At 66.6% G+C, this 112,497-nt stretch carries 105 protein-coding genes, 5 tRNA genes and 1 riboswitch (2 of these 111 cut by a window edge); of the genes, 52 read left to right on the top strand and 58 right to left on the bottom strand.

The features are described from left to right. The 4 genes from HCU76_RS21465 to HCU76_RS21450 all read right to left on the bottom strand — a co-directional run. A protein-coding gene (locus HCU76_RS21465; RefSeq protein ID WP_213954268.1) for a hypothetical protein crosses the window boundary here: on the bottom strand, positions 1–161 show its 5' portion. The gene continues 202 nt to the left of window position 1, outside the view; the window shows 161 of its 363 coding nt (coding positions 1–161); the start codon lies at positions 159–161; the stop codon falls past the left edge of the window. Positions 162–333: 172 nt separating this feature from the next. Further along, positions 334–410: transfer RNA gene (locus tag HCU76_RS21460), tRNA-Val, on the bottom strand. Positions 411–466: 56 nt separating this feature from the next. Beyond that, on the bottom strand, positions 467–2,656 hold the full coding sequence (locus HCU76_RS21455; protein WP_213954324.1) for a bifunctional (p)ppGpp synthetase/guanosine-3',5'-bis(diphosphate) 3'-pyrophosphohydrolase: 2,190 nt from the start codon (positions 2,654–2,656) through the stop codon (positions 467–469). 44 nt (positions 2,657–2,700) lie between these two features. Beyond that, positions 2,701–3,657 carry an alpha/beta fold hydrolase gene (locus tag HCU76_RS21450; protein WP_218510586.1) on the bottom strand — a complete coding sequence of 319 codons (957 nt, stop codon included), beginning with the start codon at positions 3,655–3,657 and terminating at the stop codon, positions 2,701–2,703. A 68-nt stretch (positions 3,658–3,725) separates the two neighbouring features. Between HCU76_RS21450 and HCU76_RS21445 the strand changes: the two genes are divergently transcribed. Then, positions 3,726–4,496, top strand: coding sequence for a 3-hydroxybutyrate dehydrogenase (locus HCU76_RS21445; protein ID WP_213954266.1), 771 nt, complete (start codon positions 3,726–3,728; stop codon positions 4,494–4,496). 99 nt (positions 4,497–4,595) lie between these two features. Here the strand turns inward: HCU76_RS21445 and HCU76_RS21440 are convergent, their stop codons facing one another. Both HCU76_RS21440 and HCU76_RS21435 read right to left on the bottom strand, forming a co-directional pair. Further along, on the bottom strand, positions 4,596–5,291 hold the full coding sequence (locus HCU76_RS21440; protein ID WP_213954265.1) for an SIMPL domain-containing protein: 696 nt from the start codon (positions 5,289–5,291) through the stop codon (positions 4,596–4,598). A gap of 35 nt (positions 5,292–5,326) precedes the next feature. Continuing rightward, entirely contained in the window at positions 5,327–5,695 is a 369-nt protein-coding gene (locus HCU76_RS21435) for a hypothetical protein (RefSeq protein WP_218510585.1), read from the bottom strand. A 194-nt stretch (positions 5,696–5,889) separates the two neighbouring features. Between HCU76_RS21435 and ompR the strand changes: the two genes are divergently transcribed. Then, positions 5,890–6,621: a two-component system response regulator OmpR gene (gene ompR / locus HCU76_RS21430; protein ID WP_213954263.1), complete on the top strand. Its 732-nt coding sequence runs from the start codon at positions 5,890–5,892 to the stop codon at positions 6,619–6,621. A 74-nt stretch (positions 6,622–6,695) separates the two neighbouring features. Further along, entirely contained in the window at positions 6,696–8,102 is a 1,407-nt protein-coding gene (locus HCU76_RS21425) for a sensor histidine kinase (protein WP_213954323.1), read from the top strand. Positions 8,103–8,121: 19 nt separating this feature from the next. Here HCU76_RS21425 and ispF read toward each other — a convergent pair whose 3' ends face one another. Then, the gene (gene ispF / locus HCU76_RS21420; RefSeq protein ID WP_218510584.1) at positions 8,122–8,610 is read right to left on the bottom strand and encodes a 2-C-methyl-D-erythritol 2,4-cyclodiphosphate synthase; all 489 of its coding nucleotides are present in this window, start codon (positions 8,608–8,610) and stop codon (positions 8,122–8,124) included. Continuing rightward, positions 8,607–9,320: a 2-C-methyl-D-erythritol 4-phosphate cytidylyltransferase gene (ispD, locus tag HCU76_RS21415; RefSeq protein ID WP_256354319.1), complete on the bottom strand. Its 714-nt coding sequence runs from the start codon at positions 9,318–9,320 to the stop codon at positions 8,607–8,609. Before ispD ends, ispF begins: the two co-directional genes overlap by 4 nt. A 94-nt stretch (positions 9,321–9,414) precedes the next feature. Between ispD and mfd the strand changes: the two genes are divergently transcribed. From mfd to HCU76_RS21400, 3 genes are read left to right on the top strand one after another with little or no spacing between them, the layout of a single operon-like run. Next, positions 9,415–12,897: a transcription-repair coupling factor gene (gene mfd, locus HCU76_RS21410; protein ID WP_218510582.1), complete on the top strand. Its 3,483-nt coding sequence runs from the start codon at positions 9,415–9,417 to the stop codon at positions 12,895–12,897. Positions 12,898–12,936: 39 nt separating this feature from the next. Then, positions 12,937–13,650, top strand: a complete 714-nt coding sequence (gene serB / locus HCU76_RS21405; protein WP_218510581.1) for a phosphoserine phosphatase SerB — start codon at positions 12,937–12,939, stop codon at positions 13,648–13,650. 43 nt (positions 13,651–13,693) lie between these two features. Continuing rightward, positions 13,694–14,758 (top strand): Ldh family oxidoreductase, encoded by a 1,065-nt coding sequence (locus tag HCU76_RS21400; RefSeq protein WP_218510580.1) that lies wholly within the window; start codon positions 13,694–13,696, stop codon positions 14,756–14,758. A 7-nt stretch (positions 14,759–14,765) separates the two neighbouring features. On the opposite strand, the gene HCU76_RS21395 is transcribed toward HCU76_RS21400, so the two are convergent. Next, positions 14,766–15,305, bottom strand: a complete 540-nt coding sequence (locus HCU76_RS21395; RefSeq protein ID WP_213954257.1) for a Dps family protein — start codon at positions 15,303–15,305, stop codon at positions 14,766–14,768. Positions 15,306–15,382: 77 nt separating this feature from the next. Beyond that, entirely contained in the window at positions 15,383–15,688 is a 306-nt protein-coding gene (locus HCU76_RS21390; protein WP_218510579.1) for a DUF6172 family protein, read from the bottom strand. 56 nt (positions 15,689–15,744) lie between these two features. On the opposite strand from HCU76_RS21390, the gene HCU76_RS21385 reads away from it, so the two are divergent. Beyond that, positions 15,745–15,972, top strand: a complete 228-nt coding sequence (locus HCU76_RS21385) for a hypothetical protein (RefSeq protein WP_213954255.1) — start codon at positions 15,745–15,747, stop codon at positions 15,970–15,972. A 1-nt stretch (position 15,973) separates the two neighbouring features. Here HCU76_RS21385 and HCU76_RS21380 read toward each other — a convergent pair whose 3' ends face one another. After that, positions 15,974–17,161: a PLP-dependent aminotransferase family protein gene (locus HCU76_RS21380; RefSeq protein ID WP_218510578.1), complete on the bottom strand. Its 1,188-nt coding sequence runs from the start codon at positions 17,159–17,161 to the stop codon at positions 15,974–15,976. Between the two features lie 159 nt (positions 17,162–17,320). Between HCU76_RS21380 and HCU76_RS21375 the strand changes: the two genes are divergently transcribed. Genes HCU76_RS21375 through HCU76_RS37240 form a run of 4 tightly spaced genes read left to right on the top strand, consistent with a single transcriptional unit; the run spans position 17,321 to position 20,439 of the window. Next, on the top strand, positions 17,321–17,554 hold the full coding sequence (locus HCU76_RS21375) for a helix-turn-helix domain-containing protein (RefSeq protein ID WP_256354318.1): 234 nt from the start codon (positions 17,321–17,323) through the stop codon (positions 17,552–17,554). 3 nt (positions 17,555–17,557) lie between these two features. Continuing rightward, positions 17,558–18,901: a type II toxin-antitoxin system HipA family toxin gene (locus tag HCU76_RS21370; RefSeq protein WP_218510577.1), complete on the top strand. Its 1,344-nt coding sequence runs from the start codon at positions 17,558–17,560 to the stop codon at positions 18,899–18,901. Further along, complete coding sequence (gene nth / locus HCU76_RS21365; RefSeq protein ID WP_218510576.1) at positions 18,898–19,545, top strand: endonuclease III; 648 nt, start codon at positions 18,898–18,900, stop codon at positions 19,543–19,545. Before HCU76_RS21370 ends, nth begins: the two co-directional genes overlap by 4 nt. A gap of 51 nt (positions 19,546–19,596) precedes the next feature. Continuing rightward, a complete protein-coding gene (locus HCU76_RS37240; protein WP_218510575.1) occupies positions 19,597–20,439 on the top strand; it encodes an Ivy family c-type lysozyme inhibitor in 843 nt (280 codons plus the stop codon). A 171-nt stretch (positions 20,440–20,610) separates the two neighbouring features. Here the strand turns inward: HCU76_RS37240 and HCU76_RS21355 are convergent, their stop codons facing one another. The 6 genes from HCU76_RS21355 to HCU76_RS21330 form a co-directional block, all read right to left on the bottom strand. After that, on the bottom strand, positions 20,611–21,159 hold the full coding sequence (locus tag HCU76_RS21355; RefSeq protein WP_218510574.1) for a histidine phosphatase family protein: 549 nt from the start codon (positions 21,157–21,159) through the stop codon (positions 20,611–20,613). Beyond that, positions 21,156–22,628, bottom strand: a complete 1,473-nt coding sequence (locus HCU76_RS21350) for a cobyric acid synthase (protein ID WP_218510573.1) — start codon at positions 22,626–22,628, stop codon at positions 21,156–21,158. Before HCU76_RS21350 ends, HCU76_RS21355 begins: the two co-directional genes overlap by 4 nt. A gap of 356 nt (positions 22,629–22,984) precedes the next feature. After that, entirely contained in the window at positions 22,985–23,752 is a 768-nt protein-coding gene (locus HCU76_RS21345; protein ID WP_213954247.1) for an ABC transporter ATP-binding protein, read from the bottom strand. After that, positions 23,749–24,738 carry an iron ABC transporter permease gene (locus HCU76_RS21340; protein WP_213954246.1) on the bottom strand — a complete coding sequence of 330 codons (990 nt, stop codon included), beginning with the start codon at positions 24,736–24,738 and terminating at the stop codon, positions 23,749–23,751. The genes HCU76_RS21345 and HCU76_RS21340 overlap by 4 nt, the downstream gene beginning before the upstream one ends. Next, positions 24,735–25,607 (bottom strand): ABC transporter substrate-binding protein, encoded by an 873-nt coding sequence (locus tag HCU76_RS21335; protein WP_371319874.1) that lies wholly within the window; start codon positions 25,605–25,607, stop codon positions 24,735–24,737. Before HCU76_RS21335 ends, HCU76_RS21340 begins: the two co-directional genes overlap by 4 nt. After that, entirely contained in the window at positions 25,604–27,463 is a 1,860-nt protein-coding gene (locus HCU76_RS21330; protein ID WP_218510572.1) for a TonB-dependent receptor domain-containing protein, read from the bottom strand. The genes HCU76_RS21335 and HCU76_RS21330 overlap by 4 nt, the downstream gene beginning before the upstream one ends. A gap of 76 nt (positions 27,464–27,539) precedes the next feature. Further along, positions 27,540–27,796, bottom strand: a riboswitch (cobalamin riboswitch). A gap of 107 nt (positions 27,797–27,903) precedes the next feature. On the opposite strand from HCU76_RS21330, the gene HCU76_RS21325 reads away from it, so the two are divergent. The 3 genes from HCU76_RS21325 (at position 27,904) to HCU76_RS21315 (ending at position 29,262) form a co-directional block, all read left to right on the top strand. Next, complete coding sequence (locus HCU76_RS21325; RefSeq protein ID WP_213954244.1) at positions 27,904–28,119, top strand: DUF904 domain-containing protein; 216 nt, start codon at positions 27,904–27,906, stop codon at positions 28,117–28,119. Between the two features lie 14 nt (positions 28,120–28,133). Continuing rightward, entirely contained in the window at positions 28,134–28,478 is a 345-nt protein-coding gene (locus HCU76_RS21320) for a cell division protein ZapA (protein WP_213954243.1), read from the top strand. 358 nt (positions 28,479–28,836) lie between these two features. After that, positions 28,837–29,262, top strand: a complete 426-nt coding sequence (locus HCU76_RS21315; RefSeq protein WP_218510571.1) for a universal stress protein — start codon at positions 28,837–28,839, stop codon at positions 29,260–29,262. 10 nt (positions 29,263–29,272) lie between these two features. On the opposite strand, the gene HCU76_RS21310 is transcribed toward HCU76_RS21315, so the two are convergent. The 6 genes from HCU76_RS21310 to HCU76_RS21285 form a co-directional block, all read right to left on the bottom strand. Next, the gene (locus HCU76_RS21310) at positions 29,273–30,823 is read right to left on the bottom strand and encodes a malonyl-CoA synthase (protein WP_218510570.1); all 1,551 of its coding nucleotides are present in this window, start codon (positions 30,821–30,823) and stop codon (positions 29,273–29,275) included. Positions 30,824–30,830: 7 nt separating this feature from the next. Beyond that, on the bottom strand, positions 30,831–31,595 hold the full coding sequence (locus HCU76_RS21305; protein WP_218510569.1) for an enoyl-CoA hydratase/isomerase family protein: 765 nt from the start codon (positions 31,593–31,595) through the stop codon (positions 30,831–30,833). Further along, the gene (locus tag HCU76_RS21300) at positions 31,592–32,578 is read right to left on the bottom strand and encodes a tripartite tricarboxylate transporter substrate binding protein (protein ID WP_218510568.1); all 987 of its coding nucleotides are present in this window, start codon (positions 32,576–32,578) and stop codon (positions 31,592–31,594) included. The genes HCU76_RS21305 and HCU76_RS21300 overlap by 4 nt, the downstream gene beginning before the upstream one ends. Before the next feature lie 28 nt (positions 32,579–32,606). Next, positions 32,607–34,013 (bottom strand): malonyl-CoA decarboxylase, encoded by a 1,407-nt coding sequence (locus tag HCU76_RS21295; protein ID WP_256354329.1) that lies wholly within the window; start codon positions 34,011–34,013, stop codon positions 32,607–32,609. Positions 34,014–34,222: 209 nt separating this feature from the next. Beyond that, positions 34,223–35,050, bottom strand: a complete 828-nt coding sequence (gene lgt, locus HCU76_RS21290) for a prolipoprotein diacylglyceryl transferase (RefSeq protein ID WP_213954237.1) — start codon at positions 35,048–35,050, stop codon at positions 34,223–34,225. A gap of 4 nt (positions 35,051–35,054) precedes the next feature. Then, positions 35,055–35,996: a LysR family transcriptional regulator gene (locus HCU76_RS21285; RefSeq protein ID WP_213954236.1), complete on the bottom strand. Its 942-nt coding sequence runs from the start codon at positions 35,994–35,996 to the stop codon at positions 35,055–35,057. 103 nt (positions 35,997–36,099) lie between these two features. Here HCU76_RS21285 and ilvD point away from each other — a divergent pair, with 103 nt between their 5' ends. Continuing rightward, on the top strand, positions 36,100–37,788 hold the full coding sequence (gene ilvD, locus HCU76_RS21280; protein ID WP_213954235.1) for a dihydroxy-acid dehydratase: 1,689 nt from the start codon (positions 36,100–36,102) through the stop codon (positions 37,786–37,788). A 21-nt stretch (positions 37,789–37,809) separates the two neighbouring features. Here ilvD and HCU76_RS21275 read toward each other — a convergent pair whose 3' ends face one another. Continuing rightward, positions 37,810–38,073 carry a TIGR04438 family Trp-rich protein gene (locus tag HCU76_RS21275; RefSeq protein WP_213954234.1) on the bottom strand — a complete coding sequence of 88 codons (264 nt, stop codon included), beginning with the start codon at positions 38,071–38,073 and terminating at the stop codon, positions 37,810–37,812. Positions 38,074–38,178: 105 nt separating this feature from the next. On the opposite strand from HCU76_RS21275, the gene HCU76_RS21270 reads away from it, so the two are divergent. Beyond that, positions 38,179–38,484, top strand: a complete 306-nt coding sequence (locus HCU76_RS21270; RefSeq protein ID WP_213954233.1) for a c-type cytochrome — start codon at positions 38,179–38,181, stop codon at positions 38,482–38,484. On the opposite strand, the gene HCU76_RS21265 is transcribed toward HCU76_RS21270, so the two are convergent. Both HCU76_RS21265 and acs read right to left on the bottom strand, forming a co-directional pair. Further along, entirely contained in the window at positions 38,485–38,982 is a 498-nt protein-coding gene (locus HCU76_RS21265) for a Yip1 family protein (protein WP_213954232.1), read from the bottom strand. Positions 38,983–39,061: 79 nt separating this feature from the next. Beyond that, positions 39,062–41,065 carry an acetate--CoA ligase gene (gene acs, locus HCU76_RS21260; protein WP_218510566.1) on the bottom strand — a complete coding sequence of 668 codons (2,004 nt, stop codon included), beginning with the start codon at positions 41,063–41,065 and terminating at the stop codon, positions 39,062–39,064. A gap of 154 nt (positions 41,066–41,219) precedes the next feature. Between acs and HCU76_RS21255 the strand changes: the two genes are divergently transcribed. Further along, on the top strand, positions 41,220–41,837 hold the full coding sequence (locus HCU76_RS21255; protein ID WP_213954230.1) for a TIGR00645 family protein: 618 nt from the start codon (positions 41,220–41,222) through the stop codon (positions 41,835–41,837). Between the two features lie 4 nt (positions 41,838–41,841). Here the strand turns inward: HCU76_RS21255 and fumC are convergent, their stop codons facing one another. Next, on the bottom strand, positions 41,842–43,230 hold the full coding sequence (fumC, locus tag HCU76_RS21250; RefSeq protein WP_218510565.1) for a class II fumarate hydratase: 1,389 nt from the start codon (positions 43,228–43,230) through the stop codon (positions 41,842–41,844). Positions 43,231–43,299: 69 nt separating this feature from the next. Between fumC and HCU76_RS21245 the strand changes: the two genes are divergently transcribed. From HCU76_RS21245 to HCU76_RS21235, 3 genes are read left to right on the top strand one after another with little or no spacing between them, the layout of a single operon-like run. Next, complete coding sequence (locus tag HCU76_RS21245) at positions 43,300–44,853, top strand: fumarate hydratase (protein WP_218510564.1); 1,554 nt, start codon at positions 43,300–43,302, stop codon at positions 44,851–44,853. Then, positions 44,850–45,662 (top strand): glutamate racemase, encoded by an 813-nt coding sequence (gene murI, locus HCU76_RS21240; protein ID WP_256354317.1) that lies wholly within the window; start codon positions 44,850–44,852, stop codon positions 45,660–45,662. Before HCU76_RS21245 ends, murI begins: the two co-directional genes overlap by 4 nt. 16 nt (positions 45,663–45,678) lie before the next feature. After that, a complete protein-coding gene (locus HCU76_RS21235) occupies positions 45,679–46,446 on the top strand; it encodes a hypothetical protein (RefSeq protein ID WP_218510562.1) in 768 nt (255 codons plus the stop codon). Between the two features lie 6 nt (positions 46,447–46,452). Here HCU76_RS21235 and HCU76_RS21230 read toward each other — a convergent pair whose 3' ends face one another. The 13 genes from HCU76_RS21230 to HCU76_RS21170 all read right to left on the bottom strand — a co-directional run bounded on the left by HCU76_RS21230 (position 46,453) and on the right by HCU76_RS21170 (position 61,595). Then, entirely contained in the window at positions 46,453–47,757 is a 1,305-nt protein-coding gene (locus HCU76_RS21230) for an MFS transporter (RefSeq protein WP_218510561.1), read from the bottom strand. A gap of 34 nt (positions 47,758–47,791) precedes the next feature. Continuing rightward, positions 47,792–48,424, bottom strand: a complete 633-nt coding sequence (locus HCU76_RS21225; RefSeq protein WP_218510560.1) for a DUF6806 family protein — start codon at positions 48,422–48,424, stop codon at positions 47,792–47,794. Positions 48,425–48,443: 19 nt separating this feature from the next. After that, a tRNA-Leu gene (locus HCU76_RS21220) sits at positions 48,444–48,535 on the bottom strand. A gap of 102 nt (positions 48,536–48,637) precedes the next feature. Beyond that, a tRNA-Cys gene (locus tag HCU76_RS21215) sits at positions 48,638–48,711 on the bottom strand. Positions 48,712–48,797: 86 nt separating this feature from the next. After that, positions 48,798–48,873: transfer RNA gene (locus HCU76_RS21210), tRNA-Gly, on the bottom strand. Positions 48,874–48,926: 53 nt separating this feature from the next. Further along, complete coding sequence (gene lon / locus HCU76_RS21205; RefSeq protein ID WP_218510559.1) at positions 48,927–51,374, bottom strand: endopeptidase La; 2,448 nt, start codon at positions 51,372–51,374, stop codon at positions 48,927–48,929. A 125-nt stretch (positions 51,375–51,499) separates the two neighbouring features. Next, entirely contained in the window at positions 51,500–52,765 is a 1,266-nt protein-coding gene (clpX, locus tag HCU76_RS21200) for an ATP-dependent Clp protease ATP-binding subunit ClpX (protein ID WP_213954222.1), read from the bottom strand. A 131-nt stretch (positions 52,766–52,896) separates the two neighbouring features. Then, positions 52,897–53,505, bottom strand: a complete 609-nt coding sequence (gene clpP / locus HCU76_RS21195) for an ATP-dependent Clp endopeptidase proteolytic subunit ClpP (protein ID WP_218510558.1) — start codon at positions 53,503–53,505, stop codon at positions 52,897–52,899. Positions 53,506–53,606: 101 nt separating this feature from the next. After that, positions 53,607–54,926, bottom strand: a complete 1,320-nt coding sequence (gene tig, locus HCU76_RS21190; RefSeq protein ID WP_213954220.1) for a trigger factor — start codon at positions 54,924–54,926, stop codon at positions 53,607–53,609. A 28-nt stretch (positions 54,927–54,954) separates the two neighbouring features. Continuing rightward, positions 54,955–55,041, bottom strand: a tRNA-Leu gene (locus HCU76_RS21185). Between the two features lie 74 nt (positions 55,042–55,115). Further along, the gene (locus HCU76_RS21180) at positions 55,116–58,364 is read right to left on the bottom strand and encodes an efflux RND transporter permease subunit (RefSeq protein ID WP_213954219.1); all 3,249 of its coding nucleotides are present in this window, start codon (positions 58,362–58,364) and stop codon (positions 55,116–55,118) included. Beyond that, the gene (locus HCU76_RS21175) at positions 58,361–59,539 is read right to left on the bottom strand and encodes an efflux RND transporter periplasmic adaptor subunit (RefSeq protein WP_213954218.1); all 1,179 of its coding nucleotides are present in this window, start codon (positions 59,537–59,539) and stop codon (positions 58,361–58,363) included. Before HCU76_RS21175 ends, HCU76_RS21180 begins: the two co-directional genes overlap by 4 nt. Positions 59,540–59,684: 145 nt before the next feature. After that, positions 59,685–61,595, bottom strand: coding sequence for a potassium transporter Kup (locus HCU76_RS21170; RefSeq protein WP_371319872.1), 1,911 nt, complete (start codon positions 61,593–61,595; stop codon positions 59,685–59,687). Between the two features lie 10 nt (positions 61,596–61,605). Between HCU76_RS21170 and hpnC the strand changes: the two genes are divergently transcribed. Genes hpnC through hpnE form a run of 3 tightly spaced genes read left to right on the top strand, consistent with a single transcriptional unit; the run spans position 61,606 to position 64,697 of the window. Continuing rightward, positions 61,606–62,481 carry a squalene synthase HpnC gene (gene hpnC, locus HCU76_RS21165; RefSeq protein ID WP_213954217.1) on the top strand — a complete coding sequence of 292 codons (876 nt, stop codon included), beginning with the start codon at positions 61,606–61,608 and terminating at the stop codon, positions 62,479–62,481. A gap of 46 nt (positions 62,482–62,527) precedes the next feature. Beyond that, on the top strand, positions 62,528–63,370 hold the full coding sequence (hpnD, locus tag HCU76_RS21160; RefSeq protein WP_213954216.1) for a presqualene diphosphate synthase HpnD: 843 nt from the start codon (positions 62,528–62,530) through the stop codon (positions 63,368–63,370). 58 nt (positions 63,371–63,428) lie between these two features. Then, positions 63,429–64,697 (top strand): hydroxysqualene dehydroxylase HpnE, encoded by a 1,269-nt coding sequence (gene hpnE, locus HCU76_RS21155; protein ID WP_345944640.1) that lies wholly within the window; start codon positions 63,429–63,431, stop codon positions 64,695–64,697. Positions 64,698–64,724: 27 nt separating this feature from the next. On the opposite strand, the gene HCU76_RS21150 is transcribed toward hpnE, so the two are convergent. Further along, positions 64,725–65,453: an HAD family hydrolase gene (locus HCU76_RS21150; RefSeq protein WP_213954215.1), complete on the bottom strand. Its 729-nt coding sequence runs from the start codon at positions 65,451–65,453 to the stop codon at positions 64,725–64,727. A gap of 15 nt (positions 65,454–65,468) precedes the next feature. Between HCU76_RS21150 and hemH the strand changes: the two genes are divergently transcribed. After that, positions 65,469–66,500 carry a ferrochelatase gene (gene hemH, locus HCU76_RS21145; protein WP_213954214.1) on the top strand — a complete coding sequence of 344 codons (1,032 nt, stop codon included), beginning with the start codon at positions 65,469–65,471 and terminating at the stop codon, positions 66,498–66,500. A 3-nt stretch (positions 66,501–66,503) separates the two neighbouring features. On the opposite strand, the gene HCU76_RS21140 is transcribed toward hemH, so the two are convergent. Then, positions 66,504–67,046 (bottom strand): thioredoxin family protein, encoded by a 543-nt coding sequence (locus tag HCU76_RS21140; protein WP_213954213.1) that lies wholly within the window; start codon positions 67,044–67,046, stop codon positions 66,504–66,506. 193 nt (positions 67,047–67,239) lie between these two features. Here HCU76_RS21140 and HCU76_RS21135 point away from each other — a divergent pair, with 193 nt between their 5' ends. Continuing rightward, positions 67,240–67,515: a hypothetical protein gene (locus tag HCU76_RS21135; RefSeq protein WP_218510557.1), complete on the top strand. Its 276-nt coding sequence runs from the start codon at positions 67,240–67,242 to the stop codon at positions 67,513–67,515. Here the strand turns inward: HCU76_RS21135 and HCU76_RS21130 are convergent. From HCU76_RS21130 to HCU76_RS21095, 8 genes are all read right to left on the bottom strand, one after another. Next, positions 67,497–68,003, bottom strand: a complete 507-nt coding sequence (locus tag HCU76_RS21130) for a DUF1993 family protein (protein ID WP_213954211.1) — start codon at positions 68,001–68,003, stop codon at positions 67,497–67,499. The two genes, HCU76_RS21135 and HCU76_RS21130, sit on opposite strands and share 19 nt — an antisense overlap. Positions 68,004–68,052: 49 nt before the next feature. Further along, entirely contained in the window at positions 68,053–68,937 is an 885-nt protein-coding gene (locus HCU76_RS21125) for an alpha/beta fold hydrolase (RefSeq protein WP_213954210.1), read from the bottom strand. Continuing rightward, positions 68,934–69,998, bottom strand: coding sequence for a branched-chain amino acid ABC transporter permease (locus HCU76_RS21120; protein ID WP_213954209.1), 1,065 nt, complete (start codon positions 69,996–69,998; stop codon positions 68,934–68,936). Before HCU76_RS21120 ends, HCU76_RS21125 begins: the two co-directional genes overlap by 4 nt. A gap of 55 nt (positions 69,999–70,053) precedes the next feature. Continuing rightward, positions 70,054–71,037 carry a branched-chain amino acid ABC transporter permease gene (locus tag HCU76_RS21115; RefSeq protein WP_213954208.1) on the bottom strand — a complete coding sequence of 328 codons (984 nt, stop codon included), beginning with the start codon at positions 71,035–71,037 and terminating at the stop codon, positions 70,054–70,056. Continuing rightward, positions 71,034–71,756 (bottom strand): ABC transporter ATP-binding protein, encoded by a 723-nt coding sequence (locus HCU76_RS21110; protein WP_213954207.1) that lies wholly within the window; start codon positions 71,754–71,756, stop codon positions 71,034–71,036. The genes HCU76_RS21115 and HCU76_RS21110 overlap by 4 nt, the downstream gene beginning before the upstream one ends. Then, positions 71,753–72,520 (bottom strand): ABC transporter ATP-binding protein, encoded by a 768-nt coding sequence (locus HCU76_RS21105; RefSeq protein ID WP_213954206.1) that lies wholly within the window; start codon positions 72,518–72,520, stop codon positions 71,753–71,755. The genes HCU76_RS21110 and HCU76_RS21105 overlap by 4 nt, the downstream gene beginning before the upstream one ends. Before the next feature lie 163 nt (positions 72,521–72,683). Continuing rightward, positions 72,684–73,880, bottom strand: coding sequence for a substrate-binding domain-containing protein (locus HCU76_RS21100; protein WP_213954205.1), 1,197 nt, complete (start codon positions 73,878–73,880; stop codon positions 72,684–72,686). Positions 73,881–74,078: 198 nt separating this feature from the next. Next, on the bottom strand, positions 74,079–75,611 hold the full coding sequence (locus tag HCU76_RS21095; RefSeq protein WP_213954204.1) for a sigma-54-dependent Fis family transcriptional regulator: 1,533 nt from the start codon (positions 75,609–75,611) through the stop codon (positions 74,079–74,081). Between the two features lie 143 nt (positions 75,612–75,754). Between HCU76_RS21095 and HCU76_RS21090 the strand changes: the two genes are divergently transcribed. Together HCU76_RS21090 and HCU76_RS21085 are read left to right on the top strand one after the other, a co-directional pair. Beyond that, entirely contained in the window at positions 75,755–77,815 is a 2,061-nt protein-coding gene (locus tag HCU76_RS21090) for a carbon starvation CstA family protein (protein ID WP_213954203.1), read from the top strand. 7 nt (positions 77,816–77,822) lie between these two features. Beyond that, positions 77,823–78,029 carry a YbdD/YjiX family protein gene (locus HCU76_RS21085; protein ID WP_213954202.1) on the top strand — a complete coding sequence of 69 codons (207 nt, stop codon included), beginning with the start codon at positions 77,823–77,825 and terminating at the stop codon, positions 78,027–78,029. A 21-nt stretch (positions 78,030–78,050) separates the two neighbouring features. On the opposite strand, the gene HCU76_RS21080 is transcribed toward HCU76_RS21085, so the two are convergent. Further along, positions 78,051–78,965: a toll/interleukin-1 receptor domain-containing protein gene (locus HCU76_RS21080; RefSeq protein WP_213954201.1), complete on the bottom strand. Its 915-nt coding sequence runs from the start codon at positions 78,963–78,965 to the stop codon at positions 78,051–78,053. A 140-nt stretch (positions 78,966–79,105) separates the two neighbouring features. On the opposite strand from HCU76_RS21080, the gene HCU76_RS21075 reads away from it, so the two are divergent. The 5 genes from HCU76_RS21075 to HCU76_RS21055 all read left to right on the top strand — a co-directional run bounded on the left by HCU76_RS21075 (position 79,106) and on the right by HCU76_RS21055 (position 86,208). Then, the gene (locus tag HCU76_RS21075) at positions 79,106–79,840 is read left to right on the top strand and encodes a CerR family C-terminal domain-containing protein (RefSeq protein WP_213954200.1); all 735 of its coding nucleotides are present in this window, start codon (positions 79,106–79,108) and stop codon (positions 79,838–79,840) included. Continuing rightward, positions 79,837–81,369, top strand: a complete 1,533-nt coding sequence (locus HCU76_RS21070) for an efflux transporter outer membrane subunit (RefSeq protein ID WP_213954199.1) — start codon at positions 79,837–79,839, stop codon at positions 81,367–81,369. Before HCU76_RS21075 ends, HCU76_RS21070 begins: the two co-directional genes overlap by 4 nt. Then, complete coding sequence (locus HCU76_RS21065; protein ID WP_213954198.1) at positions 81,366–82,520, top strand: efflux RND transporter periplasmic adaptor subunit; 1,155 nt, start codon at positions 81,366–81,368, stop codon at positions 82,518–82,520. The genes HCU76_RS21070 and HCU76_RS21065 overlap by 4 nt, the downstream gene beginning before the upstream one ends. Positions 82,521–82,707: 187 nt before the next feature. Further along, positions 82,708–85,815, top strand: a complete 3,108-nt coding sequence (locus HCU76_RS21060; RefSeq protein WP_213954197.1) for an efflux RND transporter permease subunit — start codon at positions 82,708–82,710, stop codon at positions 85,813–85,815. A 48-nt stretch (positions 85,816–85,863) separates the two neighbouring features. Further along, the gene (locus HCU76_RS21055; protein WP_213954196.1) at positions 85,864–86,208 is read left to right on the top strand and encodes a hypothetical protein; all 345 of its coding nucleotides are present in this window, start codon (positions 85,864–85,866) and stop codon (positions 86,206–86,208) included. A gap of 24 nt (positions 86,209–86,232) precedes the next feature. On the opposite strand, the gene HCU76_RS21050 is transcribed toward HCU76_RS21055, so the two are convergent. Beyond that, entirely contained in the window at positions 86,233–87,171 is a 939-nt protein-coding gene (locus HCU76_RS21050) for an amino acid--[acyl-carrier-protein] ligase (protein WP_213954195.1), read from the bottom strand. Positions 87,172–87,750: 579 nt separating this feature from the next. On the opposite strand from HCU76_RS21050, the gene acpS reads away from it, so the two are divergent. The 15 genes from acpS to HCU76_RS20975 all read left to right on the top strand — a co-directional run bounded on the left by acpS (position 87,751) and on the right by HCU76_RS20975 (position 102,721). Next, positions 87,751–88,170 carry a holo-ACP synthase gene (acpS, locus tag HCU76_RS21045; protein ID WP_213954194.1) on the top strand — a complete coding sequence of 140 codons (420 nt, stop codon included), beginning with the start codon at positions 87,751–87,753 and terminating at the stop codon, positions 88,168–88,170. Positions 88,171–88,236: 66 nt separating this feature from the next. Then, the gene (locus HCU76_RS21040; RefSeq protein ID WP_213954193.1) at positions 88,237–88,497 is read left to right on the top strand and encodes an acyl carrier protein; all 261 of its coding nucleotides are present in this window, start codon (positions 88,237–88,239) and stop codon (positions 88,495–88,497) included. 135 nt (positions 88,498–88,632) lie between these two features. Continuing rightward, positions 88,633–89,823 carry a DUF1972 domain-containing protein gene (locus HCU76_RS21035; RefSeq protein WP_256354316.1) on the top strand — a complete coding sequence of 397 codons (1,191 nt, stop codon included), beginning with the start codon at positions 88,633–88,635 and terminating at the stop codon, positions 89,821–89,823. A gap of 90 nt (positions 89,824–89,913) precedes the next feature. Then, complete coding sequence (locus HCU76_RS21030; RefSeq protein ID WP_213954191.1) at positions 89,914–90,852, top strand: polysaccharide biosynthesis/export family protein; 939 nt, start codon at positions 89,914–89,916, stop codon at positions 90,850–90,852. A gap of 22 nt (positions 90,853–90,874) precedes the next feature. Then, a complete protein-coding gene (locus HCU76_RS21025; protein ID WP_371319871.1) occupies positions 90,875–92,263 on the top strand; it encodes a GumC family protein in 1,389 nt (462 codons plus the stop codon). After that, a complete protein-coding gene (locus HCU76_RS21020) occupies positions 92,260–92,832 on the top strand; it encodes a hypothetical protein (protein ID WP_218510555.1) in 573 nt (190 codons plus the stop codon). The genes HCU76_RS21025 and HCU76_RS21020 overlap by 4 nt, the downstream gene beginning before the upstream one ends. Further along, on the top strand, positions 92,829–94,334 hold the full coding sequence (locus HCU76_RS21015) for an O-antigen ligase (protein ID WP_218510554.1): 1,506 nt from the start codon (positions 92,829–92,831) through the stop codon (positions 94,332–94,334). The genes HCU76_RS21020 and HCU76_RS21015 overlap by 4 nt, the downstream gene beginning before the upstream one ends. Continuing rightward, entirely contained in the window at positions 94,331–95,767 is a 1,437-nt protein-coding gene (locus HCU76_RS21010; RefSeq protein ID WP_218510553.1) for an oligosaccharide flippase family protein, read from the top strand. Before HCU76_RS21015 ends, HCU76_RS21010 begins: the two co-directional genes overlap by 4 nt. A gap of 15 nt (positions 95,768–95,782) precedes the next feature. Continuing rightward, positions 95,783–96,910, top strand: coding sequence for a glycosyltransferase family 4 protein (locus HCU76_RS21005; RefSeq protein WP_218510552.1), 1,128 nt, complete (start codon positions 95,783–95,785; stop codon positions 96,908–96,910). A gap of 32 nt (positions 96,911–96,942) precedes the next feature. Further along, positions 96,943–97,563, top strand: coding sequence for a hypothetical protein (locus HCU76_RS21000; protein WP_218510551.1), 621 nt, complete (start codon positions 96,943–96,945; stop codon positions 97,561–97,563). Continuing rightward, entirely contained in the window at positions 97,560–98,153 is a 594-nt protein-coding gene (locus HCU76_RS20995) for a serine O-acetyltransferase (RefSeq protein ID WP_218510550.1), read from the top strand. The genes HCU76_RS21000 and HCU76_RS20995 overlap by 4 nt, the downstream gene beginning before the upstream one ends. 16 nt (positions 98,154–98,169) lie before the next feature. Next, entirely contained in the window at positions 98,170–99,114 is a 945-nt protein-coding gene (locus tag HCU76_RS20990) for a glycosyltransferase family 2 protein (protein ID WP_218510549.1), read from the top strand. Beyond that, positions 99,090–100,697, top strand: a complete 1,608-nt coding sequence (locus tag HCU76_RS20985) for a hypothetical protein (RefSeq protein WP_218510548.1) — start codon at positions 99,090–99,092, stop codon at positions 100,695–100,697. Before HCU76_RS20990 ends, HCU76_RS20985 begins: the two co-directional genes overlap by 25 nt. Beyond that, positions 100,694–101,833 (top strand): glycosyltransferase family 1 protein, encoded by a 1,140-nt coding sequence (locus tag HCU76_RS20980; RefSeq protein ID WP_218510547.1) that lies wholly within the window; start codon positions 100,694–100,696, stop codon positions 101,831–101,833. The genes HCU76_RS20985 and HCU76_RS20980 overlap by 4 nt, the downstream gene beginning before the upstream one ends. A gap of 213 nt (positions 101,834–102,046) precedes the next feature. After that, the gene (locus HCU76_RS20975) at positions 102,047–102,721 is read left to right on the top strand and encodes a hypothetical protein (RefSeq protein WP_218510546.1); all 675 of its coding nucleotides are present in this window, start codon (positions 102,047–102,049) and stop codon (positions 102,719–102,721) included. A gap of 31 nt (positions 102,722–102,752) precedes the next feature. On the opposite strand, the gene HCU76_RS20970 is transcribed toward HCU76_RS20975, so the two are convergent. From HCU76_RS20970 to HCU76_RS20960, 3 genes are all read right to left on the bottom strand, one after another. Further along, positions 102,753–104,267, bottom strand: coding sequence for a tripartite tricarboxylate transporter permease (locus HCU76_RS20970; RefSeq protein WP_213954179.1), 1,515 nt, complete (start codon positions 104,265–104,267; stop codon positions 102,753–102,755). A 1-nt stretch (position 104,268) separates the two neighbouring features. Beyond that, positions 104,269–104,805, bottom strand: a complete 537-nt coding sequence (locus HCU76_RS20965; protein WP_218510545.1) for a tripartite tricarboxylate transporter TctB family protein — start codon at positions 104,803–104,805, stop codon at positions 104,269–104,271. Positions 104,806–104,898: 93 nt separating this feature from the next. Next, positions 104,899–105,858 (bottom strand): tripartite tricarboxylate transporter substrate binding protein, encoded by a 960-nt coding sequence (locus tag HCU76_RS20960; RefSeq protein ID WP_218510544.1) that lies wholly within the window; start codon positions 105,856–105,858, stop codon positions 104,899–104,901. 167 nt (positions 105,859–106,025) lie between these two features. Between HCU76_RS20960 and HCU76_RS20955 the strand changes: the two genes are divergently transcribed. The 3 genes from HCU76_RS20955 to HCU76_RS20945 are packed head-to-tail and all read left to right on the top strand — an operon-like array spanning position 106,026 to position 108,540. Then, complete coding sequence (locus HCU76_RS20955; protein WP_213954176.1) at positions 106,026–106,703, top strand: response regulator; 678 nt, start codon at positions 106,026–106,028, stop codon at positions 106,701–106,703. Beyond that, the gene (locus tag HCU76_RS20950; RefSeq protein WP_213954175.1) at positions 106,700–108,106 is read left to right on the top strand and encodes a sensor histidine kinase; all 1,407 of its coding nucleotides are present in this window, start codon (positions 106,700–106,702) and stop codon (positions 108,104–108,106) included. The genes HCU76_RS20955 and HCU76_RS20950 overlap by 4 nt, the downstream gene beginning before the upstream one ends. After that, positions 108,106–108,540 (top strand): RNA-binding S4 domain-containing protein, encoded by a 435-nt coding sequence (locus HCU76_RS20945; protein WP_213954174.1) that lies wholly within the window; start codon positions 108,106–108,108, stop codon positions 108,538–108,540. The genes HCU76_RS20950 and HCU76_RS20945 overlap by 1 nt, the downstream gene beginning before the upstream one ends. Positions 108,541–108,607: 67 nt before the next feature. On the opposite strand, the gene HCU76_RS20940 is transcribed toward HCU76_RS20945, so the two are convergent. Further along, positions 108,608–108,964 carry a DOPA 4,5-dioxygenase family protein gene (locus HCU76_RS20940; RefSeq protein WP_213954173.1) on the bottom strand — a complete coding sequence of 119 codons (357 nt, stop codon included), beginning with the start codon at positions 108,962–108,964 and terminating at the stop codon, positions 108,608–108,610. Between the two features lie 45 nt (positions 108,965–109,009). Here HCU76_RS20940 and HCU76_RS20935 point away from each other — a divergent pair, with 45 nt between their 5' ends. Beyond that, positions 109,010–109,432: a hypothetical protein gene (locus HCU76_RS20935; RefSeq protein ID WP_213954172.1), complete on the top strand. Its 423-nt coding sequence runs from the start codon at positions 109,010–109,012 to the stop codon at positions 109,430–109,432. Positions 109,433–109,445: 13 nt separating this feature from the next. On the opposite strand, the gene HCU76_RS20930 is transcribed toward HCU76_RS20935, so the two are convergent. Both HCU76_RS20930 and HCU76_RS20925 read right to left on the bottom strand, forming a co-directional pair. Beyond that, positions 109,446–110,786: an MFS transporter gene (locus HCU76_RS20930; protein WP_213954171.1), complete on the bottom strand. Its 1,341-nt coding sequence runs from the start codon at positions 110,784–110,786 to the stop codon at positions 109,446–109,448. A 56-nt stretch (positions 110,787–110,842) separates the two neighbouring features. Next, positions 110,843–112,048: a M20 aminoacylase family protein gene (locus HCU76_RS20925; protein WP_218510543.1), complete on the bottom strand. Its 1,206-nt coding sequence runs from the start codon at positions 112,046–112,048 to the stop codon at positions 110,843–110,845. A 387-nt stretch (positions 112,049–112,435) separates the two neighbouring features. On the opposite strand from HCU76_RS20925, the gene HCU76_RS20920 reads away from it, so the two are divergent. Then, positions 112,436–112,497 carry the start of a GntR family transcriptional regulator gene (locus HCU76_RS20920; protein ID WP_218510542.1) on the top strand. It continues 631 nt past the right edge of the window, so 62 of the gene's 693 nt are visible here — the first part of the coding sequence; it begins with the start codon at positions 112,436–112,438; its stop codon lies beyond the right edge, outside the window.

The following is a 112,497-nucleotide window of genomic DNA, read 5'->3' as shown; positions in this document are numbered from 1 at the left end:
CGCACGGTGCGGGCGACTTCTTCAGCCGCCATGGTGCCGGCACGGCCACTGGCCCGGTCATTCAGGCCATACACCACGCGTGCAAATTCAAGCGGGGCCTGTCGCAGCAGGGAAGCGAGCCGAAGTTCTTCGGTCGCCGGATAAGGCGGCGTCGAGGGCATGATTCGCTTGGTTTCCGGGTTGTCACGAGAGACACCAAAGCTAACACAACCAGTGCTGCAAACGCCACTGAGCTAATGGGTTAACTACCTCGTGAGGTGGAGGATCGAATGATCCGCCAAAGGAAAAAGCCACTCGACCGAGTGGCTTTGATCCGTTCAACACCGAGAAATTTGGTAGGCCCAGACGAATTCGAATCGCCGACCTCTTCCATGTCAAGGAAGCGCTCTAACCAGCTGAGCTATGGGCCTGATGTGTGAAGCCATCGATTATAGCATGGGTTTTTGCGCCAGCCTAGCCCGTGCCGTCAACGACGGCGCGCGTGACGCACCCCGTCGACCATGCCGACGACGCCCAGGACTTGCGCGAGGCGCGCGGCGTCTGGAATCTCGACGGTGAAGGTCATCCACGCAGTGCCCTTGATCGACTGGGTCTGCACGCCGATCACATTCATCTTCTCCCGCGCAAAGACCTCCGAGATGTCCCGCAGCAGACCCTGGCGGTCCGACGCCTCCACGGCCACGTCGACGGCGTAGACGGCGCCCTCCTCCCCCTTCTTCGCGCCCCACTCGACCTCGATCACGCGCTCGGGATTCTGGGTGCGCATCGTGCGGAAGTTGCTGCAATCCGAACGATGGATGCTGACTCCGTGTCCGCGCGTGACGAATCCGCTGATGGCATCCGGCGGTGCCGGCCGACAGCATTTGGCAAGCTGGGTCATGAGCGACGACACGCCGACCACCAGCACGCCGCCCTGCACGGCCTTTTCATTGGCGCGCGGCTTGCGGATTTGCACTCCGTCGTCGGGGCTCGGCGGCGGTTCGGGCGGGCGCAGGAGGGTCTCGATGGTGCGCAAAGAGAACTCATCCTTGCCAACGACCTCGAACAGGTGATCTGCCGACTTGAAGCCGAGCCGGGACGCCAGGTCTTCCAGCTTGAGCGCGGTCTTGCCCTCACGCTGAAGCAGTTTTTCGACAGCCTCGCGTCCGCGCGCCACGGTCTCGTGCGTGACCTGGGCATTGAACCAGGCGCGAACCTTGGCACGCGCCCGATGGCTGGCCAGGTACCCGAGTTCGGCGTTGAGCCAGTCGCGCGAAGGGCCACCCTCCTTGGCCGCGATGATCTCGACCGTCTGGCCGTTCTGCAGCGGCGTGTTGAGCGGCACCATCGCGCCGTCGATGCGCGCGCCGCGGCAACGGTGGCCCAGGCTGGTATGCACCGTGTATGCGAAATCGACCGCCGTCGCGCCTTGCGGCAATTCGACTATGGCGGCGTCGGGCGTCAGCACGTAGATGCGGTCGTCGAACAGGCCCTGCCCTTGCTGGCCGCCGGACAGGTCGCGCTCCCATGCCAGCAGCTGGCGCAGCACGGCGATCTTGGCGTCGTACTCGCCGCCGGCCCACACGCCGACATAGCCCTTTGGACCGGCCTCCTTGTAGGCCCAGTGCGCGGCGACGCCATGTTCGGCATGGTCGTGCATTTCCTCCGTGCGGATCTGGATCTCGATCGGCTTGCCCGCGACGCCGTCCACCACCTCACGCACCACCGTGTGCAGCGACTGGTACCCGTTCGCCTTCGGGCGCGCGATGTAGTCGTCGAACTCGGCATCGATCGGCTGGAAGTGCGAATGCACCCAGGCCAGTGCGGCGTAGCAGTCCTTCACGTCCTTCACCACCACGCGGAGGGCGAGGATGTCGAACACCTGCGCAAAATCGAGCGACTTGCCGCGCATCTTCTTGACGATGCTGAAGATGTTCTTCGGGCGGCCTTGCACCTTGGCCGGCACGCCTTGCGACTGCAGGTCCGCTTCGAGTCGAAGGCGCAACTGCTCGACGTAGCCTTCGCGCTCACGACGCTTTTCGTCGAGCAGGCGCGCGATGAGCTTGTACGTCTCGGGTTCGAGAAAGCGAAACGACAGGTCCTCGATTTCCCACTTGACCTGCCAGATGCCCAGGCGGTTGGCCAATGGCGCAAACACCTGCAACGACTCGCGCGCCACGCTTTCCGCCACGGGCCGCTTGCTGGCCGCGGCGTAGCGCAGCGTCTGCAGCCGCGAGGCGAGCCGCAGCATCACCACGCGCAGGTCGCGTGAGAACGCGAGCAGCATCTTGCGCACGTTTTCCGTCTGGTTGCTGGCGCCGTCGGTGTGCGCGCCGACGGCGGCCGAACGGGTCTGCTTCTGGACATGGACCAGCTTGGTCGTCTCGACCGCCAGCGCGGCAAAGTTGTCGCCGAACACCTTGGCGATCACTTCGAGCGGACGGTTCAGGTGCTGGCACGAATAGACCAGGTAACTGGCCGCCTGCATCGCCTCCGAGCCGCCCATCGCGGCGACGATGGCCGCGACGGCGTCGGCATGGGCCATCGTGTTCTCGCCGGTGTCGAGCGTCTCGTCGGCGATCAGCGGTTCGGCGAACGCGCGGGCGCGCGCCAGCATGTTGGCTTGCACGGGCGTCTTGTCGGCCGTGGCGGCGGACAGGGGGTAGTCGACGACCATCGACTCCGATGATTTTCCGGGGACAGGACTGCCGAGTTCGCGCTTCACGGGGAAAGCAGGAACGAATTGACCGCGTCGTGCTGATCCGGCGCCACGAGGGTCGGTGCATGTCCGATACCCTCGAATTCGACGAGCTTGGCGCGAGGGCCGCGCTGCGTCATGGCTTCCGCCGTCGCAGGAGAGAGCAGATCCGACACCGCGCCGCGCAGCAACAGGGTTTGCGCGGTGATGCCGTCATAGAGAGACCACATGACGGCTTCGGAGTGAGCGATGCCTTCCGGCGTGAGCGCGCGCAGGGGCGCGCCGATCGACGGGTCGTAGTGCAGCAGGAAGGCATGGTCCTCGGGGCCGGCTTCGGGCGTGACCTTGGCGCGCCCGTCGGCGCTGCGCTGCGAGGCCGGCACCACCATGTGGCGGGACAGCTCCATCCACTGTGACGGCGTGTGCGGGCCGAATGTCGTCGAGATGGACCACATCGCGGCAGCAGCGTCGGCCACCGAGGCGAATCGCCCGCTCTGGCCCACGTAGGCGCTGATGCGCTTGATCGCCTCCGGATTGATGACCGGGCCGACGTCGTTGAGCACCAGGCGACGGATCGGCGCCGGCAATGGCAGTTCATGATTGCCCGTGAGCACCATGCCGATCAGGCCGCCCATGCTGGTGCCGACGTAGTCGAAGGTGGCGATGGGTTGTTCGCGCTGCAATTGCGCGAGCAGCGCGAGCATGTCGGCCGCATACAGCGGAAGCTGGTACTCGTTGGGGTCGCGCAGCCAGTCGCTCGCGCCGCGGCCCACGACATCGGGGCAAACCACGCGCACGTTGCCATCGGCGCGCGCGAGCAAAGCCTTGACGAGTTCATCTAAATCTCGCCCTTGCCGGGTGAGGCCATGCACGCACATCACGAGGTGCGGACTTGCGGGATTTCCCCATTGCCACCAAGCCATGCGGTGGCCGCCTGCCGCGTCGTTGCAGGGGATGAAATGGAGGGTGGGTTCGGTCATGAAAAGAGGCCGCTGCGGCTGCTGGTAATCTTGTCGATGCATCCTAATTCATCCGGAGATTGATCAACATGCTCAAAGGCAAGACCGCCCTCGTGACGGGGTCCACCAGTGGTATCGGACTGGGTATCGCGAAAGCATTCGCGCAACAAGGCGCGAACATCGTGCTCAACGGTTTCGGTGACGCGGAAGGACCGCGGTCGCAAGTTGCCGCGCTGGGCGTGCAAGTCGAGTACCACGGCGCGGACATGAGCAAGCCGGACCAGATCGAGGACATGATGAAGTTCGCCGCGTCGAAGTTCGGCCGGGTCGACATCCTGGTGAACAACGCCGGCATCCAGTACGTCGCCAATGTCGAGGACTTTCCGGCGGAGCGCTGGGACGCCATCATCGCCATCAACCTGACGAGCGCCTTCCACACCACGCGTCTTGCCGTGCCGGCCATGCGCCAGGCCAACTGGGGGCGCATCGTGAACATCGCCTCCGCACATGGCCTGGTGGCTTCGGCACAGAAGTCGGCCTACGTGGCGTCCAAGCACGGGATCGTCGGCTTCACCAAGTCGGTGGCGCTGGAAACGGCCAGGACCGGGGTGACCTGCAATGCGATCTGCCCCGGCTGGGTGCTGACGCCACTGGTCCAGAAGCAGATAGACGACCGCGCCGCGCGCGAAGGTATTTCGGTGAGCCAGGCGCAGGAAGAACTTCTGGGCGAGAAGCAGCCATCGCTGCAGTTCACGACGGTCGATCAGCTCGGCGGGCTCGCTGTGTTCCTGTGCTCTCCGGCGGCCGATCAGGTGCGCGGCGTGGCCTGGCAGATGGACGGCGGCTGGACGGCGCAGTAGCAGGGCGACCGCGCCCTGCGAAGCGCCGACGGTCCCCAAGGTCAGGCCGCGCCGGCCCTCGCGGGATCGAAGCTCAAGCCGCATCAACCGCAGCGTCGGTCACTTCAACTGCACGGAGCCGGACACGTTGACCACGACGCTGGTCTTGCCGGCCTCGATCGGCACCGCCGAATCAGACGCCATCGACTTGGCCTGCGCGGCCATCATGCGCGGGCGAATCGGGTCGCCGCTGCTCGCGTTGACCGACACCTCACGCAGCGTGTAGCCGGCGAAGCCGAAACCCTTCGCGAGTTCGTCGGCCTTCTGCTTGAAGGCGTTGATGGCGAGCGTCTGGGCTTCGGCCTCCACCTTGGTGCGCTGTTCGCGGCTCAGCGCGAATCCGACGTTGCCCACCGTGAGCGTGGTGATCCGGCCTGCCACCTGGGTGATGCGGGGAAAGTCGCGCCCTTCGAGCACGAGTTCGGCATAGCCGGCCCAGCCGCTGATCTTGCCGTCGCGCGTGTAGCGGGGGGCCAGGTTGAAGTTCCCGGTGCGGACATCGAGTTGCCCGGGCTGCGCGTTCTTGCGCGCTTCCACCAGCGCGGCGTCGAGCGCGCTCTTGAGCTGTCCCTGGATGGCGGCGGCGTCGGCGCCGTCACGCGTGGTGGACAGCGTCATGCTCAGCAGGTCTTGCTGCACTTCGACCGTGCCGCTGGCGGACAACTGCAGGACGTTCTGGGGCGGCGGGGTCTGCGCGGAGGCCGCGCTGGCGCCGGCCAGCACGGCACAGGCCGCGATCCATCGAATGGCGTTCAAGGAGGGACTTTCGAGTGGGAGGCGCAGGTGCCCAATCAGGGCCGCTGGTTTCGCTCCGTGCCCGGGAGCGTACGGGTGGGCTGGGCGTCGGCGATCGGAGTCGCGGTGGGCGCAAGAGCGGGCGCGGGAATGATGCGCCCGGCCGATTGCGATTCGGCCGGGCGGGGTGGAGATGCATTGGCGGATTCGGACCACTGCCGTCGCACTTGTTGCCGCAGTTCGAGGCGCTCGGCGGGGTTGAGATGGCGCCCCGCCATCGCGTCCTCGCGTTGGACCTGGGCCACCTGGGCGGCGCGGTTCAACTGGACTGCAGTGCGCAATTCGCTGCGGTGGGCGCTTTCGCCGACGACCACTTCGTGCGTCGCATGCGCGTGCGCACAGACGGCGACGAGGACCAGGGACAAGGTTCTGAGGACGGGCTGCATTGGGTGCCAAAAGTCGTAACAGACCCACTCTGCCACCGTCAACGGCCAAGCTGGGAGAGGTAAAGCATGCTTCCGCAAGTTTTGTAACTTAGTGTCAGACAAATGCCAAAACTACCTCAATGGGGTGACAACGCATACAGAATCAGCGTTGTTACAAATTCACCGTTGCTGAAATGACTCAAGTTCCTGCCCGCACCGACAAGATCGTCATCGTCGACGACGACGCCCGCATCCGAGATCTGCTGCGCCGGTACCTGACGCAAGAAGGGTTCGAAGTGATCGTCGCGGAGGACGGCAAGGCGCTGAATCGAATCCTGTTGCGCGACACCGTGGATCTGATCGTGCTGGACTTGATGATGCCGGGCGAAGACGGCCTCTCGGTCTGCCGCCGCCTGCGCGCCGCCAACGACCGCACGCCCATCATCATGCTGACCGCCAAGGGCGAGGACGTGGACCGCATCGTCGGCCTGGAAGTCGGCGCGGACGATTACCTGGGCAAGCCTTTCAATCCGCGCGAACTGCTGGCGCGCGTGCACGCGGTGCTGCGTCGGCGGCCGCCGCTGGAAGCGCCCGGTGCGCCTTCGACCGACAACGAGACGGTGAATTTCGGCCCCTTCAGCTTCGACCTCGGTTCGCGCACGCTGCGCAAGGACGGCGAGGAACTCTCCCTCACCACCGGCGAGTTCGCCATGCTCAAGGCACTGGTGCGCCATCCGCGCCAGCCGCTGTCGCGTGAAAAGCTGGCCCAGCTGGCGCGCGGCCGCGAGTTCGAGCCTTTCGACCGCAGCCTGGACGTGCAGATCTCGCGCTTGCGCAAGCTGGTTGAATCCGACGCCGCGGCGCCACGCTATATCCAGACGGTCTGGGGCGTCGGCTACGTCTTCGTGCCGGACGGCACGACCTGAGCAGCGTGCCTCCACCCACCGGACCCCGGACCACACAAGGCGCCCCGCTGCCCGAAGACAGCTCGCAGCTGACCCTGCCGAGCCCGCTCGAGAGCGTCGGGTCGGCTTCGCGCGGCGCGCGGCTGAAGGTCGGCTTCAGCCTGTTCTGGCGCACATTCTTCCTGCTGGCGCTGTTGCTCGTCGGCAGCACCGTGGCCTGGCTGCAGACCTTCCGGCAACTCGAGTACGAGCCGCGCGCCATCCAGACGGCGCACCAGATCGCCTCGCTGGTCAACCTGACGCGGGCGGCGCTGGTGTATTCGGACGCGATCACGCGCGTGTCGCTGATCAAGACCCTGGCCGACCAGGAAGGCGTACGCATCCTGCCGCGCGAACCCGTCGATCGCTTCGAGCCCTACACCAGCGGCACGCTGGACGAGCGCGTGACGGAGGAACTGATCGACCGGCTCGGCGAAGGAACGGTGGTCGCGAGCCAGGTCAACAACCAGGCGGGACTGTGGATCGGCTTCACGATCGAGACGGACAACTACTGGCTGCTGCTCGACCCGACGCGCTTCAGCCGGGTTGGCGGGCGCACCTGGCTGGTCTGGCTGATCACGGCGATGGCCCTGTCGCTGGCCGGCGCCGCCTTGATCACGCGATTCATCAACCGGCCGCTGAGCCAGTTGTCGCGGGCGGCGCGCGAGGTGCGCGACGGCGAGTACGAGGCGCACCGGCTCGACGAGCGCGCCCGCACCAACGAGATCCGCGCGGTGAACATCGGCTTCAACCGCATGGCCGACCAGCTGGCCAAGATCGAGCAGGACCGCGCGGTAATGCTGGCCGGCATTTCGCACGACCTGCGCACGCCGCTGGCGCGCCTGCGGCTCGAGACCGAGATGAGCGTGGAAGACGAGGACGCGCGTGCGCACATGGCCGCCGACATCGCCCAGCTCGATTCGATCATCGACAAGTTCCTGGACTACGCGCGGCCGGACCATGTGGACTTCAAGCCGGTGATGCTGCGCGACGTGATCGACGCCTGCACCTATGCCGTGCAGGACCATGAGGACGTGAAGATCAAGGTCGACGTGGCGCCCGACCTCGCGGTGATGGCGGACGAAGTGGAGCTGACGCGGGTGATCTCGAACCTGGTGGAGAACGCGCGGCGCTACGGCAAGTCGCCGGCCAGCGGCGTGGCGGACATCAACATCCAGGCGCAGGCGCACAACGACGCGGTGCTGATCAAGGTGCGCGACCATGGTGCGGGCGTGGCGCCCGCACTGCTGTCGCAGTTGACCAAGCCGTTCTTCCGGGGCGATGCAGCGCGGACCTCGGCTGCGGGGGCGGGGCTGGGCCTGTCGATCGTGGCGAAGAACATCGATCGCATGGGCGGGACCTTTGCGCTCACCAGTACGCCGGGGCGCGGGTTGGCGGCGCATATCCGGATGCCGCGCGCGGCCGCCGGCGTCAAGCCGTCGGTGCCGAAGCAAGCCGCTTAGGTCTATTCAGAGCGGCTGATCAACGGTGCACGAGCACGGTCGCGCGAGCTTCCATCGCGCGGCCTTCGCCGACCGGTCCGAGTTTCTCCGCCGTCTTGGCTTTCACGTTGACCTGGCCGGGCTCGATCGCCAGCGCTTGCGCAATGCGCGCGCACATGGCGGCGATGTGAGGGGCCAGCTTCGGTGCCTGCGCAATCACGGTGCTGTCGACGTTGCCGATCTGCCAACCCTCGGCGCGAACGCGGCGTGCCGCCTCGGCCAGCAGGACGATCGAGTCGGCACCCCGGAACTGGGCGTCGGTGTCGGGAAAGTGCCGCCCGATGTCGCCCAGGGCCGCGGCGCCGAGCAGCGCGTCGGTGATGGCATGCAGCAGCACGTCCGCGTCCGAATGGCCGAGCAGGCCGGTGATGTGCGGAATCTCCACGCCGCCGAGAAACAGCTTGCGACCTGCGACGAGCTGATGAACGTCCCAACCCTCGCCGATGCGGAACGGAAAGCCTGCGGTCATGATGCGTCGCGCCCTTTCAGGATCGCTTCGGCCAGCGCGAAGTCCTCCGGGTAGGTGAGTTTGAAATTCTGCGCACTGGCCGGGACCAGCAGCGGCGCCAGCCCGAGCGCCTCGACGGCGCCGGCTTCATCGGTGACGCTGTCGCCCGCCATCTCCAGCGCATCGATCAGCATGCCGATGCGAAACATCTGCGGCGTTTGTGCCAGCCATTTGTCGCTGCGCTCCAGCGTGTCCTTCACGCGTTGGCCGCTGTCCGCGACCTTGAGCGTGTCGGCCAGACGATGCGCAAGCAAGCCACCCACGGCATCGCCCCGGCAGGCGGCGATCAGCGCTTCGACCTGCGCGGGCGTCAACAGGCACCGGGCCGCATCGTGGACCAACGCCCAGTCGCGCAGCGTGGCGCCGACCGCCAGCAACCCGCGCAATCCCGCCAGGACAGTCGCCGCCCGGGTCGCGCCACCCTTGGCCAACAACCACTCGCCGTCGCGCGGAAAGTCGGGCAGCGCCGCACGGACGGCTCCATCTCCCGGCGAGACCACGAGCATCAGGCCCGCGAGACGGTCCCCCATGGCGCGAAAGACATCCACGGTGCGCCCGACCATCGGCTGCCCCGCAATCGGCCGGTACTGCTTGGGCCCCGCGCCGCCCGCACGGCTGCCCGTGCCCGCACAGGGAATGACGACAAACAGGCGCTCAGGGGATTGGGACATGGGGCACGGCAGCAAAAGGGCCGCCATTCTAGAATTGCCCCCGCACACCCCTCGCCCGTTGGCGCGGGGTGTTCTGCATTGTTCGCACTACGCCATGGATCTCCCCGCCCTCGTCGCCGGCAAGCGCTTCACGCTGCCTCGGCCGCCCTCCTCCGCCGACGCGCTGCTGATTGCACGGTTAGCCGAACGCGAGAAAGCGGCCGGCCGCGCCGTCGCCGTGTTCACCGCCGACGCCAATGACGCGCAGCGGCTCATCGACGAACTGGTGTTCTTCGCGCCCGGCCTGCGCTGCGCGCTGTTCCCCGATTGGGAGACGCTGCCGTATGACAGCTTCTCCCCGCACCAGGACCTGATCAGCGAGCGTCTTGCCACGCTGTGGCGCATCAGCCAGCGCGAGGCCGACCTGGTGCTGGTGCCCGCGACCACCGCGCTCTATCGCCTCGCGCCGCCGGCCTTCCTGGCCGGCTACACCTTCCATTTCAAGACGAAGCAGAAGCTGCAGGAGTCCAAGCTCAAGGCGCAGCTCACGCTGGCCGGCTACAGCCATGTGACGCAGGTGGTGAGACCGGGCGAATACGCGGTGCGCGGTGGGCTGATCGACCTGTTCCCGATGGGGTCGAGCCAGCCGTTCCGCGTCGACCTGTTCGACGACGAGATCGACTCGATCCGCACCTTCGACCCCGACACGCAACGCAGCCTCTACCCTGTGCCGGAAGTGCGCCTGCTGCCCGGCCGCGAGTTCCCGATGGACGACGATGCGCGCGCGCGCTTTCGCAGCCGCTGGCGCGAGTTGCTCGAAGGCGATCCCACCAAGAGCCGCATCTACAAGGACATGGGCAACGGCGTCGCGACCGCCGGCATCGAGTACTACCTGCCGCTGTTCTTCGAGGAGACGGCGACGGTGTTCGACTACCTCGGCACCGACGCCACCGTGGTCCTCCACGGCGACATGGAGCCGGCGTTCCAGCATTTCTGGACCGACACGCGCGAGCGCTACCGGCTGGTGCAAGGCGACCCCGAGCGACCGGCGCTGCCGCCGGAAGCCCTGTTCCTGAACGCGGAACAGTTCTACTCGCGGGCCAAACCGCATGCGCAGTTGGCGCTGCGCAGCGGCGACGGCGAGGTCACGCCCTTCGCCGAGTTCGAAGTGCTGCCGCCGTTGTCGGTGGTGCGCGGTGCGGAAGAGCCCTTGCAGCGGCTGCAAACCCACCTGCGCAACACGCAGCAGCGCGTGCTGATCCTGGCCGAGAGCGCCGGCCGGCGCGAGAGCCTGCTCGACTTCCTGCGCGCCAGCGGCGTGAACCCGCCGGCCTTCGACACGCTGGCCGAGTTCCAGGCCGACACCGGCGAGCGCATCGGCATCGCGACTGCCGCGCTGGCGTCGGGCTTCGCCTGGCTCGAAGCCGGCATCGACCTCGTCACTGAAACCGAGTTGTTCGCCAGCGCGCCGACCACGCGCCGCCGCAACAAGAAGCAGGAACAGGTCAGCGATGTCGAGGCGCTGATCAAGGACCTGAGCGAGCTGAACATCGGCGACCCGATCGTGCATTCGGCGCACGGCATCGGGCGCTATCGCGGCCTGGTCAACATGGATCTGGGCCAGGGCAAGAACCCCGATGGCTCACCGGTGCTGCAGGAGATGCTGCACCTCGAATACGCGGACAAGGCGACGCTGTACGTTCCCGTGTCGCAACTGCACCTGGTGAGCCGCTACACCGGCGTGAGCGCGGACGAGGCGCCGCTGCACAAGCTGGGCTCCGGCCAATGGGAAAAGGCCAAGCGCAAGGCGGCCGAGCAGGTGCGCGACTCCGCTGCCGAACTGCTCAACATCTACGCCCGCCGCGCCGCGCGCCAGGGCCATGCCTTCCGCTTCTCGGCGGGCGACTACGAGACTTTCGCCAACGACTTCGGCTTCGAGGAGACGGCCGACCAGAAGGCCGCGATCCACGCGGTGATCCAGGACATGATCTCGCCGCAGCCGATGGACCGGCTGGTCTGCGGCGACGTCGGCTTCGGCAAGACCGAGGTGGCCTTGCGCGCAGCCTTCGTCGCAGTGACCGGCGGCAAGCAGGTCGCCTTCCTCGCGCCGACCACGCTGCTCGCCGAGCAGCACTACCAGACGCTGGTCGACCGCTTCGGCAAGTGGCCGGTGAAAGTCGCGGAGATGAGCCGCTTCCGCTCGACCAAGGAGATCAACACTGCCGCCAAGGGCCTGGCTGACGGCACCGTCGACATCGTGGTCGGCACGCACAAGCTGCTCTCGCAATCGGTTCAGTTCAAGAACCTGGGCCTGCTCATCATCGACGAGGAACACCGCTTCGGCGTGCGCCACAAGGAGGCGATGAAAGCGATGCGCGCCGAGGTCGACGTGCTCACGCTAACCGCGACGCCGATCCCGCGCACGCTGGGCATGGCGCTCGAAGGCCTGCGCGACCTCAGCGTGATTGCCACCGCGCCGCAGCGCCGACTGGCCATCAAGACCTTCGTGCGCACCGAGGGCAACGGTGTGATCCGCGAAGCCGTGTTGCGCGAACTGAAGCGCGGCGGACAGGTCTACTTCCTGCACAACGAGGTCGAGACCATCGAGAACCGCCGCCAGAAGCTCGAGGAGATCCTGCCCGAGGCCCGCATCGCCGTCGCCCACGGCCAGATGCCCGAGCGCGACCTGGAGCGCGTGATGCGCGACTTCGTGGCGCAGCGCTACAACATCCTCTTGTGCTCGACCATCATCGAGACCGGCATCGACGTGCCGACCGCCAACACCATCGTGATGAGCCGCGCCGACAAGTTCGGCCTGGCGCAGTTGCACCAGTTGCGCGGTCGCGTGGGCCGCAGCCACCACCAGGCCTATGCCTACCTGATGGTGCCGGACATCGAGGGCCTGACCAAGCAGGCCTCGCAGCGGCTCGATGCGATCCAGCAGATGGAGGAACTGGGCTCAGGCTTTTATCTCGCGATGCACGACCTGGAGATCCGCGGCGCCGGCGAGGTGCTCGGCGACAACCAGAGCGGCAACATGATGGAGATCGGCTTCCAGCTCTACAACGAGATGCTGAGCGAAGCCGTTCGCGCGCTGAAGGCCGGCCAGGAGCCTGACTTGCTCTCGCCGCTCAGCGCGACCACCGAGATCAATCTGCACGCCCCTGCCCTGCTGCCGGACGACTATTGCGGCGACGTGCACCTGCGGCTGTCGTTCTACAAGAAGCTGGCGACTGCGAAGACCTCGGAACAGATCGACATCCTGCTGGAGGAAATCGTCGACCGCTTCGGCAAGCTGCCGCCGCAGGCGCAGACGCTGATCGACGTGCACCGCTTGCGCGTGCTGGCGCGGCCTTATGGCGTGGTCAAGGTCGATGCGGCGCCTGGCGTCATCCACATCACCTTCAAGAAAGACCCGCCGGTGGAGTCGCTCGCGATCATCCAGCTGATCCAGAAGAACAAGCACATCAAGCTGGCCGGCAATGAGAAGCTGCGCATCGAGCGAGAGCTGAAGGAGCCGAAGGACCGGGCGCAATTGGTGCGGGATGTGTTGCGCAGCCTGGGGCAGCCGAAGAAGGCGGAAGTGGCGACGGCATAAGTGCCGCACACGTATTTATTCGAAGACTGGTACGACTGAATGACAACGACCCTGAATACCGCGCCAGGCCTGGTCCTCCAGCGCCTCACCCCGCCCCTGCAACTGGCCGACTACAAGCTGATCGCCTTCGACATGGACTCGACGCTGATCAACATCGAGTGCATCGACGAGATTGCCGATGCGGTCGGCAAGAAGGCCGAGGTGGCCGCGATCACCGAGGCGACGATGCGCGGCGAGATCAAGGACTTCAAGGAAAGCCTGCGTCGCCGCGTCGCGCTGCTCGAAGGCGTGCCGGTCACCTCGCTCCAGCAGGTCTATGACGAGCGCCTGAGGCTGAACCCCGGCGCCGCTGAACTCGTGAACGCGTGCAAGGCCGTGGGCATGAAAGTGCTGCTGGTCTCCGGCGGCTTCACCTTCTTCGCCAACCGCGTGAAGGAGCGCCTGGGCATCGACTTCGCACGCTCCAACCTGCTCGACGAAGCCGACGGCAAGCTCACCGGCCGCGTCGTCACGCAGTCGTGGGGTGACATCTGCGACGGCGCGGAGAAGCGCCGCACGCTGCTCGAAGTGGCCTCGCTGCTGGGCATTTCGCCGGCCGAGACGATCGCCGTCGGCGATGGCGCCAACGACCTGCCGATGATGGGCGAGGCCGGCCTGTCGGTCGCCTATCACGCCAAGCCGAAGGTCCGCGAACAGGCCATGGTGGCCATCAACGAGGGCGGGCTCGACCGCTTGCTGGAAATCTGCCGCTGAGGCCGCGCTGCCCTCCAGGCGCTTCGCACATCTGAAAGCCCGAATGAACGAGAACAACCCCCTCTACCGCGCCGATGCGCTGACCGCCTTTGCCGACACCCTGCTGCAGAAGGCCGGCCTTGCCGCGCCGATGGCCGCCGTGGTCGCGCGAACGCTGGTCGAAGGCGACCTGCTCGGCCACGACACGCACGGCCTCGCACTGCTCGTCGGGTACGTGAAGGAAGTCGAATCCGGTGGCATGACGCGCGATGGCGCGCCGACAGTCCTGTCCGATCGCCCCGCTGCGGTGCTGTGGGACGGCATGCGCCTGCCCGGCCCGTGGCTCATGGACCAGGGCATGGACCTGCTCGTGCCGCGTGCCCGCCAACTCGGCACCGCCTCGCTCGTGATCCGTCGCAGCCACCACATCGCCTGCCTCGCCGTCTACATGCTGCGCGCGCTCGAAGAAGACATGCTGATGGTGCTGGCCTGCTCCGACCCGAACACGGCGAGCGTCGCGCCCTTCGGCGGAACCCGGGCCGTGTTCACGCCCAATCCGCTGGCGATGGGCTTTCCGCTGACGCAGGGCGGCGTGATGGTCGACATCTCGGCCTCCATCACGACCAACGGCACGAGCAATCGCAAGCGCGCGGCCGGCGAGACCTTTGCCGAGGACTGGCTGATCGACGCCACCGGCAAGCCGACAAACAACCCGCAGGCCCTGTTCGATCAGCCGCCGGGCACGCTGCTTCCGGTGGGCGGACTCAGCCACGGGCACAAGGGCTACGGCATGGCCCTGCTCGTCGAGACGCTCACGGCCGGCCTCGCGGGCCACGGCCGCGCCGACCCGGCGGAAGGCTGGGGCGCCACCGTCTACGTCACGATGCACGACCTGAACGCATTCGGCGGCAAGGATGCGTTCCTGCGCCAGATGGACCATGTCGCGCAGCAATGCCGCGACAACGCCCCGGTTGACTCCTCGAAGCCGGTGCGACTGCCGGGTCAGGGTGGCCTTGCACGGCGGGAATCGCAGATGCGCAACGGTGTGCGCCTGCATCCGTCGATCGCCGCGGCGCTCCAGCCGGTCGAGGCACGCCACGGCCTCGCGCTGGCCGACGCGCGCCTGTAGCTTTTCGTCAGGCCACGCCGGCGCGGCTCGACTCGAACAGGAACCAGGTGCGGCGCTCGGTCTCGTCGATCCAGTTCTCGAGCAGGCTCGACGACGCGATGTCGCGGTGCTCGTCGGTCACGTTGTGCGCTTCGCGCAGGCGGGCGGCCAGCGTCTTGTTGTCCTCGCGCAGTTCGGCCAGCATGTCGAGCGGGTCGACGTAGTCGGCGTCGTTGTCGCTGATGCGCTGCATGCGCGCGATGTGGCCGATCGATCGCAGCGTGGTACCGCCCACCTTGCGGATGCGCTCGGCCAGCGGGTCGGTCATGGCGTAGAGCTGGTCACCCTGCTCGTCGAGCAGCAGGTGGTAGTCGCGGAAGTGCGGCCCGCTCATGTGCCAGTGGAAGTTCTTGGTCTTGAGGTACAGCGCGAACACATCGGCCAGCACGCCGTTGAGCGCGGCGGCGATGTCGGCCGTTGCGCCGGCCTTCAGGTCACTGGGCGTGGTCAGCGGGGCCTTGCGGCGCTGGATGAGTTCGGTCTTCTTGCTCTTGTCGGATTTCGCCATGGATGAAGCCTGTGGTTGGGGGGCTTCACTGTAGGCCGACATGCCCGGATTTGTATGTCGGCCGTTGTCGCGTCTGTCTATTCGGTGTCCGGTGGCGCCGGCCGGGCCGTGCGCTGGCCGTGCTTCGCCAGGATCTCGACGTAGAACTGCGGGCCTTCCGCCTTGGCAATGCCGTCGATCAGGCCGGTGAGTTCGGCCAGGTGCACCGTGGCGGCGGTGTCTTGCGCAGTGCCGAACTTGCAGTCGAAGTCCCAGAAGTCGACGCCTTCGGGCAGTTCGCGGCGGCGCTCGCGCTTGATGTACTTGCGGATTTCGTGCTTGACGGCGTCGAGGACGCGGTCGGGGTGCTTGCCTTCGGGGCGCAGCTGAAAGGTTTTTCTCATGGGGCATGCTAACGCCGCGCGTAAAGTCGGCGTTGTTTCAGAAAGCAGGTGAACACATGGCGCGCGCAAACGACTGGGCTGGCAAGGTGATGGCGCTGATCAATGGCGGCAACGCGGCGGCGGCCATCGCGCAGATCAAGGTGGCGCCCACGGTGAAGGACCTGAAGGCGCTTCAGACCATCATGACGCTGTCGAAGATGACGGGCAAATACCGCCAGGTCGACACAGCGATCACCGACAACCTGGCCTTGTTGTCAGCACCGCGCCTGCACCGCTCGCCCTGAATCAAAGAGCCTTGCCGAGGCGCGCGATGCCTTCCTCGATCTTCTCGACATTGGCCGTGGCAAAGCTCAGGCGCAGCGTCGACACATCGGGGTTCGCGGCAAAGAAGGGCGCGCCGGGCACGAAAGCCACGAGCTTTTCGATGGCCCTTTTCGCGAGCACGTTCGCGTCCGCCAGCTTGCCGTTGGCGCCCGTGAGCCGTGCCCAGAAGAACAGGCCGCCGCCGGGTTGCTCGAACGAGATCGCATCGCCGAGTTCACGCTTCAGCGCCGCGCCCATGGCGGCAGCACGTTCCCCGTAGACCTTGCGCACATGGGCCAGCGTGCCCGGCATGCGGCCGCTCTTGAGATATTGCGCGGCGGTCGCCTGCGCGAAGGTGCTGGTGTGCGCGTCGCTGAACTGCTTGCACATCGTGGCCTTGGCCAGCAACTCGGCCGGCGCGATCATCCAGCCGATGCGCAGGCCGGGGCTCAGCACCTTGCTGAGCGAGCCGCAATGCGCAACGAGTTCGCGACTGCCCGGCACGTCCTTTGTCAGCGCCATGATCGACGGCGGCGGCGCTTCGCCGAAGTACAGGTCGCCGTACGGGTCATCTTCCACCACCAGCGTCTGGTACTTCACGGCAAGCTCAAGCACCTTCTTGCGGCGCTCCAGGCTCAGCATCGCGCCGCTCGGGTTGCCGAAGGTCGGGATCAGGTAGACGAACTTGGGCTTGTGCTCGGCGATCAGCTTTTCGAGTTCATCCGTCTTCACGCCGTTGGCGTCGATGGGCGCGCTGACGAGTTCGGCGCCGTAGAGGCGGAAGCACTGGATCGTGGCCAGGAAGGTCGGGCCTTCGACGATGACCTTGTCGCCGGGCGAGATCATCGTCTTGCCGAGCAGGTCGAGCGCCTGCTGGCTACCGGTGGTGACGATCAGGCCGGTGGGGTCGACCTCGACACCCTTGGTCTTCATGAAGGCGCTCAGTTGGGTGCGCAGCGGCTCGTAGCCCTCGGTGGCGCCGTATTGCAGCGCCCCGCCCGCTTCCTCGTTCAGCGCCTTGGAACTGGCCTCCTTCAGGCCCTCGACGTCGAACATCGCACTGTCCGGAAAGCCCCCGGCAAAGCTGATGATGCCGGGCGTGCCCAGCAGCTTGAAGAGTTCGCGGATGGCGGAGGTTTCGACGTTGTCGAGGCGGGTGGCGAATTGCATGGAAGGTTCTCGCTGGAGGGTCCGCCATTGTGGCGAAATCCCAGATCCAAGGTAAATCGCTCAAAAGTGATATTTTGACAAAATCGCCTTGAAGAGATATTGTGCATTTACCACCCGTAAGCGGTATCCATGCAAATCCCTGTCCACTCACCTTCGCAGTTGTCGACGCATCTCAAATCGCTGCGCAAGGCGCAAAAGCTGACGCAGACGCAACTGGGCGCGCGGATCGGCGTCAAGCAAACACGCATCGCCGACATTGAAAAGGATCCCGGCGCCGTCAGCGTCGCGCAACTGATGCAGATACTGCACGCGCTCGACACACGCCTGCTGCTGGCGCCGCCCTCCCCGCCCGCGACGGTCGTCACCGCGCAGATGCCAACGGCGGATTGGTAGGGCGTGGCACACCCCGAACTCGACATATGGATGAACGGCGAATACGTCGGCGCGTGGTTCTGGTCGCGTACCGGCGTGCCGGCGCTGCGCTACGACGACGGATGGCTGCGCTCACCGAACGTCCGGGCCTTGTCCCTGTCGCTGCCCATCCCGGCAGGCACGAAGGAACTGCGCGGGCCTGCCGTCGAAGACTATTTCGACAACCTGCTGCCCGACAGCGACCGCATCCGCGAGCGCCTGCGCCGGCGCTTTCATGCCGCCAGCATCGAAGCCGCCGAATTGCTGGCGGCCATCGGCCGCGATTGCGTGGGCGCGGTCCAGTTACTCCCCGCAGGCCAGGCGCCGGGTCCCGTCGACCGGATCGACAGCGAGCCACTGAGCGATGCCCAGGTCGCCCAGACGCTGCGCAACGTCACGGCTGATCCGGTGCTCGGCCAACTCGCCGCCGACGAGGACGACCTTCGCATCTCCATCGCCGGCGCGCAGGAGAAGACCGCCTTGCTGCGCCTGGGCGACCGTTGGCACCGCCCTCACGGCGCGACGCCGACCACGCACATCTTCAAGCTGCCGCTGGGGCTTGTCGGCAACATGCGGGCGAACATGACCGACTCCGTCGAAAACGAGTGGCTGTGCGCTCGCCTGCTGGCAGCCCTGGGTTTTCCGGTGGCCGGCACGGAGATCGGACACTTCGACAACCAGAAGGCGCTCATCGTGGAGCGTTTCGACCGGCGCTGGATGGATGCCGGCCGCTGGATCGCACGACTGCCGCAGGAAGACTTCTGCCAGGCCACCGGCACGCCCGCGCAACGCAAATATGAAAGCGACGGCGGACCGGGCATGCGCGAATGCCTGTCGCTGCTCGCGGCCAGCGACGAGGCGCAAGCCGACCGCCTGCGCTTCGTGCTCACGCAACTCGCGTTCTGGCTGCTGGCCGCGACCGATGGCCATGCCAAGAACCACTCCATCTTCCTGCGCCGTGGCGGCGGCTACGACATGACGCCCTTGTACGACGTGATTTCGGCGTGGCCCATCATCGGCAAAGGCGCCAGCCAGGTGCCGTGGCAAAAGGCAAGACTCGCGATGGCGCTCCGATCGAAAAGCGCGCACTACAACCTGGCGAGCATCCAGACCCGCCATTGGCAGGCGCTGGCGACCCAGGCGGGCGTGGACGGCACCTTCGAGCGCATGTGCGACCTCGTGCACAACGCCCCGGCCGCACTGCAACGCGTCGAGCGCGAACTGCCGCCAGATTTTCCCGAGCGCGTCTGGCGCGCGGTGGACGCCGGGGTTCGCGCCCAGTGCCAACGCTTCGAATCCGGCCTGCCGAACGCCCGCCCCACGCCATGAAAAAAGACAACATCGCCCCCTTCTTCGCCATCCTGCAAGCCGCCAACCCGACGCCGGAAACCGAGCTCGAATACACAACGCCGTTCGAACTGCTGGCCGCTGTGCTGCTGTCCGCGCAAGCCACCGACGTCGGCGTCAACAAGGCCACGCGCAAGCTCTATCCGGTCGCGAACACGCCGCAGGCCATCCTCGACCTCGGCGTGGAAGGGCTGGAGAGCTACATCAAGACGATCGGCCTCTACCGCAGCAAGGCGAAGCACCTCATCGAGGCCTGCCGCATGCTCGTCGAGCAGCATGGCGGCAAGGTGCCGCGCACACGGGCGGAACTGGAGGCCCTGCCCGGCGTCGGCCGCAAGACGGCCAACGTGGTGCTCAACGTCGCCTTCGGCGAGCCAACGATGGCGGTCGACACGCACATCTTCCGCGTCAGCAACCGCACCGGACTGGCCCCCGGCAAGACGCCGCTCGAGGTCGAACTGAAGCTGGAGAAGCGCGTGCCACTCGAGTACCGCCTGCATGCGCACCACTGGCTGATCCTGCACGGCCGCTACGTGTGCATCGCGCGCAAGCCGCAGTGCTGGCAGTGCGCGGTGGCGGCCTATTGCGACTTCAAGCCGAAGACGCCAGCGCCAAAAGCCGGTTGACTTCAAGGCTGCGTTCGCATGCACTTCAGGGAGGCATTTCAGGAGAACCCTGTGGCTTCCTTCCCGACGCACCGTGCATTCATCGCCGTGGCAACCAGCCTGCTCGGTGTCCTGGCTGCATCGCCAGCGCAGGCACAACGCCTGCCGCCGGATGTGATGGCCCTCTACGGCGGCATCTGGTCGGCCGATTGCGCGAACCCCGCTGCGCCGAGGCTGAGGGTCGAACCTGACGGACTGCTGGTCGAACGCGACGGACAACGGCTCACGGGCAGCAAGGCGCAGGCCGCCGCCTCCTACTTCGGCAACTCGCCACCGCGCAACTACGAAATGACCTTGATGAGCGAGGTGCGGGGCGGCTCGGAACTGCTGTTCATCATCTACCGCGACCCGCGCGGCCGCTTCATCGAGATCAACGCGAGCGGGAAGACGGCCGCCGCGCTCGGTCCAGGCTTGCAGCAGTTGCGTTATCGCGCATGCAATCCCGCCGCGGGGCAGCAGCCGAATGCCGCAGCGCGACCCGCACCCCCACCCGCACCGCCCGTGACAACCGGCGGCAACGTCGACATGGTCATCGCCTCGCCGAGCTTCAGGGCGACCTGGCGCAAGGCGCTCGGCGCGGACGCCCGTGAGCCGTGGCTGGCGCAGATGAACGGACCGGCGCCACCACCGCGCTGGGTCAACGTGGCCGGCTCACGCTATGCATTCAACGCCTTCTGCAAGGATCACGACTGCTTCGACAACAACGCCGTGCAGCTCTACGCGCCCGAGACGGGGGTGGTCTACGCACTGGTGCATCGCGTGAACCGCGACATGCTGGTGGGCAACCCGCCGCCACCCGTCGCGTCAGAGTTGCAACGGATGTGGAAAGCCGAGTGGCGGCAGCAAAGTCGCTGAAGCGCCCGGTCAGAACCTGTGAATGAATTGGACGTGCGCGAGCAGCTCGTCCAAACGCGCCCAATCTAGGCGCAAAGCACAGCCGTAGCTTGGGCTACGGCGAGCATTTGCAACGACGGGTGGGTGTGTTTGGGCGGGCTGAGCGTGCATGGCCGATTTATTCACAGGTTCTCAGACCTCGATCAGGATGCACTCGCCGAACTCGATCGGCGCTTGCGGCCAGTGCTCGGCACGCATTGCCACTCGCACCCCGCGCGCGAGCAACTGCGTCGCCCGGATGACGCCCGCGTGGGTGATCCAGAAACCGTCGCGCTCCGAGATTTGCCATTCGTCGAACGCGTCGCCCACGCGCCGCATGAACTGGCGGGTGCTCTCGCCGGTGCCACCGGGATGGGCATCGGCGAAGTTGCCGATCCAGCCATCGAACTCCGCGCGCGAGATGGCGGACCATTCGCGTCCCTCCCAGGCGCCGAAGTCCATCTCCGCCAATCGGGTGTCGGCGCTGGCGGCCAGCTCGGGCCGGATGGCTTCGATGGCCAGCGCCAGTTCGGCGCAGCGCTGCAGCGGTGAACAACTCACCACCGCGTCGGCGGGAATCAGCGGCGCGATCTGGCGGGCCAGCGCCTGCGTGGCCTCCACGGACACGCTGATATCGGTCGAGCCGAAGCACACGCCCGGGTCGGCGTCGGTCTGGGCATGGCGCAGCAACCAGAGCCTCATGGTGCTTGCAGCGCGAGCGAGCGCAGGACGCCCGCGTCGAAATGACGCTCGATGTAGTCGGCGAGGCCATCGAACACGCTGTCCAGCGTCGGGGACGCGGCGCCGAACAGCGCATGCAACGCGGCGGCATCCTCGAACAGGCCGTGCAGGTAGATGCCGAGCACGTTGCCCGCATCGTTCTGCCAGGCCAACCCGTCGTCCATCACCGCGTGCGCATGGGCGCCTGCCGCGGCCATCGCCGTGTGCGCGAGCGTCTGGCCGTGGTGGATCTCGTATCCCTGCACCGCAATGCCCGACAGCGCGCTCCACGGCCCGCGCAGCGCGCCGAAGCTGGCGGTGCGATGGCGCACGGTCTTGTCGCGCTCGAAGCGCGTGACCACCGGCAGCAGGCCCAGGCCCGGAGCGTTGCCATCGACGCCATGCGGATCGATCAAGGCCTCGCCGAGCATCTGCAAGCCGCCGCACACACCCAGCACCCGACCGCCTCTTGCGGCATGTGCGGCAATGGCCTGATCCAGGCCCTGCGCGCGCAGCCAGGCGAGGTCGCTGCTGGTGTGCTTGGAGCCGGGCAGGATCAGCGTGCCGGCATCGGCCAGGTCGGCCGCGCTGCGCGCCCAGCGCAGGCGCACACCGGAAATGTTCTTCAGCGGCTGGAACTCATCGAGGTTGCTGATGCGCGGATAGACCACGACCGTGACATCTTCGCGCCTTGCCCCTGTGGGCAACGGCTGGGTTGGGGACATGCGGTCATCGAACAAGCCATCTTCCTCCGGAAGTCCATGTTGCCACCACATCGGCAGCGTCGCTACGGTCGGGATGCCGGTCATGTCCTTCAGCATCTCGGGCGCAGGGGCCAGCAATGCGGCATCACCCCTGAACTTGTTCAGCACGAAGCCCGCCAGCCGCGCCCGATCCTCCACGGGCAGCAAGGCCCAGGTGCCATACAGGTGCGCAAACGCACCGCCGCGATCAATATCGGTGACGAGCAGGCAGCGCGCGTCGGCATGCCGCGCCACGCGCAGGTTGACGATGTCGCTGCCCATCAGGTTGATCTCGGCCGGCGAGCCCGCGCCTTCGATGACGACCACATCGTTCTCCGCGCGAAGTCCGTCCAGCGCCTGCGCAACTTGCGGCCAGACCTTTTCGCTGCGGCCCCGCCACGGCAATGCAGAAAGCGATTCGCTCACCTTGCCCATCAGCACGACCTGGCTGTGGGTGTCGCGCTCGGGCTTGAGCAGCAAGGGATTCATCCGCACGTCCGGCGTGGCGTTTGCGGCCAGCGCCTGGAAGTATTGGGCGCTGCCAATCTCGCCGCCCTCCACCACGCGCGCGTTGTTGCTCATGTTCTGCGCCTTGAAGGGCGCGACCTTGAGGCCCTGGCGTGCATGCCAGCGGCACAGGGCAGTGGTCAGCCAGCTCTTGCCGGCGCCGCTGGTCGTGCCGAGCACCATGACGCAGCGCGCGTTCACGGCACGCCCCCGGCACGCCGGGACGCGAACGACAACGGGGGAAACATGGGGCTGGCGTGCATGTTGGGTTGGGGCGCAATCATCGTACGCGCGCATTCATTGCGCCAATAGAGTCAATGTCTTACGGAGGACCAATGTAGTCCCCCTCTCACCCCGAACGCGTGCGCCATCCTGCACCAAAGGCATACGTCGCAAGCCACAGTGCATGCACTCAAACTCACCTGGAGCACCTCATGAAAAGCGTCATTCTCTGGATCTGCGGCGTGCCGCTCGGTGTGATCATCCTGCTGAAGGTCTTCGGGGTTTATTGACCCATCTCGCAGCGGGGGCGGCCGGGGGCGGCTGCTCTTGCGCCTTCATCGAGGCAGCACCACCCATTGGTCTGCGACCCTGTGGATTTCGATCCGGTTGTCGAACACATCCCGAAGCGCGGCATGCATGACGGACTCGTCGACAGCGCCCTGATGCACCACTCGACCTCGTCGCAGCACGAGGATTTCGTCGGCATGCAGCGCCATGCCCAGTTCATGCAGGACGCTCACGACCGTTCGACCCGCTGAAACGAATTCCCTCACCGCCAGCAACCAGTCCGCCTGATGCGGCGCATCGAGATTGGCAAGCGGCTCGTCCATCAGCAGCACTTGGGCCTCAACCGCAAACGCGCGGGCCAGCAACACACGCTGGCGCTCCCCGCCCGACAACTGGCCCAACGGCCGATCCCGCCATTCCCAGCATTGCGTCCTGCGCATCGCACGCTCGACCGCCGCACGGTCTGCCGCGCTCGGCGCGGCAAGCCACGCCTGGTGCGGCAAGCGCCCGAGCATCGCGACATCGTGCGCCAACAGGTCGTCGGCGCCCGGCTCGCCCTGGCCCAGCCAGGCGAGCGTGCAGGCGCGGGCCTTGGCCGGCCACTCCTCCATGCGACGGCCCAGCAACTGCACGCTGCCTTGCATCGGCAGCAAGCGCGCCAATGCCTTCAGCAAGGTGGTCTTGCCGGCGCCGTTGGGCCCGACCACCGCTGTCCAGCGTCCCCTGGGCAAGGCGAGTTGCGGAACGTCCACGATGAGCCTTCCGCCGAGCGAGACCTGCAGTCGCTGCGCAGCCAGCGCCGCAACCGCGGTCACAGCGACCTCCTGTGCATCAGCCACAACAGGTAGCCGCCGCCCAGCAGGGCCGTCACCACGCCCACCGGCAACTCCTGCGGCGCGACAAGCCAACGCGCGACCACGTCGGCCGCGAGCAGCAACGCACCTCCCATCAACGAGGCCAGGCCCACAAGCCATCCGTGCGTCGGCTTGACCACGCCGCGCACCAGGTGCGGCGCGACCAGCCCGACAAATGCCACCAGCCCGACCTGCGCGACCGCCGTGCCCGTGGCCAGCGCCAGCGCCGCCACCAGCACCACGCGCACGCGCGGCAGGGCAATGCCCAGGCTCGACGCGCTGGCCTCGCCCAGCGTGAGTGCGTCCAGCGCGCGCGCCAGCCCCAGCGCAGGCAGCAGACACAGCACCAGCGCGCCGGCCAGCAAGGTCACGTTCGGCCAGCCGAGGAAGCCGGTGGTGCCCAGCATGAAGGCCTGCATGGCTCGCATGATGTCGGGCACCCACAGCACGACCAACGCACTCGCAGCGCCCAGCACCATGCCGACCACGACGCCCGCCAGCAGCAGGCGCAGCGTCTGCTGCACGCCGCGCGCCAGGCTCAGCGTGACCAGCACGGCCGCCACCGCGCCCATGAAGGCGGCGCCCGTCATGCCCAGGCGCGCGGCCCATCCCCCCGCCGCCGGCCCGAGCGCGGAGGACGTGCCCAATGCCACGAGCAGCAGGCACACACCGAAGTTCGCACCCGACGCACTGCCCAACAGGTACGGGTCGGCCAGCGGGTTGCGAAACAGCCCCTGCGCCAGCGCGCCGCCCAGGCCCAGCAGCGCGCCTGCGAACCAGGCGCCGAGCGTGCGCGGCAGCCGGATGTCGCGCACGATCTGCAGCGCGGTCGCGTCGCTGGCGGCGCTCCACACGCTCTCGAATCCGGTGCTGCCGATGCTCGCCCCCACCAGCCCCAGCACGAGGCTCACGACGACGATCGCAACGGCAAACCCGGGCTTGGTCACTTGAACTTGTCTTTCAGGCAATCGGCCATGATGCCGGCGCCCTCGGCCATGCGTGGACCGGGGCGCGCGAGCACATCGCCTTGCGCGGGCGTGAACACGCAGATGCGCCCCGCCTGCAGCGCATCGATGCGCCCCCACCCTGGCCGCCCGGCCAAGGCCACCGCGTTGCGGTCCCCCACCATGATGACCTGCGGATCCGCACGCACCACGAACTCGGGATTGAGCTTGGGAAAGGGCCCGAGCGACCCGGGCACGACATTGACAGCACCCAGCCGTGCCAGCGTCTCGCCGATGAACGACGACTCGCTGGCCGCATACGGCCCGCTGCTGACCTCGAAGTACACCCGCTTGCCACGCGCGCTCGCAGGCAGCGCGGCGGCGACGCGGTTGACGCCGCCATCGATCTGCAGCCACATCGCCGCAGCCTCGGCCTCGCGGTCGAGCACGCGGCCGAGTTGGCCCAGCACCCGCTCCATGTCCTTCATCGAGCGTGGTTCCAGCGTCAGCACCTTGAGGCCGAGCGCCTCCAGCCTGTCCGTCACGCGCGCGGCCTTGGCCAGCAACACCAGGTCCGGCTTGAGTGCCACGATGCGCTCGACGTTCGCGTCCTCCAGGCCGCCCACGCGCGGCAATGCCTGCACAGCCGCGGGCCAGTTCGAATAGCTGTCGACGCCGACCAGCCGCTCGCACGCCTGCAGCGCGCAGACGGTCTCCGTCAACGACGGCAGCATCGACACGATGCGCCGCGGCGATTGCGCCAGCGTGACCTCCACGCCGCGATCGTCGACCAGGCTGACCGCGCCCCGCGCCTGCGCCGGCCCCGCCAGCCAGCACAAGGCCATGAGACACAGCAGCCTCGACATCCTCATCGGCGTGGCGCCCACTTCATCGTCAGGAAGCCGCTGAGCCCGCGCTGGTTGTAGCCATAGGCGGTCTCATAGGTGGCGTCGAACAGGTTGGCGACGCGGGCCTGCACGGTCCATTCCGGCGTCAGCTTGTACTCGCCGAACAGGTCGACGGTCGTGAAGCTCCCCAGGCGCGTGGAAAGCGTGTTGGCAACGTCGTCATAGCGCTGGCCGACATAGAGCGCCGTCACGCCGAACTTCCATTGCCCGGTCGAATAGTCGACACCCAGGTTGACCTGGTCCTTCGCGCGGCGCGGCAGCATCTTGCCGGTGAGTTCGTTCTGCGGATCCAGCTTGTCGTAGCTGGCATGCACGCCGAGCGCATCGAAGGCGCCGTCGTAGCCCAGCGTCCAGCCCTGGATGCGGGCGCGCGGAATGTTCTCCGGAGTGGTGGTGTTCGTGATGAAGCCGGTGATCTTGTTGTCGAAGCCGACCAGCTTCACGCTGTGCGCGCCCTCGGTCCAGGTGATGCCGACGTCGATGTTCTTGCCTTCCTCGGGCTGCAGCCGCGGGTTGCTGAAGAAGGGGTAGTAGAGCTGGTTGAACGAAGGCGCCACGAAGCTCGTGCCATAGGACGCATTGACGCGCCAGTTCGGCGAAATGCGGTAGCCATAGCCGGCAAACCAGGTGTCGTGATTGCCGAACTGCGAGTTTTCGTCACGCCGCGCATTGAGCTGCCAGCTGTGCGCGCCGGCGTTGCCGTTCAACCCGACGAAGGCGGAGTTGATCGAGCGGCTGGTGACGTCGTAGGCGGTGTCGCTGTCCACGCTCTGCACGTTTCGCTCGAGCCCCGCGATCACGATGCCGATTGGCGTCGTCACGTTGTTCTGCCAGCTGAACTGGCTCTGTGTGGTCCGGAAGAGACCCGGCAGGCTGAAGGCGTCGGCCACCTTTGCCTGCGTCAGGTCGACGCCCTGCGCCACGCGGAACTGCGTGGTCCAGTTGTCCATCACCCTGCCCTGCAGGCCAACGTATTCCGTTTCAGTGCGCACGACGCCGAAGGTATCGCGGTTGGGGCCGTCGTCATAGTGGTTCTCGCCGTTGGCGTAGACCACGCCCGCGCTGAGCTTCCAGTCGTTGTTGACCTGGTAGCCGAGCGAGAGGGTGCCGGCGTCCTGCGTGAAAGGATCGCGGTCGGGGTTGAACTGGCCAAAGGGCACGCGTGGGTTGGTGGCTGAGAAGCCCTTGTCGCGCGTGTGCTGCAGATCCAGCGAATAGGTGAAGCCCCCATCGGCGCCGCTGAAGCCCAGCCCCTCCTGCGAATAGCCCTGGCTGCCGATGGTGACCGACGCGCGCGGCACGAAGGCCGGATCGCCCGGCTGGCCCTTGCGCATGAACACCTGCACCACGCCGCCCACGCCGTCGCTGCCGTAGAGCGCCGATGCCGGCCCCTTCACCACTTCGATGTGGTCGATCAGGTCGACCGGGATGTTGTCCCAGATCGGCGTGCCCGCCGTGGCCGAGCCGTAGCGCACACCGTCGATCAGCAGGATGGTGTGGCGTGCCTCGGTGCCACGGATGAACACGCTGCTGAGCTTGCCGGAGCCGCCATTCGATGACACCTGAACGCCTGCCGTGCGGGCCAGCAGTTCGGGCAAAGTGCGCTCGCCCAGTTGCTCGATCTGCGCGCGGTCGATGACGACGACGTCGGACACCAGTTCGTCGGCGCGCGTCGGCGTACGGGTGGCGGTGACCACGGTCTCGCGCAGGGTCGGGGGCTCCGATTGCGCGTGCGCAGGCAGGATCGCGAATGCGCCGAGCGCAAGCGTGACCGCCGGGAGACGCGTGGTGGCCCGGGGGGTGGTATCGCAGGAAGTCATGGTGAGAAAAGAGTCGCAGACAAATGCCCGTCACCGGCTTCCCCGCCGGTGCTTGGGCGTATGGTCGCCTGCTTGCGCAGGCAGCCGCCTCGTTGGCCGGTATCCGGGCTGGCAGTGCGTCCTTCACCCGCCTTCCCAGGCGCCTGTTTCAGGGCGCCCAGTGGCTTTGTGGGATGAAAGTGGCGCCAGAAGCCTGGGCTTCGGGCGCCGTCTGCTTGACCGTTGCGGGGGCAGCGCAGGTGGCGTCGGCCGGTGACACGGCGTCGACTCCTGCTTCCCGTTGAACTGGGCCGCGTGAACCACGACCCGAGCACCAACGGCCCGGATTTTAGGCGCACGGCGGCCGCTGCTGCACGGCTGCGGAGGGGCAGTGTTTTCCCCTTGCCTGGGTGACAAAGCACACAGGGCGGCTCGCCGGGCCCCACATACAATCCCCAGCCATGCCCGCCCCCAGCCCCATCGACCAGATCGCCGAGCGAGTCGAACGTTTGCTCGTGCGCCATGAAGAGGTGCAACGCACCAACGCGCTATTGCAGGAACAGGTCGACGCGCTGACGCGCGAACGCGATGCGCTCAAGGCGCGGCTCACGGCGGCACGCACCCGTATCGACGCCATGCTCGAGCGCCTGCCCGAAGAACCACCCGCCACCGAATAATTCCAGTCGAGACGATGAAGCAGATCGAAGTTCAGATCATGGGCCAGAGCTACCTGCTCGGCTGCCCCGAAGGTGGAGAAGCGCAATTGCGCAGCGCAGTCGAACGGGTCGATGCCGCCATGTGCAAGATCCGCGATGCCGGCAAGGTCAAGGCGCGCGATCGCATCGCGGTGCTGGCATCGCTGAACCTGGCCTTCGACCTGGTGCAGTCCGAGGCCGCAACCTCCGCCGCAGCGGCAGCACTGCTCGCGGTCACGACCACCGCCGCACCGGAAGAATCCGTTACCACCGATCAGCGCTTGCCGCAACTCATCCAGAGGCTGGATCAGGCACTGGCCGGCGATGGCCATCTGCTCTGAAATTTAGGGCTTACGCGACGGCGTCGGGGGCGTAAAATCGACACCGTCTGCAGTACGCGCCGGGCCTAATATTTCCTTGTTCCAATGCTCTACGGAGCAGGGCTTGGTACATCGCTTGACGGGCGTGATCATCTCGCGTCAGATGAACCCGAAGTCTTGCTGCCCTCGCCCACCTGAACCCTGGTTCAGGATGCGGGTCCGGTGCCCCCTACTGCAGACACCTATTCCGAAAGATCAGCGGCCCTCATCGCAGGGCCGTTGGTTTTTTTACAACCGATCTGCATGCGGGTTCGACCCCTCTGTTCATCCGGTGGACTCGCCGCGTATAAGCGAGTGTCCAGATCGAAAGAGGTACGTCATGAAAATCGTGATCGCGGTCGATGGCAGCAAGCACACCCAAAAGGCGATGGACTACCTGGCCCGGCACCGTGCCAGCTTTGTCGACGGCCACGAGCTCGTAGTGGTGCATGTCTGCAGCGGCATCCCGAATCACGCGGCACGCCATGTGGGGAGGGAAGTGCTGGAGGGTTACTACGCCGAGGAAAACAGCAAGGTGGTCGGGCCGGTCAAGGACGGACTTGCCGCTCGCGGCATCACCGGCTACGCGCTCGAGCAGCGCCACGGCAACGCGGCCGAGGAAATCCTCAAGGTTGCCACCAAGGTAAATGCCGAACTCATCGTGATGGGCACCCACGGCCACGGCATCTTCGGCCGCGCGCTGATGGGCTCCGTCACCACGAAGGTGATTGCAGAGACCGATATCTCCGTGCTGCTGGTGCAGTAGTACGGTTGCGTCAGCGCGGCCCGAACAGGCCCTTGTGCTGCTCGCGCAGGAGCGCCTTCTGCACCTTGCCCATGGTGTTGCGCGGCAACTCGGGCACAACGAAGCAGCGCTTCGGAATCTTGAAATTGGCCAACTGCGATTTCAGCGTGGCCAGCACCGCATCGCCATCCACCGTGGCGCCGGATTTCGCAATGACGATGGCCACGCCGACCTCGCCGAAGTCCGAATGCGGAACGCCGACGACGGCGCTCTCGGCCACGCCGGGCTGCTCGTTGATGTAGCCCTCGATCTCGGCGGGATAGACGTTGTAGCCGCCGCTGATGATCAGGTCCTTGCTGCGGCCGACGATGGTGACGTAGCCCAGGCCATCGGTCATGCCGACGTCGCCTGTCTTGAAGAATCCGTCGTGGGTGAATTCCTCGCGCGTCTTCTCGGGCATGCGCCAGTAGCCGATGAAGACGTTGGGGCCACTGACTTCGATGGCGCCGATTTCGTCGGTGGTGCATTCGCGGCCTTCGGCGCCCTCTTCCGTCGACATCACGCGCAGCTGCACGCCCGGCAGCGGGAAGCCAACCGTGCCGCCGCGACGCTCGCCCTGCACCGGGTTGTACGGGTTGGAGGTGAGCATGGCCGTCTCGCTCATGCCGTAGCGCTCGAGGATGGTGTGGCCGGTGCGCTCGCGCCAATCGTTGAAGGTCTCGATCAACAAGGGCGCCGAGCCGGAAATGAACAGGCGCATGTTGCGCACCGCCTCCTTCGTCAGCGAAGGTTCCGCCAGCATGCGCACATACAAGGTCGGCACGCCCATGAACACGGTCGCCTCGGGCAGCCTGGCGATCACGCCCTTCGGGTCGAACTTGCCGAACCACAGCATCTTGCTGCCGTTGAGCAGCGCACCATGCAGCGCGACGAACAAGCCGTGCACGTGGAAGATGGGCAGCGCATGGATCAGCACGTCGCCCTCGGTCCAGCCCCAATAGTCCTTGAGCACCTCGGCGTTGGACAGCAGGTTGCGGTGCGTCAGCATCGCGCCCTTGCTGCGGCCCGTGGTGCCACTGGTGTAGAGGATGGCGGCCATGTCGTCTTCCGCCATCTGCGCGACCGTGTGCTGGTCGCTGCATTGCACGGCAAGGTCGAGCAGCGAGCCGGTGCGGTCGTCGTTGAGCGTGAACACATGGTGCGTGCCGGCGGCCTGCGCGATCGCGCCGACCCAGCCGGCGTTGTCGCTGGTGCACACCACCACCGCCGGCTCCGCGTTGCCGATGAAGTACTCGATCTCGGCACTCTGGTAGGCCGTATTGAGCGGCAGGAACACGTAGCCGGCGCGCAGCGTGCCCAGGTAGAGCGCGATCGCCTCGACCGACTTCTCGACCTGCACCGCGATGCGCGCGCCGGGCTCGAGCTTCAGCGCATCCAGCAGGTTGGCGATCATCGCGCTGGCGCGGTCCAGGTCGCGCCACGAATAGAGAAGTCCGTTGTCGGTTTCGATGGCCACCTGGTCGAGGTTGGCCGGAAACGCGGCGCGCAGGGCCGAGAAGAGATTGGCGTTGGTCGTTGTCATGGTTGTCTCAGAAAACGGCAGGGCGTTTGGCAAGGAAAGCGTCGATGCCTTCGCGATGTTCGGGCGAGTCGGCGTAGCGGTAGGCAGTTGGAACCAGATCGGACGCGGCGCAGCGGTTCAATGCGAGAAAGGTGGCCTTGTTGAGGCGGGCCGCCGCGGGCGCGAGCGCGACGATGCGGGCTGCATGGGCCAGCACGGCGGCAGCCACGGCATCGTCGGGCAGCACCTGCAGGAGAAAGCCGGCATCGTAGAGGCGTTGCGCGCCGTGGACGCCGGCGGCCAGCAGCATGTCGCGCGCCAGCACGTCGCCGATGGCGCGTTGCACCAACTCGGCTTCGCGCGGCGCCATCGGAAAACCAAGCTTGGCAATGGGCGCGCCAAACTTCGCGGAACCGGCGGCCAGGCGAATGTCGCAACAGCTTGCGATCTCGATGCCCGCGCCCATGCAGGCGCCCTCGATCTGCGCGACGATGGGCACCGGGCAATCGAGCATGGCCTGCAAGCCGGCCCACACCTCGTCTTCATGAAAGGCACGCAGGCTGCGTTCCTCGAAACGGAACGACGGGTACTCCGAAATGTCGCCGCCCGCGCAGAAGGCGCCGCCCTCGCCGCGCACCACGATGCAACGCAATGCCTCCTCCGCCGACAAGGCCTCGAAGGCAGCGCGCAGCGCGAGCCACATCGCGCGCGACATGGCATTGAGGCGACCGGGATGTGAGAGCGTGACGAAGGCCATGGCGCCTTCGCGCACGACCCGGACCAATCCGCTCATTCCAGCTTGGCGCCGGAGGCCTTGACCACCACGGCCCAGCGCTTGATTTCCCCGCTGACGAAGTTGCCGTAGGCGGCATTCGTGAGGTTGGGAATTTCGGAACCGTTGGCGGCCCAGATGGACTTGAGCTCATCGGAAGCCCACGACTTCTTCACGTCCTCGATGATGCGCGCCTGCACGTCTGCCGGCGTGCCCTTCGGCGTCCACAGCCCGTACCAGGTGGTGACCGTGTAGTCGGGCAGGCCGACCTCGGCCGCGCACGGCACGTCGGGGAATGCCGGGTTGCGCTTGGCGCCCGCGACCATCAGCGCCTTGATGCGACCGCCCTTGATGTGCGTCGACGACGAGCCCAGGCCGTCGAAGCACACGTCCACGTTGCCGGAGATCAGGTCCTGCAGCATCGGACCGGCGCCGCGGTACGGAATATGGGTGATGAAGGTGCCGGTCTGCTGCTTGAAGAGTTCGCCCGCAAGATGGTGCGAGGTGCCCGCGCCGGCCGAGCCGTAGTTGATCCTGGCGGGGTTCTTCTTCACGTGGGCGATGAACTCCTGGATGGTGTTCTGCGGCACCCGCTTCGGATTGACCACCACCACTTGCGGCGCATTGGCCAGCAGCATCAGCGGGACGAAATCCTTCTCGATGTCGTAGTCGAGCTTGGGGTAGATCGACGGTGCGATCGCATGGTGCACCGCGCCCATGAACAGCGTGTAGCCATCGGCCGGTGCCCGGGCCGCGATGCTCGCGCCCAGCGTGCCGCCGGCGCCGCCTCGGTTGTCGATGACGAGCGTCTGGCCTGCGACCTTGGTGAACTGCGCCGAGAGCGGGCGTGCGAAAGCGTCAGTACCACCGCCCGCTGGAAACGGCACGATCAGCGTGACCGCCTTGGTGGGCCATGCGGACTGGGCGCGCGCGCCGCCGCACAACACGGCTGCGCCGCTCGCAGCCCATCGCAATACGTCCCGCCGTCGAAAGTTCTCGGTCATCCTGGTGTCTCCTGTCGTCGCGTCTTGATCAGTTCTTGAAATACAGGCCTTCTATGTCGCCTGAGACGGCCACTCTGCCATTGGCCAGCCAGGCTCGATGTTTATCGAGACGCTTGAGGTCGTACAGGTAGTTAACCATGAGGCCCCACGACTGCTTCTGTCCCTTGGCCGACGGGTCGCCGGCCCAGTTGAGCCGCTCCACGCGCGCTCCATTTCCCAGGTGGAAGCGCGCCACCGGATCGACGGGCTTGCCCTGCGTCACGGCGCGACCGAGGTATTCCGCCGCGCACTGCGTCAGCCACTGGCGCAGCGGCGACTTCGGATCGGCGAGCGCACCGGGCGCCTCCACCGCGGCCAGCAAGCGCTCCGTGGTGGGGGGCAACGAGCCGATCAGCCGGCCGAGTTCGTTGGCCCGCTTCTCATCCAGCAGCGGCACCAGCGTGGCCGCGTTCTTCACCAGCCAGTGGCGAAAGCCCGGGATCGGCGACAGCGTGGCGAACACCTTCAGGCGCGGCAGTTCGTCCTGCAGCGTTTCGACCACGCGCTTGATCAGCGAATCCCCGAAGCTCACGCCGCGCAGGCCGTTCTGCGTGTTGCTGATCGAATAGAAGATCGCGGTGGTCGCCTTCGCGGGTTGCACCGGGACCGCGGCTTCGTCCAGCAGCGGCGTGATGCCGTCGCTGATGCGGTCGACCAGCGCCACCTCGACGAAGATCAGCGGCTCGTTCGGCAGGCGCGGATGGAAGAAGCCGTAGCAGCGCCGGTCCTGGTGGTCGAGCCGGTTCTTCACGTCGTCCCAGCCCTTGATGTCATGCACCGCCTCGTAGCGGATCAGCTTCTCGATCAGCGACGCGGGCGAGTCCCAGTCGATGCGGCGCAACTCAAGGAAGGCTACGTCGAACCAGGTGGAGAACAGATGCTCCAGTTCCCCATCGAGCGCGAGCAGGCGATGGTCCGCCTTCAGGTGCGGCAACAGGTCAGCGCGCAGGTCGACCAGGAAGCGCATGCCCGCCGGCTCGACCGCGAAGCGCTGCAGCAGGCGCATGCGCGGCGACACCAGCGCACGGCGCAAGCGCATCTCGGCCTGGCCTTCCTCGGGTGTGCCGACAGCCGCCTGGTGCTGGTCGCGCGCGGCCTTGAGCGTCTCCGCGTCGGCGGCGAAGTGCTCGCTCATCAACGCCCAGTGGTCGCGGCGCTCGGTGGGCCCGGCCGCCAGGTACTCCTGCGCCACGGCATGCGCGCGGCGCCCGCCCTCGACCTCGCTGACGCGCGGGTCGATCACCGCCTCCAGGGCCGTGAGCACCTTGCGCAGCACGCGCGGCGACATCACCTCGTCGGACTTGCGAAGCGTCGCCTGCAGGCGCTCATGGGTTGAACGCGCGCTCGGCTTCGCGAGCGACTTCGCAGCCGGCCAGCGCGGCAGGGTGAGTGCCATGGGCACTTTCGACTTGAACCATTCCGTTGCGCTCACGATGTCCTCTCTGATTGCGGTTGACGCCATGCCATCTCGCCGAAACGAGAAACGCCTTCATTGTGAAAGCTCGCGCACGCAACTCACAACCACCTGCCCTAAGCCTTACGGATTGAATGTCCACTCGAACCGCGCGCGGCACTTGGGCTTCGACGCGAGCCGACGGCGCCGGCTCAGCGGGTTGCGACCCTCACCGCCGGCCGACGCGCCGCCCAGATCCACAACCCGATGCCGAACACGATCATCGGCAGGCTGAGCCACTGTCCCTGGCTCAGGTTGAGCGCCTGCAGGCCGAGGAAGTCGTCCGGCTCGCGGAAGAATTCGGCGATGAAGCGGAACACGCCATAGCCGATGGTGAACACCGCCGCCACCTGTCCCTGCTTGCGCTCCTTGCGCGCATACACCCAGAGCAGCACGAACAGCAGCAGGCCTTCCAGCAGGAACTGGTAGACCTGCGACGGATGGCGCGGCAGCATCGATCCGCTTTGCGGAAACACCATGCCCCAGGGGAGATCGGGGCTCGAGAAACGCCCCCAAAGCTCCCCGTTGATGAAGTTGCCCACCCGCCCCGCCGCAAGGCCGGTCGGCACGCAGGGCGCGACGAAATCCATCACCTGCCAGAACGGCCGTCTGCGCGAATGCGCGAACCAGACCATCGAGGCGATGACGCCGAGGAAGCCGCCATGGAAACTCATGCCGCCCTGCCACACCATGAAGATCTCCAACGGATGCGACAGGTAGTAGCCCGGCTTGTAGAACAGGCAATAGCCCAGCCGGCCGCCGATGATGACGCCAGCGACACCGAGGAACAGGATGTCCTCCACGTCCTTGCGCTCCCAGCCGCCTGGGCCGCCTAGCGAGCGAAACGGCTCGTGCTGCAAGCGCCGCGTGCCGAGGAACCAGAACAAACCGAAGGCAGCCAGATAGGTCAGGCCATACCAATGAATGGCGATCGGCCCGAGTTGCAGCGCAACGGGGTCGATGTGGGGATACATGAGCATCCGGCTATTGTGCCAAGCCACGTTCCCGCACAAATTCGATGAAGCGAGCGAGCGCCGGGTTGTCGCTGGCCGCCGGCCAGACCAGGCTGGTTTCGCACCCGGGCAGCGCCAGCGCCGCGCGACGACGACCGGGCGGCGCGGCAAACTCGGCAGCCGTGCGATAGACCACGCCCGCCCGCCGGAATTGCGTGACGCTCTCCGGCACCCAGGCCACGCCGAGGCCGCCCGACACCAGGTTGACGATGGTCTGCATCTGGATCGCCTCCTGCGCCACCTCGGGCACGCGCCCGACCCCGTGGTACAGCGCCAGGATCGCGTCGTGCACCGAGGGCAGGATGCGGCGCGGGAACGCGACCAGCGGCTCGGCCAGCACCGCTTCGAGCGCGAGCTGCGCGACGCCCGCGAGCACGTGCTGCGACGGCACGGCCAGCACCAGCTGTTCCGATGCCACCGCCAGTCGAGCCAACCCCGCAGGCGCGGCGCCTGGCGAATGCAGCACCAGGCCCGCATCGATCTCGCCGCGCGCCAACGCCTCCAGTTGCACGTCCCCGGTGGCCTCGACGAGTTCCAGCGCCACCGCCGGACACAGCGCGCGAAATTCACGCACCCACGCCGGCAGCCGCTCAAAGCCGATGGTCGAGACAAAGGCCAGCCGCACCCGCCCCACTTCGCCCGCCGCGGCCGCCCGCGCCCGTGCCGGCAGCGCCTGGGCTCGCGCAAGCAATTCGCGCACTTCCGGCACCAGCGCAGCGCCAGCGGGCGTCAACGCGACGCTGCGGCGCGTACGGTCGAACAGTCGCGCACCGATCGCTTTCTCCAATTGCGCGATGGCCTGCGTCACCGGCGGCTGCGTCATGTGCAGGCGCGTGGCGGCGCGGCCGAAATGGAGTTCCTCGGCCACCGCCAGGAACTGCCGCCAGACGCGCAGATCGATCAATGCTGTCATTCATGCAGCATATCAATAGTCGCTTTGAAATGGATTGGCGGCAATCACAGAAGCGGCCGATACTTGGCGCCCCACGAGATATTCCCTGAGAGAGGCACACCACATGGCTGACACCCCGATCAACCGCCGCAGCATCAACATCGTCGACGGCAAGTCGCGCGCGCCCAACCGCTCGATGTTCTACGCGATGGGCTACGAAGAGAGCGACTTCAAGAAGCCGATGGTCGGCGTGGCCAATGGCCACAGCACCATCACGCCCTGCAACTCCGGCCTGCAAAAGCTCACCGATGCCGCCATCGAAGGCATCGAGGAAGCCGGCGGCAACGCGCAAGTGTTCGGTACGCCGACCATCTCGGACGGCATGGCCATGGGCACCGAAGGCATGAAGTACTCGCTGGTCAGCCGCGAAGTCATCTCGGACTGCATCGAGACCTGCGTCGGCGGCCAGTGGATGGACGGCGTGCTTGTCGTCGGCGGCTGCGACAAGAACATGCCGGGCGGCATGATGGGCATGCTGCGCGCCAACGTGCCGGCCATCTACGTCTACGGCGGCACCATCCTGCCGGGCCGCTACAAGGGCCAGGACCTGAACATCGTCAGCGTGTTCGAGGCCGTGGGCCAGAACGCCGCCGGCAACATGAGCGACGAGGACCTGCTGCAGATCGAGAAGCGCGCCATTCCCGGCACCGGCTCCTGCGGCGGCATGTACACGGCCAACACCATGTCGAGTTCGTTCGAGGCGCTGGGCCTGTCGCTGCCCTACTCGTCCACCATGGCGAACCCGCACGACGAGAAGCAGAACTCGGCCAAGGAGTCGGCCAAGGTGCTGATCGAGGCGATCAAGAAGGACCTGAAGCCGCGCGACATCGTGACGAAGAAGGCCATCGAGAACGCCGTCGCCGTAATCATGGCCACGGGCGGCTCGACCAACGCGGTGCTGCACTTCCTGGCCATCGCGCACGCCGCCCAGGTCGACTGGACCATCGACGACTTCGAGCGCATGCGCAAGAAGGTGCCGGTGCTGTGCGACCTCAAGCCCTCGGGCAAGTACCTCGCGGTCGACCTGCACCAGGCCGGCGGCATTCCGCAGGTCATGAAGATTCTTCTGAAGGCCGGCCTCCTGCACGGCGACTGCGTCACCATCACCGGCCAGACCATCGAGGAAGTGCTCAAGGACGTGCCCGACACGCCGCGCGCCGACCAGGACGTGATCCGCCCGATCGACAAGCCGATGTACGCCGAAGGCCATCTCGCGATCCTCAAGGGCAACCTCTCGCCCGAAGGCGCGGTCGCAAAGATCACCGGCCTGAAGAACCCGGTCATCACCGGCCCGGCGCGCGTGTTCGACGACGAGCAATCGGCGCTTGCCGCGATCCTCGCCGGCAAGATCAAGGCCGGGGACGTGATGGTGCTGCGTTATCTTGGCCCCAAGGGCGGCCCGGGCATGCCGGAAATGCTGGCGCCGACGGGCGCGCTGATCGGCGCTGGGCTGGGTGAATCCGTCGGCCTCATCACCGACGGCCGATTCTCCGGCGGCACCTGGGGCATGGTGGTCGGCCACGTGGCACCCGAAGCCTATGCCGGCGGCACCATCGCGTTCGTCAACGAAGGCGACTCGATCACCATCGACGCCCACAAGCTGGTGCTCGAACTCAACGTGCCGGAAGCGGAAATCGCGAAGCGCAAGGAAGGCTGGAAGCCACCGGCACCGCGCTACACGCGCGGCGTGCAGGCCAAGTTCGCGTTCAATGCCTCCAGCGCCAGCTCGGGCGCGGTGCTCGACAAGTACTGAAGCTGAAGACCCGGCGGGGGCTCAGCCCTTGCCGCGGCGCTTGCGGTTGGACGGACTGTTCAGCATCCCGAGCCGGCTGCGCTGCCGATCGATGCGCTCCGACTTGCGCTCGTTTTCCTTCTTGATGACCTGGGACTTGGTGTAGCCCGACCAATCGGCCCAGGCCCACCAGACCACGGCCAGCGCAAAGGGAATCAGCACGATCCACCAGCTCAGCGTGGCGACCGGACCCATCTCGAAAAACTTGAGAGCGACACCGAGCACACCCAATAGAAGAAACCACATGGCGCAAACCCTCGGGAAAGTTGATTGGTGCGCCACACCTCGCCGCGCACCGCGCTCCCTACAATCTCATCGGACCGACTGTAACGCAACGGATACGATTTCCCCATGAGAAGAACCCTCCTGCTGACGACCCTCGCAATGGCTGCGTCCGGCCCCGCCATGGCCGACCTCGCGCTTGCCACGTCGAAGAATTGCATGGCCTGCCACACCGTGGAGCGCAAGGTCCTCGGCCCCGCCTTCAAGGACGTCGCCGCCAGGTACAAGGATGACAAGACCGCGGCAGACAAGCTCGCGGCCAAGATCATCAAGGGCGGCAGCGGTGTGTGGGGCACCCTGGCAATGCCCGCCAATCCGCAGGTCAGCGAGAGCGAAGCCGCCCGCCTGGCGGCCTGGGTGCTCTCCACCAAGTAATCAGCCGCGCTGCGGAACGACCTCGCCAATGGCCGGGCGGAAGCGGTCTTCAAGTTGGCCGACATGCGCGGCCGTCGTGTTGTCCGACTCATCCACGCGCTGGCGCAATGACGCTTCCAGTTGCTGCACGCGGGCCAGCAGCACCTCCTGCCGCTGATTGGCCTGCGTCACCCGCGTGAGTTCCTGGGCTTCGAGGAAGCTGCGCAGTTCGGTGAAGCGCGACAGTTCGGCCTTGTCGGCCAGTTCGCGCTGCGATTGCAATTCCTTTGTGTGGCGACGCGTCTCCAGCATCACTGAGCTCTGCAGGTAGAACACGTAGGCCAGGAAAAACACGCCGAGCAGCGAAGTCAGCCCCAGCATGATCACGCCGAAGGGCGCAGTGACCTGCATGAAGCCGACCGACATCAAGGTCGGTTGAATGAGGATGCCCCAGTTCAACGTGGCCAGTGCCGCGATGAGCACCACCAGCAAAATCAAAATACCCGATCTGACACCCATGATTTCGTCCCCCGTCTGTTGCTAGAGGTCCGTTTGTAACTCACGCCGGCCAGAACGCCGTCCGACGATCGCTTCAACGTCAGTAGGCTTGCCCCAACTGTTCGAGGATGGCAGGGTTCTCCAGCGTCGACGTGTCCTGCGTGATGGCCTCGCCCTTGGCGATGGAGCGCAACAGGCGGCGCATGATCTTGCCGCTGCGGGTCTTGGGGAGGTTGTCGCCGAAGCGGATGTCCTTCGGCTTGGCGATCGGGCCGATCTCCTTGGCCACCCAGTTGCGCAGCTCGGCCGCGATCTTCTTGGCCTCGTCGCCGCTCGGCCGGCCGCGCTTGAGCACGACAAAGGCGCAGACCGCCTCGCCCGTCAAGTCGTCGGGCCGCCCGACCACCGCGGCTTCCGCCACCAGGTCGGTCTTCGAGACCAGCGCCGACTCGATCTCCATCGTGCCAAGCCGGTGCCCCGACACGTTCAGCACGTCGTCAATGCGCCCTGTGATGCGGAAGTAGCCGCGGTCCGCGCTGCGCACCGCGCCATCGCCGGCCAGGTAGATCGTGCCGCCCATTTCCTCGGGGAAATAGCTCTTCTTGAACCGCTCGGGGTCGTTCCAGATGGTGCGGATCATCGAGGGCCAGGGCCGCTTGATGACCAGCATGCCGCCCGCGCCGTTGGGGAGGTCCTTGCCGGTCTCGTCGACGATCGCAGCCATGATGCCCGGCAGCGGCAAGGTGCAGGAACCCGGCACCAGCGGCGTGGCGCCCGGCAGCGGCGTGATGACGTGCCCCCCCGTTTCGGTCTGCCAGAAGGTATCGACGATCGGACAACGCTCGTGACCGATGTTCCGGTGGTACCACATCCAGGCTTCCGGGTTGATCGGCTCGCCGACGCTGCCGAGGATGCGCAGGCTGGAGAGATCGGAGCGGTCCGGGTGCGCCTTCTCGTCGGATTCGGCGGCCTTGATCAGCGATCGGATCGCGGTGGGCGCGGTGTAGAAGATGGTGACCCGGTGCCGCTCGATCATCTGCCAGAAGCGCCCGGCGTTCGGATAGGTGGGGATGCCTTCGAACACCACCTGCGTCGCGCCGGCGGCCAGCGGGCCGTAGGCGACGTAGGTGTGGCCGGTGATCCAGCCGATGTCGGCGGTGCACCAGAACACGTCCTCCGGCCGCAGGTCGAAGGTCCAGTCCATCGTGAGTTTGGCCCACAGCAGGTAGCCGCCCGTCGCATGCTGAACGCCCTTGGGCTTACCGGTGGACCCCGAGGTATAGAGAATGAACAGCGGGTGTTCGGCGCCGACCGGCTCTGGCGGGCACAAGCCGTGCCCTTCCACTTCGGCCAGCGCCTCCGTGAAGCTGATGTCGCGGCCCTCGACGCGCTTCCAGTCCGTCAGCGTGCGCTCGTAGACCAGTACGGTCTTGATCGTGGTGCAGCCGCCCAGCTCGATGCCGTCGTCGACGATGGCCTTGAGCGGCAGTTCCTTGCCGCCCCGCAACTGGTAGTTGGCCGTGATGACCGCGACAGCACCGGCGTCGATGATGCGTTCCTGCAGCGCCTTCGCGGAGAAGCCGCCGAACACCACGCTGTGGGTCGCTCCGATGCGCGCACAGGCCTGCATTGCGATCACGCCCTCGATGGTCATCGGCATGTAGACGATGACGCGGTCACCCTTCTTGATGCCTTGCGCCTTCAGCGCGTTGGCGAACTGCGAGACGCGCGTGAGCAGGTCCTTGTAGGTGATCTGCGTAATGGCGCCGTCGTCGGCCTCGAAGATGATCGCGATCTTGTCCTCGGTCGGCGTGCCGATGTGCTTGTCGAGGCAGTTGGCGCTGGCGTTGAGCTCACCGTCACCGAACCATTGGTAGAACGGCGCATTCGATTCGTCCAGCGTGCGCGTGAAGGGTTTCGTCCATTGCACGTTCTCGCGCGCCAGGCGGGTCCAGAAGCCATCGAAGTCGGTCTCCGCTTCCTTGCACAGCGCCTCGTAGGCGGCCATGCCGGAGATGCGCGCGCCCTTGGTCGCGCGGTCGTCGGGCGGGAACACGCGGGTCTCGACCAATACGGACTCGATGTTCGTCGATGTGCTGCTCATGTCTGGATGTCTCCTCGGCCTTGGTGTGGATCGGGCGTAATGTCGATGGTGGCACTTACGGGCCACTGACGTTCACATCCTACGGCGTAAGGGCATCCCGCGTTCGCGGAGCAGGCGCTCCTAGAATTCGCGCCTTCGTCCCTCACAGCATCCGATGTCACTTCCTGATCCGTCTTCCGTCGCCCCCCGAACGGGATCCCCGCTGCGGCCCCTGCCCAAGCTCATCTTCGCGAGCCGCTGGCTGCAATTGCCCCTGTACCTCGGGCTTATCGTTGCGCAGGGCATGTACGTCATCCATTTCCTGGTCGAACTGACGCACCTGGTGCAGGCCGCGCTTGGAAGCGACCAGGCCCTGCAGGCGCTGATCACCGGCATCGGCTACAAGACCAGCGCGCCGATCACCACGCTGAACGAAACGGTGATCATGCTGGTGGTGCTCGCGCTGATCGACGTGGTGATGATCTCGAACCTGCTCATCATGGTGATCGTGGGCGGCTACGAGACCTTCATCAGCCGCATGGACCTCGAAGGCCATCCCGACCAGCCCGAATGGCTCAGCCACGTGAACGCGTCAGTACTGAAGGTGAAGCTGGCGATGTCGATCATTGGCATCAGCTCGATCCACCTGCTCAAGACCTTCATCAACGCCGAGAACTACACCGACAAGGTGCTGATCGCGCAGACCGCCATCCACATCACCTTCCTGCTGTCCGCGATGGCGATCGCCTACACCGACAAGATCATGTCGGCGATCGCGGAAAACCGGCACTGAGGTTTCAGCGACCGGTCATGTTCTCCGGGATCACCCACTGGTCGAACTGCTCGCCGGTCAGGTGACCCGAGGCCACGGCCGCCTCGCGCAGGCTGGTCCCTTCCTTGTGCGCCTTCTTGGCGATGTAGGCCGACTTGTCATAGCCGATGTGCGTGTTGAGCGCGGTCACCAGCATCAGCGACCGTTGCACGAGTTCCGTGATGCGTTCGCGGTTCGGCTCGATGCCGACCGCGCAGTGGTCGTTGAAGCTCACCATGCCGTCGGCCAGCAGACGCACGCTCTGCAGGAAGTTGTGGGCCACCATCGGGCGGAACACGTTGAGTTCGAAGTTGCCCGAGGCGCCACCGATGTTGATGGCGACGTCATTGCCGAATACCTGTGCCGCCAGCATCGTGACCGCCTCGCTCTGCGTCGGGTTGACCTTGCCCGGCATGATCGACGAGCCGGGTTCGTTCTCTGGAATGCTCAGTTCGCCGATGCCGCTGCGCGGTCCGCTGGCCAGCCAGCGCACGTCGTTGGCGATCTTGGTCATGCTGGCGGCAAGGGTCTTGAGCGCGCCGTGGGCATGCACCAGCGCGTCGACGCTGGCCATCGCTTCGAACTTGTTCGGCGCGGTGATGAACGGCAGTCCGGTGAGCCTGGCCAGCTCGACCGCCACCTGCTCCGCATAGCCCTTGGGCGCATTGAGCCCCGTGCCGACAGCCGTGCCGCCCAGCGCCAGTTCGCACAAGTGCGGCAAGGCGGCACGGACGTGCGCCTCGCCGTGCGCCAGTTGCGCCGCGTAACCGGAGAACTCCTGGCCCAGCGTGAGCGGCGTCGCATCCTGCAGGTGGGTGCGGCCGATCTTGACGATGTCCATGAAGTCGGCCGACTTCTGCGCCAGCGTGCCGCGCAACTTCGCGATGGCCGGCAGCAGCTTGTGGACGAGCGCCTCCACGGCCGCCACGTGCATCGCGGTCGGGAAGACGTCGTTGCTCGACTGGCTGCGGTTCACGTCGTCGTTCGGATGCACCATCCGCGCCTCGCCACGCTCGCCGCCCAGCAGTTCGCTCGCGCGGTTGGCCAGCACCTCATTGACGTTCATGTTGGTCTGTGTGCCAGAGCCGGTTTGCCAGACGACCAAAGGAAACTCATCCGTATGCTTTCCGGCGATGACCTCGTCGGCTGCGGCAACGATGGCGCCAGTCTTCTTCTCTTCCTGCAGGCCGAGCGCATGGTTGACCACCGCCGAGGCCCGCTTCACCTGCGCAAGCGCCTTGATGATCTCGCGCGGCTGCTGCTCGCCCGAGATGTCGAAGTTTTGCAGGGAACGCTGAGTCTGCGCGCCCCAGAGCTTGTGGGCAGGCACCTCGATCGGTCCAAAAGTGTCTCGTTCGATACGGGTCGCGGTCATGGTGCTCATCTGCGAAAATGGAGGGCTGGCCAGTATCGCGCCAGCCGCATAACCCTATAAAGCCCCACCATGACCACGACAATCCAGCAAGCCGATCTGATCGAATCCGTCGCTGCGGCATTGCAGTACATCAGCTACTACCACCCGACCGACTACATCGCGCACCTGGCCAAGGCCTACGAGCGCGAGCAGAGCGCCGCCGCCAAGGACGCCATCGCGCAGATCCTCACCAACAGCAAGATGAGCGCGACCGGCCAGCGCCCGATCTGCCAGGACACCGGCATCGTCAACGTGTTCCTCAAGGTGGGCATGGACGTGCGCTGGGGCGGCTTCACCGGCTCGCTCGACGACGCCATCAACGAAGGCGTGCGCCGTGGCTACAACCACCCGGACAACACGCTGCGTGCCTCGGTCGTGGCCGATCCGCAGTTCGACCGCAAGAACACCAAGGACAACACGCCGGCTGTCATCTTCACGGAGATCGTCCCCGGCAACACCGTCGAAGTCACCGTCGCGGCCAAGGGCGGCGGCAGCGAGAACAAGAGCAAGCTGGTCATGCTGAACCCCGGCGACAGCGTGGTCGACTGGGTGCTCAAGACCGTGCCGACCATGGGCGCCGGCTGGTGCCCGCCCGGCATGCTGGGCATCGGCATTGGCGGCACGGCAGAGAAGGCCGCGCTGATGGCCAAGGAAAGCCTGATGGACGACCTGGACATGCACGAGCTGCAGGCCAAGAAGGCATCGGGCGCCGAGCTGACGAAGGTCGAGGCCCTGCGCATCGAGCTGTACGAGAAGGTCAATGCGCTGGGCATCGGTGCGCAGGGCCTGGGCGGCCTGTCGACCGTGCTCGACATCAAGATCAAGATGTACCCCACGCACGCGGCCAGCAAGCCCGTGGCGATGATCCCCAACTGCGCGGCCACGCGCCATGCGCACTTCGTGCTGGACGGCAGCGGCGCCGTCTACCTCACGCCGCCCTCGCTCGACCTGTGGCCCGACGTCAACTGGGCGCCCGACTACAACAAGAGCAAGAAGGTCAACCTCGACACGCTCACACCCGAAGAAGTCGCGAGCTGGAAACCCGGCGACACGCTGCTGCTCAACGGCAAGATGCTCACCGGCCGCGACGCCGCACACAAGCGCATCCAGGGCATGCTGGCCAAGGGCGAGAAACTGCCGGTCGACTTCACCAACCGCGTCATCTACTACGTCGGCCCGGTCGACCCGGTCAAGGGCGAGGCGGTCGGTCCGGCCGGCCCGACCACCGCCACGCGCATGGACGGCTTCACCGAGATGATGCTGGCCGAAACCGGCCTCATCGCGATGATCGGCAAGGCCGAGCGCGGCCCGGTGGCGATCGAGGCGATCAAGAAGCACAAGAGCGCCTACCTCATGGCCGTGGGCGGCGCGGCCTACCTGGTCAGCAAGGCCATCAAGACCGCGAAGATCATCGGCTTCGAGGACCTGGGCATGGAAGCCATCTACGAGTTCGACGTGGTCGACATGCCCGTGACGGTGGCAGTCGATTCCGGCGGCACCAGCGCCCACATTACCGGCCCCGCCGAATGGCAGAAGCGCATCGCCTCGGGCGAATTCAAGACCATCACGCTGGAACCCGCTTGAGCGCATCGCCCGTCGGCGTGTTCGACAGCGGCGTGGGCGGATTGAGCGTCCTCAATGCGCTGCGCGCCGAATTGCCGCACGAGCGCTTCGTGTACTTTGCCGACACCGCGAATGCACCCTACGGCGAGCGCGGCGAGGACTTCGTCACGCAGCGCACGCTCGCGATCGCGGTCGACCTGGTCGAGCGGCATCGCATCAAGGCGCTGGTGGTGGCATGCAACACCGCGACCGCCGCGGCCATTCATCTCGTGCGAGAGACGTACCCCGACCTGCCCGTCGTGGGCCTGGAGCCCGCGCTCAAGCCCGCGGTGTCGCTGAGCGGCACCCGGAACATCGCCGTGCTCGCCACCCGCGGCACCCTCGACAGCCTCAAGTTCAAGAAGCTCCACGCCAGCCTGGCGGACCAGGCGAACTTCAGCCTGGTGCCGTGCGATGGGCTGGCGGCGGCGATCGAAAGCTCGAGCAACGCGGCCATTGCCGATCTGTGCGCCCGGTACATGCACGCGGCGGGCCGTTTCGGCACCGAGCCGGATCAGATCGATACGGTGGTGCTCGGCTGCACCCACTATCCCTTCATCGCCGACGAACTGCGCCGCCATGCGGGCCCGGGCGTGCGCTTCATCGACACCGGAGCGCCCGTGGCCCTGCAGACGCGGCGCCTGCTGGCTGCGGCCGCGACATTGGCTGATGAATGCGATGACAACATCGCCACCGTGCTCGAAACCAGCGGCGCACCACAGGCGCTGGCAGCCGCCGCGGCACGCTGGCTGCTCCAGCCCGCTGCACAGCCCGCCGCGGCGGCCCGTTGATGCATCCAGGACGAACGTGCCCACACCTCGATTCGCCGCGGCCCTGCTGCTTGTCCTGCCCGCGCTGACTGCGCACGCTGCCTGCGAGAGCGGCCTGGCCGAGCGCATGCACGCCAAGCTGCATCCCGACCGACAACTCGATGAGGAACGCGCCGCGTGCAAGCCGTGGCCCGCCTATCCGGGCCGCAGCATCGTCGTGCTGCCAATGCCGCGCCCCTCGTCCGACCCCGGCGTGACGGGCTACGACCTGGAGTTGCTCGTGATCCAGCGGCCCGACAACGGCAACACCGAGCGCGACACCATCCTGGCGCGCGCCTTCGAACCGAACGCGCTGACCGAGGACGCCATCGCCATCCAGGACATCCGCATCGACACCGGCCGCTACGCGCTCGCGGCCAACACGCGCGCCTTCGGCATCCGCGTGCGCTATCGCGGCGCGTCGCGCATCAACCCCTACGCGAGCGAGACGCTACAGCTCTACGTGGCACAGGGCGCGAAGGTGCGAAAGGTGCTCGACGAGATCGAACTCGACATGGACGGCGGCGAATGGGACAACACCTGTACCGGGCACTTCGAGCAGGTGCGCGGCACGCTGGCAGTCGGCCACGCTGCGAGCGAGGGCTTCGCGGATCTGGTGGTGCAACGCACACAGACCGCGAGCCGCGCCGAGTGGCAGGAAGGCGGCGCCTGCATCGAGAAAGTGCTACCTGTGAAGTTGCGCACTTTCACGCTGCGCTACGACGGCGAGCGCTACCCGATTCCCAAGGCGCTGCGCAACGAGTGAGTGATCTCAGCGTAGTGCGGCCGCGCGACCACGCCTCATGTCGATCGGCATCAGCAGCAACAGCCCGACAATGAACAAGCCCGTGGTCGCGAAGATCGCGATGCGCTGGTTGCCGCCGGCCATCCATGTGATGGCGCCATAGCTCAAGGGCCCGATGATGCTTGCCAGCCGCGTCGCAAAACTCCACAGCCCGAAGAACTCACCCAGCTGCTGCGGCGGCGCCAGCACGCCCGCCATGGCACGTCCGGCCGATTGGCTGGAACCCATCGCCAGCCCCGCAATGGTGGCGGCGCACCAGAAGCCGCCCTTGCTGGTGACCGAGCCGGCGATGATGCACACCGCGATCCAGGCCACCAGCGTCGTCGACAGCGCGATCTTGTGGCCGATGCGGTCCTGCAGATAGCCGAAACTGAAAGCACCCGCCGCCGCGGCCAGGTTCAACGCGAAGATCAGGACCATGGTCTCCTGCGGCTTGAAGCCGATCACCTGCTCCGCATAGATCGCGGCCAGCGTGATCGCCACCGCCACGCCGCCCTGGTAGGCCACGGTGCAAGCCAGCAGCCACATGACGTCGGAGAAGGCGCGCGCCCGCTCGAAAGTGCGGCGCAACTGGCGCCATGAGTCGCTCCACGAAACGCGCCCGGAAGCCACCGCAGGCCGGGCCCGCTCCGGCAACAAGACAAAGGTCGCGCAAGCCGCGAGGCCATACATCAGCGCGGTGACAAGCATCGTCACCGGCACGAAGTGCGAGTCCGGCAGCCCCCGCGCCTGCGCCCACAGCACGTAGGCGAGACACAGGCCCAGCGTCAGCATGCCGCCGATGTAGCCGAATGCCCAGCCCCAGCCGCTGACCTTGCCCATGCCGTCGGCTGTGGCCAGTTCCGGCAGGAAGGCGCCAGTCAGCGATTCGCCATACGAGTAGAAGGTGTTGGACACAATGATCAGCAGCATGGCCAACCCGACCGCTTCCAGGCCGGACAAGCGTGGCGTCAACGCCAGCGCGGCCGTACTGATCACGCACCCCGCGGTCGCCAGCATCAGCACGCGCTTCTTGGCCGCACGCAGATCCGCCCAGGCGCCGATCACCGGCATGGTGAACATCACGATCGCGTAGGCAATGCTCAGCGACAGCGTCCATGCGAAAGCACCCCAGGCGGCGCCCTTCGCCAGGCCACCGACGAAGTAGGCGGCGAACACGGCCGTGATGACGACCGTGGTGTAGCCGGAGTTGGCGAAGTCGTACATCGCCCAGCCGAACACCTCGCGCTTGCGCACGCCGGGATTCAGGGCCGATGAGGGAAATAGCGCCAAGTGGGTCTTGGGAAATTCGACGCCGGCGCCAGGGTCAGTGGAGGTGGCGCGGGCGGCGACCGCCGCCATGGCCACCCGCACCCGGCGCGCCGCCGCTCCCGCGCGGCCGCTTGCCGATTTCGAGCGAGCTGACCAGGGCATCGAAACGGTCGCCGAACAGCTTGTCGATCTCGCCGACCACGCCGCCGAGTTCGGAGCCGTCGAAATGGCGCTCCATCAGCGCGACCACGTCTTCGACGAGGAGGTCGCGTTGCACCTGCATGATCGCGGCCGGATTCGGGCCGACGAACAGCATGACGAAGTCGTCGCGCGATTCTTCGTCGGAATCGCCTTCTTCCTCGTCATAGTCGGTGTCGTAGAAGGTGATCTCGATGGCCGCGCCCTGCTCGGCCAGCTCGTTGAGCGCCATGCACATCTCGTCGAGTTCCTGGCGGAAATCCTCGTCGCCGGGGACGGTCCAGCACATTGTCAGCATGTGCTCCTTCTGGTCGAAGCGGATGCCGGGCTCTTCTTCATATGCGCTGGTGGCGCCGTCGGCAAGCGACTTGGCGCCTGCGTATTTCCAGAGCGGACGCAGCGCCTCCTGGATCTGGTCGAAGCTGACGTCGGCGCGCAGCGGCACGTCGCCGTGCACGTGTATTTCGAACGGAGCGTTGTAGCGAGGCATGTCTTGCTCCCTTGTAAGTTGGTGCCCGGGGCCGGAATCGAACCGGCATGCCCCTTTTCAGGAAGCGGCGGATTTTAAGTCCGATGTGTCTACCAGTTTCACCACCCGGGCAATGGAGGTCAATGCGTCGAAGATAACCCAAACAAAAACAGCCTCTCCAACGAAGTTGATGAGGCTGTCGAATCGGTCTTCTCGCGAACGATGACCAAGGAGTGGAGGCGCGATCCGGAGTCGAACCGGACTAACCGGATTTGCAATCCGGGGCATAACCGCTTTGCTATCGCGCCACGCTTGTTACTGACTTCGGCCACGCCGACGTATCGTCGATCGGTGGTCGAAAAAAAGGGAAGCGGTTGCTTCCCTTTTTCAAAACTGGAGCGGGAAAAGAGTCTCGAACTCTCGACCTCAACCTTGGCAAGGTTGCGCTCTACCAACTGAGCTATTCCCGCGTTTCGAGCCTCGAATTATATACCGATTTTCGAAGGCTTGGCAAACATGCCGCTCAATGTTTCACCGAAGACGAATCTTCGGCGGGTTGCACGGCACGCTGCTTGGCCAGCTCGGCGACCGCTGCCGCGGAGGCGGCGACCTCTTCGTCGGACAGCGGCGTCGGCGTCTTCTCCAGCGCGATCTCCAGCACCTTGTCGATCCACTTGACCGGGATGATCTCGAGGCCGTTCTTCACATTCTCGGGAATGTCCTGCAGGTCCTTCGCGTTTTCCTCGGGGATCAGCACCGTCTTGATCCCGCCGCGCAGGGCCGCCAGCAGCTTTTCCTTCAGGCCGCCGATGGCCGTGACTTCGCCGCGCAGGGTGATCTCGCCGGTCATCGCGACATCGGCCCGCACCGGGATGCCGGTGAGCGCCGACACGAAGGCCGTCGTCATCGCGGCGCCCGCACTCGGGCCGTCCTTCGGCGTTGCGCCGTCAGGCACATGGATGTGGATGTCGCGCTTCTCGAACATCTCGTCCTTGATACCAAGTCGGCGCGAGCGGCTGCGCACCACGGTGCGTGCGGCTTCCACCGATTCCTTCATCACGTCGCCGAGCGAACCCGTGCGGCTGATGACGCCCTTGCCCGGCATGGTCACGGCCTCGATCGTCAGCAGGTCGCCGCCGACTTCCGTCCATGCGAGGCCCACCACCTGGCCGACCTGGTTCTGCTTCTCGGCGCGACCGAAGGTGTACTTGCGAACACCCAGGAAGTCGTTGAGGTTCTCGCCGGTCACCGTGACCTGCGGCGTCATCTTCTTCAGCAGCAGGCCCTTCACCACCTTGCGGCAGATCTTCGACAAGTCACGCTCGAGCGAACGCACGCCGGCTTCACGGGTGTAGTAGCGCACGATGTCGCGCACGGCTTCCTCGGTGACCAGCAGTTCCTCTTCCTTCACGCCGTTGTTCTTCAACTGCTTGGGCAGCAGGTACTTCAACGCGATGTGGGTCTTCTCGTCCTCGGTGTAGCCGGCCAGGCGGATGACTTCCATCCGGTCCAGCAACGCCGGCGGGATGTTCATCGAGTTCGACGTCGCCACGAACATCACGTCGCTCAGGTCGAAATCGACCTCGACGTAGTGGTCGCCGAAGGTGTGGTTCTGCTCGGGGTCGAGCACTTCCAGCAGCGCGCTCGAAGGATCGCCACGGAAGTCCGTGCCGAGCTTGTCGATCTCGTCCAGCAGGAACAGCGGATTGCGCGTGCCCACCTTGTTGAGGCTCTGCAGCACCTTGCCCGGCAGCGCGCCGATGTAGGTGCGCCGATGGCCGCGGATCTCCGCCTCGTCGCGCATGCCGCCCAACGCCATGCGGGTGTACTTGCGGCCGGTCGCCTTCGCGATCGACTGGCCGAGCGAGGTCTTGCCCACGCCCGGAGGACCGACCAGGCACAGGATCGGCGCCTTCACCTTGTCGACGCGTTGCTGCACCGCGAGGTATTCCAGGATGCGGTCCTTGACCTTGTCGAGGCCGTAGTGGTCTTCGTTGAGCACTTCCTCGGCATGCGCCAGGTCGTGCTTGATCTTTGTCTTCTTGCTCCACGGCAGGCCGACCAGCACGTCGATGTAGTTGCGCACGACGGTCGCTTCGGCAGACATCGGCGACATCAACTTGAGCTTCTTGAGTTCGCTCTCGGCCTTCTTGAGCGCGTCCTTGGGCATCTTGGCGAGCTTGATCTTCTTCTCGATCTCCTCGATGTCCGCGCCCTCTTCGCCCTCGCCGAGTTCCTTCTGGATCGCCTTGACCTGCTCGTTGAGGTAGAAGTCGCGCTGGTTCTTTTCCATCTGGCGCTTCACGCGGCCGCGGATCTTCTTGTCGACGTTGAGGATGTCGACTTCGCGCTCGAGCTGGCCGAACAGGTTTTCGAGCCGGGCCTTGACGTCGGCCAAGTCCAGCACCGACTGCTTGTTGTCGAGCTTGAGCGGCAGGTGCGCGGCAATGGTGTCAGCCAGGCGGCCCGGATCGTCGATGCTCGAGATGGACGTGAGGATCTCGGGCGGGATCTTCTTGTTGAGCTTCACGTACTGATCGAACTGCTGCATCACCGCGCGACGCAGCGCTTCGATCTCGGTGCCGGTCTGCGCGGCGCCCTCGCCTCCGCCAATCGGGTTCACGTTGGCCGAGAAGTGGGTCTCGCCATCGTCGATGCGATTGACGCGGGCGCGTTGCTGGCCTTCGACCAGCACCTTGACCGTGCCATCGGGCAACTTCAGCATTTGCAGGATGGTCGAGATGCAGCCGACCTCGAACATGTCCTCGACGGCGGGCTCGTCCTTGGCGGCGGCTTTTTGCGCGACCAACATGATGCGGCGCTCGGCTTCCATCGCGAGTTCCAGCGCCTTGATGCTCTTGGCGCGGCCGACGAACAGCGGAATCACCATGTGGGGGAACACCACGACGTCCCGCAGCGGCAGCAGCGGCAGATCGATGGCTTCAGGTGGCAGGGGGGTGTGACCGGACATGCGAATCCTTCAGTGTGTCAGGCAAAGATGGAACGCGCCGCGCGGATTTCAAGCCCGCGCGGCGCGTTCAATGTGGGGCACACGCCAAATGGCGCGTGAAAGGTCGGCGTGAGGACCGCGATCACCTAAGCCTTTTTGGCCGCCTCGCGGTAGACGAGCAACGGTGGCTTGCTTTCGTCGATGGTCGATTCCTCGACCACGACCTTGTCGACGTTGGTGGCATTCGGCAGCTCGAACATCGTGTCGATCAGTGACTGTTCGAGGATGGAGCGCAGCCCGCGCGCACCGGTCTTGCGGGCCAGCGCCTTGCGGGCGATGGCCTTCAACGCGGCCGGGCGAATCTCGAGGTCCACGCCCTCCATCTGCAGCAGCTTGGTGAACTGCTTGACGACGGCATTCTTGGGCTCGGTCAGGATCTGCACCAGCGCGTCTTCGCTCAACTCGGCCAGCGAAGCGACGACGGGCATGCGGCCCACCAGCTCCGGAATCAAGCCGAACTTGATCAGGTCTTCCGGCTCGACCTCGCGGAACACTTCCGTGATGCTGCGCTGCGCCTTGCTGCGCACCGATGCGCCGAAGCCGATGCCCGAGGCTTCGGTGCGGTTCTCGATGACCTTCTCCAGCCCCGCGAATGCACCGCCGCAGATGAACAGGATGTTGGTCGTGTCGATCTGCAGGAAGTCCTGGTTCGGATGCTTGCGCCCGCCCTGCGGCGGCACGCTGGCCATGGTGCCTTCGATGAGCTTCAGCAGCGCCTGCTGCACGCCCTCGCCAGAGACATCGCGCGTGATGGACGGGTTGTCGGACTTGCGCGAGATCTTGTCGATCTCGTCGATGTAGACGATGCCGCGCTGGGCACGCTCCACCTCGTAGTTGCAGCTCTGCAGCAGCTTCTGGATGATGTTCTCGACGTCTTCGCCGACATAGCCGGCCTCGGTCAACGTCGTCGCATCGGCCATCACGAAGGGCACGTCGAGCATGCGCGCGAGCGTTTGTGCCAGCAGCGTCTTGCCGGAGCCCGTGGGGCCGATCAGCAGGATGTTGCTCTTGCTGAGTTCGACGTCGTCGCCCTTGGATTTTTCCTTGTGACGCAGGCGCTTGTAGTGGTTGTAGACCGCCACCGCGAGCATGCGCTTGGCCGGCTCCTGGCCGATCACGTAGTTGTCGAGGTTGGCCTTGATCTCAAGCGGCGTGGGAAGGTCGTTGCGGGCGTCGCGCACTTCCTCGCCGGCCGGCAGTTCGTCGCGAATGATCTCGTTGCACAGGTCGATGCATTCGTCGCAGATGAACACCGACGGACCGGCGATCAGCTTCTTGACCTCGTGCTGGCTCTTCCCGCAGAACGAGCAGTAAAGCGTCTTTTCGCTGGAGGAGCCTTTTTTCTCGGCCATGAAGGTGCCTCGTAACTGGAATTTAACAATGATAGCGAAACAAAAACGGCGTTCCCCGTGTGGGCAAACGCCGTTGTTGCTCGAATACGCGCCCCCGGCGCGGTACTGGCGCCGCAGCGCTTTGCAGCAAATCAGCTGCGCTTGGAGATCACCTGGTCAATCAGGCCGTATTCCTTGGACTCGTCGGCCGTCAGGAAATAGTCGCGTTCGGTGTCGCGGGCAATTTTCTCAAAGCTCTGGCCGGTCCGTTCAGCCAGGATTTTGTTCATTTGCTCGCGCGTCTTCAAAATGTCACGGGCATGAATCTCGATATCCGTAGCCTGGCCGCGTGCGCCGCCCAGCACCTGGTGGATCATGACCTTGGAGTTGGGCAGCGAGAAACGCTTGCCCTTTTCACCCGCCGCCAGCAGAAAGGCGCCCATGCTGGCCGCGAAGCCGATGCACAGCGTCGACACGGCCGGCTTGATGAACTGCATGGTGTCGTAGATCGCCATGCCGGCGCTCACGCTGCCGCCCGGGGAATTGATGTAGAACGAGATGTCCTTGTCCGGGTTTTCGCTCTCGAGGAACAGCAACTGCGCCACCACGAGATTGGCGGTCTGGTCGTTGACCTCGCCGACCAGGAAAATCACGCGCTCCTTCAGCAAGCGCGAATAGATGTCATAGGACCGCTCGCCGCGGCCCGATTGCTCGATCACCATCGGCACCATGCCGAGAGCTTTAGTGTCCAGTGCGCTCATGAAAATGCTCCGTTCAGTGCTTGACCTTGCCGGGGGATGCCGGCACGGTGCAAATGGGGTGGGCTTGCGCCGTTACAAGCCCGCCGCGCATGCAGTATCGATCAGCCTTGTTGCTGCTGAGCCATCAGCTCGTCGAACGAGACAGCCTTGTCGGCGACCTGCGCCTTGCCCAGGACGAATTCGGTCACGTTGTTCTCGATGACCACCGATTCGACTTCGGCCAGGCGGTTGTTGTCGCTGAAATACCAACGGACGACGTCCTGCGGCTTTTCGTAGCTGGCAGCCAGCTCGTCGACGTGCGCCTTGATCTGCTCCGGCTTGGCCTGCAGGTTGTTGGCACGAACGAGCTCGGCGACCACGAGGCCCAGGCGCACGCGGCGTTCGGCCTGCGCCTGGAAGATTTCTTCGGGAATCGGCGCCTTGTCGGCGTCCTTGATGCCGCGCTGCTTGAGTTCGGCGCGGGCGCCTTCGACCATGCGCTGGACTTCCTGCTGCACGCTCGCCTTGGGCAGGTCGAGCTCGGCATTGGCGATGAGCGCGTCCATCACGGCGGTCTTGTTCTTGGACAGCAAGCGGAACTTCACTTCGCGCTCGAGGTTGCGCTTGATGTCGGCGCGCAGGCCTTCGACGGTGGCTTCGGCGATGCCGAGCGACTTGGCGAGTTGTTCGTTGACTTCGGGCAGGTTCGTCGACTCGATCTTTTTCACGGTGACCATGAAGTCGGCTTGCTTGCCGGCCACGTCCTTGCCGTGATAGTCGACCGGGAAGGACAGCGGGAAGGTGCGGCTGTCGCCGTTCTTCAGGCCGCGCACCGCATCTTCGAATTCCTTGAGCATCTGGCCTTCGCCGATGATGAACTGGAAGTCCTCGGCCTTGCCGCCCTGGAAGGTTTCGCCGTCGATCTTGCCTTCGAAGTCGACCGTCACGCGGTCGGTGTCTTGGGCTTGTGCGTCGAGCGCGCGTTGCGCGAAAGTGCGGCGTTGCTTGCGCAGGATGTCGAGGGTCTTGTCGATCGCTTCGTCGCTGACATCTGCCGTGAGCCGTTCAATGGTGGCGCCGGACAGGTCGTTGATCTTGACTTCGGGGAACACTTCGAAGACGGCGTCGAAGGCCAGTTGGCCTTCGGGCGCTTCTTCCTTTTCCGTGATGCGGGGCTGGCCAGCGACGCGCAGCTTGGCTTCGTTGGCGGCTTGCGAGAAGGCTTCGCCGACCTTGTCGTTCATGACCTCGTAGTGCACCGAGTAGCCATAGCGCTGGGCCACGACGTTCATCGGCACCTTGCCCGGACGGAAGCCGTCCATCTTCACGGTGCGCGCGAGCTTCTTGAGGCGCGAATCGACTTCGTTCTGGATGGAGCCGACCGGCAGGGTCAGCGTGATCTTGCGCTCGAGCTTCTCGAGGGTCTCAACAGTCACGGTCATTTTTTGTTCCTCAAAAGGAGTTTGGAGCTGGTGCGCGGGGCCGGACTCGAACCGGCACGTTCTTGCGAACGTCAGGACCTAAACCTGGTGCGTCTACCAATTTCGCCACCCGCGCGGTCCGATGAAATCAACGAAAAACGGGCGGCCCTTTGTGCAGACCACCCGCTCGAAATCGGTCAACTGCGCATTTTAAGCTGGAACGGAAGCCGCTTTTGGCTCGCGCCTCACACGGAATGCAGCGGCATACATCGCGGGCAGCGCCAGCAGCGTCAGCACGGTGGCCACGATGAGGCCGCCCATGATCGCCACGGCCATCGGACCCCAGAACACGCTGCGCGAGAGCGGGATCATCGCCAGCACCGCGGCCGCGGCGGTCAGCACGATCGGCCGCAACCGGCGCACCGCAGATTCGACGATCGCATCCCAGGCCGGCACGCCGGCGCGGCGGTCGCTTTCGATCTGGTCGATCAGGATCACCGAGTTGCGCTGGATCATGCCCATCAGCGCGATCACGCCGAGCAGCGCGACGAAGCCGAACGGACGATCGAGCAGCAGCAACGCGCCGGCCACGCCCGCGATGCCGAGCGGGCCGGTGATGAAGACCAGCAGCGATCGGCTGAAGCTGTGCAGTTGCAGCACCAGCAGGGTGAAGACCAGGAACAACATGATCGGCACGCCTGCCACGATGGAGGACGAGCCCTTGCTGCTCTCCTCCACGGCGCCGGCCACGGCGATGCGGTAGTTGACCTGGCCGTCGGCGCGCCATTTGCCTTCCAGTTCGCGCAACTTCGGCAGCAGTTCGTTGGTGACCGTCGCGCCCTGGAGGCCCTCGACGATGTCGCCCTGCACGGTGATGGCGTAGTCGCGGTTCTCGCGCCACATCACGCCGGGCTCCCAGGTGAAGACCGGCCTGGCGATCTGCGTGAGCGGGATCGAACGGCCCGATGCGGTGGGCAGGTAGGCGTTGCCGATGTCGGAGATGGCTTCGCGCTCGTCGGGCGACTGGCGCAGCACGATGTCGATGAGCCTGTCGCTTTCGCGGTACTGGCCGACCGGGGTGCCGGTGAACATGGTGCGGGAGGCCTGTGCGATCGCCTGGCTCGTGATGCCCAGCGCCCGCGCCTTGGCCTGGTCGACTTCGAGGCGGATGACCTTGACCGACTCGTTCCAGTTGTCGTTGACGCCGCGCATGTGGGTGTTCTCGCGCAGGACCGCCTTGACCTCGTCGGCGTGCAGGCGCAGTTGGGTCGGGTCCGTGCCGGTCACGCGGAACTGCACTGGGTAGGTGACCGGCGGTCCGTTGGGCAGCAGCTTCACGCGGCCGCGCACTTCGGGGAATTCCTGCGCCAGCAGCGCCGGGACCTTGATGCGCAAGGCCTCGCGCTGCTTCAGGTCGCGGGCCAGCACGATGAACTGCGACACGTTGGTCTGGGGAAAGACCTGGTCGAGCGGAAGGTAGAAGCGCGGCGCGCCCGAGCCGATCCAGGTGGCGACCGAGGTCACGCCAGTCTCCTCCATGAAGCGCCGCTCGACGCGCCGGGTCACTTCCTCGTTGGCGGTGAACGAGGTGCCTTCCGGGAACCAGATCTCGACCATCAGTTCAGGCCGGCTCGAATCGGGGAAGAACTGCTGCTGCACCCGGCCCATGCCGACAATGCCCAGTCCGAAGATTAGGACGGTCGCGCCGATGGTGATCCAGCGGTGCGTCACGCACCAGTTCACCGCGCGCCGAAAGCTGTTGTAGAACGGCGTGTCGAACAACTCGTGCGGCGGTGCATCGGGGTCGTGCGGCTTGACCTTGAGCAGCACCGTGCCGAGGTAGGGCACGAAGTACACCGACACGATCCACGACAGCACCAGCGCCACCACCGTCACGCCGAAGATCGCGAAGGTGTATTCGCCGACCTGCGACTTGGCCAGGCCGATCGGCAGGAAGCCGGCCGCCGTGATCAGCGTGCCGGTGAGCATCGGCATGGCCGTCACTTCATACGCGAAGGTCGCGGCGCGGACCTTGTCGTAGCCCTCTTCCATCTTCCGAACCATCATCTCGACGGCAATGATCGCGTCATCCACCAGCAGGCCGAGCGCGATGATCAGCGAGCCCAGCGAGATCTTGTGCAGCCCGATGCCGAAGTAGTTCATCGCGAGGAAGGTGACGGCCAGCACCAGTGGAATGGTGATCGCCACCACGAGGCCCGGTCGCAGGTCCACATACCAGCCCCCCGTGAAGCGCGTCCAGCCCTGCCTCTTGCCCTTGTGCAGGCCGAGCGAAATGAAACTCACGCCGAGCACGATCACCACCGCCTCGATCAGCGTGCCGACGAACTCGTTGACCGAGCGCGACACGGCCACCGGCTGGTCCTGCACCTGCGCGAGTTGCACGCCGGCGGGCAGGCGCTTCTCGATGTCGGCGGTGGCGGTGCGCAAGGCCTTGCCCAACGCGATGATGTCGCCGCCCTTGGCCATCGAGATGCCGAGGCCGATGACCTCCTCGCCCTGGTAGTGCATCTTCACGGCGGGCGGATCGACGTAGCCGCGCTTGACCTCGGCGATGTCGCCGAGCTTGAGCAGGCTGCCCGAAGAGCCGCGGATCGGCATCGCGCGCAGCTGCTCGACGCTGGTGAACTGGCCGCCCACGCGCACCTGCAGCACGTCGTTGGGCGACTGGATGGTGCCGGCGCTTTCCACCGCGTTCTGCGCACCGAGCTGGGCCAGCACCGCGTTGAAGTCGAGGCCCAGTTGCGCGAGGCGTTTCTGCGAGACCTCGATCCAGATCTTCTCGTCCTGCACGCCGAACTGGTCGACCTTGGCCACGTCCTTCACGCGCAGCAGTTGCTGGCGCACGTCGTCCGCAAAGTCCTTGAGCTCGGCATAGCTGAAGCCGTCGCTTTCCAGCGCGTAGATCACGCCGTAGACATCGCCGAACTCGTCGTTGAAGAAGGGGCCCTGGATGGTGCCGGGCAGCGTGTAGCGCATGTCGCCGATCTTCTTGCGCACCGTGTACCAGACGTTGGGCACGTCGGCGGGCTTCGACGAGTCCTTGATGGTGAGGATGATCTGCGACTCGCCGGGCTTGGAGTAGCTGCGGATGCGGTCGGCGAAAGGCACTTCCTGCAGCGTCTTCTCGAGCTTGTCCGTGACCTGTTCCGCCACCTGCTGGGCGGTGGCGCCGGGCCAGTAGGTGCGCACCACCATCGCGCGGAAGGTGAAGGGCGGGTCTTCGTCCTGGCCGAGCTGGAAGTACGAGGCGAAGCCCAGCAGCATCAGCACGAGCATCAGGTAGCGCGTGAGCGGACCGTGGTCGAGCGCCCACTTGGAGAGGTTGAAGCCGGGCTTCCGCTCAGCCGCTGGCGTGCTCGTTGCCGCCCCCGCGACCGGGCGTTCGTGTCCTTGCCGCTCGCCAAGAGACGGCGAGCCCGGTTCTTCGGCCGCGCTCATCGCGAGGCGCCCGCCGGCATCGGGTCGAACGCCTTTACCTGTCGCTGCGAAGGCGCGGCGGGCGTCGAGATCACCTTGGGCTCATAGAGCGTGACCTTCTGGTTCGGCTGCAGCACATGCACGCCCGCGACCACCACCAGCATTCCCGGCGCGAGGCCGTCTGCGAGCACGGCTTCGTTGCCGTCCGCAGTCGCGAGCCGCACCGGCTGCGAACGCACCGTCATCGTGTTCTTGTCGAGCACCCAGACCGCGCTGTTCAGGCCGTCCTGGCGCAGCGCGCTGGTCGGCAGCTTGATCACCGCCACGCCGCTGTGCGACAGCGACTTCGGGCGCGCGTAGACGGTGCTGCCGAGCGGCGGGGATTTCGCGGCGTCGATCGCGACCTTCACGGTGTAGGTTCGCGTCACCGGGTCGGCGCTCACGGCGACCTCGCGCACCGTGCCGTCGATCTCGCGTTCATCCGACCAGCCGCGCACCGCGACCGGCGAGCCGACCTTGACCAGACCCGCGCGGTCTTCCGGCACGGAGAACACCACGTCGCGGGCGCCATCCTGCGCGATGCGCACCACCGGCATGCCGGCCGTGACCACCTGCCCCGGCTCGGCCTCGATGGCCGTGACGATGCCCGACACATCGGCCACCAACGTCGTGTAGCTCGCCTGGTTGCCTTGGGACGAAAGCTGCGCCTGCGCCTGCTCGAACTGGGCCTGCGCCGCCTTGAAGGTGTTCTCGCGGTTCTCCAGGTCGGCGCCGCTGATGAAGTTCTGATCGCGCAATTCCTTGTAGCGCTTGAGGTGGGCCGCGGCGAGGTCGCGATTGGTCGTGGCCGCGGCCAGTTGGGCGCGTGCGGCATCGGCGGCGAGGCGATAGTCCTGCGGATCGAGCTGGGCCAGCACCTGGCCGGCCTTCACCTGCTGGCCGATTTCCGCCTGGCGCCGGGTGATCTTGCCCGCCACGCGAAAACCCAGGCGCGATTCGATGCGGGGCCTGACCTCGGCGGAGAACTCGGGTTCGGTGCCGAAGGCGCTGGCGCCGACGGTCATGACCTTCACCGCACGCACCGGCTCTTCGGTGGCAACGGGCTTGCTGCAACCGGCCAGCGCGGTGGTGGCCAGCAGGAGCGCGAAAACCTTGCTGGGGAGGGTTGGGAAGCGGCGCGAATCGGTCTCGGTCATGGAACCCTCAGGAATGGATCGGTCCAGTTACTGACCGGGCGGTTAGTAATCTAGGGTAAACGCGAATCCTTGTCAATGACAAACAATCGGCCGAATGAAACAGGGCCTCCGAAGAGGCCCTGTTGGCAGATTGGCGAGAACGGCCCTAATTGCGCTGCCCCATCTCCACCAGCCGATTACCCGGCAGTTCGAAATAGTCCGACGCCCTGCCCGCGTTGCGCTGGAGCCAGCCGAAGAGCGCCTGACGCACCGGGTTCATGCCTGGCAGCTGCCCAGGCGTGACCGACGCGCGCGAAGTGAAGTAGGACGTGCTCATCGCCTCGCAGGCCAGCCCCTTCTGGTAGGCAAAGATGCGCACGAATTCAGGCACGTCGGGCCGCTCCATGAAGCCGTGGTTGGCTGTCACCGCCCAGATGCCGTGGCCCAAGTCGCGCGCCACGATCCGATGGGCGGCATCGACGCGCGGGGTCGGGCTGGAATGCACCACCAGCACGATCACCTGCGCATGCAGCACTTGGTTGTGCTTGAGGTTGTGCAGCAGCGCGTGCGGCACCGAGATCGCATCGGCATTCAGGAACACGGCCGTGCCGCCGACCCGGTGCGGCATGTGGCCCGCCAACGATTCGATGAAGGGCTCCAGTGGCAACTGGTGGGCTTCGGCTGCCTTCAGGCCCAGCCGCCGGCCCTTGGACCAGGTCGTGAACAAGATCATCACCAACAACGCCACGGCCAGCGTCAGCCACCCGCCTTGCGCCACCTTGAGGCTGTTGGCCACCACGAAAGTCAGGTCGATCGCGGCGAAGACGCTGGCGCCGGCGACCACCGCCACGCGGTTCCAGCGCCACAGCTCGTAGGCCACCACGCTTGCCAGCAAGGTCGTGGTGACCATCGTGATCGAGACCGCGATGCCATAGGCCGCCGACAGCGCGCTGGAACTGCCGAATCCGACCACCAGCAGCAGCACGCCCACCATCAGCAGCCAGTTGATGGTGGGCACGTAGACCTGCCCGATGGCGGCGCCGGAAGTCTGCACGATGCGCATGCGCGGCAGGTAGCCCATGCGCATGGCCTGCGCGGTGAGCGAGAAAGCCCCCGAGATCACCGCCTGCGACGCGATCACGGTGGCAAACGCGGCCAGCGCCACCATCGGCAGCACGGCCCACGACGGGAACATGCGGAAGAAGGGGTTGTCGATGGCGGCCGGGTTGCCCAGCACCAGCGCGCCCTGGCCGAAGTAGTTGAGCACCAGCCCGGGCATCGCGACGAAGAGCCAGGCAATGCGGATCGGTCGGGCGCCGAAATGACCCATGTCGGCATAGAGCGCCTCGCCGCCGGTGAAGGCCAGGAACACCGCGCCCAGCACAGCGAGCGACTGGGCCCGGTGCGTGACCAGGAACCCGGCTGCGCGGCTCGGATCGAGCGCCGCCAGCACCTGTGGCTGCTTCAGCACTTGCAGCAGGCCGGCCACGCCGAGCACCACGAACCACAGCAACATGACCGGCCCGAACACCTTGCCGACCGCATGCGTGCCATGGCGCTGCACCGCGAACAACGCGACCAGGATGGCCATGGTGATCGGTACGATGAAAGGCTTCAATGCATGGGCCTCCACCTCCAGCCCCTCGACGGCCGACAGCACCGAGATGGCCGGCGTGATCAGGCTGTCGCCGTAGAACATGGCCGCGCCGACCAGGCCCAGCAGGCCGAGGAGGCGCCACAGCCACGCGGGCGTGTGCGGACCCTTCACCGAGCGCCGCGCGAGTGCCTGCAGGGCCAGGATGCCGCCTTCGCCGTCGTAGTCCGCACGCAGCACGAAGATCACGTACTTGAAGGTGACGACCACCGTCAAGCCCCAGAAGATCAGCGACAACAGGCCCAGCACCGCATCGGGCGTGAAGGCGACGCCGTGCTCCGGATTCAGCGTTTCCTTGAAGGCATAGAGCGGCGAGGTGCCGATGTCGCCGAAGACCACACCCAGGGCCGCCACCATCACGCCCAGCGATCCGCCGCCATGACCCGCGTGGCCGGATTGGGAAGGCGTGGCCGAGGACGTCATGTGCGCAGGGATGGTACAGCCGTGCCCGACAATCCGCCGCGTGGCTGAACATTATGAAAACTTCCCCGTCGCCTCGCTGCTCTGTCCGCCGCGGCTGCGACCTCCCATCACGGCCATCTATGGCTTCGCGCGCACGGCCGACGACATCGCGGACGAAGGCGATGCCTCCGCCGATGAACGGCTGGCCCAGCTGAAGGCGTATCGCGCCGACCTGCGCGCCGTGGCGCGCGGCAGCAAGGTTTCGGCCCGCTGGCCCGAGGTGTTCGGCCCGCTGGCCAAGGCGATGCACGACTTCGCACTGCCGGAGCCGCTGCTGGCCGCCCTGCTCTCTGCCTTCGCGCAGGACATCGAGAAATCCCGCGACGGCACCGACTACATCGACCGCGCCCAGCTTCTCGACTATTGCTCGCGCTCGGCCAACCCGATCGGGCGGCTGATGTTGCACCTGTTCGACATCCATGAGCCGGTGTCGCAGACGCAAAGCGATGCGATCTGCACATCGTTGCAGCTCATCAATTTCTGGCAGGACCCGAGCGTGGACCTGCCGCGGGGCCGCCTGTACTTTCCGCTGGCCGATTGCGCGGCGCATCGCGTGAAGCCGGGCAAGCTCAAGGCCTTCACTGCGGCCTCCGCCGTGCCGCCGTCGCAAGCCATGAAGAAGCTGATCGCCGCCGAGGTCGCCTGGGCGCGCGAGCTGATGCAGCAGGGCGCGCCGCTGGTGCACCGCGTGCCGGGACGCATGGGCTGGGAGCTGCGCCTCGTGGTGCAGGGCGGGCTGCGGATCCTCGACAAGATCGAGGCGCTGGACTTCGACACGCTGCGCCATCGCCCGACCGTCGGGGCGACGGACGCGCCGCTGCTGGCCTGGCGCGCGATGCTGATGTAAGCGCAGCGCGTCGTTGACAATTGGGGGCAATGACCCCGGATTCACGATGACCACGCCCGAGCAATACGTCCAGCAAAAAGCCGCCGCATCGGGCAGCAGCTTCTACTACGCCTTCCTCTTCCTGCCGAAGCCGCGCCGTGCGGCCATCACGGCCTTCTATGCTTTCTGCCGCGAGGTCGACGACGTGGTCGACGAAGTGCGCGACCCCGGCGTCGCGGCCACCAAGCTCGCCTGGTGGCGCACCGAGGTGGCGCAGGCGTTTGCCGGCCAGCCAAGCCATCCGGTGATGAAGGCGCTGATGCCCTGCGCCGCCGAATTCGGCATCGAGGCGCGGCAATTGCAGCAGGTCATCGACGGCTGCCAGATGGACCTGGAACAGACGCGCTACCTCGCGTTTCCCAACCTCGCGCAGTACTGCCACCTGGTGGCCGGCGTGGTCGGCGAGGTGGCTGCGCGCATCTTCGGCCAGACCGAGCAAAGCACCACCGGGTACGCGCACAAGCTGGGCCTGGCGCTGCAGTTGACCAACATCATTCGCGACGTGGGCGAAGACGCGATGCGAGGCCGCATCTACCTGCCGGTGAATGAGCTGCAGCAGTTCGATGTGAAGGCGCACGAGTTGCTCAACCGCGTGTACTCCGAGCGCTTCGTCGCGCTGATGAAGTTCCAGGCCGCGCGCGCCCATGCGGCCTACGACGAGGCGCTGGCGCTGCTGCCCCCCGCCGACCGGCGCACGCAGAAGCCCGGCCTGATGATGGCCAGCATCTATCGCACGCTGCTGCGCGAGATCGAGGGCGACAACTTCCAGGTGCTGAACCAGCGCGTGAGCCTGACGCCCGTGCGCAAGCTGTGGCTCGCATGGCGCGTACAAGCCCTGGGCCGCATGTGACTTCGGTATTCCTCCCTCTCCCGCAAGCGGGAGAGGGTCGGGGTGAGGGCAAGGGCCGGTGACCCAGCGCATAGCCATCATCGGCGCCGGCTGGTCCGGCCTCGCCGCCGCAGTCGAAGCGATTGCGGCGGGCCATCAAGTCCATGTCTTCGAAACCGCGCACACCCTCGGTGGCCGCGCGCGCGCCGTGCAGGCGACGCTTGGCAATGGCACTCCCATCACGCTCGACAGCGGCCAGCACATCATGATCGGCGCCTATGCGCAGACCTTGCGGCTGATGCGGCACGTGGGCATCGATGTCGAAAAGGCCCTGCTGCGCACGCCGCTGGCGATGGTGTTCCCCGACGGCAACGGCTTGCGCCTGCCGAAGCTGCCCGCGCCGATCGATGCGTTGGCTGGCATCCTCGCGGTGCGCGGCTGGTCGTGGCGCGACAAGCTCGCGTTGCTGCGAATCGCCGTCGGCTGGCAGCGTGCGGGTTTTCGCTGCGATGCCTCCCTGTCCGTCGCCGATTTGTGCACCGGCCTCACACCGCGCGTGCGCGAAGAGATGGTCGATCCGCTCTGCGTTTCCGCGCTCAACACGCCGACGGCGCAGGCCAGCGGGCAGGTCTTCCTGCGGGTATTGCGCGATGCGATGTTCGGCATGAGCGGCGGCTCCAACCTGCTGCTGCCGCGGCAGGACCTGGGCGCGTTGTTCCCCGACGCCGCGGCACGCTGGATCGGCGAACGCGGCGGCCGCATTGCGGTCGGCCATCGCGTGCAGACGATCGCGCCCGCAGCGGGCGCCTGGCAGGTCGATGGCGAGGGCTTCGATGCGGTCTTGCTCGCCTGCCCACCGGGCGAAGCGGCTCGCGTGGTGGAAGGCAGCGGGGTCGGCAACAGCGCCTGGTGTGCCCAGGCTCGCGCGCTGCGCTTCGAAGCCATCGCGACGATCTACCTCGAAGGCGGGCATCGGCTGGCGGAACCGATGCTGGCACTGCGCTCGACGCCGGATGCGCCCGCGCAATTCGTGTTCGACCGATCGCAGCTATGCGGCGATACGGGCGTGTGGGCCATGGTGGTCAGCGCCAGCGGGACCGAACGCGCCGCGCTGGAGGCCCAGGTCTGCGCCCAAGCCGTTGCGCAACTGGGCTGCGCCGATCCGCGCGTACTGCAAACCGTCATCGACAAGCGCGCGACCTTTGCTTGCACGCCCGGCCTCGAGCGCCCGGCCATGGCGATCGCACCGGGCCTGCGCGCCTGTGGCGACTACGTCGAAGGCCCCTATCCCGCGACGCTGGAAGGCGCGGTGCTCGCAGCCATCGCGGCCGTTTCGGCGTTGTCCTGAGCAAGCCGGATCGACGGGCGGGCCGATTCAGTTCGGCCCAGGCTCCAGCGCCGCGCAAAGCGCATGAAGATTCGGCACGATCAGTTGCGGATGCATTCCATGCACCCAGGGCCGCTCGTCGCGCACCAGCCAGGCTGCCTGCATGCCGGCATTCAGCGCGCCGACCACGTCGAGTTCCGCGTCGTCGCCCACATGCAGCACATCGCGCGGCAGCAGCCCGATCGATGCGGCGGCGGCTCGGAAGATCGGCGCCTGCGGCTTGCCGCTGCCGAACGAGCGCGCGCTGAACGCGGTGCGGAACCAGCGCCCGACGCCAGTGAGATGGATGTCGGCATTGCCGTTGGAAATGGCCACGAGCGGATAGCGTTCGCTGAGCCATCGCAGCGCGGGCAATGCATCGTCGTAGAGCTTGACCCGCTGGCGCGCCGCAAAGAACGCATCGAAGGCCGGCTCGGCCAGCGCCGGGTCTTCGCCGGCGCGCTTGAGCGCGGCGCGGATCGACTCCAGGCGCATCAGGCTCATGTCGTGTGCGAGATCCGAGCGCTCCTTCTCCGTGGCCTCGCGCAATTCGCGCATCACGCCGGGGGTGAGCAGCAAGGCCGCGGTCCGGGGCGCTGCGGCTTCCAGCCACTTGTGCAACGTGCGCTCTGCGTATTCGATGGTGGGCCAGATCGGCCAGAGGGTGTCGTCGAGGTCGAGGGTGATGCCCGCAATGCGCTTCACATCGAGCGGCGGGGCCAGGGTCGCGGAGGTCATGCGCCAGAATACCCCATGCCTTTTCGCCCCGAACCGCCTGCAGTTTCTCCTGCCGACGAGCGCGTTGCCGTGCTCTGGTGCAATCTTGGCTCGCCCGACGCGCCCACCGCCGCCGCCGTAAGAACCTACCTTGCCGATTTCCTGAGCGACCCGCGCGTGGTCGAGATACCCAGGCTGCTGTGGTCGCTGATCCTGCACGGCATCATCCTGCGCACGCGGCCATCCAGGTCGGCCGCCAAGTATGCAAGCGTGTGGACGCCCGAGGGCTCGCCGTTGAAGACGTGGACGCGCAAGCAGGCCGTGATGCTGCAGGGCTGGCTCGGCGAACGCGGCCATCGCGTGAAGGTGGTCGAGGCGATGCGCTATGCCAATCCGTCGATCGCCGCGCAACTCGATGCGCTCAAGGCCGAAGGCGTGACGCGAGTGCTGGTGCTGCAGGCCTATCCGCAGTATTCCGCGACCACGACGGCCAGCGTGATCGATGCGGTGGGCGACTGGAGCCGCGAGGTGCGCCGTGTGCCCGAGTTCCGCTTCGTCAACCAGTACCACGATGACGCGCTCTACATCGAGGCGCTGGCCGCCAGCGTGCAGGCGCACTGGAAGCACCACGGCCCGCCCGACCAGTTGGTGATGAGCTTTCACGGCATTCCGGCGCGCAACGTGCAACTGGGTGATCCGTACCAGGCGCAGTGCCTTGAAACGGGGCGCCTGCTGGCCGAGCGGCTGGGCTTGCCGGTTGACCGGTACCGCCTCACCTTCCAGTCGCGCTTCGGCCGCGCGACGTGGCTGGAGCCCTATACCGAGCCGACGCTGCGTGCGCTGGGCGCGGCGGGCGTCGGCCGCGTCGATGTGATGTGCCCCGGTTTCCCGGCGGATTGCCTGGAGACGCTGGAGGAGATTGCGATGGAAGGACGGGATGCGTTCCTGACCTCGGGCGGCAAGGAGTTTCACTACATCCCCTGCCTCAACGACAGCCATGCATGGATTACTGCGCTGGCCGGCATCGCCGAGCGGAACCTGCTCGGGTGGCCCACCGGCGCTCAGTGAGGGTCAGCCACCGGCCGGTTGCGCGAGCAGCGACTGGATGGCCGCATCCATCTCCGCGTACTGGCCTTCGCCGAAGTGCTTGCGACGCACGTGGCCCGATTTGTCGACGAGGTAGAAGGCAGGCCAGTATTGGTTCTCGTAGGCCTTCCAGGTCGAAAAGCCGTTGTCCTGCGCCACCGGGTAGCGGATATCGAAACGTTGCAGCGCCGCCTCGACGTTCGATGTCAGTTTCTCGAACGCAAACTCAGGCGTGTGCACGCCGATCACGACGAACCCCTGGTCCTTGTATTTCTCGTACCAGCGCACGACGTGCGGCAGCGTATTGACGCAGTTGATGCACGAATAAGTCCAGAAGTCGACCAGCACCACCTTGCCGGCCAACCCCTGCATCGAGAGTGGGGCCGAGTTGAGCCACTTGTCGATGCCCGTGAACTCGGGTGCGGCACCCAGGTCGCCTGCAGGCGACGCAGCCAGCGTGAACCACGGCATCGCCGCCAAGCCCAGCATGGCGGCCGAGAAATTGCGCCGAGGAAGGAGTTTGGTCATGGTCAGAATCCTTTGAACATCGTTCGAAGGAAGTTCGGATCAGCACGAGGATGGCGTACTGGTGTTTACCCTGGATTCATTTCACGACGAGAGCGGCTTGTAGTAGTCCGGCTATGCCGAAAGAGAGACGCCATCCTGCAACGCCTTGAGCCAATCGGCACATTGACCCTTTGCGGCGCGCGGGAGATTCTTGATGCCCATGAAACACGCATTCAGGATCGCCGCCACCGCTCTTGCGTTGATTGCCTGCATCGTCGCGCTGGGGGCAGTGGCGACGCTGCTGTATGACGCGATCATGGGAGCGCGACAGGACTTCGGCACGCTCGGCATCCTGCTGTTGACCGGAATGCTGGCGGGCCAATGCCGCATCCTGTGGGTGCTGCTGCACCCGGTGACGGCCGAGGAACTGGACGCGCCGTTCGCGTCGGCCGTGTCAGCCGTCCGCGAGCCTCAGGCCCGGCCGAGATAGTCGCGCTTCCCGATCGGCACGCCGTTGTGCCGAAGGATGTCGTAGGCGGTGGTGACGTGGAAGAAGAAGTTCGGCAACGCAAAGTGCAGCAGGTAGCCCTGGCCGGTGAAGTTCAATTCCGTCGGGCCGGCCTTGAAGCTGACCGGGCGTTCCTCGCTGGCTGCAAAAGACTCACGCGTCAGCCCCTGTAGCCATTCACGCGTCTTCGCAATGCGGGCCTTCAGTTCCGCGAAGGTGGTTTCGTTGTCTTCGTACTTCGGCGCGGCGATGCCGGTCAGGCGTGCCGCGGCGAGCTTGGCCGTGTCACTGGCGATGTTGATCTGCGCGGACAGCGGCAGCATGTCCTCGGCCAACCTCGCGCCCACGAGCGTGGCGGGATCGATGCCGGTGGCACTGGCATGGGCCAGGCCCTTGTCGAGCAGGTGCGAGAGCTGGTTCAGGTTGTGCAGGAAGACGGTGACGGATGCGTCGTACATGGAGAGGGGCATGGGGGTCTCTTTGTGGTGAACAGGCGCGCGATTGTGACGGCAAATTTCCTCAGCTCGCCGCGCGGACAAAGGCCTCGATGGGCTCCAGATGCCCAGGCACGTTCAACGCGGGTGCATGGCCGCAACCCGGCACCTCGATGACCTGCAGCCGTCCCCGCACACCGGGGCCGCGACCGTGCATCTCGACGATCGTCTCTGGTCGCACCAGGTCCGAGTCGACGCCGCGCAGGCACAGCACCGGCGCCTCGATCGCGTCGTAGTGGGTCCAGATCAGGTAGTCGTCGGGATGGGCGATGAACTGCCGCACCATGGCCGGGTCGTAGTGCGGCGTGACGCGACCGTCGGGCAGGCGGCGGGTGGAAGTCTCGGTGAGCCGGCGCCATTGCGCATCGCTGAGCCAGCCGTAGGGCTTGTAGACGGTGCGGAAGAAGGCTTCGAGTTCAAGCACGCTGTCGAAGGCCGGCGGGCTGCCCGCATAGGAGCGGATGCGCTCGATGGCCGAGGCTGCGACTTCCGGCGCGGTGTCGTTGATGACCAGGCTTCGGATGCGCTGCTTCATGCGGGGTTGCGCCAGGCCCGACGCGCACACCATGCCGATCGCGCCGCCCATCGATGTGCCGACCCAATGAAGGCGGTCGAGGTGCAAGGCATCGCAGAAGGCATCGGCCAGTTGTGCATAGAACGAGAGCTGGTATTCGTCGTCCGGCGCGGGGCTCCATTGGCTCAGCCCGCGGCCGATGGTGTCGGGGCACAGCACGCGGAAGCCTCGCTCGGCAAAGTGCTGCGCGAGTTCATCCATGTCGCGACTGGTGCGCGCGAGGCCGTGCCACGCGATGACGACCTCGCCGTCGCGCGGACCCCAGTCCATGTAGTGGATCTCCCGGCCGATGAGTTGGACGTAGTGGGAGGAAGGCGGGGAGGAAGGAGCGTTCATCGGGAGGCCCTTGTGCGAAGCCGGCCGACGATGCCGGTCGGGAAGTAGTAGACGGAGAGAACGAAGAGCACGCCGAGCCACAGCAGCCAGCGGTCCGGCGACAGCAGGGCCGACAGCCACGGCAGGTCGCTCGCGGCAGTGCTGCCGAGCTTCAGCAAGTCCTGGAGATAGCTTTGCGCCACCACGAACAGCGTAGCGCCAATGACCGCGCCGTACACGGTGCCCATGCCGCCGATCACCACGATCAGTAGCACGTCGACCATGATCTCGAAGCTCAGCGACGTGTCCGGCCCGTTGTATCGCAGCCAGATGGCGAGCATGGCGCCCGCCAGCGTCGCGAACAAGGCCGACAGCACCGCCGCCGTGGTGCGGTACACCACCACGCGGTAGCCGATGGCCTCGGCACGGAACTCGTTCTCCCGGATGGCCTGCAGCACGCGCCCGAACGGCGAATTAACGATGCGCAGCAGCGCCAGCACCAGCACCACTGCGACGACGAACAGCAGGTAGTAGCAGAGCAGGCGGCCATCGAGCGAGACGCCGAGGAAGGGCTCGTCGGCGAATTCGAAGCTCGGCGAGATCAGCTCCGGCAGCTTGAAGGTGAGCCCGTCTTCGCCGCCGGTGAAGTCCGAGAGCTGCGAGGCCAGCGTCTGGAAGGCCGAGGCCACCGCCAGGGTGATCATCGCGAAGAAGATTGCGCGCACACGCAGCGAGAACAGGCCGACCGCGACCGAGAGCACCAGCGACACCAGCAGCGCGCCAGCCAGCCCCACCCCCATCGCGCCCCACCCCGCACCCAGCCGCGTGGCCGAGATCGCGATGCCGTAGGCGCCGATGCCGAAGAACATCGTGTGCGCGAAGCTCACGATGCCGGTGTAGCCCAGCAGCAGGTCAAAGCTCGCCACCAGCACGATGAACACCAGCACCTTGGCCGCGACGCTGAGCGCCTTGACGCCCGGAAAGATGAAGGGCGCGAAGGCCAGGCCCAGCACCACCAGGACGAGCAATGCGGCGAGCACGCGGCTGCGCGGCGCATCGTTGGAGAGGAGTCTTGTCAGCATGTCTGGACGCCTGGATGTCTGGATGCGGGAATGGACAAGTCCGACTTCGACGGGTTCATCGATTGGCCACCGGGTACACGCCCTGCGGGCGCCACAGCAGGATGCCGACCATCAGCAGGATGTTCGAGAACAGCGCCAGTTTGGGCAGCAGGAAGCCGCTGTAGTTGGCCATCAGCCCGACCAGCAGTGCGCCGATCAGCGCGCCCCCGGTGGAACCGAGGCCGCCGATGATGATGACGATGAACAGCAGCACATTCACCTGCGCGCCGATCTGCGGCACGACGCTCTGCTGGAACAGTCCCCACATCACGCCACCCAGGCCGGCCAAGGCGCTGCCGACGACGAAGATGCCGATGAACAGGCGCCGGATGCGATAGCCGAGCGACTCGACCATCTCGCGGTCCTGCACGCCGGCGCGGATCAGCAAGCCGACCTTGGTGCGCGTCAGTGTCCAGGCCAGCGCGCCGAACACGACGAGGCCGATGGCCACGGCGAACAGCCGGTACTTCTCGATGGCTGCACCCAGCCAGAACACCGTGCCGGCCATGGCCGCCGGCGGCAGCAGCGGCAACTGCGCCGGGCCCCAGATCACCTTGATGAGTTCCTCGCCGATGATCATGCCGCCCATCGTGATGAGGATCTGCTTCAGGTGCTGCCCATAGACCGGCCGCACGATGAAGCGCTCGAACAGCAGCCCCAGCGCCCCGGCCGCGAGCATCGCGAGCAGCAGCGCCGGCACGAGCGCCATCAGGTTGCGGCCCAGCGCGTCGGCGGTGGACCAGTCGCTCAGGCCGCCCAGCACCGTGGTCGCGATGTAGGCGCCCAGCGCAATGAATACGCCGTGGCCGAAATTCAGCACGTCCATCAGCCCGAAGACCAGTGTGAGGCCCGAGGCGATGATGAAGATGATCATCCCCATCGCCAGGCCCGCGATGGTGAGCGTGAGCCAGGTCGAGAACGAGCCGGTGAGCGGCAGCGCCACGAGCGCGAGCACCGGCACGAGCAGCAGCGGCTTCCAGTCGAAGTCCATCGCTTTCATAGCGCCAACCCCAGCAGCGACTGCTGCAATTGCGCATCGGCCGAGAACGCCGCCATGCTTCCGCTGTGCACCACGCGCCCGTTGTCCATCACCGCGACCGAGTCGCCCAGGCGCTGCGCGAAGTTGATGTTCTGCTCCACCAGCAGGATCGTCACGCCACTGCGCTTCAACTCGTCGAAGGCATCGATCATGTTGTTGATGATGGCTGGCGCCAGCCCCTTGCTCGGCTCGTCGACGATCAGCAGTTCGCGCGGCTCGACGATCGCGCGAGACACGGCCAGCATCTGCTTCTGGCCGCCCGACAGCTTGCCGGCCGGGTGGTTCCAGAACTTCTCCACCGCGGGGAACAGCTTGAAGATCCACTTCAGCCGCGCATCGTCCATCTGCGCCGCATTCTTTGCGCCGCGCGCGGCGAGCAGCATGTTTTCCTTCACCGTGAGGTCGGAGAAGATGCCCATGTTCTCGGGCACGTAGGCCATGCCGAGCGCCGCGATCTGCGGCGTCTGCATTTGCGTGATGTCCTTGTCGGCGAAGCGCACCGTGCCCTGCGATGCGTGCCACAGGCCCATGATGGTTCGCAGCGTGGTCGTCTTGCCGGCACCGTTGCGGCCGAGCAGCATGGTGAGTTGCCCCTTCGGCACGGCCAGGTCGACGCCATGCAGGATGTGATACGCCCCGATGTGCGTGTGCACGCCGCTCAGTTCGAGCAGGTTGTTCATGCGGCCTCCTTCGGCGCGATGCCCAGGTAGGCTTCCTGTACCACCGGGGAGGCAATCACTTCGGCCGGCTCGCCATCGGCCACCAGCGTGCCGTTGTGCAGCACGATGATGCGGTCGGCCAGCTCGCGCACCACGTCCATCTTGTGCTCGACCAGCAGGATGGTCTTGGTCTTGTCCTTCTTCAATTGCCGGATCAGGTCGAGGATGACCGGCGCCTCGGCCGCGTTCATGCCGGCCGTGGGTTCGTCGAACATGAAGACCCTGGGCTCCAGCGCCATCAGCAAGGCCACTTCGAGCTTGCGCTGGTCGCCATGCGGAAGGCTGGCGACGGTTGCGTGTTCCCTGGCCTTGAGGTTGATCTGCGCGAGCAATTCATCGGCCCGCGCGGTCAGTGCCTTGTGGTCGCTCCAGATGCTCCAGAGATTGAGCCCGTGGCGATGCGCCCCGGCGCGCGTGGCCTGCACGGCGAGCCGCACATTCTCCAGCACCGTGAGATTGGGGAACAGGTTGGTGAGCTGGAACGCCCGCCCCAGCCCCGCATGCGTGCGCGCCGAGGGCGACATGCCCGACAGCGACTTGCCATCGAGCGACACCGTGCCCGCGCTCGCCTTGAGCTGGCCCGAGATCAGGTTGAAGTAGGTCGTCTTGCCGGCGCCGTTCGGCCCGACGATGGCCGTCAGTGTCCCGGGCGCGAAGGCGCAAGACACCGCATTCACGGCCACGTGGCCGCCGAAGCGGATGGTCAGGTCTTTGGTTTCGAGCATCTGAAATTCGGGATCGGACATCCGGACGCAGAGGACGCGAAGGTTCCGCGAAGGACGCAAAAGGACATCCGAGGATTTCCCTTTGGATTTCTTTCGCGTCCTTTGCGTACCTTCGCGCCCTTCGCGTACGGTCAAGTCCGCATTGGGCTGCCTTGCCTGTCGATCAACGCTTGTTCTTGATCGGAATGTTCATCTCTTCCGGCTTGATCTCATGCACCAGCTCCGGCACGCCCCACGCGAACGCCGGGTCCACCTTGATCTTGAAGTGGTACATCGACTGCATCGCCTGGTGGTCTTCCTTGCGGAAGGTCATCTTGCCCTTGGGCGTGTCGAAGCTCATGCCTTCCATGGTCGAGATGAGCTTGTTGGTGTTGGTGTCGCCGCCCGTCTTCTTGAGCGCCGTGACGATGGCCGTCGCCGCCGCGAAGCCGCCGGCGGTGAAGAAGTCCGGCGGTGCCTTGTACTTCTTGTAGTGGTTCGACACGAGCCACTCGTTGACCGGGTTCTTCGGGATGCCGAAGTAGTAGTAGATCGAGCCTTCCATGCCCGGGAAGGGCTTGTAGTTGACCAGTGCCGGCAGGATGTTGCCGCCGCCCGCGATCTCGATGCCGTTGCTCTTCAGGCCCAGGTCCGACACCTTGAACGGGTTGGCCGCGCCGGCCCACACGATGTAGACGACCTTGCGACCGGCCGTGCCCTTGAACTTGTCGAGGATGCGCTGCGCCGCGGCGGTGAAATCCGTGGTAGCGGGCGGCAGGTACTCCTCGCCCACCACCTTGGCCTTCTTGATCGACTCCTTGAACGCGGTCATGCCGTCGCGGCCGAAGGCGTTGTCCTGGGCCAGCAGCACGATCGAGGTGCCGTCCTTGTCCTGCGCGACCGCGTTGCTGATCGCGTCCTGCGAGCTGTTGCGCGCGGTGCGGAAGATGTACTTGTTCCACTTGTCGCCGGTGATCGAGTCGGCAACCGCGGGCTCGACGACCAGCAGCTTCTTGTATTCCTCGGCCACGGACAGCATCGCCAGCGCAGCGCCCGACGAGGAGGTGCCCACGGCCAGGTCGGCCTTGTCGTCGCTGTAGGCGGCGGAGAGCAGCGACTTGGCGACGTCCGGCTTGCCCTGGTCGTCTTTTTCCATCACGACGATCTTGCGACCGTTGACCATCATGGTGCCCTCGGTCGCGTATTCGAGGCCCAGGTTGAACCCGATCGCGGTCTGCTTGCCGTAGGCTTCCAGCGGGCCGGTGTTGCTGTAGATGTGGGCGATGCGAATGTCCTTGCCGGACTGGGCAAGGGCCGGTGCGGAAGCGGCGGCTGCGATGGCGCCGAGGGCTGCGATCGCGACGAGGCTGCGACGGTTCATGGATCAGGTCTCCTGGTTGGAATGGCTGAATATTGCACAGTTCATGCCAGGCCGGAGACGTTTGATTACAAGGGGTTCCTCCTTGTAACGCGCCAGCCGCTATGGGTTTTCAGACAAACAAGTGTCTGCTACTCAGACATTTGCATGGAAGACATACAGGGTTTTCCAGCGCCCCGACAGCCGCCGCGCCGCGCTTCCCTACCCTGCGCCAGGCTGCGTGATCCGCGCATACAAGGTGGCGCGCGAGATGCCGAGCAGCCGCGATGCCGCCAGCTTGTTGCCACCGGTCTTTGCCATGGCCGCAGCAATGGCACGGGCCTCCAGGTCGGCGATCTGGTCGGCCAGCGGCCGCAGGAGGGTTTCATCATCGCCCTGCGGGATGGACGCCGGCGCTTCGGGCGTCGCGATCTGCTCCAGGCCCGTCTCGGCGAGCACGCGCTTGACTTCCGCCGCATCGATGCGCGTCGAGTCGCTGCGCATCGCGACCTGCTCCAGCACGTTGCGCAGTTCGCGCGTGTTGCCGCGCCAGTGCTGCGCCGCCAGCAGGGCCAGCGCGTCGGGCATGAGTTCAGGTGGTGACTCGCCGCTGCGCTGCGCCATGTCTTCGCCCAGCGCCTCGACCAGCGCAGGGATGTCGCCACGACGCTCGCGCAGCGGCGGCACGCGCAAGGGCAGCACGTTGAGCCGGTAGTAGAGGTCCTCGCGAAAGCGGCCCTCGCGCACCAGCGCCGGGAGGTCGCGCGAGGTCGCGGCGATGACGCGCGCATCGAAGGCCACGAGCTTGTTGGAGCCCAGCGGCTCGATCTCGCCCTCCTGCAGCGCCCGCAGCAGCTTGGCCTGCAGGCTCATCGGCATGTCGCCGATCTCGTCGAGGAACAGCGTGCCGCCATCGGCCAGCTTGAACTTGCCGTCGCGCCCGCGGCGGTCGGCACCGGTGAACGCGCCCGGCGCAAAGCCGAAGAACTCGGCTTCCAGCAAGGTGTCCGGCACTGCCGCGATGTTCAGGCTGACAAAGGGCCCGTTCGCGCGCGCCGACGCCGTGTGGATCGCGTGCGCCAGCAACTCCTTGCCCGTGCCCGTCTCGCCGAGCAGCAGGACCGGGCTCGAGGACTGTGCGGCGCGACGCGCATGGCGCTTCACGTCCACCGCCGCGGGACTGCTGCCGATGAAGCTCGCGAAGGTGTACTTGGCGCGCCGCTGCCCATCGGTGGATTGCCGCAGCAGCGGGTTGGCACGCTGCGTGGCCAGTTCGCGCCGCGCGTCGTCGAGGTCGCGCTGCAGCATCGCGAACTTGCTGATCAAGGGCTGCAGCGTGGTCTCCGGATGGTCGAAGAGCACGATGCCGATCGCGCCGATCACATCGCCTAGCACATAGCCCTCATCGCCCTCGCGCTCCTCGTGCAGCGGGATGCGGCTGACCACGAAGGTGCCGGCCTTGTTGGTCAGCAGGTCGATCAGGATCGGCTTGCCGGTCTCCAGCACCTGCCGCATCTGGGTGTTGGGGATCACGTCCTCGACCATCTGTCCCATGAACTGGTCGATCGATGAGAACCCGAGCGCCGGCAGGAAGCGCTTGTAGCCCTCGTTGACCCAGACGATGCGACCACTGCGGTCAACCAGGAACATGCCCTGGCTGATGCTGGAAAACAGGTGGAACATCGAGCGGGCCGCCAATGCATGGATGGCGTGCGCGTCGAGCGGAAGCGCGGTGGCTGAGGCAGGCGTGGGCATGGCGCGGATCGTAGCCGCCGGCGCCATGGCGATGTCGGCGAACGCCTCTCCCGCTCACAAACGGTCACCGGGGGCGCCACACGAACGATTGACGGCCCGGCGGAATTCATCAACCATGCGAATCCATCCATGGGGAGACAAACATGCAGAACATCGGAAAACACCTTGTTTGGCTGGTCGTGGCTGTGCTCGGCGCCTTTGCGCTCGGCACGGTCGCACTCTCGCGAGGCGAGTCCATCAACGCGTTGTGGATCGTGGTCGCGGCAGTCTGCGTCTACCTCATCGCCTACCGCTACTACAGCCTGTTCATCGCCAACACGGTGCTGGGCGTGGACCCGAGTCGCAAGACGCCAGCGCATCGCCACAACGACGGTCTGGACTACGTGCCGACGGACCAGAAGGTGCTGTTCGGCCACCACTTCGCGGCCATCGCCGGCGCCGGCCCGCTGGTCGGCCCGGTGCTCGCCGCGCAGATGGGCTACCTGCCGGGGCTGCTGTGGATCCTGGCCGGCGTGGTGTTCGCCGGTGCGGTGCAGGACTTCATCATCCTCTTCATCTCGACGCGGCGCGACGGCCGTTCGCTCGGCGAACTGGTCAAGACCGAGATGGGCACCATCCCCGGCATGATCGCCCTGTTCGGCACCTTCATGATCATGATCATCATCCTGGCGGTGCTGGCGCTGATCGTGGTGAAGGCGCTGGCCGAATCGCCCTGGGGCACCTTCACCGTGGGTGCGACCATCCCGGTGGCGATCTTCATGGGCATCTACCTGCGCTACATCCGGCCCGGCAAGATCGGCGAGATCTCGGTGGTCGGCTTCGTGCTGCTCATGCTGGCCATCTTCGGCGGCCAGGCGGTGAGCCACAGCGAATACTGGGCGCCGCTCTTCACCTTCGACGGCAAGCAACTGACCTGGATGCTGATCGGCTATGGCTTCGTCGCCGCCACGCTGCCGGTGTGGCTGCTGCTCGCGCCGCGCGACTACCTCTCGACCTTCCTGAAGATCGGCACCATCGTCGCGCTCGCGATCGGCATCGTGTTCGTCGCGCCGACCTTGCAGATGCCTGCCTTCACGCAGTTCGCCCAAGGCAACGGGCCGGTGTGGTCGGGCAACCTGTTCCCCTTCCTGTTCATCACCATCGCCTGCGGCGCCGTGTCGGGCTTCCATGCGCTGATCTCCTCGGGCACCACGCCGAAGATGATCGACAACGAAAGCCACATGCGGCTGATCGGCTACGGCGGCATGCTGGCGGAATCGTTCGTCGCGGTGATGGCGCTGGTGGCGGCTTCGGTCATCGAACCGGGCATCTACTTCGCGATGAACAGCCCGGCGGCGCTGGTCGGCTCCACGCCGGATGCGGTCGCGCAGGTGATCTCGGGCTGGGGCTTCGCGGTGACGCCGGACATGCTGCTGCAAACGGCCAAGGACGTCGGCGAAACCACGATCCTGGGCCGCGCCGGCGGTGCGCCGACCCTGGCGGTGGGCATGGCGCACATCCTCCAGCAAGCGATTGGCGGCCAGGGGATGATGGCCTTCTGGTATCACTTCGCGATCCTGTTCGAAGCACTGTTCATCCTGACCGCCGTCGACGCCGGAACCCGCGCCGGGCGCTTCATGCTTCAGGACCTGCTCGGCAGCTTCGTGCCGGCACTGGCCAAGACCGACTCGCTGCCGGCCAACCTGGTCGCCACCGCCTTGACGGTCGCTGCATGGGGCTACTTCCTCTACCAGGGCGTGGTCGATCCGCTGGGCGGCATCAACACCTTGTGGCCGCTGTTCGGCATCTCGAACCAGATGCTCGCGGCCGTGGCGCTGATGCTCGGCACGGTGGTGCTGTTCCGCATGAAGCGCGAGCGCTATGCATGGGTGGCGATGGCGCCCGCGGCCTGGCTGCTGATCTGCACGCTGACGGCCGGCTGGCAGAAGATCTTCTCGGCGGACCCGAAGGTCGGGTTCCTGTCGCATGCCGGCAAGTACGCCGAAGCGTTGGCGCAAGGCACGCTGATGGCGCCGGCCAAGACGCCCGAGGCCATGTCGCGCATCATCTTCAACGACCGGCTCGACGCGGCGCTGTGCGCCGTGTTCATCTTCGTAGTGCTGAGCGTGCTGTTCTACAGCGTGAAGACCTCGCTCGCGGCCCGCGCCGCGAACCGGCCAACCACGCGCGAGACGCCGTTCGAGCCGGCGCCGTCGGCCGGATGAGGCAGCGATGAACACCTCGCTCCCCGAAGCCGGCCGCTACCTGGCCCGCACGCTGACGCAGACGCTGCGCCTGATGGTCGGCGTGCCGGACTACGACACCTACGTGGCCCACATGAAGACCACGCACCCCGACCGCGAGCCGATGAACTACGAGGCCTTCTTCCGGGAGCGGCAGCAGGCGAGGTACGGTACGGGCAGGGGCCGCTGCTGCTGAAGCGGACGACATTTCATTGCATCACTCGTCGACGGCGGCCTTCGCCGAGCCGTCCTTGTCGATGACCAGGTTCAGCCCCACTTCGGCTTCGTCGACGTTGTCGAAGGGCGGGATCCGGACGGCCGAGAGCTTCTCGACCATGCAGTCGCCGAATGGCGGCGCCTTCATTTCGCAATAGCCCGACGCGAAGTACACATTGCGCACGCTGCCGTCTGGCGCGAAGCTGAAGACCAGGGGGCACTCGCCCGCCAGGTCCTTGGCGGGCTTGCACGCAGCGACGGCCTTCGGGGTCGCGGCCAAGGTGATTTCATGGGCTCGATCGCGATCGAACGCGGCGGGCGCCGGTGGCGACTTCAACGCCAGCCAGGCCGCTGACGCAGCCAGGGCGGCCACCACGAGCCCGCCTGCTGCGACCCATTCCATTGGAACCCGGGCGAGCTTGAGCGCATTTCTCAATTCGCGGGCCAGGTTCGCGACGTCGTCTTTCCAGCGGTCGTCCCGGATCACCGTGGCCTGCCGCTGCACCAGCGGTCGCAGGTCGGCCGGCAGTTCTCCTGCAGCCGGCAGGCTCGCCCCCTGCATGAGGACCGGAACCACGGACACATCGGCCTGCGCGAGCGCGTGTGCCAGCTCCAGGCGCACATAGTCCTGGCCCTCGCGCGGCACGTCCAGGGCTTCACGCCATTGCGCGCCGATGACCGCGAGCACCGCGCCGCACGAAGCCAGTTCGCCGCGCAGCACGCGCTCGAAATCCGCGCCGGGCGCAATGTCGGCCACATCCATGAACACCCGGTCCCCCAGGATGCGCGTGAGGTCGTCCTTCAGGCGTCCGGCATGGCCAGCGCTGTCGGCGCGGCGGTAGCTGATGAAGATCCGGTCGCGCCGCGGCGGCCTGGCAGAGGGCTCGGCTTTCTCCGTGTGGATCTCCGTTTGCATCGCCCGATCTTCGCAGGGACGCGGGCTGCCGTGTGCGCCGGGCGAGCGTTCATCGCGGACCGGGACTTTCAAGGAAGGCCCCATGCGAGTGCGGGTTAAGTCAATCAAACGATTGATTTATCTGTTCCAATACGGTCCCCATGCCTGTCGCTTCCCAGCCACCCCACCCAACACGTTCCGACGGCGTGGAGGCGCGCGGCCGCATCCTGCACGCCGCCCTCGCCCTCTTCGCGGAAAAGGGTTTCGCCAAGACCTCCACGCGCGAGATCGCCCAGGCAGCGGGCGCGAACATCGCCGCCATCAGCTACTACTTCGGCGACAAGGCCGGCCTCTATGCGGCGACCTTTTCCGAGCCCATGGGCGGCGATGCTGGCGAACTCATTTCGCACTTCACCGCGCCCGGACTTTCGCTGGAAGAAGCGCTGCGCATCTTCATGACCGGCTACGTCGCGCCGCTGAAAGACAGTGAAACCGCGCGGCAGTGCATGCGCCTGCACATGCGCGAACTCATCGAGCCCACGAGCCAGTGGAAGATGGAACTCGACCGCGACCTCAAGGAGCCGCACGACGCGCTCGTGGCCTTGATATGCAAGCACCTCGGCGTGCCCGCGAACAGGGCCGACGACGACATGCACCGCCTCGCCTTCTCGGTGACCGGCCTCGCCATCCAGCTCTTCGTGATGCAGGACGTCATCGGCGAAATCCGGCCACCGCTCCTACGCACGCCATCGCATATCGATACATGGGCCGAGCGCCTTGTCCAGTACGCTTTGGCGCTCGTTGCCTCGGAGGCGCAACGCCGCGCCGGCGTGCCCGAATCCCAACCCCAGCGGGCGCCCATCGCTCCCAAGAAGAAGTCCAGCAAGATCCTATGAGCCTTCGCAGATTGAGACGGATCGGTTCGACCGCCTGCCTGCCCATCGCGGCGCTCGCGCTGAGCGCCTGCAGCCTGACGCGGCCACCGGCCAACATCGGTGCGCCCCTGCCCGCGCAATGGCATTCACCGTTGCCGGCGGCCGGTGCGTCGGCCGCCCTGCCCCACGGCGGCTCGGTGCGCGTGATGACCGAATGGTGGCGTCAGCTCGACGACCCATTGCTGGTCGAATTGATCGACGCAGCCCAGAACGCGAGCCCGACCCTGGCCAGCGCCGCGGCACGCGTCGGCGAAGCGCGCGCGAGCAGCATCGCGGCAGGCGCGGCCCTGCTGCCCAACCTCGCAGGTACGGCGTCGGCCTCGCGCGGCAACTCGCAATTCGCGGGCACCAGCGGCTTCGGCAGCGCGGCGACCACCAGCGGCGGCTCGACCGCGACGCCCATCGTCACCACTTACCAGGCCGGCTTGCAGGCCAGCTGGGAACTCGACCTGTTCGGCAAGCTGCGCGCCGGGCGTGACGCCAGCACGCTGCGCCTCGCCGGCGCGGACGCGCGGTGGCACCAGGCGCGCGTGTCCGTGGCCGCCGACACGGCCAACCTCTACTTCAACGAACGCGCCTGCGAGCAACTCGTGACGGTGGCAGAGAACGACGCGACATCGCGCGCGGAGACCGCACGCCTGACCGAACTCTCGATGCGCGCCGGCTTCACGGCGCCCGCTGATGCCGCGTTGGCGCGTGCCAGTGCCGCCGACGCATCCAACCGGCTCAAGCTGCAGACCTCGCAGTGCGCCGTGGTGCGCGCCGGACTGGTCGCCTTGACCGGCCTCGACGCCAACGTGATCGAGCAGAAGATGGCCGCCACGCCCGCCGACCGCGCGCTTCCCAAGACCCATGCGATCGACAGCGTTCCCGCCGAAGCCCTGGCGCAACGGCCCGACCTGTATTCGGCCGAACTCGACGTCGCGGCGGCCAGCGCCTCGGTCGGCGAGGCGCAGCGCGCGCGCTACCCGAGCCTGTCGCTCACCGGCACCGTCGGCAAGCTGCAGCTCCGTACCCAGGGCTTCAAGGAGACGCTCGACACCTGGAACATCGGCCCGCTGCAGCTCACGGTGCCGATCTTCGATGGCGGCGCTCTGAAAGCCAACGTCGACGCGGCGACAGCGCGCTATGACGAGGCAGCCTCGGTCTATCGCGGCAACGTGCGGCAGGCCGTGCGTGAAGTCGAAACGGCGCTGCTCAACCTCGACAGCACCACCCGCCGCGCCGACGATGCCGACGTGGCGGTGCAGAACTACCAGGCCTCGCTCGACGCCATGCAGGCGCGCTACCAAAGCGGCCTGGCCAGCCTGCTCGACCTGGAGACCTCGCGTCGCCTGTTGATCAGCGCACTCACCGCCCGTGTGCAGTTGCAGCAGGAGCGCGCCGACGCCTGGGTCGCGCTGTACCGCGCGATGGGCGGCGGCTGGGTCCGGCCCGACGGCGCCACCGCCATCAGCCAACAAGAAACGACATCCTCGAAGTCGCAATGAACATCAAACGTCCCACTCTCATCGTCGCAGCCGTCGTGCTGCTGGTCGTCGTCGCCGCAGGCTTCTTCATGATGCGCAAGAAGGCCGACCAGCCCGCCGCGCCCGGCACCGCCAGCTCGGCCAGCACCAAGCACGGCGCCCCGCCGGCACGGCCCACGCTGACGGTCACGGTCGCCAAGCCCGAGTCCGCCGAACTGACCGACACGCTCGCCGCCAACGGCAACGTCATGCCGTGGCAGGAGGCCAGTGTCGGTTCCGAATCGAACGCCCTGCGCCTTGCCGAAGTCCGAGTGAATGTCGGCGACACGGTCAAGCGCGGCCAGGTGCTCGCCACCTTCGAGCCCGAGACGATCAACGCCGACGTGGCGCAGGCCAAGGCCTCGCTCGCCGAAGCCCGCGCCACCGCGGCCGACGCGGCCGGCACGGCTGATCGGGCGCGCACGCTCGAGAAGACCGGCGCCCTGAGCCAGCAGCAGATCAACCAGTACACCACTGCCGCACAGACTGCCAAGGCCCGCGTCGAAGCCGCCGAGGCCGTGCTCGCCGCACAGCAGGTGCGTGGCCGCAACACGCAGGTGCTGGCGCCCGACGACGGCGTGATCTCCTCGCGCACGGCTACTGTCGGCAGCGTCGTCGCTGCGGGCACCGAGCTGTTCAAGCTGATCCGGCAGGGCCGCCTCGAATGGCGTGCCGAAGTCACCTCGGCCGAACTGGGCCGCGTCCCGGTCGGCACGCCCGCCAGCGTCACCAGCGCCAGCGGCGCGCAGGTGCAGGGCAAGGTGCGCGCGGTGTCGCCGATGGTCGACCCGCAGACGCGCGCGGCCATCGTCTACGTGGACATGCCCAACCTGCAGCAGAACAGCGCCATCAAGGCCGGCATGTTCGCGCGCGGCGATTTCCAGCTCGGTCGCAGCAATGCGCTGACGGTGCCGCAGGCCTCGATCGTGCCGCGCGACGGATTCAACTTCCTGCTGCTGCTGCAGCCCGACAACCGCGTGAGCCAACTCAAGATCGACACCGGCCGCCGCGTGGGCGAGCGCGTCGAGATCACCACCAAGCTGCCGGCCGATGCGCAGGTGGTGGTGCAAGGCGCCGGCTTCCTCAACGACGGCGACCTGGTGCGCGTCGTGGATGCCGGGGGTGCCAAATGAAGGTTCGGGTCGTGGACAGGCTTGTGAATTCGGATTTGGCCGTACGCGAAGGACGCAAAGGTTTCGCGAAGGACGCAAAAGAATTCATGAAGAAATTTTCTGGCTTTCCTTCGCGTCCTTCGCATTTCTTCGCGACTTTCGCGTACGGTCAAGTCCGCTCCCGTATTTGCCTCCCGGGGGTCCAGCCATGAACGTCTCCGCATGGTCCATCCGCAACCCGATCCCGGCGGTGATGCTGTTCGTGCTGCTCACCTTCGGCGGGCTGCTGTCCTTCAACGCGATGAAGGTGCAGAACTTTCCGGACATCGACCTGCCGACCGTCACGGTCTCGGCCGCGTTGCCCGGCGCCGCGCCATCGCAGCTCGAGACGGATGTCGCGCGCAAGCTCGAGAACGCGATCGCCACCATCCAGGGCCTGAAGCACATCACGACCAAGGTGCAGGACGGCGCGGCCACGCTGATCGTCGAGTTCCGCCTGGAGAAGCCGGTGCAGGAAGCCGTCGACGACGTGCGTTCGGCAGTGCAGAAGGTGCGCTCCGACCTGCCCGCCGACGTGCGCGACCCGGTCGTCACCAAGCTCGATTTCGCGGCCCAGCCGGTGCTCGCCTTCACGATCTCGTCGAGCAAGCTGGACCCGTCCGAGCTGAGCTGGTTCGTCGACAACGACGTCACGAAGAAGCTGCTTGCGCTGCCGGGTGTGGGCGCGGTCAACCGCGTCGGCGGCGTCACGCGCGAAGTGCATGTCGACCTCGACCCGGCCAAGCTGCAGGCGCTCGGCGCCAGCGCGGCCGACATCTCGCGCCAGCTTCGCCAAGTCCAGACGGAAAGCGCCGGCGGTCGCACCGACCTCGGCGGCAGCGAGCAACCGGTGCGCACGCTCGCCACGGTCAAATCGGCCGATGAACTCGCCGACCTGCAGATCGCGCTGTCGGACGGTCGACGCATCCGGCTCGACCAGGTGGCGCGCGTGAGCGACACCATCGCCCAGCCGCGCGCAGCCGCTCTGCTGGACGGCAAGCCGGTGGTCGGCTTCGAAGTGGCGCGCAGCCGCGGTTCCAGCGAAGTCGAAGTCGGCGCGGCCATCCAGAAGGCGCTCGGCGAGATGCGCGCGGAGCGCCCTGACATCCAGCTCACCGAGGCCTTCAACTTCGTCAAGCCGGTCGAGGAAGAGTACGAAGGCTCGCTGCACCTGCTCTACGAAGGCGCGATCCTGGCGGTGCTGGTGGTGTGGCTGTTCCTGCGCGACTGGCGCGCGACCTTCGTGTCGGCCGTGGCCTTGCCGATGTCGGTGATCCCCGCATTCATCGGCATGTACCTGCTGGGCTTCTCGGTCAACGTCATCTCGCTGCTGGCCTTGTCTCTGGTGATCGGGATATTGGTGGACGATGCCATCGTCGAGGTCGAGAACATCGTGCGCCACCTGCGCATGGGCAAGTCGCCGTATGAAGCGGCGATGGAGGCAGCCGACGAGATCGGCCTGGCCGTGATCGCCACCACCTTCACGCTCATCGCCGTGTTCCTGCCGACCGCGTTCATGAGCGGCGTGGCGGGCAAATTCTTCAAGCAGTTCGGCTGGACCGCATCGCTCGCGGTGTTCGCCTCGCTGGTGGTGGCGCGCGTGCTCACGCCGATGATGGCGGCCTACATCCTCAAGCCCATCGTCACGCAGGAAAAGGAGCCGGCATGGCTGCGCGTGTACATGCGCACGGTCGGCTGGTGCATGCACAACCGCTTCAAGACGATGGTGCTGGCCACGCTGTTCTTCTTCGGTTCGCTGGCGATGATCCCGCTGCTCAAGACCGGCTTCATCCCGCCCGACGACAACTCGCAGACGCAGGTCTACATCTCGCTCGCACCCGGTGCCACGCTGGCGCAGACCACGGCCACGGCCGAAGAGGCGCGCCGGCGCGTGATGGAAATCAAGCACGTGCGCAGCGTCTACACCACCGTGGCCGGTGGCAGCGCGGGCGGCGATCCCTTCGCCAACTTCGGCACGCCGGAGACGCGCAAGGCCACGCTCACGATCCAGCTCGACGCGCGCGGTGACCGCCCCCGCAAGCAGGTCATCGAGAACCAGATCCGCACCGCGCTGGAGTCGCTGCCCGGCGTGCGCAGCACCGTGGGCCTGGGCGGCTCCGGCGAGAAGTACATCCTCGCGCTGTCCGGCGACGACCCGAACGCTCTGACCACCGCCGCCCGCGCCGTGGAGCGCGACCTGCGCACCATCCCCGGCCTCGGCAACATCACCTCGACCGCGAGCCTGATCCGCCCGGAGATCGCGGTACGCCCCGATTTCGCGCGCGCCGCCGACCTCGGCGTGACCAGCAGCGCCATTGCAGAGACACTGCGCGTGGCCACGCTGGGCGACTACGACGTGTCGCTGCCCAAGCTCAACCTCGCGCAGCGGCAGGTGCCGATCGTGGTCAAGCTCGAGGACTCCGCGCGCGCCGACCTGCCCCTGCTCGAACGCCTGAGCGTGCCGAGCGCACGTGGCCCGGTCATGCTCGGCCAGGTCGCCAAGCTCACGGTGGAAGGCGGCCCCGCCGTGATCGACCGCTACGACCGCTCGCGCAACGTCAACTTCGAGATCGAACTGTCGGGCGTGGGCCTGGGCGATGCGAAGGACGCGGTCATGAAGCTGCCCTCCATCACCAACCTGCCGCCCGGCGTGCGCGTCGCGGAAGTGGGCGATGCGGAGGTGATGACTGAACTGTTCAACAGCTTCGGCCTGGCGATGCTGACGGGCGTGCTGTGCATCTACATCGTGCTGGTGTTGCTGTTCAAGGACTTCCTGCACCCGGTCACCATCCTCTGCGCACTGCCGCTGGCATTGGGCGGCGCCTTCGTCGGCCTGCTGATCGGGCAGAAGGCGCTGTCGATGCCATCCCTCATCGGGCTCATCATGCTCATGGGCGTGGCAACGAAGAACTCCATCCTGCTGGTCGAATACGCCATCGTCGCGCGGCGCGAACACCACATGAGCCGCTGGGACGCACTGCGCGACGCCTGCCACAAGCGCGCCAGGCCCATCATCATGACGACCATCGCCATGGGCGCGGGGATGCTGCCGATCGCGGTGGGTTTCGGCGCGGCGGATTCGAGCTTCCGCTCCCCGATGGCCGTGGCCGTGATCGGTGGGCTCATCACCTCGACCGTGCTGAGCCTGCTGGTGGTGCCCGCCGTGTTCACCTACATTGACGACATCGAGCACTGGATCCGGCGTACTGTCCGAAAGGTGCGCGGGCAACCGGCCGACCCGCACATCGACGACGACCTGAAACCATCTCCAAACTGAGGTCGCCGCAGCGGCGGCGACCGGTGTGCAACGAAACGAGGGTCCACCATGAAACGCTCGCGCATTGCTGCAGTCCTGTCCCTGCTGGCGCTTGCCGCATCGTCGGCCAGCGCACAGCCCTCCGAGGCCGCGCGCCTGCGCTATGAGCAGACGATCGCACAGTGCGACGGCGCGAACCTGCCGCGCCCGGAGCGCAATGCCTGCATTCGCGATGCCGGTGATGCGCTGGCTCGCGCGGGCGGCGGTCAGCCCGCGGTGTCGCCGGACACCATCCCCGACACGCGCTCCACGGTGATCGCGCCGGACGGCACGCAAAGGAGCGGGGATGACTCCGACTCGACCTACACGACGCGGGACGGCCGGGCCGTTGTCGTGCCGCCCGCCAAAAACTGACGCGCGAGAGCGCCAGCAGTTTTGCTAAAGCCGAAGTTCGCCCCGCACCTCGCGCGGCCAGCGATCCGGGTCCATCCCGTGCGTCTTGAACAGCGCCAGCACGGTGCGATCGAGCCCCAACCCGATGCAGGCCGTGTGCGCCGTGGCGTCGTCGGATTGCCGGATGCCGAACTTGCCGGTGAAGTGCTCCTGGTGCCAGTTGAAGGAGCAGATTGCTGTCGGCTTCTCGAGCGACACCACCGGCACGACGATCTCGAACTTGAGGGCCATCTCCCGCTGGCTCTCGGCCAGCAACCGCCCGGTCTTGCCGAAGAAAGGGTCGTTCGCGACCTCGCTGTGCACCGGCAGGCCGATGCTGCGAAACATGGCCATCCCCTGCGCCAGCCAATCGTCGCGCCACTTCTGCACGGCCTCCGGCGCACCGACGCGGACCAGCTCCCGCATGCGGAATGACTGCATCCGTGTCGGCTCGTCCGACGGCTCATGCCGATAGCACCAGCCCACGACGCTGACCAGGCGCCCGCCTTCGGGCAGCAGACCGCGCAAGAGCGGATAGACCGGGTAGCAGGCGGCAGGCAACAGCATGGCCTCGGTGATGTCGAGCAGGTCTTCCCAGCGCTGCCCCCCGGCTGCCCTGGCCTCCATCTCGCGCGCCTGAGCGTCGCTGCCAAAGAAGCTGTGCACGCTGCCGATCAGTTGCGGGAAGTTGCCGAGGTAGCCCATCTTCTCGATCAGGTCGCGCGCCACGATCGGGGGAAACATCATCGGCCTGGCGTCGGGAGCGTCGCCGGTGCGCATGAACAGCGCATCGAAGCACTGGAGCACGTGTTCGAAGACTTCTCCGCGGCCATACCCTCCCTTCACGGCCGATGGAAGGAGCAATCCGTGCGCAACGAGCGCATCGTGGAACGCACGGGGGTCATAGCGGTCGACGGCTTCCGCGGCCGGCGGCGAGGGGGTCATGATGGGGAGGCCTCTCTGGTCATCAGTTGCATGAACTTGCCGGCAATGCCGACACCGACTGCGCATGACACAGCGGTGGCATTTCTTTCCGGCGAGTAACGATCGTTGTCGAAATGCGCCCAAGGCCAACGCAGCCCGCTCGCTGTCGTGCATTGCCAACACCGCCGCATTTGAAGCGCAACATTCCGCAAGCGCTGAAAGCCAGCTCAGCGGAGTTTTGCATGGGTCATCCGGTGTCGGCCAACCCACCGCGCAACCCGGCCGGCAATGCATGCGGCACGCGCAGCGCCGCAATCCGACGGCTCGCAGTCACGCCTGCCCACCCAGCGCCAAAGCGTGCGCCACTGCGGTTTCGCGGGCGATCCGTGCGCCAGATGCCGTGGCCCTTGCCGGACGGCAGCGAAGCGAAATGAGGAGGCTAACGTTGGCATGAGGAAGTCGGAGACGCAATTGTTCGCAGTTTCGCTCCACGCTCTGCCCTATGGCCGATACCTCCGGAGGTAGTCGAGATGACTATGTACAACTTTTGGCCGAATCGCTACGCTCCTTATCGTCAATTCACGTCAACTCCTCGTCAGCATGCCCACCCCCCGTCGTCAGGACCCAGCTTCAAGTCTCCGCCTCGGCGTGGACCTGGTGGACGTGCATGCGATCGAGGACTCGCTGGCGGAATTCGGAGACCGTTTCGTCCATCGCATTTTTTCAAGGCACGAGATCGAGATCTCCAACGGATCGCCCGAGCGCCTGGCCGCGCGCTTTGCAGCCAAGGAGGCCGTGATCAAGGCGCTCGACCTGGCTGAACTCGGCGTCGACTGGCGAAACATCGAGGTCCGCAGCAGTGCGACGGGGCGCCCGGGAATGCGCCTTGCCGGCAACGTGGCGGCGCGGGCGCGCGAACTCGGCGCCCACGACATCATGGTCTCCCTGAGCCAGGAAGGAAGCATCGCGATGGCCGCGGTCATTGCGCAAATCGGTCCGGAACCGACCGAAACGGGATAGGGCCCAGGCGCTCGCGGGCGCGGACCCAAGTCGATAAAAATTGAGATCGTTTTAGCTGTCACACACATGAATACAACCACCGACATTCACACCGTCGAGGCCGCAGTACGGGAGGTACTCGGCAAGCATGGACGTCTTGTCCAGGACGTCTACAGGCTCCCTCACGATGCAAGCCTCGGGGAGGCGGGCCTGACTTCGCTGGCCAGCGTCAACGTGATGCTGGCCCTGGAAGCCGAGTTCGGCGAGATCCCGGAAGAACTGCTCACGCGCAGCGTGTTCCGGAGCATTGCTTCCCTCACCCGGGCCATGCATTCGCTCACGGCCTGAAGGCCGCCGCTTCCATCCGGCCGGCAAGGCCTCGACAGATTCATCCGAACTCCGGCGACCGTCGCCAGCCTCGATGGCTGCGCGCGTGAACGAGCAGTACCTCCCATCGTTCGATTGCCTCCTATGAAGTCCACTATGCCAACCACAACGACCCCGTCGAAATCCATTGCCATCATGGGAATCCGTGGCATTCCCGCCCAGCACGGTGGCTTCGAGACCTTTGCCGAGCAGCTCGCGCCCTACCTGCTTTCCGCCGGCTGGGCAGTCACCGTCTACTGCCAGGAAGATGGAAAGATGCCGACGTGGGAGAGCACGTTCCACGGCATCCGGCGCGTTCACATCGGCGTGGGGCGGGACACCGCCCTCAACTCCATCCGCTTCGACTGGGCCTGCATTTCGCACGCGTTGAAAGACCGTCCCTCGCTGGTGCTCACGCTTGGCTACAACACCGCGCTGTTCGGCTTGCGCCTGCGCGCGGCCGGCATCCCCAACGTGATGAACATGGACGGCATCGAATGGTCGCGCCAGAAGTGGGGGCCCATGGCGCGCGCCTGGCTCTACCTGAACGACTGGGCAGGCTGCCTCGGCGCGACCCACCTGGTGGCGGATCACCCGGAGATCGCGCGCCACCTTTCCTCGCGTGTGCGCGCTCGCAAGATCACCACGATTCCCTATGGCACCACGGCCATCGAAGACGTGGACACCGCACCGCTCAAGGAACTGGGTGTGCAGCCCGGCAAGTTCGTGACCGTGATCGCACGCCCCGAACCGGAGAACTCGATCCTGGAAATCGTCCAGGCCTTCTCCGCGAAGAAGCGCGGCGTCGACCTGGTGGTGCTCGGCAACTACCGGTCCGAGGTCGCCTACCACGCGCAGGTGCAGGCCGCGGCCAGCAACGAGGTGCGCTTCCCCGGCGCGATCTACGACAGCAGCATCGTTCACTCGCTGCGCAAGCACTCCATCCTCTACGTGCATGGCCACCGCGTGGGCGGAACCAATCCCTCCCTGCTCGAAGCCATGGGCGCCGGCAATGCGGTGCTCGCACACGACAACCAGTTCAATCGATGGGTGGCCGGCGAAGGCGCGGGCTACTTCAAGGACGCCAGCAGTTGCCGCGACGCACTCGACAACCTGCTCGGCAACGCAGCGCAGCGCAGCGAGATGAGCGCCGCCACGCTGAAGCGGGCCCGCCTCACCTTTGCGTGGCGCGACGTGCTGGCCGCCTATGCGTTCCTCCTCTCCGATGTGCACTCCTGGGCGCACGGCCGCCCCTCCTCATGGCAACGGCTGCCCACATCGCTTCCCCAAGAACCTGAAGGCACGTAGATGATTTTCTTCCGACCCCTGGTCGTGGTTCTCCTTGCATTCGCACTCGCAGCTTGTTCGAACCCGCCTCGTCAACAGGACGCAGGCGCCGTGTCGCCGCCCGTCATGGCCGCAGCGTCGCCTCCCGCCCGCGCGCCGCAACCCGATGCCGGCTACACCTTTTCGCCCGGCGACGAATTCGACCTGCGCGTGCCGGACGCGCCGCAACTCGACCAGTCGCTGCGCGTGCTGCCCGACGGCAACGTGAGCCTGCCGCTCATGGGCGTGGTGCGCTTCCAGGACCGCACCGTCGACGACGTGCAGAAGGACTTGCGCACACGCCTCGACAAGCTCGCCGGCGAGGCGCCGAATCGCGAATACCTGCTGCGCCCGAACGATGAACTCGAGATCAAGTTCCCGTTCGCCGCAATGCTCAACGACGTGGTCCGCCTGCGCCCCGACGGCAAGATCCAGCTCCAGCTGGTGGGCATGGTGCGCGCCGAAGGCCGCTCGCCCGAAGAACTGGCGCAAGACCTGCGCAGCCGCTATGCGACCTATGTGCGCAACCCCGACCTCGCGGTGATCGTGCGCACGGTCAACTCGCAAAGCGTGCGCACCGCCAATGGCATCGGACGCGCCGGCCTCTCCGGCCTGAGGCCGACGATCGTGATCCGCAGCTTCCAGCCGCCGCAGGTCTTCGTGGGCGGCGAGGTGGCCCGGCCCGGCACGCTGCCGTTCCGGCCCGGCCTGTCGCTGGTCCAGGCGATGGTCGAGGCGGGCGGCCAATTGCCCAGCGGCGATCCATCGGCCCTCATCCTGTTGCGCCGGCGCCCGGACCACACCCTGGAGGTCGTCAGCACAGGCTTCACGGCCGACGCGTTGCGCTCGCCCGACCGCGACATCCTGCTGCGTCCCTTCGACGTGGTGATGCTGCCCAAGTCCGGCGTCGCCATCGCCGCCGACAACCTGAACCAGTACATCTACAACCTCGTGCCCTTCCTGCGCAACGGCTCGATCGCCCTGAACTACGACAACGTCGGCAGGCGCTGAACAAAGAAAAACGCAAGCTCAAATGCCCGCCACCACGCCCTTGTTCCCTGACCGTCCTTCCACTTCACAGACCCTCATCTCTCCCGGAGAAATCGCGGGCATGCTCTGGCGCAACGGCCGGCTCATCGCAAGCTGCACGGTGCTTGTCTCGGCGCTTGCGCTGGGCCTGTACTTCGCGCAGGTGCCCGTCTACACATCCACCGCGCGGATGCTGGTGCAGATCGACCAGATCGGCACGCCGTCGTTCCTGTCGGGCATCGCGGCCTACCGCGAATCCCAGTTCGCCGAGCCGGTCAGCCGCAAGATCGAAACCGAAATGGCACTGGTGCTCAACCGCACCAACGCCCTCGAAGTGGTCGACAAGCTCGGCGTCCAGTCTTCGCAGCTTCCTGTGTCGGCCATCGCAAACGCCAGGTCGATGCTCGCCGAAACCTTTCCCGCCCTGGACGCACCGGAAAAGACGGACAGCGCCACCCGCCAGGGCCGGATCGCCGACGACATGCTGGCCAACATGAGCATCGAGCCGGTGCGCTCGAAGACGGCCGAGACCACGTCCAATGTGCTCGAGGTCAGCCTTGCCAGCACCGATCCCGAACTCGCACAGCGCGCGCTCGCGGGCATGCTCGACGCCTACCTGCGCGTCAGCACGCAGCAGAACCGGCGCCTCGGCACGGCGACGACAAACCTGCTGAAGTCGCAGATCGTGTCGACCCAGGCGGAACTGAAGAGCGCCGAGGACGCCATGGTGCAACTCGCGGTCCGCGAAAGCCACGACACCGACCTCACCGCATCGGCCACGCTGGCAGGCGCTGCCACCGGCGCGGTCGGCACGCGCCGCGAGACCGGCCGCAGCGCCAATGAAACCGCGAACGCCCAGTTGGTCACGCAGTACCTCGAGCTCCAGGGCCAGCTCGACGAGCTTCGCCAGACCTTCACCGACGAGGCCGACGGCGTCAGGAAGCTGAAGCAGCGCGTGGCCGACATGCGGGCCCGCCTTGCCTCGCAGGTGCGCTCGACCGCTGCCAATGCCGCGGCCTTCAACCGGCTGGAGCGCCAGCGCTCGCTGGCGCTGGACCGCTACGTGGAACTGCGCCGCAAGCTCGACCAGATCGACATCTACATGCAGCTGACGCCAGCGGCGCTCGACGGCCGGATCGTGGTCGATCCACCAAGCGTGCCCGACGGGCGCGAAGCGCGCAGGAAGAAGCTCATCGCCCTGTCCGGCCCCTTCGCCGGCTTCTTGCTCGGCCTGCTCCTGGTCACGCTGAAGCAGTTCCTTCGTCCGCGCATGCAAAGCCGGCGCGAGGTCGAGCGTTTGCTGGGCGCCCCCGTGCTCGGCGCGCTGCCGACCTTCGCCGACAGGCCTGCCAGCCCCACCCCACCCGACGCCGCCGGACGCCCCCGCAAATGAAAAATCCTGATTCGCTCCTGGCAGCCCGCCTCGCGCTGGCCATGCTGGAAAAACTGCCCGTCCGCAACGATGGCGGACATGTGGTGCTGGTGACCAGCGCAGTCGCTGGCGAAGGCAAAAGCTTCGTGTCGCGAATGCTCGCGCACGAATCCGCCCAGTCCACCCTTGGCGACATCGGCCTGGTCTCCACCGGCTTCATCGATGCGACCATGGGCACCAGGCTGGTGGACACATCGGTTCACGCCACGCAAACGCCGCACCTGTTCTACATCCCGGTTTCGCAGGAGCAGCGGCGCGACGAGCTCTACAACGCAGCGGCCGTGGCCGCGGGGATCGTGGCGCTGCGCACGCGCTTCAGGCTCAGCCTGATCGACGGACCGGTGATCGCGAACTGCGGCGCGCTGCTGGCGCGCGTGGACGCGGTGCTGCTGGTGGTCGACTCGGTCCGGACGTCTCCGCAGAAGGTCAGGCGCGCGTTGAGAGAGGCTGCGATCGCGCCCACCGACATCACTGGCGTCGTGCTGAATCGCGCGCCGCAGCCCCTGCCTTCGTGGATCGGCGGCGATTGAACACCTGGCCGAGCCGCGCCACCTCCAGCTTCGAGTGCATTGTTCTCGCGGCCGGCGTGCTGCTGGGCGGGCTCGGCATGGCATCGTTGCTCGGTGCGGAGTCCACGGGGTTGCAGGTGGCGGGGCTGGGCGTCATCGCGGCGGCGGTCTATGCACTGGCCACGCGGCAGCTGCGGCGGCCGCTGCTGGCCGCGGTGTTCTTCCTCGCGCCCGTCGACATCAGCAAGGCGATCATCTCGCCGCTGACGTCCTTGTACTTTCCCGCCGGCCCCTACTACTCACCCGGCCTGTACCTGACGCTTTCCCACATGGCGCTGCTGGCGCTGCTGGTCGCCTGGCTGGGACATCGCGCGCTGCTGGAGCGGCGCTGGCCACCGATGACCCGGCTCGACTGGCTGGCGCTGGGCTTCATGGTGTTCATCTGGATCCGCAGCTTCGGTGCGGCCCAGGGCCTGTTGTCGCTGGGCAGTGCGGCGGCGTATTCCCTTGCCGTGATCGGTTTCTACGTGGCCTCGCACACCATCCGGGACACCTCGGACGTGCGGCTGGTCGTCAAGGCCTCGCTGGCGGTGCTGCTCCTGTCGATCGTCTACGTGGCGCTGCAAGCCATCACCCAGTTGCCGCTGACGCTGCCCGGATCCAAGGGACTGGCCTTTGGCGCCAGCGTCGACTTCGGCGGCGGCGTGTCGACGTACCGGCCTTCGGGGTTCATGAACCACCCCAATTCGCTCGCGCACTACCTGGTCATCGTGCTTCCGCCCGCCATGGCGCTGTGCCTGCTGGGGCCCGCGCGCATTCCGCCGTCGGCATGGTGGATGGCCGTGGTGACGACCCTGGGCGGCGCCATGGTCCTGTTGATCACCCTGTCGCGCGGCGGGTGGGCCAGCGCTGCGCTCGCCACCTTCGTCATCGTGGCCGTCTACGTCCGCAAGGGACTCGTCAGCCGGCCCCAGCTGGCCCTGATGTTCATGGCCCTGATCGCCTGCGCGCTCGTGGTGGTCGCCCTCTACCCGGCGATCCTGCTGCGCCTCACCGCACCCGACAACCGCTCGCTCGAATCGCGCGTGTTGCTGGCGGACATGGCCTTCACCATCATCCAGGCCAATCCCTTCGCTGGCGTGGGTTTCGGGGACTACAACCGCGCGGCATTCGAATACGCCACGCCGCTGTTCGCCAACGTCACCGAGGCCTATCAACAAGCATTGCACCAGTTGGTGGTGCACAACCACTTCCTGCTCGTGGCGGCGGAACTGGGCATTCCGGCGATGCTGCTGTTCGTGTACCTGTTGTGGCGCTTCGTGCGGCTGCCCTGGCCGCTTTCCCGCTGGCAGGACCACGGCACCTTCGCCATTGCAATCGGCTTGTCGGCGGCGGTCGTCGGCGAAGCGCTGTTCTTCAACTCCGACAACTACTACGTCGACATCCGCGTCTACCTGTTCTGGCTGGCCGCTGGCGTGTTGCAGGCGCTGACGCTGCAGGCCGACCGGGAGCGCACGACGTGAAGCGCGGCAAGTTCCTGGTGGCGCTGGGCTCGGCCATGGGCTCCCGCCTCGCGACCGCGGCGCTCAACTACGGGCTGTTCTGGGCGCTGTCGCGGATGCTCGGCACCGAGGCGCTGGGCGGCTTCTCGCTGTTGATGAACGTGTTCCTGATGGTCCAGCTGCTGCCCTTGCTGGGGCTGACAGTGCCGCTGATGCGCCGGGTCGCCACCACGCCGGGCAGCCTGCCGGTCGAGATCACCAACGCCTTCGCATTCGCCGCACCTGTCAGCGTGCTGCTGGCACTGATGGTGGCGACATGGGGCCACGTCTCCTACAGCGGCGACATCGCGCTGTCCTTCGGCCTGGTCGCGCTTTCGTTGCTGCCGACCGCGTGGACGATCGTGGCCGAAGCGGGGCTGCTCGCGCAGGAACGCGTGGCCGACGTGGCGCGCCTCTACTTCATCGAGTCACTGTTGCGCACGGTGCTGGCCATTGCCTGCGTCTGGCTCGGCCATGGACTGGTGGGCGTGTTCACCGTCTTCCTGGTGCTGCGCTTCCTCGCGGCCCTGCTCTATGCGCTGCATTCGATGATGCCCTTCCCGCGGGTCGGCGCCTGGACCTGGCAACTGCAGAAGCGCAACTGGTCCGAGGTGCCGGTGTTCTTCAGCATCGCCGTGGTCGCAGCGCTGGTGTCGCGGCTCGACGTGCTGACGCTGTCGCACCTGCGCGGCCTGCACGACGTGGCCACGTACTCGGCCGGCTCGCGGCTCTACGATGCGGCGCAAATGCTTCCGACGGTGACCGCGCTGGTCGTCCTGCCCACGCTGTCCAGGCAGTTCCTGTCGGCGCGCGAGCAGTTCCGCACGACGCTCGGCCTGTCGGTGCGCATCGGCCTGCTGCTGGGCCTGGCGTTCGCGATGATGGCCGCCGCATTCGCGCAGCCGGTGATCGACCTGCTCTATCGCCCCGACATGGCCGAGGCCGCGGCGGGGCTGCGCTGGCTGATCTTCGCCGCCGCCATCATGATGGTGGACGTCATCCTGTCGTCCACGATGCTGGCGGCCAGCGCTCAGCGGCACGACCTGCGATCGCTGACCCTCGGGCTCGTGGCGCTGGTGCTGGCGCTGGGCGCGCTGGTGCCCGGCTTCGGGCCCACCGGTGCCGCCGCGTCGGTCGTGATCGGCCTGTGCGTGCGTGTGATGTGGCGCCTGCGCTGGGCGGTGCGCGAACTCGGCATGCCCCCGCCCTGGCTCCACATCGCGCGTCTCGTGGCCGGCTGCGCGACCGGCGTGGCGACCATGGTGCTGGCACTGCCCCAGGGCGCCCTGGCAGCTGCGGTGGGGGCGCCCGCAGCCTACGTGGCGACGATCGTCCTGCTGGGAACGCTGGGCCGCCACCCCTGGCGCGCGCTGCGCGCCGACATCGCGTTGCTGAGCAACCGCAATCCCTCCTGAAAGCACACGCCTGACATGCGAATCCTCCACCTCGACCCGGATGACATGGGCAACCCGCTCTCTGGCGGCGGTCCCATCCGGACCTACGAGATCTACAAGCGCCTGGCCTTGCGGCACGAAATCACGGTGCTCACGCCGACCTTCGCGGGATCGACGCCGGAAATGCACCGCAGCGGCATCCGCTACGTGCGCCTCGGCCGCAAGATCCGCAACCACGGCTCGTCGCACCACATCACCTACCTGGCCTCGCTGCCCCGCGCCGTGCGGCGCTTCGACCACGACCTGCTGGTGGAAGACTTCATGCCGCCGTCGTCGGCCACGTACACGCCGCTGTTCCGGCACCGGGACCGCCCGTTGATCGCATCGGTGCAATGGTTCTTTGCCCGCGCCTACACCCGCAGGCTCAAGCTGCCATTCCACTGGGGCGAGGAGTACGGCGTGCGCCTGTACGACAACTTCGTGGTGCTGACCGAAGCCATGCGGACCTTCATCGAGGGGCGGCACCCGAAGGCCAACTGCCGCGTGGTCGCGAACGGCGTCGATGACGCCTTGTTCGAAACCAGTCCACTGCCGGGCATGGGCATCCTGTTCCTCGGCCGCATCGAGATCCGGGCCAAGGGCATCGACCTGCTGCTCGCCGCCTATGCACGGATTCCCGAGGCCGAGCGCGAAGTGCTCACGCTGGCCGGCACGGTGCAGGAGCCCCAGGAACTGCAGCAACTGATCGACCGCCACGACTTGCGGCGCTGGGTGCGCGTCACCGGCCCCTTCAATGCGACCGAACGCTTGCGGCTGCTGGAGGGATGCCGGTTCGTGGTGATGCCGTCGCGCACCGAGACCTTCGGCATGACCATCGCCGAGGCCAACGCCGCCGCCCGGCAGACCGTGATCTGGGACATCGCGCCGATGAACGAGGTGGCGTCGCCCTTCAGCCCCCGGGTCAAGGCATTCGATGTCGACGCCTACGCGGCCGCGATGCGCGTGCTGCTCCACGCGCCCGTGGAAAACCTGGCAGGTCTCGGCGAAGGCTCCCGCGAATACGCGAGGCGCTGGGACTGGAACGCGGTGGCCGATGCGCAGGAGCGCTTCTATCTCGACGTGATGGACCGGCATCGCCACAAGCGCTCCCGGGCCCGGGCCTGAGCACACACCCATTCCGAACCTTGCGCACTGCCATGGACCATTCGACTGCGACGCCCCCGAAGGACGCTCCGATGCGCTGGGCCGAGACGCGCGCGTGCATCCGGCAGGACTTCGCCCGCTTCGTCCCGCTGATGGGCGACAACGTGACGCTGCCCAGGAAGGTGTTCTGGTTCCTGTTGCCGTCCTTCCAGGGTGTATTTCTCTACCGCCTCTACCGCCATGCCTACCTGCGCGGCTGGCGCACGCTGGCCAACCTGATGTACCTGTTCAACCATTACGTGACGCGCGTGGACATCCCGCCCGCCACGTCCATCGGCCCCGGCTGCATGATCGGCCACTGCCCTGTCGTGCTCTGCGGGCGCATCGGCAGCAACTTCACGCTGATGGGCGACGGCGGCACGGGCGGCGGCTTCGACAGCCAGGACATCGGTGGCGGGCCGGGCCTGCCGGTGGTCGGCGACAACGTGGTCATGGCCATCAAGTCCATCGTGCTCGGGCCGATCCGTGTCGGCGACGGTGCGCGGCTCGGCCCTGGCGCGGCGGTCATGCGCGACATACCGGCCGGCGCCGTCGTGGCCGCGCCGCTGTCGCGCATCACGCGGACCACGGACGGGGATGTCGCCCATGCCCCCTCGGGGGGCAGCGATCAATGACCGCGTCGACCCTGCCTTCGCTCGAACGGAAAAGCCCGGGATGGCGTGAAACGCGTCGCCTCATCGGCACCGACCTGGACCGCGTCGCACAGCACCTGCAAATGCCGGATTCGTGGGCCCATCGCGCCTACTTCTTCTGCCTGCCTGGCTTCCAGGCGCTTCTGTTCCATCGCGTCTCGCGCTGCCTCTACGTCAAGGGATGGACAGGCTTGGCGCGCATGGTGTCGCTCTTCGCCCTGTACCTGACGCGTGCCGAGATACCACCGACCACCTCCATCGGCCCCTCGGCGCTCATTGCACACGCCACCTGCGTGAACGTGTTCGGAAAGCTCGGGGCGCGCATCACCATCAACGGTTGCAGCGCCATCGGCGGCGGCATGGCGATGGACGACATCGGCGGCGGCCCGGGTTACCCCGTCATCGGCGACGACGTCGTCCTGGCCTATGGCGCCAACGTGCTCGGCCCGGTCTGCATCGGCAACGGCGCGCACATCGGTCCGGGCGCGCTCGTCACCTTCGACGTGCCCGAAGGCGGGCTCGTCCTCTGGGATCGGCCCCGCGTCATCCGCGATGGCGCCAACCGGGCCTGAACAAATGAACGAAGACATGAAACAACCGCTGGTCAGCATCATCATCGTCAACTGGAACGTGCGCGAACTGCTGCACGCCTGCATCAAGTCGGTCTACGAGCAAGGAGGCCTCCCGGCCGACGCCATGCAGGTGATCGTCGTCGACAACGCGTCGGGCGACGGCAGCACCGCCATGGTCCGCGACTGCTTCCCGCAGGTGCACCTGGTCGCCAACGTCGACAACGTCGGCTTCGGCCGCGCCAACAACCAGGTGCTGGAGTTCTGCGAGGCGCCCTATGTCCTGCTGCTGAACCCCGACACGGTGGTGGAGCCCAACGCCATCGTCGACCTGGTCAAGGCCATGGACGCATCGCCCGAGGTCGCCGTGATCGGCTGCCGCCTGCTCAACGGCGACCGCACGCTGCAGCGCTGGACCGGCGGCGCCTATCCGCGCCTGCTGAACCTGATGACGCACAACTTCTTCCTCGACCGCCTGCTGCCCGCCGCATGGCGGCCGCTGCCGCTCTACCTGGACCATGACGTGCGCGAGGACATCGATGTCGACTGGGTCTCGGGCGCCTGCATGATGCTGCGCGGCAGCAAGCTCGACGGACGCCTGTTCAACACCGAGTACTTCATGTACGGCGAGGACATGGAACTCTGCCATCGCCTCAAGCAGGCAGGCGGCCGCGTGGTCTACAGCCCGAAGGTCTCGATCATCCACTACCAGGGCGCGAGCATGAAGAAGCAGGAAGGCGATGTCCTGCTGTCGTCGCTCAAGGGGCCGCGCCAGTTCTACCGGCAGATGCGCGGCGGACGCGGCCTGCGGGTCTACGACGTCATCACGGTTTCGGGCTTCGGCCTGCGCTGGCTGATGTACCAGGTGGCCGGCACCTTCCAGCCCGACAGCGGCTTCGACCGCAGGGCCCGGTCGAGCCAGGACATGATGCGACGCGCATGGGCCATCCTGCGTACCCACTGACGCGGCGTGCCTGGCTCGCGGGCTCGACGCTGGCCGTCGGGGCCGGCGGGATGCTGCTGCAGTCGTCGTGCCGGGCGCGGCCCGGTCCCGCGGGCCCGGATGATGCGACGTTCGCGCCCAGCAACGAGTCGCATGCGTTCGACGTGACGATCGACGCGCGGGCGGCGGGCACGCCTGTCAACCGCCGCGTGCTCGGCAGCAACGTCGGCTGGGTGTACGGCGGGGACAACATGGTGAAGGAGGACGGCGGCTTCGCGCCGGCCATGCTCGCGATGGCGCGCCGCCTCGGGCCCACCGTGCTGCGCTTTCCGGGCGGCACGTTCTCGGACGTGTTCCATTGGGAGGCGCCCGTCAACGAACATGTCTTCAGCCGCGAGCGCCAGCGCACGCTGATGGACACGCGGCGCTTTCTCGAACTGTGCGAGGCGGTCGACGCCCAGCCGCTGATCACCGTGAACATCGTGACCGGCACGGCCGAGGAAGCGGCGCGCTGGGTGGCGGCCACCAACGTGGGGCGCATGACATCGCGCATCACCGGCCGCAAGCTGCCGCACGTGGCGTACTGGGAAATGGGCAACGAGCCCTATCTCAAGGAAGAGTCCCGCACCGACGTCAACCTGCCGCCGCAGGAATTCGCGCGGCGCGTCGACACCTTCATCCGCGCCATGCGCGCGGTCGACCCCGACATCGTCATCGGCCTCCCGCTGACCACCGACCAGCGCGCCGGCCTGCCGGTCACGCCCTACCCCGGTTTCACGCGCACGGTGCTCGGCACCGTGACCGAGCGCTTCGACTACGCGTGCCTGCACAACGCCTACATGCCCTTCGGCTCCAAGCGCGGCATGTCGCCCGTCGAGTTGTACTGGGGCGCAGCGGCGGGCGCGCTCACCGTGAAACGCGACTTCGGCGTCATGCGACAACTGCTCGCCGACGTGCGGCCAAGACAGAAGCTGCCGCTGGCGGTGACCGAATACAGCCCTCTGTTCAGCCTGGGCCGGGGCCCATCCGACAAATGGACCAGCGCGCCCGCGGGCGCCATCTTCCTGGCCGATGTGCTGCGCGTGTTCGCCGAGACGCCCGACGTCCTACTGGCGAACTACTGGTCGCTGTCGGCCAACGGGCTCTTCGGCGCGATCCATGCCGGTGCGTTCCCGAGGCCGGCCTTCCAGGTCCTGCAGCTGATGGGCGAGGCGCTGCAGGGGCAGCGCATCCAGGCCGCCGTGCAGTCGGAAACCGTGCGCGTCGCAAGCATCGGCCAGGTGGAGGCCGTGGATGCCATGCCGCTGGTCGAGATCCTTGCCACGCGCGCCGATGCCAGCGGAGGCCGCGCGGCCCTGCGCATGATCGTCATCAACAAGGACCCCCGGCGCGCCGCGCTGGGGCAGTTCGGCTTCGGCGCCGTCCGCGCCGCGCAGGCGCGCATGAGCCTCCTGTCCTCCGACGACGTCTTCGACGCCGGCGACAAGCCCGACATGCTCACGCGCGGCGAGTCCCCGCTCGAGGTCCGTGCCAACCAGAAACTCAGCGCGCGCCTGCCCCCGCACAGCGTGGCGCTCATCACCGTGGACATTCCCAGCTCATGACCGCCTCTCCTCCCCGCCCGCGCGTCGGCGTGGACTTCCATACCTTCGACGGCATCTTCCAGGGCAGCCGCAGCCACATCCTCGGTGTCTACCAGGAGGCGATCGTGCAGGCGCCCGAGATCGACTTCGTCTTCCTGCTGGGCAACACCGCGCGACTGCGCGCGGAATACCCGGTGTTCAACGCGCCCAACGTCGAGCTGATCGAAGTACCCCATGCCGGCGGCATGGCGCGCCTGGGGTGGCAACTGGCGCTGCTGCAACGCAAGCACGACATCGACCTTTTGCACATGCAGTACCGCCTGCCCTTCCTGCGGCTGGGGCCCTGCGCCTGCACCATCCACGACACGCTGTTCGAGACGCACCCGCAGTACTTCACGCCCAACTTCGTCCGGATGTCCCGCGTGACGAGCATGATCGCGGTGCGCCATGCCAGCCTGCTCTTCACGGTGAGCGAGTTCTCGCGCGGGGAGATTGCGCGGCTCTACGACATCGACCCGGTGCGCATCGCGATCACCACCAACGGGATCGACACCACGCGCTTCCATCCGGGCGCCGAGGGCGCCGACTATGTGCGCAGCGCCGGTCTGGAGCCCGGCGGCTACCTCTGCACCGTCGGCCGGCTGGAGCCGCGCAAGAACCACCTGAACCTGCTGCGCGCCTACGCCCTGCTGCCCGGACCACGGATGCCGCTGGTGATCATCGGCCAGCGCGACTTCCACAGCGAACCCATCTTCGACGCCGTGCGCACGCTGGGGCTGGAGCAGGACGTGCGCTTCATGGAGAAGGTGCCGGACCATGGCCTGCCCGCGCTGTTGCGCCATGCGGCGGTGTTCGTCTATCCGACCTTTGCCGAGGGCTTCGGCATGCCGGTCGCGGAGGCGATGGCCAGCGGCGTGCCGGTCGTGACGTCGAGCACGACCTCCCTGCCCGAGGTCGCCGGCGACGCCGCGCTGACGGCCGACCCCAACTTTCCCACCGCCATCGCGGCGGCCGTATCGACGCTGTTGTCGAACCCGATCGCTCGATCGCGCGCCATCGAGCGGGGCATTGCGCAGGCGGCGCGATTCAACTGGCGTGCGTCGGCGCAGGTGATGGTGGCGGCGTACCGGCAGCACTTTGCGCAGGACCTGCCGTGACCCCCAAGTCATCCCGGTCATTTGCGCCTACAGCCGGGTCGGCGACTATTCCCACTGCGTGTATGTCTATGCGTTCCAGGTGCACCGGTGCGCCGCCGCCATGCTGCCGGGAGTTGACACATGGACATTGACTTGTGTCGCTGTCACTGAGACGCTGTTGCTCGCGATGCCGTCCTGGCATCTCATCGAAAAGCCGGCCCTATCGCTACGGAAATGAAAATCTTCGCCAAACTCGGCCTGCTCATCGGCCTTGCCGCTTGGCTCTGGATCACTCCGGTTGGCAACACAGCCATCGCCGCGACACCTCCCGCCCCGGAGGCAAAGGCCACGCGCATCGCCTTCATCGGCAACAGCCTGACGCTTCATCCGGAGAACAAGGCGTTGGATTGGCCGAATCACTGGGGCATGGCGGCATCGGCCCAGGCCAGTGACTACGCGCACCTGACGGGCGATGCCCTGAAGTTGCCCGTGTCGGTCTTCAGCTTCTCCAGCCTCGAACAGGACCCCGTGGCCAATGCGGGCCGGATTGCGGAGATGGCCCCCCGCATCGACGCCACGACCCTGGTGGTCGTAGAACTCGGGGACAACGTGCAGCCGGCAAACCTCGCGCCCTTCGCAGCGGCCTACAGCAAGCTGTTGGCGACGGCATCACGAGGGCTGCGTCTCGTCTGCCTCTCGACCTGGTGGCGCAACCCCTCGACGGACGCCATCATCCGGCAGGAATGCATGTTGCGCGGCGGGCGCTACGTCGACATCGGCGACATCCATCCCGATCCCGCAAGCCAGGACCGCCAGGGGACCCAATTTGCGAATGCCGCCGTCAACGCGCATCCGCATGATTGGGGCATGGCCCGCATCGCCGAACGCGTCGCGGCGGCGCTGCGATAGATAGCGCCGCCGCGACTCACGCGAGCATTCGTCAGGAGACCAGCGCCGCCTGCGCCTTGCGATCGCTGAAGCGCTTGGCCAGGCGCGGCAGGATCAGCACGGCCAGCACGATGACGACCAGCGCAATCGACATCGGCCGCTGGAAGAACACCACCGCGCTGCCCTCGCCGATCGACATGGCATTGCGCAGTTGCGCCTCGGCCAGCGGCCCCAGGATCATGCCGACCACCACCGGCGCGGTCGGGAAGTCGAAGCGCCGCATGAGCACGCCCAGGATGCCGATGCCGTAGAGCAGGAACAGGTCGAAGGAACTCTGGCGCATGCCGTAGGCGCCCACCGTCGCGAAGATCAGGATGCCCGCATAGAGCTGCGGCTTGGGGATCTTCAGTAGCTTCACCCACAGGCCGACCATCGGCAGGTTCAGCACCAGCAGCATCACGTTGCCGATGTAGAGCGACGCGATCAGCGCCCAGACCAGCGCGGCCGAGGTGGTGAACAGCTGTGGCCCCGGCTGGATGCCGTAGTTCTGGAAGGCGCCGAGCAGGATGGCGGTGGTGTTGCTGGTCGGGATGCCGAGCGTGAGCAAGGGGATCAGCGCCGCCGTCACCGTCGCGTTGTTGGCGGCCTCGGGGCCCGCCACGCCTTCGATGGCGCCGACGGTGCCGAAGTCCTTCCTGTGCTCGGGCTTGGCCAGTTTCTTTTCCGTGGCATAGCTGAGGAAGGTCGGGATCTCGGTGCCGCCCGCCGGGATGCAGCCGAAGGGCGTGCCGATGGCCGTGCCGCGCAGCCAGGCCGGGATGGAGCGCTTCCAGTCGGCCGCGCTCATGTGCACGCGGCTCAGCTTGTTCTGCCCTTCGACGACCTTGCCTTCGTACAACACTGCGTAGAGCACTTCGGCCACGGCGAACAGCCCGACCGCGACCAGCACGATCTCGATGCCGTCGAGCAGTTCCGGAACGCCGCCGGTGTAGCGGCCCTGGCCGGAGATCTGGTCGAGCCCGACGCAGCCCGCAGCCAGGCCGACGAAGAGCGCCGTCATGCCGCGCAAGGTGCTCTTGCCCAACACCGCGCTCACCGTGGTGAAGGCCAGCAGCATCAGCAGGAAGTATTCCGGCGGACCGAGCTTGACGGCGAACTCGGCCACGAAAGGCGCGAACAGGGTGACGATAACTGTTGCGATGGAGCCCGCCACGAAGGAGCCGATGGCTGCCGTGGCAAGCGCCGCGCCCGCTCGCCCGCTCTTGGCCATCTTGTTGCCCTCCATGGCCGTCACCATGCTGGCCGTCTCCCCGGGCGTGTTGAGCAGGATGGAAGTGGTGGAGCCGCCGTACATCGCGCCGTAGTAGATGCCGGAGAAGAAGATCATCGAGGCCGTGACCTCGACCTTGGCCGTGATCGGCAGCAGCATCGCGACCGCGACCGCCGGGCCGATGCCGGGCAGCACGCCGACGGCCGTGCCGAGCGCACAGCCGACCAGGCACCAGAGCAGGTTGGCAGGGGTGATCGCGAGCGCGAACCCGTGCATCAATGCGTTGAAGATGTCCATGTCAGAGCCAGCCGGTGTTGGTGAGTCCGGGCAGGTTGATCGCCAGGAATTTGGTGAAAGCCCAGTACACCGGGGCCGCGATCAGGAAGCCCGTGAGGCAGTCGAGGAGCCACGTGCGCGGCTGGTTGGCCGCGGCCTGCCCGTTGGCGCGGCGCAGGCCCTGCACGGCCAGCACATAGGCTAATGTGCAACTCAGGATGAAACCCAGCGTGGTGATGAGCGCCGCGTTGAGCAGCAGCCCGGCCGACACCCAGACGAAACCGGGCCAGTAGGCCGGCTCCTCGTCCGGGGCCGCCTCCAGTTCCCGAAAGCCACCGGTGCGCGCCTCCCAGATGATCCAGCCGCCACAGATCGTGAGCACGATCGATACCAGCCACGGCAGGAAGTTGGGGCCGACGCCGCCGTAGCCCGCCTCGGACGAGATGTCGATGGCGCCCATCGCGAGCAGCAGGCCCGTCAACAGCACGCCGACCCCGACCAGGGTCTGCGGCCACAAGGCGCCCGCTTGCGGTGACGCCGCGATTTCTGGGTTTGTCATTTGTCTTTTTCCTGGATTCGGGGCGTGAGCGCCCCATTGCGAGACACACCGCGGAGCCGACCTTGCCGGCCCGCGGGTATTGCCCTCGGCCCCTTACACCATGCCGGACTTGGTCATGATGGCGCGCAGGCTTGCGAAGTCGTCGTCGACGAACCTGGAGAAGGCATCGCCGGAAATGACGGCCGGCGTCCAGTCGTTCTTCTTGAGCGCATCGGCCCAGGACGGGGTCTTCACCGCGGCCAGCACCACGTCGATCAGCGCCTTGCGCTGGTCCGGCGTGATGCCCGGCGCGCCGTACACGCCGCGCCAGTTGCCGATCTCGACGTCGATGCCCTGCTCCTTCAGTGTCGGCACGTTGACGCCGGGCAGGCGCTGGGCCGAGGTGACGGCGATCGCCTTCATCTTGCCCGCCGCGATGTACTCGGCGAACTCGCTGTAGCCGCTGCCGCCCACCGTGACGTTGCCGCCCAGGATGGCCGCCGTGGCCTCGCCGCCGCCACGGAAGGCGACGTAGTTGATCTTCGACGGATCGGCGCCGACCTTCTGCGCGATCATGGCCGCGGCGATGTGCTCGGTGGAGCCGCGCGAACCGCCGCCCCACTTGACGCTGCCCGGGTCCTTCTTGAGTTGCGCGACCACGTCGGCCATCGACTTGAGCGGCGAGTTGGCCGGCAGAACGAAGACGTTGTATTCGGTGGTCAGGCGCGCCAGCGGCGTGGCCTGTTCGAGCTTGACCGGGGGCTTGCCGGTGATGATGCCGCCGAGCATCACGGAGCCCATCACCATCAGCGCGTTCGGATCGCCCTTGGAGCCGTTCACGAACTGGGCCAGGCCCAGCGCGCCGGCGGCGCCGCCCTTGTTGTCGTAGGTGACGGTGTCGGCGAGCTTGCCGTCCGACATGGCCTTGCCCAGCGCGCGGCCGGTGGTGTCCCAGCCGCCGCCGGGGTTGGCGGGGATCATCATCTTGACGTTGGCCGCAGCCCAGGCCGACAGAGGCAGGGCACCGGTGGCGGCCAGTGCTGCAAGGGATTTCAGAAAGGTATCGCGACGCATATGAGAAGGTCTCCTGTGACTGTGGTACTGACCGGAAGCTGACTGGGTATCATGCGCCGCCTTGCTGTCAGTTGGCTGTCCTGCGTCTTGGGGAAAACACTGAACCCTGCAAGGGCCATCGACCGCGCCCAATCCGTGGGGCGGATCACATGAAATTCGAAGGCTGAATGAAACTCCTGCTGGTCGAGGATGACCCATCGATGCAGGCCACGCTGCAGCGCGCGCTGGCGCGGCGCCGCATTGACGTGCGCCTCTGCGGGGACGGCGCGCTGGCGGTGGCGCAGTGGCGCGAACTGGAGCCCGACGTGGTCGCGCTCGACCTCAGCCTGCCCAACCTCGACGGCCTGCAGGTGCTGGCCCAGGCGCGCGCCGCGGGCCTGCGCACTCCCGTGCTGCTGCTGACCGCGCGCGGCACCGTGGGCGACCGCATCATGGGCCTCAACGCGGGCGCCGACGACTACCTGCCCAAGCCCTTCGACCTGGACGAACTGGAGGCGCGGCTGCGCGCACTGCGGCGCCGCCACCATGGCATGGGCGCCGACCCGGAGCGACCGCAACAGGTGGGCGCGCTGCGCTTCGAGGCCGATAGCGGCGCCATCTACCACCGCGGCGAGGTGATGGAACTCACCCCGCGCGAACTGGCCCTGCTCACCGCGCTGATGGCCAGGCCCGGCCATGCCGTGACGAAGGAACGGCTGTTCGAACTGGTGTTCCCCGGCGAGACCGAGGTGCAGTACGAGGCCATCGAAGTCGTGGTCTACCGTCTGCGCAAGAAGCTCGCCGGCACCGGCACTGCGTTGATGACCTTGCGCGGCCTCGGCTACCTCCTGCGCGAGGAAGGATGAAGCCGGCCGCCTCGCTGCGCCGCACGCTGCTGATCGGCATCCTCGCGCCGATCGGCGTGTTCGTCGTCATCAACTCGGTCAGCCTCTACCGCCAGAGCCTGGCCGCTGCGACGCTGGCCTACGACCGCACCCTGCTGGCGTCGGCCAAGACCATCGGCGAGCAACTCGACGTGGAGGGCTATGACGAGCAGGCCGAGCTGCGTGCCAAGGTGCCCTACTCCGCGCTCGAAGCCTTCGAGGCCGACAACCAGAGCCGCATCTTCTACCGGGTGTCGCATCTGTCGGGCGCGATGGTGTCAGGCTTCGACGACCTGCCGTTCTGGCACGGCCAGATACCGCTGCGCCCGGCCTATGCGGCGCTCGTCGATTTCTACGACGCCACCGTCCACGACGAGCCCGTGCGCGTGGCCGTGCTGCTGCAGCCGGTGGCGAGCGAGCGCGGCCGGGGCATGGCCGTGGTGCAGGTGGCCGAGACGCTGGAACTGCGCCAGACGCTGGCGCGGCGCATCCTGCTCGACACGCTCTGGCGGCAACTGTTGCTGATGGCAGTGATTGCCGCGGTGGTGGTGCTGGTGGTGCAGCGCGCGACGCGCCCGGTGCGCCGGCTCAGCGCCGAGCTGGCCGAGCGCGCGGAAAGCGACCTGTCGCCCATCGATGCGCCCGATGCGCCGCGCGAACTGCGTCCCCTGGTCGATGCCACCAACGAGGTCATGGGTCGCCTGCAGCGGCTGCTGGATCACCAGAAGCGCTTCGTGCGCGACAGCGCGCATCAACTGCGCACGCCGCTGGCGGTGCTGAAGGCGCAGGTGCAATCGGCGCGCCGGGGCGACATGCCGCCCGACGAGGCGCTGCGCGAGATCAACGAAACGGTCGAGCGCGCGACCGCGCTGGCCAACCAGATGCTGTCGCTGGCCAAGGTCGAGCAGTTGCGCCAGCAACCGGAATCGACCCGCGTCGACTGGGCGGACATGGCGCGCGAGGTGGCGCTGGACGTGTCGCCGCTGATCGCCGACAAGGCGCTGGATTTCGAGTTCGAGGAAGCACCATCGCCGGTGCGCGCGCACCGCTGGATGCTGCAGGAACTCACGCGCAACCTGCTGCACAACGCGATCAAGCACAGTCCGCCCGGCGGGCGGCTGCTGGTCGCGCTGCGGCCCGAGGACGAGGGCGTCTGCCTGCGGGTGCAGGATGTGGGCCCGGGCATCTCGGCGGAGTTGCGGCAGCGCCTGTTCGCGCCCTTTGCCGCGGGTGACGTGACGCGCGGCTCCGGCCTCGGGCTGGCGATCTGCCGCGAGATCGTGCTGGCGCTGGGCGGGCGGATTTCACTCGACAACCGGGAAATCGACGGGCGAGTCGTCGGATTGACGGCAATGGTCTGGCTTCCGCTGGACAATCCATCCTGATGGAACGACTCCGCATCGACAAATGGCTCTGGGCCGCGCGCTTCTACAAGACGCGCTCGCTGGCCGCGGACGAGATCGGCAAGCACCGCGTGCAGGTCAATGGCGACATTGCCAAGGCCTCGCGCGAGGTGAAGGTCGGCGACCTGGTCACGCTGCGGCAGGGGCCGGTGACGCGGGTGGTGAGCGTGCTCGGGCTCAGCGGCCAGCGCGGCCCCGCGCCGGTCGCGCAGAAGCTCTACGAGGAAACGCCGGAGAGCCTCGCCGCCCAGGCCGCGGCGCGCGAGTTGCGGCGCATGGGAACGGAGCCCGCGCACAGCCTCGAGCAAGGGCGGCCGACCAAGCGTGACCGGCGGCTGCTGGACGATGCCAAGGGCGGAGGCTGGGGTACGCGCTGGAGTGCGAGCATCGACGACGACAAGGACGGCGAGGAGTAACCGGCGAGGTGCCGAGCCGGTACATGCACGGCGGCGATCGGGAGGCGCAACGGCCAGGCCGGGTGATTCAGTTCGAAAAAATCGCCAGGTTCAACACGTAGGACTTGCCCAGCCACATCGCGCGATCCCGATGGTCGCGAAGATCATCACCAGTGTTCGGATGAACGAACACGTCCAGCGCGCCGTGGTTGAGCGCGAGCCAGCCGATCACCAGGGAAAAGTCGGCCGCGGGGATGGCCAACTGGTAGCTCCACATCGGATGCGGGCCCACCGGCTTTTCGTGGAACCGTCCCATCTCCATGCGTCCGGCCAGTTCCTTCTCGATGGTCTCGCGTAGCGTCCAGCCGGCGTCCCGCGTCGATGCATCGAAGTACACATGGGCATGCCAGCTTTCGATGGTGGCCGAGGGGTTCAGTGGATTCATGAACGCGGAGTCTAGGCTCACAATGCCCTTGCAGAAAGGATCGCCATGACCTCGAACCCTTGGAAGCGCCGCCTGCTCCTCTTTGTCCAGCGCTTCTGGCAGCCTACCAGCGCCTGCATGACCTGCATGCCGGGAAGCCTCGGCAACATCCTGAGCATCCCGCACTGGGCGACCGCGCTGCAGACGGGGCTGGTCACCGGGGTCCTCGCCGTGCTGCTGACCTTCACGCCGGCAGGCCGGCTCTATGCCAACCGCTACGGCACCGCACTGATGGTGGGCCTGCTGACGATGGTCGGCGACAGCTTCGCGCACGAGAGCCACTACGGCGCCTTCCACCTCGAAGCCGTGGTGACGGGGATCGTCTCGGGGCTGCTTTCCTTGGCGGGTTCCTATGTATTCGAGGATCGGGCGAGGCGCCTGCGGGCGATATGGGCGCGAGTGACGGGCCGCACTGCCGGCCGGGTGTAGCGGCCGGGCGCCCTCACCTTCCCAAGGTCCTGCTGCGCGTTTCCGGCAAGGCCAGCATCGCCAGCACCGTGATGATGCTGGTACCCGTCACATACCAGGCCGGCGCCGCAGGATTGCCGGTAGTGCCGATCAGCCAGGTGATGATGAACTGCGTGGTGCCACCGAACAGCGACACGCCCACCGCGTAGGCGATCGACATGCCCAGCGCTCGAAGGTGGTTGGGCAGGAGTTCGGGAACGATCACGAGCGAGGCCGCGCCGCTGATCGCCGTCATGCCGCCCAGCAGCGTGGTCACGAGCAGCAGGTTCATGAAGCTGGTGTGTTCGATCAGCAGCATGAATGCCGGGTAGGTCAGGAGTGCCAGCGCCACGCGCGGGATCACCATGATCCATCGGCGGCCGTAGCGGTCGGCCAGCCAGCCGCCGATCAGCGAGAAGACGAAGGTCGCCAGCCCGAAGACAACGGTCGCGGTCATGCCGATCACGGGCGACAGTTTCAGCGTCGAGATCGCATAGGTCGTCATGTAGTTGCCCACATAGGTCGACACGGTCCCACCCATCACCACCAGGATGCCGAGCAGGAGGAGCTTCGTATAGCTGCCCAGGCCTTCACGCTTCGCACCGCCGGTCGTTTCAACCGCGCCATGCTCCAGCGTCTCCGGCATGCGGCGGCGCAGGTAGATGGCGATCGGTATCAGCAGCAGGCCCAGCACGAAGGGCACGCGCCAGCCCCAGGCCAGCATCTGCTCCGGCGACAGCCCGATCGTCAGCACCACGCCGATGGTCCCCGCCACCAGCGCGGCCAGACCCTGGCTGGCGAGTTGCCAACTGCCATACAGGCCGCGCTGTCCCTGGGGTGCGATCTCGATGAGGAAGGCCGTCGAGGGCCCGACCTCGCCGCCGAGCGCGAGCCCCTGCACCAGTCGGCACAGCACCACGATGATCGGCGCCGCCATGCCGATGCTGGCGTATGACGGCGTCAGTGCCAGGCCCAGCGTGCCCACCGTGATGAGCGCAATCGTCAACAGCATGGCGGGCTTGCGGCCGGCGCGGTCGGCGAAGGCGCCGATCAGCACGCCGCCGATCGGCCGCGTGACGAAGCCGACGCCGAACACCGCCACCGACAAGAGCAGGCTCATGAGTGGCGTGGACGCCGGGAAGAAGGTCTTGCCGATGTAGACGGCGAAGAAGGCATAGGTGGTGAAGTCGTAGAACTCCATCGCGTTTCCGGCCACGGTGGCGGCCACGATGCTGCGCGTGACACGCTCGGTGGGCGGAGCGGCGCCGCCGCTGTACACGTCCGTGGCGGCGTGCCGGAGCGCGGCTGTGCGCAAGTCATGGGGAGTGGTGCTCATGTTTCCCTCTTTTCTGTTGCAGTGGATCTGGGCCTTCGCGGCCCAAGGTTGATCGATCAGGCGGCCAGCGGCGCATCGCTGAGGTAGCGCTCGGCCAGGCGAGTCCAGTAGGCCGCGCCGATCACGACGTTGTCGTCGTTGAAGTCGTAGCTGGGGTTGTGCACCATGCAGGCGCCGGCGCTGTCGCCGTCGCCATTGCCGATCAGCAGGTAGCAGCCGGGACGCTTCTCGAGCATGAAGGCGAAATCCTCGCTGCCGGTGAGTGCGGCGCCTTGCGGCGTGACGTGCTCGGCCCCCACCAGTTCGATGCCGACGCGACGCGCGAACTCGGTTTCGGCTGGCGTATTGACCAGCGCCGAATAGCCGCGCTGGTAGTCCACTTCCGCCGTGACGCCGAAGCTTTGCGCCTGCGCGTGGGCGAGTTCGGTGATGCGTTTCTGCAGCAGGTCGCGCACGTCCTGTTCCAGCGCACGCACGCTCAGGGCCAGCCGCGCGCTCTGAGGGATCACGTTGTTGGCGATGCCCGACTGCAGCATGCCCACCGTGACCACGGCCGTCTGCTGCGGATCGACGTTGCGCGACACGACGGTCTGCAAGGCCATCACCAGGCTGGCCGCGGCCACCAGCGGATCGGCCGCGCGGTGCGGCATCGCGGCATGGCCGCCGCGACCGTTCAGCGTGATGAAGACCTTGTCCGACGAAGCCATCATCGGCCCGTCGCGGAACACCAGCTTGCCCTGCGGATGCCCCGGCATGTTGTGCATGGCAAAGATCGCGTCGCAGGGGTACTTCTCGAACAGGCCGTCGTCCATCATGCGCATGGCGCCGCTCTCGCGCGTGCCGTATTCCTCGGCCGGCTGGAAGATCAGGTTCAGCGTGCCGGAGAACTGCCCCCGCTCCGCCAGCGACCTGGCCGCGCCGAGCAGCATGGCGGTGTGGCCGTCGTGGCCGCATGCATGCATCACGCCGGCATTGCGGCTGGCGTACTTGAGGCCGGTCTCTTCCTTGATCGGCAGCGCGTCCATGTCGGCGCGCAGCCCGATCGAGCGCTTGCCGCTGCCGCGTCGCAACTGCCCGACCAGGCCGGTGCCGCCGAGGCCGCGCTCGACGCTGTAGCCCCATTCGCGCAGGCGCTCGGCGACCAGGTCGCTGGTGCGCTGCTCCTTGAAGGAAAGCTCGGGGTGATGGTGGATGTCGCGGCGGATGGCGATGAATTCATCGGCATGGGGCCGCAGTGCTTGCAGCGTGGCTTCAGTGCTCATGGGTTCCATCCTTCGGAGGGGACTTGTGTGCTGCGGGACAGCACACCGATGGCAGGGATCTTCGGCGCGTGAACTGTGCAAGAGCCTAGCCACTTCCCGCAGCGCTTTCAATGCGCGCAGACCCCGAAGCACCGCGATGGCACGAGATCCACCTGACCAATCTGTCAGCTTCGCTCGTGCAGGGCCCGGACCGCGTGAGGCAATGAAACGTGGCCAAGCGGCGAGCCTGCCAGCGCCTGGGTACTTTCACCGATGTGGAGGCCCTGTTCCCGCCTTCGTATGTCGTATACGATATTCGAACTCATCAGGGATGAGCGGCCATGCCCGGCCCGGCGCCTGCGGGAATCTGGCAGCGCCATCCCGACCCGAGTGCGAAGGATCTTCCTCATGATGCCCTGGCTCTCCGCTCCGGCGGCCGACCACCTTTCCACGTTGCGCGACATCCCGCT

It is taken from the genome of Variovorax sp. dw_308, from assembly GCF_019207085.1.
Taxonomy (GTDB): domain Bacteria; phylum Pseudomonadota; class Gammaproteobacteria; order Burkholderiales; family Burkholderiaceae_C; genus Variovorax.
Note: the sequence above shows the minus strand (reverse complement) of the source record. Positions and strands in the feature narration are given on the sequence as shown.

What these genes read in the sequence shown, in the direction of transcription:
- HCU76_RS21455 (WP_213954324.1), bottom strand. Translation starts at nt 2,656, where the DNA reads ATGGTCGTCGACTACCCCCTGTCCGCCGCCACGGCCGACAAGACGCCC.
- HCU76_RS21450 (WP_218510586.1), bottom strand. Translation starts at nt 3,657, where the DNA reads ATGACCGAACCCACCCTCCATTTCATCCCCTGCAACGACGCGGCAGGC.
- HCU76_RS21445 (WP_213954266.1), top strand. Translation starts at nt 3,726, where the DNA reads ATGCTCAAAGGCAAGACCGCCCTCGTGACGGGGTCCACCAGTGGTATC.
- ompR (WP_213954263.1), top strand. Translation starts at nt 5,890, where the DNA reads ATGACTCAAGTTCCTGCCCGCACCGACAAGATCGTCATCGTCGACGAC.
- ispF (WP_218510584.1), bottom strand. Translation starts at nt 8,610, where the DNA reads ATGACCGCAGGCTTTCCGTTCCGCATCGGCGAGGGTTGGGACGTTCAT.
- ispD (WP_256354319.1), bottom strand. Translation starts at nt 9,320, where the DNA reads ATGTCCCAATCCCCTGAGCGCCTGTTTGTCGTCATTCCCTGTGCGGGC.
- mfd (WP_218510582.1), top strand. Translation starts at nt 9,415, where the DNA reads ATGGATCTCCCCGCCCTCGTCGCCGGCAAGCGCTTCACGCTGCCTCGG.
- serB (WP_218510581.1), top strand. Translation starts at nt 12,937, where the DNA reads ATGACAACGACCCTGAATACCGCGCCAGGCCTGGTCCTCCAGCGCCTC.
- HCU76_RS21400 (WP_218510580.1), top strand. Translation starts at nt 13,694, where the DNA reads ATGAACGAGAACAACCCCCTCTACCGCGCCGATGCGCTGACCGCCTTT.
- HCU76_RS21395 (WP_213954257.1), bottom strand. Translation starts at nt 15,305, where the DNA reads ATGGCGAAATCCGACAAGAGCAAGAAGACCGAACTCATCCAGCGCCGC.
- HCU76_RS21390 (WP_218510579.1), bottom strand. Translation starts at nt 15,688, where the DNA reads ATGAGAAAAACCTTTCAGCTGCGCCCCGAAGGCAAGCACCCCGACCGC.
- HCU76_RS21385 (WP_213954255.1), top strand. Translation starts at nt 15,745, where the DNA reads ATGGCGCGCGCAAACGACTGGGCTGGCAAGGTGATGGCGCTGATCAAT.
- HCU76_RS21380 (WP_218510578.1), bottom strand. Translation starts at nt 17,161, where the DNA reads ATGCAATTCGCCACCCGCCTCGACAACGTCGAAACCTCCGCCATCCGC.
- nth (WP_218510576.1), top strand. Translation starts at nt 18,898, where the DNA reads ATGAAAAAAGACAACATCGCCCCCTTCTTCGCCATCCTGCAAGCCGCC.
- HCU76_RS21355 (WP_218510574.1), bottom strand. Translation starts at nt 21,159, where the DNA reads ATGAGGCTCTGGTTGCTGCGCCATGCCCAGACCGACGCCGACCCGGGC.
- HCU76_RS21335 (WP_371319874.1), bottom strand. Translation starts at nt 25,607, where the DNA reads ATGAGGATGTCGAGGCTGCTGTGTCTCATGGCCTTGTGCTGGCTGGCG.
- HCU76_RS21330 (WP_218510572.1), bottom strand. Translation starts at nt 27,463, where the DNA reads ATGACTTCCTGCGATACCACCCCCCGGGCCACCACGCGTCTCCCGGCG.
- HCU76_RS21325 (WP_213954244.1), top strand. Translation starts at nt 27,904, where the DNA reads ATGCCCGCCCCCAGCCCCATCGACCAGATCGCCGAGCGAGTCGAACGT.
- HCU76_RS21320 (WP_213954243.1), top strand. Translation starts at nt 28,134, where the DNA reads ATGAAGCAGATCGAAGTTCAGATCATGGGCCAGAGCTACCTGCTCGGC.
- HCU76_RS21315 (WP_218510571.1), top strand. Translation starts at nt 28,837, where the DNA reads ATGAAAATCGTGATCGCGGTCGATGGCAGCAAGCACACCCAAAAGGCG.
- HCU76_RS21310 (WP_218510570.1), bottom strand. Translation starts at nt 30,823, where the DNA reads ATGACAACGACCAACGCCAATCTCTTCTCGGCCCTGCGCGCCGCGTTT.
- HCU76_RS21305 (WP_218510569.1), bottom strand. Translation starts at nt 31,595, where the DNA reads ATGAGCGGATTGGTCCGGGTCGTGCGCGAAGGCGCCATGGCCTTCGTC.
- HCU76_RS21300 (WP_218510568.1), bottom strand. Translation starts at nt 32,578, where the DNA reads ATGACCGAGAACTTTCGACGGCGGGACGTATTGCGATGGGCTGCGAGC.
- HCU76_RS21295 (WP_256354329.1), bottom strand. Translation starts at nt 34,013, where the DNA reads ATGGCACTCACCCTGCCGCGCTGGCCGGCTGCGAAGTCGCTCGCGAAG.
- lgt (WP_213954237.1), bottom strand. Translation starts at nt 35,050, where the DNA reads ATGCTCATGTATCCCCACATCGACCCCGTTGCGCTGCAACTCGGGCCG.
- HCU76_RS21285 (WP_213954236.1), bottom strand. Translation starts at nt 35,996, where the DNA reads ATGACAGCATTGATCGATCTGCGCGTCTGGCGGCAGTTCCTGGCGGTG.
- ilvD (WP_213954235.1), top strand. Translation starts at nt 36,100, where the DNA reads ATGGCTGACACCCCGATCAACCGCCGCAGCATCAACATCGTCGACGGC.
- HCU76_RS21275 (WP_213954234.1), bottom strand. Translation starts at nt 38,073, where the DNA reads ATGTGGTTTCTTCTATTGGGTGTGCTCGGTGTCGCTCTCAAGTTTTTC.
- HCU76_RS21270 (WP_213954233.1), top strand. Translation starts at nt 38,179, where the DNA reads ATGAGAAGAACCCTCCTGCTGACGACCCTCGCAATGGCTGCGTCCGGC.
- HCU76_RS21265 (WP_213954232.1), bottom strand. Translation starts at nt 38,982, where the DNA reads ATGGGTGTCAGATCGGGTATTTTGATTTTGCTGGTGGTGCTCATCGCG.
- acs (WP_218510566.1), bottom strand. Translation starts at nt 41,065, where the DNA reads ATGAGCAGCACATCGACGAACATCGAGTCCGTATTGGTCGAGACCCGC.
- HCU76_RS21255 (WP_213954230.1), top strand. Translation starts at nt 41,220, where the DNA reads ATGTCACTTCCTGATCCGTCTTCCGTCGCCCCCCGAACGGGATCCCCG.
- fumC (WP_218510565.1), bottom strand. Translation starts at nt 43,230, where the DNA reads ATGACCGCGACCCGTATCGAACGAGACACTTTTGGACCGATCGAGGTG.
- HCU76_RS21245 (WP_218510564.1), top strand. Translation starts at nt 43,300, where the DNA reads ATGACCACGACAATCCAGCAAGCCGATCTGATCGAATCCGTCGCTGCG.
- HCU76_RS21225 (WP_218510560.1), bottom strand. Translation starts at nt 48,424, where the DNA reads ATGCCTCGCTACAACGCTCCGTTCGAAATACACGTGCACGGCGACGTG.
- lon (WP_218510559.1), bottom strand. Translation starts at nt 51,374, where the DNA reads ATGTCCGGTCACACCCCCCTGCCACCTGAAGCCATCGATCTGCCGCTG.
- clpX (WP_213954222.1), bottom strand. Translation starts at nt 52,765, where the DNA reads ATGGCCGAGAAAAAAGGCTCCTCCAGCGAAAAGACGCTTTACTGCTCG.
- clpP (WP_218510558.1), bottom strand. Translation starts at nt 53,505, where the DNA reads ATGAGCGCACTGGACACTAAAGCTCTCGGCATGGTGCCGATGGTGATC.
- tig (WP_213954220.1), bottom strand. Translation starts at nt 54,926, where the DNA reads ATGACCGTGACTGTTGAGACCCTCGAGAAGCTCGAGCGCAAGATCACG.
- HCU76_RS21180 (WP_213954219.1), bottom strand. Translation starts at nt 58,364, where the DNA reads ATGAGCGCGGCCGAAGAACCGGGCTCGCCGTCTCTTGGCGAGCGGCAA.
- HCU76_RS21175 (WP_213954218.1), bottom strand. Translation starts at nt 59,539, where the DNA reads ATGACCGAGACCGATTCGCGCCGCTTCCCAACCCTCCCCAGCAAGGTT.
- HCU76_RS21170 (WP_371319872.1), bottom strand. Translation starts at nt 61,595, where the DNA reads ATGACGTCCTCGGCCACGCCTTCCCAATCCGGCCACGCGGGTCATGGC.
- hpnC (WP_213954217.1), top strand. Translation starts at nt 61,606, where the DNA reads ATGGTACAGCCGTGCCCGACAATCCGCCGCGTGGCTGAACATTATGAA.
- hpnD (WP_213954216.1), top strand. Translation starts at nt 62,528, where the DNA reads ATGACCACGCCCGAGCAATACGTCCAGCAAAAAGCCGCCGCATCGGGC.
- HCU76_RS21150 (WP_213954215.1), bottom strand. Translation starts at nt 65,453, where the DNA reads ATGACCTCCGCGACCCTGGCCCCGCCGCTCGATGTGAAGCGCATTGCG.
- hemH (WP_213954214.1), top strand. Translation starts at nt 65,469, where the DNA reads ATGCCTTTTCGCCCCGAACCGCCTGCAGTTTCTCCTGCCGACGAGCGC.
- HCU76_RS21140 (WP_213954213.1), bottom strand. Translation starts at nt 67,046, where the DNA reads ATGACCAAACTCCTTCCTCGGCGCAATTTCTCGGCCGCCATGCTGGGC.
- HCU76_RS21135 (WP_218510557.1), top strand. Translation starts at nt 67,240, where the DNA reads ATGCCCATGAAACACGCATTCAGGATCGCCGCCACCGCTCTTGCGTTG.
- HCU76_RS21130 (WP_213954211.1), bottom strand. Translation starts at nt 68,003, where the DNA reads ATGCCCCTCTCCATGTACGACGCATCCGTCACCGTCTTCCTGCACAAC.
- HCU76_RS21125 (WP_213954210.1), bottom strand. Translation starts at nt 68,937, where the DNA reads ATGAACGCTCCTTCCTCCCCGCCTTCCTCCCACTACGTCCAACTCATC.
- HCU76_RS21120 (WP_213954209.1), bottom strand. Translation starts at nt 69,998, where the DNA reads ATGCTGACAAGACTCCTCTCCAACGATGCGCCGCGCAGCCGCGTGCTC.
- HCU76_RS21115 (WP_213954208.1), bottom strand. Translation starts at nt 71,037, where the DNA reads ATGAAAGCGATGGACTTCGACTGGAAGCCGCTGCTGCTCGTGCCGGTG.
- HCU76_RS21110 (WP_213954207.1), bottom strand. Translation starts at nt 71,756, where the DNA reads ATGAACAACCTGCTCGAACTGAGCGGCGTGCACACGCACATCGGGGCG.
- HCU76_RS21105 (WP_213954206.1), bottom strand. Translation starts at nt 72,520, where the DNA reads ATGCTCGAAACCAAAGACCTGACCATCCGCTTCGGCGGCCACGTGGCC.
- HCU76_RS21100 (WP_213954205.1), bottom strand. Translation starts at nt 73,880, where the DNA reads ATGAACCGTCGCAGCCTCGTCGCGATCGCAGCCCTCGGCGCCATCGCA.
- HCU76_RS21095 (WP_213954204.1), bottom strand. Translation starts at nt 75,611, where the DNA reads ATGCCCACGCCTGCCTCAGCCACCGCGCTTCCGCTCGACGCGCACGCC.
- HCU76_RS21090 (WP_213954203.1), top strand. Translation starts at nt 75,755, where the DNA reads ATGCAGAACATCGGAAAACACCTTGTTTGGCTGGTCGTGGCTGTGCTC.
- HCU76_RS21085 (WP_213954202.1), top strand. Translation starts at nt 77,823, where the DNA reads ATGAACACCTCGCTCCCCGAAGCCGGCCGCTACCTGGCCCGCACGCTG.
- HCU76_RS21080 (WP_213954201.1), bottom strand. Translation starts at nt 78,965, where the DNA reads ATGCAAACGGAGATCCACACGGAGAAAGCCGAGCCCTCTGCCAGGCCG.
- HCU76_RS21075 (WP_213954200.1), top strand. Translation starts at nt 79,106, where the DNA reads ATGCCTGTCGCTTCCCAGCCACCCCACCCAACACGTTCCGACGGCGTG.
- HCU76_RS21070 (WP_213954199.1), top strand. Translation starts at nt 79,837, where the DNA reads ATGAGCCTTCGCAGATTGAGACGGATCGGTTCGACCGCCTGCCTGCCC.
- HCU76_RS21065 (WP_213954198.1), top strand. Translation starts at nt 81,366, where the DNA reads ATGAACATCAAACGTCCCACTCTCATCGTCGCAGCCGTCGTGCTGCTG.
- HCU76_RS21060 (WP_213954197.1), top strand. Translation starts at nt 82,708, where the DNA reads ATGAACGTCTCCGCATGGTCCATCCGCAACCCGATCCCGGCGGTGATG.
- HCU76_RS21055 (WP_213954196.1), top strand. Translation starts at nt 85,864, where the DNA reads ATGAAACGCTCGCGCATTGCTGCAGTCCTGTCCCTGCTGGCGCTTGCC.
- HCU76_RS21050 (WP_213954195.1), bottom strand. Translation starts at nt 87,171, where the DNA reads ATGACCCCCTCGCCGCCGGCCGCGGAAGCCGTCGACCGCTATGACCCC.
- acpS (WP_213954194.1), top strand. Translation starts at nt 87,751, where the DNA reads ATGCCCACCCCCCGTCGTCAGGACCCAGCTTCAAGTCTCCGCCTCGGC.
- HCU76_RS21040 (WP_213954193.1), top strand. Translation starts at nt 88,237, where the DNA reads ATGAATACAACCACCGACATTCACACCGTCGAGGCCGCAGTACGGGAG.
- HCU76_RS21035 (WP_256354316.1), top strand. Translation starts at nt 88,633, where the DNA reads ATGCCAACCACAACGACCCCGTCGAAATCCATTGCCATCATGGGAATC.
- HCU76_RS21025 (WP_371319871.1), top strand. Translation starts at nt 90,875, where the DNA reads ATGCCCGCCACCACGCCCTTGTTCCCTGACCGTCCTTCCACTTCACAG.
- HCU76_RS21020 (WP_218510555.1), top strand. Translation starts at nt 92,260, where the DNA reads ATGAAAAATCCTGATTCGCTCCTGGCAGCCCGCCTCGCGCTGGCCATG.
- HCU76_RS21005 (WP_218510552.1), top strand. Translation starts at nt 95,783, where the DNA reads ATGCGAATCCTCCACCTCGACCCGGATGACATGGGCAACCCGCTCTCT.
- HCU76_RS21000 (WP_218510551.1), top strand. Translation starts at nt 96,943, where the DNA reads ATGGACCATTCGACTGCGACGCCCCCGAAGGACGCTCCGATGCGCTGG.
- HCU76_RS20995 (WP_218510550.1), top strand. Translation starts at nt 97,560, where the DNA reads ATGACCGCGTCGACCCTGCCTTCGCTCGAACGGAAAAGCCCGGGATGG.
- HCU76_RS20990 (WP_218510549.1), top strand. Translation starts at nt 98,170, where the DNA reads ATGAAACAACCGCTGGTCAGCATCATCATCGTCAACTGGAACGTGCGC.
- HCU76_RS20985 (WP_218510548.1), top strand. Translation starts at nt 99,090, where the DNA reads ATGGGCCATCCTGCGTACCCACTGACGCGGCGTGCCTGGCTCGCGGGC.
- HCU76_RS20980 (WP_218510547.1), top strand. Translation starts at nt 100,694, where the DNA reads ATGACCGCCTCTCCTCCCCGCCCGCGCGTCGGCGTGGACTTCCATACC.
- HCU76_RS20975 (WP_218510546.1), top strand. Translation starts at nt 102,047, where the DNA reads ATGAAAATCTTCGCCAAACTCGGCCTGCTCATCGGCCTTGCCGCTTGG.
- HCU76_RS20970 (WP_213954179.1), bottom strand. Translation starts at nt 104,267, where the DNA reads ATGGACATCTTCAACGCATTGATGCACGGGTTCGCGCTCGCGATCACC.
- HCU76_RS20965 (WP_218510545.1), bottom strand. Translation starts at nt 104,805, where the DNA reads ATGACAAACCCAGAAATCGCGGCGTCACCGCAAGCGGGCGCCTTGTGG.
- HCU76_RS20960 (WP_218510544.1), bottom strand. Translation starts at nt 105,858, where the DNA reads ATGCGTCGCGATACCTTTCTGAAATCCCTTGCAGCACTGGCCGCCACC.
- HCU76_RS20955 (WP_213954176.1), top strand. Translation starts at nt 106,026, where the DNA reads ATGAAACTCCTGCTGGTCGAGGATGACCCATCGATGCAGGCCACGCTG.
- HCU76_RS20950 (WP_213954175.1), top strand. Translation starts at nt 106,700, where the DNA reads ATGAAGCCGGCCGCCTCGCTGCGCCGCACGCTGCTGATCGGCATCCTC.
- HCU76_RS20945 (WP_213954174.1), top strand. Translation starts at nt 108,106, where the DNA reads ATGGAACGACTCCGCATCGACAAATGGCTCTGGGCCGCGCGCTTCTAC.
- HCU76_RS20940 (WP_213954173.1), bottom strand. Translation starts at nt 108,964, where the DNA reads ATGAATCCACTGAACCCCTCGGCCACCATCGAAAGCTGGCATGCCCAT.
- HCU76_RS20935 (WP_213954172.1), top strand. Translation starts at nt 109,010, where the DNA reads ATGACCTCGAACCCTTGGAAGCGCCGCCTGCTCCTCTTTGTCCAGCGC.
- HCU76_RS20930 (WP_213954171.1), bottom strand. Translation starts at nt 110,786, where the DNA reads ATGAGCACCACTCCCCATGACTTGCGCACAGCCGCGCTCCGGCACGCC.
- HCU76_RS20925 (WP_218510543.1), bottom strand. Translation starts at nt 112,048, where the DNA reads ATGAGCACTGAAGCCACGCTGCAAGCACTGCGGCCCCATGCCGATGAA.